Origin of the sequence: Actinomadura spongiicola (assembly GCF_003432485.1) — a bacterium.
GTDB classification, from domain to species: Bacteria; Actinomycetota; Actinomycetes; order Streptosporangiales; family Streptosporangiaceae; genus Spirillospora; species Spirillospora spongiicola.
Genome location: NZ_QVNQ01000003.1, coordinates 454,585 through 567,599 on the forward strand (window position 1 = coordinate 454,585; position 113,015 = coordinate 567,599).

At 71.9% G+C, this 113,015-nt stretch carries 105 protein-coding genes, 2 tRNA genes and 1 pseudogene (1 of these 108 running past the window's edge); 41 read left to right on the plus strand and 67 right to left on the minus strand.

Translation table 11 applies throughout. The features are described from left to right. Positions 1-661, plus strand: the 3' portion of a protein-coding gene (locus tag D0T12_RS10835) for a DNA polymerase ligase N-terminal domain-containing protein (RefSeq protein ID WP_117399375.1). It extends 410 nt beyond the left edge of the window; 661 of the gene's 1,071 nt are visible here — the last part of the coding sequence; the start codon falls outside the window, past its left edge; the stop codon is at positions 659-661. Here the strand turns inward: D0T12_RS10835 and D0T12_RS10840 are convergent. Beyond that, positions 658-1,281, minus strand: coding sequence for an NAD(P)-dependent oxidoreductase (locus D0T12_RS10840; RefSeq protein WP_117399376.1), 624 nt, complete (start codon positions 1,279-1,281; stop codon positions 658-660). The two genes, D0T12_RS10835 and D0T12_RS10840, sit on opposite strands and share 4 nt — an antisense overlap. Before the next feature lie 88 nt (positions 1,282-1,369). Between D0T12_RS10840 and D0T12_RS10845 the strand changes: the two genes are divergently transcribed. Both D0T12_RS10845 and D0T12_RS10850 read left to right on the plus strand, forming a co-directional pair. Next, positions 1,370-1,720 (plus strand): winged helix-turn-helix transcriptional regulator, encoded by a 351-nt coding sequence (locus tag D0T12_RS10845; RefSeq protein ID WP_117399377.1) that lies wholly within the window; start codon positions 1,370-1,372, stop codon positions 1,718-1,720. 119 nt (positions 1,721-1,839) lie between these two features. After that, a complete protein-coding gene (locus tag D0T12_RS10850) occupies positions 1,840-2,601 on the plus strand; it encodes a metal-dependent hydrolase (RefSeq protein WP_233525963.1) in 762 nt (253 codons plus the stop codon). A gap of 7 nt (positions 2,602-2,608) precedes the next feature. Here D0T12_RS10850 and D0T12_RS10855 read toward each other — a convergent pair whose 3' ends face one another. From D0T12_RS10855 to D0T12_RS10865, 3 genes are read right to left on the minus strand one after another with little or no spacing between them, the layout of a single operon-like run. Continuing rightward, complete coding sequence (locus tag D0T12_RS10855; protein WP_117399378.1) at positions 2,609-3,139, minus strand: hypothetical protein; 531 nt, start codon at positions 3,137-3,139, stop codon at positions 2,609-2,611. Further along, positions 3,136-4,584: a sensor histidine kinase gene (locus D0T12_RS10860; protein WP_199487400.1), complete on the minus strand. Its 1,449-nt coding sequence runs from the start codon at positions 4,582-4,584 to the stop codon at positions 3,136-3,138. Before D0T12_RS10860 ends, D0T12_RS10855 begins: the two co-directional genes overlap by 4 nt. Continuing rightward, positions 4,581-5,255, minus strand: a complete 675-nt coding sequence (locus D0T12_RS10865) for a response regulator transcription factor (RefSeq protein WP_117399379.1) — start codon at positions 5,253-5,255, stop codon at positions 4,581-4,583. Before D0T12_RS10865 ends, D0T12_RS10860 begins: the two co-directional genes overlap by 4 nt. 101 nt (positions 5,256-5,356) lie before the next feature. Between D0T12_RS10865 and D0T12_RS10870 the strand changes: the two genes are divergently transcribed. Beyond that, the gene (locus D0T12_RS10870; RefSeq protein ID WP_117399380.1) at positions 5,357-6,808 is read left to right on the plus strand and encodes a hypothetical protein; all 1,452 of its coding nucleotides are present in this window, start codon (positions 5,357-5,359) and stop codon (positions 6,806-6,808) included. Between the two features lie 33 nt (positions 6,809-6,841). Here the strand turns inward: D0T12_RS10870 and D0T12_RS10875 are convergent, their stop codons facing one another. The 4 genes from D0T12_RS10875 to D0T12_RS10890 form a co-directional block, all read right to left on the minus strand. Continuing rightward, entirely contained in the window at positions 6,842-7,501 is a 660-nt protein-coding gene (locus tag D0T12_RS10875; protein WP_117399381.1) for a response regulator, read from the minus strand. Beyond that, entirely contained in the window at positions 7,498-8,736 is a 1,239-nt protein-coding gene (locus D0T12_RS10880; RefSeq protein ID WP_233525964.1) for a sensor histidine kinase, read from the minus strand. Before D0T12_RS10880 ends, D0T12_RS10875 begins: the two co-directional genes overlap by 4 nt. Positions 8,737-8,796: 60 nt before the next feature. Continuing rightward, positions 8,797-10,869, minus strand: coding sequence for a cytochrome c oxidase assembly protein (locus D0T12_RS10885; RefSeq protein WP_117399382.1), 2,073 nt, complete (start codon positions 10,867-10,869; stop codon positions 8,797-8,799). 114 nt (positions 10,870-10,983) lie between these two features. Further along, a complete protein-coding gene (locus D0T12_RS10890; protein WP_117399383.1) occupies positions 10,984-12,282 on the minus strand; it encodes a helix-turn-helix domain-containing protein in 1,299 nt (432 codons plus the stop codon). Positions 12,283-12,453: 171 nt separating this feature from the next. On the opposite strand from D0T12_RS10890, the gene D0T12_RS10895 reads away from it, so the two are divergent. The 4 genes from D0T12_RS10895 to D0T12_RS10910 all read left to right on the plus strand — a co-directional run bounded on the left by D0T12_RS10895 (position 12,454) and on the right by D0T12_RS10910 (position 16,356). Next, positions 12,454-13,899: an NCS2 family permease gene (locus tag D0T12_RS10895; RefSeq protein WP_117399384.1), complete on the plus strand. Its 1,446-nt coding sequence runs from the start codon at positions 12,454-12,456 to the stop codon at positions 13,897-13,899. 143 nt (positions 13,900-14,042) lie between these two features. Continuing rightward, positions 14,043-15,209, plus strand: a complete 1,167-nt coding sequence (locus tag D0T12_RS10900; protein ID WP_407642064.1) for a glycerate kinase — start codon at positions 14,043-14,045, stop codon at positions 15,207-15,209. A 259-nt stretch (positions 15,210-15,468) separates the two neighbouring features. Beyond that, positions 15,469-15,969, plus strand: a complete 501-nt coding sequence (locus D0T12_RS10905) for a hypothetical protein (RefSeq protein ID WP_117399385.1) — start codon at positions 15,469-15,471, stop codon at positions 15,967-15,969. Positions 15,970-16,089: 120 nt separating this feature from the next. Beyond that, the gene (locus D0T12_RS10910; RefSeq protein WP_147339474.1) at positions 16,090-16,356 is read left to right on the plus strand and encodes a hypothetical protein; all 267 of its coding nucleotides are present in this window, start codon (positions 16,090-16,092) and stop codon (positions 16,354-16,356) included. Between the two features lie 251 nt (positions 16,357-16,607). Here D0T12_RS10910 and D0T12_RS10915 read toward each other — a convergent pair whose 3' ends face one another. Then, complete coding sequence (locus D0T12_RS10915) at positions 16,608-16,955, minus strand: hypothetical protein (protein ID WP_117399387.1); 348 nt, start codon at positions 16,953-16,955, stop codon at positions 16,608-16,610. A 1,200-nt stretch (positions 16,956-18,155) separates the two neighbouring features. Between D0T12_RS10915 and ald the strand changes: the two genes are divergently transcribed. Then, positions 18,156-19,271 (plus strand): alanine dehydrogenase, encoded by a 1,116-nt coding sequence (ald, locus tag D0T12_RS10920; RefSeq protein ID WP_117399388.1) that lies wholly within the window; start codon positions 18,156-18,158, stop codon positions 19,269-19,271. Positions 19,272-19,339: 68 nt separating this feature from the next. Further along, entirely contained in the window at positions 19,340-19,639 is a 300-nt protein-coding gene (locus D0T12_RS10925) for a metal-sensitive transcriptional regulator (protein WP_117399389.1), read from the plus strand. 89 nt (positions 19,640-19,728) lie between these two features. Here the strand turns inward: D0T12_RS10925 and cutA are convergent, their stop codons facing one another. After that, on the minus strand, positions 19,729-20,091 hold the full coding sequence (cutA, locus tag D0T12_RS10930; protein ID WP_117399390.1) for a divalent-cation tolerance protein CutA: 363 nt from the start codon (positions 20,089-20,091) through the stop codon (positions 19,729-19,731). A gap of 53 nt (positions 20,092-20,144) precedes the next feature. Further along, complete coding sequence (gene ggt / locus D0T12_RS10935; RefSeq protein WP_117399391.1) at positions 20,145-22,025, minus strand: gamma-glutamyltransferase; 1,881 nt, start codon at positions 22,023-22,025, stop codon at positions 20,145-20,147. A gap of 370 nt (positions 22,026-22,395) precedes the next feature. Between ggt and D0T12_RS10940 the strand changes: the two genes are divergently transcribed. The 6 genes from D0T12_RS10940 (at position 22,396) to D0T12_RS10965 (ending at position 29,614) form a co-directional block, all read left to right on the plus strand. Beyond that, positions 22,396-24,573, plus strand: coding sequence for an amino acid permease (locus D0T12_RS10940; protein WP_233525966.1), 2,178 nt, complete (start codon positions 22,396-22,398; stop codon positions 24,571-24,573). Positions 24,574-24,768: 195 nt separating this feature from the next. After that, entirely contained in the window at positions 24,769-25,602 is an 834-nt protein-coding gene (locus D0T12_RS10945; RefSeq protein WP_117399392.1) for an NUDIX hydrolase, read from the plus strand. Next, positions 25,599-26,627, plus strand: coding sequence for a protein kinase family protein (locus tag D0T12_RS10950; RefSeq protein ID WP_117399393.1), 1,029 nt, complete (start codon positions 25,599-25,601; stop codon positions 26,625-26,627). The genes D0T12_RS10945 and D0T12_RS10950 overlap by 4 nt, the downstream gene beginning before the upstream one ends. A 10-nt stretch (positions 26,628-26,637) precedes the next feature. Then, complete coding sequence (locus D0T12_RS10955) at positions 26,638-27,609, plus strand: hypothetical protein (protein ID WP_117399394.1); 972 nt, start codon at positions 26,638-26,640, stop codon at positions 27,607-27,609. A gap of 3 nt (positions 27,610-27,612) precedes the next feature. Further along, the gene (locus D0T12_RS10960; RefSeq protein WP_117399395.1) at positions 27,613-28,896 is read left to right on the plus strand and encodes an adenylosuccinate synthetase; all 1,284 of its coding nucleotides are present in this window, start codon (positions 27,613-27,615) and stop codon (positions 28,894-28,896) included. Between the two features lie 13 nt (positions 28,897-28,909). After that, on the plus strand, positions 28,910-29,614 hold the full coding sequence (locus D0T12_RS10965; protein ID WP_117399396.1) for a 3-keto-5-aminohexanoate cleavage protein: 705 nt from the start codon (positions 28,910-28,912) through the stop codon (positions 29,612-29,614). Between the two features lie 16 nt (positions 29,615-29,630). Here the strand turns inward: D0T12_RS10965 and D0T12_RS10970 are convergent, their stop codons facing one another. From D0T12_RS10970 to D0T12_RS10980, 3 genes are read right to left on the minus strand one after another with little or no spacing between them, the layout of a single operon-like run. Then, entirely contained in the window at positions 29,631-30,245 is a 615-nt protein-coding gene (locus D0T12_RS10970; protein ID WP_147339475.1) for an Rv1733c family protein, read from the minus strand. A 49-nt stretch (positions 30,246-30,294) separates the two neighbouring features. Further along, positions 30,295-31,902, minus strand: a complete 1,608-nt coding sequence (locus tag D0T12_RS10975; RefSeq protein WP_117399398.1) for an MFS transporter — start codon at positions 31,900-31,902, stop codon at positions 30,295-30,297. After that, positions 31,899-32,585, minus strand: coding sequence for an LppX_LprAFG lipoprotein (locus tag D0T12_RS10980; RefSeq protein WP_233525967.1), 687 nt, complete (start codon positions 32,583-32,585; stop codon positions 31,899-31,901). The genes D0T12_RS10975 and D0T12_RS10980 overlap by 4 nt, the downstream gene beginning before the upstream one ends. Before the next feature lie 160 nt (positions 32,586-32,745). On the opposite strand from D0T12_RS10980, the gene D0T12_RS10985 reads away from it, so the two are divergent. After that, positions 32,746-32,819: transfer RNA gene (locus D0T12_RS10985), tRNA-Ile, on the plus strand. Between the two features lie 416 nt (positions 32,820-33,235). Here D0T12_RS10985 and D0T12_RS10990 read toward each other — a convergent pair. Next, positions 33,236-34,006: an enoyl-CoA hydratase-related protein gene (locus tag D0T12_RS10990; RefSeq protein ID WP_117399399.1), complete on the minus strand. Its 771-nt coding sequence runs from the start codon at positions 34,004-34,006 to the stop codon at positions 33,236-33,238. Between the two features lie 61 nt (positions 34,007-34,067). Between D0T12_RS10990 and D0T12_RS10995 the strand changes: the two genes are divergently transcribed. Then, on the plus strand, positions 34,068-34,460 hold the full coding sequence (locus D0T12_RS10995; protein ID WP_117399400.1) for a DUF7715 family protein: 393 nt from the start codon (positions 34,068-34,070) through the stop codon (positions 34,458-34,460). A gap of 8 nt (positions 34,461-34,468) precedes the next feature. Continuing rightward, on the plus strand, positions 34,469-34,762 hold the full coding sequence (locus tag D0T12_RS11000) for an MTH1187 family thiamine-binding protein (protein WP_117399754.1): 294 nt from the start codon (positions 34,469-34,471) through the stop codon (positions 34,760-34,762). Positions 34,763-34,807: 45 nt separating this feature from the next. On the opposite strand, the pseudogene D0T12_RS36455 reads toward D0T12_RS11000, so the two are convergent. The 6 genes and pseudogenes from D0T12_RS36455 to D0T12_RS36460 all read right to left on the minus strand — a co-directional run. Further along, positions 34,808-35,476: pseudogene (locus D0T12_RS36455) on the minus strand (hypothetical protein); the annotation flags it as partial. A gap of 33 nt (positions 35,477-35,509) precedes the next feature. Further along, positions 35,510-35,971, minus strand: a complete 462-nt coding sequence (locus tag D0T12_RS11010) for a MarR family winged helix-turn-helix transcriptional regulator (protein ID WP_117399401.1) — start codon at positions 35,969-35,971, stop codon at positions 35,510-35,512. Next, positions 35,968-37,419 (minus strand): MFS transporter, encoded by a 1,452-nt coding sequence (locus D0T12_RS11015; protein WP_117399402.1) that lies wholly within the window; start codon positions 37,417-37,419, stop codon positions 35,968-35,970. Before D0T12_RS11015 ends, D0T12_RS11010 begins: the two co-directional genes overlap by 4 nt. 60 nt (positions 37,420-37,479) lie before the next feature. Further along, positions 37,480-38,277: an ABC transporter ATP-binding protein gene (locus tag D0T12_RS11020; protein WP_117399403.1), complete on the minus strand. Its 798-nt coding sequence runs from the start codon at positions 38,275-38,277 to the stop codon at positions 37,480-37,482. A 1-nt stretch (position 38,278) separates the two neighbouring features. Next, positions 38,279-39,310 (minus strand): FecCD family ABC transporter permease, encoded by a 1,032-nt coding sequence (locus tag D0T12_RS11025; protein ID WP_117399404.1) that lies wholly within the window; start codon positions 39,308-39,310, stop codon positions 38,279-38,281. Next, positions 39,307-40,347, minus strand: coding sequence for a FecCD family ABC transporter permease (locus tag D0T12_RS36460; RefSeq protein WP_233525968.1), 1,041 nt, complete (start codon positions 40,345-40,347; stop codon positions 39,307-39,309). The genes D0T12_RS11025 and D0T12_RS36460 overlap by 4 nt, the downstream gene beginning before the upstream one ends. 108 nt (positions 40,348-40,455) lie before the next feature. Between D0T12_RS36460 and D0T12_RS11035 the strand changes: the two genes are divergently transcribed. Both D0T12_RS11035 and D0T12_RS11040 read left to right on the plus strand, forming a co-directional pair. Further along, positions 40,456-41,502, plus strand: coding sequence for an ABC transporter substrate-binding protein (locus D0T12_RS11035; RefSeq protein WP_117399405.1), 1,047 nt, complete (start codon positions 40,456-40,458; stop codon positions 41,500-41,502). Positions 41,503-41,514: 12 nt separating this feature from the next. Beyond that, positions 41,515-42,363, plus strand: coding sequence for a siderophore-interacting protein (locus D0T12_RS11040; protein WP_117399406.1), 849 nt, complete (start codon positions 41,515-41,517; stop codon positions 42,361-42,363). Position 42,364: 1 nt separating this feature from the next. Here D0T12_RS11040 and mnhG read toward each other — a convergent pair whose 3' ends face one another. From mnhG to mbhE, 6 genes are read right to left on the minus strand one after another with little or no spacing between them, the layout of a single operon-like run. Continuing rightward, positions 42,365-42,703: a monovalent cation/H(+) antiporter subunit G gene (gene mnhG, locus D0T12_RS11045; RefSeq protein WP_117399407.1), complete on the minus strand. Its 339-nt coding sequence runs from the start codon at positions 42,701-42,703 to the stop codon at positions 42,365-42,367. Beyond that, positions 42,700-42,969: a monovalent cation/H+ antiporter complex subunit F gene (locus D0T12_RS11050; RefSeq protein ID WP_117399408.1), complete on the minus strand. Its 270-nt coding sequence runs from the start codon at positions 42,967-42,969 to the stop codon at positions 42,700-42,702. The genes mnhG and D0T12_RS11050 overlap by 4 nt, the downstream gene beginning before the upstream one ends. Next, positions 42,969-43,505, minus strand: coding sequence for a Na+/H+ antiporter subunit E (locus D0T12_RS11055; RefSeq protein WP_117399409.1), 537 nt, complete (start codon positions 43,503-43,505; stop codon positions 42,969-42,971). Before D0T12_RS11055 ends, D0T12_RS11050 begins: the two co-directional genes overlap by 1 nt. Then, positions 43,502-45,022 (minus strand): Na+/H+ antiporter subunit D, encoded by a 1,521-nt coding sequence (locus D0T12_RS11060; protein ID WP_117399410.1) that lies wholly within the window; start codon positions 45,020-45,022, stop codon positions 43,502-43,504. Before D0T12_RS11060 ends, D0T12_RS11055 begins: the two co-directional genes overlap by 4 nt. Beyond that, entirely contained in the window at positions 45,019-45,390 is a 372-nt protein-coding gene (locus D0T12_RS11065; protein WP_117399411.1) for a Na(+)/H(+) antiporter subunit C, read from the minus strand. Before D0T12_RS11065 ends, D0T12_RS11060 begins: the two co-directional genes overlap by 4 nt. After that, complete coding sequence (gene mbhE, locus D0T12_RS11070; RefSeq protein WP_117399412.1) at positions 45,387-48,176, minus strand: hydrogen gas-evolving membrane-bound hydrogenase subunit E; 2,790 nt, start codon at positions 48,174-48,176, stop codon at positions 45,387-45,389. Before mbhE ends, D0T12_RS11065 begins: the two co-directional genes overlap by 4 nt. Positions 48,177-48,487: 311 nt before the next feature. Here mbhE and D0T12_RS34835 point away from each other — a divergent pair, with 311 nt between their 5' ends. Beyond that, positions 48,488-49,021, plus strand: a complete 534-nt coding sequence (locus D0T12_RS34835; RefSeq protein WP_147339476.1) for a hypothetical protein — start codon at positions 48,488-48,490, stop codon at positions 49,019-49,021. Between the two features lie 17 nt (positions 49,022-49,038). On the opposite strand, the gene D0T12_RS11075 is transcribed toward D0T12_RS34835, so the two are convergent. The 3 genes from D0T12_RS11075 to D0T12_RS11080 form a co-directional block, all read right to left on the minus strand. Beyond that, positions 49,039-49,860: a protein kinase domain-containing protein gene (locus D0T12_RS11075; protein WP_158581465.1), complete on the minus strand. Its 822-nt coding sequence runs from the start codon at positions 49,858-49,860 to the stop codon at positions 49,039-49,041. A gap of 979 nt (positions 49,861-50,839) precedes the next feature. Next, a complete protein-coding gene (locus D0T12_RS35305; protein ID WP_158581466.1) occupies positions 50,840-50,977 on the minus strand; it encodes a hypothetical protein in 138 nt (45 codons plus the stop codon). 137 nt (positions 50,978-51,114) lie between these two features. Then, a tRNA-Asn gene (locus D0T12_RS11080) sits at positions 51,115-51,187 on the minus strand. A gap of 155 nt (positions 51,188-51,342) precedes the next feature. Here D0T12_RS11080 and D0T12_RS11085 point away from each other — a divergent pair. Beyond that, complete coding sequence (locus D0T12_RS11085; protein ID WP_147339478.1) at positions 51,343-51,609, plus strand: YtxH domain-containing protein; 267 nt, start codon at positions 51,343-51,345, stop codon at positions 51,607-51,609. Here the strand turns inward: D0T12_RS11085 and D0T12_RS11090 are convergent. From D0T12_RS11090 to D0T12_RS11130, 10 genes are all read right to left on the minus strand, one after another. After that, entirely contained in the window at positions 51,606-52,091 is a 486-nt protein-coding gene (locus D0T12_RS11090) for a hypothetical protein (RefSeq protein WP_117399415.1), read from the minus strand. The genes D0T12_RS11085 and D0T12_RS11090 overlap by 4 nt on opposite strands. Positions 52,092-52,108: 17 nt before the next feature. Then, positions 52,109-53,428: an MGH1-like glycoside hydrolase domain-containing protein gene (locus D0T12_RS11095; RefSeq protein WP_117399416.1), complete on the minus strand. Its 1,320-nt coding sequence runs from the start codon at positions 53,426-53,428 to the stop codon at positions 52,109-52,111. A 140-nt stretch (positions 53,429-53,568) separates the two neighbouring features. After that, positions 53,569-54,375 carry an HAD family hydrolase gene (locus D0T12_RS11100; protein WP_117399417.1) on the minus strand — a complete coding sequence of 269 codons (807 nt, stop codon included), beginning with the start codon at positions 54,373-54,375 and terminating at the stop codon, positions 53,569-53,571. Further along, entirely contained in the window at positions 54,372-55,484 is a 1,113-nt protein-coding gene (locus tag D0T12_RS35885) for a cysteine protease StiP family protein (RefSeq protein WP_199487402.1), read from the minus strand. Before D0T12_RS35885 ends, D0T12_RS11100 begins: the two co-directional genes overlap by 4 nt. Next, positions 55,481-56,857 (minus strand): phosphoribosyltransferase family protein, encoded by a 1,377-nt coding sequence (locus tag D0T12_RS35890; RefSeq protein WP_199487403.1) that lies wholly within the window; start codon positions 56,855-56,857, stop codon positions 55,481-55,483. Before D0T12_RS35890 ends, D0T12_RS35885 begins: the two co-directional genes overlap by 4 nt. After that, positions 56,854-58,095 carry an HpcH/HpaI aldolase/citrate lyase family protein gene (locus D0T12_RS11110; RefSeq protein WP_117399418.1) on the minus strand — a complete coding sequence of 414 codons (1,242 nt, stop codon included), beginning with the start codon at positions 58,093-58,095 and terminating at the stop codon, positions 56,854-56,856. Before D0T12_RS11110 ends, D0T12_RS35890 begins: the two co-directional genes overlap by 4 nt. A 21-nt stretch (positions 58,096-58,116) precedes the next feature. Further along, positions 58,117-58,695: a TerD family protein gene (locus D0T12_RS11115; RefSeq protein ID WP_117399419.1), complete on the minus strand. Its 579-nt coding sequence runs from the start codon at positions 58,693-58,695 to the stop codon at positions 58,117-58,119. A 74-nt stretch (positions 58,696-58,769) separates the two neighbouring features. Next, positions 58,770-59,918, minus strand: a complete 1,149-nt coding sequence (locus tag D0T12_RS11120; protein WP_117399420.1) for a DUF475 domain-containing protein — start codon at positions 59,916-59,918, stop codon at positions 58,770-58,772. Between the two features lie 65 nt (positions 59,919-59,983). Continuing rightward, complete coding sequence (locus tag D0T12_RS11125) at positions 59,984-60,562, minus strand: TerD family protein (protein ID WP_117399421.1); 579 nt, start codon at positions 60,560-60,562, stop codon at positions 59,984-59,986. A gap of 46 nt (positions 60,563-60,608) precedes the next feature. Next, a complete protein-coding gene (locus D0T12_RS11130; RefSeq protein ID WP_117399422.1) occupies positions 60,609-61,184 on the minus strand; it encodes a TerD family protein in 576 nt (191 codons plus the stop codon). 224 nt (positions 61,185-61,408) lie between these two features. On the opposite strand from D0T12_RS11130, the gene D0T12_RS11135 reads away from it, so the two are divergent. Further along, entirely contained in the window at positions 61,409-62,656 is a 1,248-nt protein-coding gene (locus tag D0T12_RS11135) for a molecular chaperone DnaJ (RefSeq protein WP_117399423.1), read from the plus strand. 382 nt (positions 62,657-63,038) lie between these two features. On the opposite strand, the gene D0T12_RS11140 is transcribed toward D0T12_RS11135, so the two are convergent. The 3 genes from D0T12_RS11140 to dnaG all read right to left on the minus strand — a co-directional run bounded on the left by D0T12_RS11140 (position 63,039) and on the right by dnaG (position 66,840). Continuing rightward, positions 63,039-63,509: a YbjQ family protein gene (locus tag D0T12_RS11140; protein ID WP_117399424.1), complete on the minus strand. Its 471-nt coding sequence runs from the start codon at positions 63,507-63,509 to the stop codon at positions 63,039-63,041. Positions 63,510-63,679: 170 nt separating this feature from the next. Next, entirely contained in the window at positions 63,680-64,825 is a 1,146-nt protein-coding gene (gene rpoD / locus D0T12_RS11145; RefSeq protein WP_117399425.1) for an RNA polymerase sigma factor RpoD, read from the minus strand. A 71-nt stretch (positions 64,826-64,896) separates the two neighbouring features. Next, positions 64,897-66,840, minus strand: coding sequence for a DNA primase (gene dnaG / locus D0T12_RS11150; RefSeq protein WP_117399426.1), 1,944 nt, complete (start codon positions 66,838-66,840; stop codon positions 64,897-64,899). Positions 66,841-67,068: 228 nt separating this feature from the next. On the opposite strand from dnaG, the gene D0T12_RS11155 reads away from it, so the two are divergent. Beyond that, the gene (locus D0T12_RS11155; protein WP_117399427.1) at positions 67,069-68,445 is read left to right on the plus strand and encodes an ABC transporter ATP-binding protein; all 1,377 of its coding nucleotides are present in this window, start codon (positions 67,069-67,071) and stop codon (positions 68,443-68,445) included. 21 nt (positions 68,446-68,466) lie between these two features. Here the strand turns inward: D0T12_RS11155 and D0T12_RS11160 are convergent, their stop codons facing one another. The 5 genes from D0T12_RS11160 to ppdK form a co-directional block, all read right to left on the minus strand. Next, the gene (locus D0T12_RS11160; protein WP_117399428.1) at positions 68,467-68,943 is read right to left on the minus strand and encodes a GtrA family protein; all 477 of its coding nucleotides are present in this window, start codon (positions 68,941-68,943) and stop codon (positions 68,467-68,469) included. Positions 68,944-69,011: 68 nt separating this feature from the next. Further along, complete coding sequence (locus tag D0T12_RS11165; protein WP_117399429.1) at positions 69,012-70,238, minus strand: NAD(P)/FAD-dependent oxidoreductase; 1,227 nt, start codon at positions 70,236-70,238, stop codon at positions 69,012-69,014. Between the two features lie 90 nt (positions 70,239-70,328). Continuing rightward, the gene (locus D0T12_RS11170) at positions 70,329-71,615 is read right to left on the minus strand and encodes a deoxyguanosinetriphosphate triphosphohydrolase (protein WP_117399430.1); all 1,287 of its coding nucleotides are present in this window, start codon (positions 71,613-71,615) and stop codon (positions 70,329-70,331) included. A gap of 69 nt (positions 71,616-71,684) precedes the next feature. Further along, entirely contained in the window at positions 71,685-72,389 is a 705-nt protein-coding gene (locus D0T12_RS11175; RefSeq protein ID WP_117399431.1) for a YdcF family protein, read from the minus strand. Positions 72,390-72,465: 76 nt separating this feature from the next. Beyond that, positions 72,466-75,132, minus strand: a complete 2,667-nt coding sequence (ppdK, locus tag D0T12_RS11180) for a pyruvate, phosphate dikinase (RefSeq protein ID WP_117399432.1) — start codon at positions 75,130-75,132, stop codon at positions 72,466-72,468. A gap of 293 nt (positions 75,133-75,425) precedes the next feature. Between ppdK and D0T12_RS11185 the strand changes: the two genes are divergently transcribed. The 3 genes from D0T12_RS11185 (at position 75,426) to D0T12_RS11195 (ending at position 79,593) form a co-directional block, all read left to right on the plus strand. Then, positions 75,426-77,312, plus strand: coding sequence for a glycoside hydrolase family 15 protein (locus D0T12_RS11185; RefSeq protein WP_233525969.1), 1,887 nt, complete (start codon positions 75,426-75,428; stop codon positions 77,310-77,312). An 86-nt stretch (positions 77,313-77,398) separates the two neighbouring features. After that, positions 77,399-78,427: a septum formation family protein gene (locus D0T12_RS11190; RefSeq protein WP_158581467.1), complete on the plus strand. Its 1,029-nt coding sequence runs from the start codon at positions 77,399-77,401 to the stop codon at positions 78,425-78,427. After that, positions 78,424-79,593, plus strand: coding sequence for a DUF4190 domain-containing protein (locus tag D0T12_RS11195; protein ID WP_117399434.1), 1,170 nt, complete (start codon positions 78,424-78,426; stop codon positions 79,591-79,593). Before D0T12_RS11190 ends, D0T12_RS11195 begins: the two co-directional genes overlap by 4 nt. Positions 79,594-79,638: 45 nt before the next feature. Here D0T12_RS11195 and secD read toward each other — a convergent pair whose 3' ends face one another. The 5 genes from secD to D0T12_RS11220 form a co-directional block, all read right to left on the minus strand. Next, positions 79,639-81,909, minus strand: coding sequence for a protein translocase subunit SecD (gene secD / locus D0T12_RS11200; protein ID WP_117399435.1), 2,271 nt, complete (start codon positions 81,907-81,909; stop codon positions 79,639-79,641). Positions 81,910-81,969: 60 nt separating this feature from the next. Continuing rightward, positions 81,970-82,377, minus strand: a complete 408-nt coding sequence (locus tag D0T12_RS11205) for a hypothetical protein (RefSeq protein ID WP_117399436.1) — start codon at positions 82,375-82,377, stop codon at positions 81,970-81,972. Positions 82,378-82,677: 300 nt separating this feature from the next. After that, positions 82,678-84,066, minus strand: coding sequence for a glycine--tRNA ligase (locus D0T12_RS11210; protein ID WP_117399437.1), 1,389 nt, complete (start codon positions 84,064-84,066; stop codon positions 82,678-82,680). Positions 84,067-84,230: 164 nt separating this feature from the next. Continuing rightward, positions 84,231-85,499, minus strand: coding sequence for a DUF1906 domain-containing protein (locus tag D0T12_RS11215; RefSeq protein ID WP_117399438.1), 1,269 nt, complete (start codon positions 85,497-85,499; stop codon positions 84,231-84,233). A gap of 124 nt (positions 85,500-85,623) precedes the next feature. Beyond that, the gene (locus D0T12_RS11220; RefSeq protein ID WP_117399439.1) at positions 85,624-85,908 is read right to left on the minus strand and encodes an antibiotic biosynthesis monooxygenase family protein; all 285 of its coding nucleotides are present in this window, start codon (positions 85,906-85,908) and stop codon (positions 85,624-85,626) included. A gap of 46 nt (positions 85,909-85,954) precedes the next feature. Here D0T12_RS11220 and D0T12_RS11225 point away from each other — a divergent pair, with 46 nt between their 5' ends. From D0T12_RS11225 to D0T12_RS11250, 6 genes are read left to right on the plus strand one after another with little or no spacing between them, the layout of a single operon-like run. Next, complete coding sequence (locus D0T12_RS11225; protein ID WP_117399440.1) at positions 85,955-86,260, plus strand: DUF6703 family protein; 306 nt, start codon at positions 85,955-85,957, stop codon at positions 86,258-86,260. A 32-nt stretch (positions 86,261-86,292) separates the two neighbouring features. Beyond that, on the plus strand, positions 86,293-87,255 hold the full coding sequence (locus D0T12_RS11230) for a metal ABC transporter substrate-binding protein (RefSeq protein ID WP_117399441.1): 963 nt from the start codon (positions 86,293-86,295) through the stop codon (positions 87,253-87,255). Further along, on the plus strand, positions 87,252-87,953 hold the full coding sequence (locus tag D0T12_RS11235; protein ID WP_117399442.1) for a metal ABC transporter ATP-binding protein: 702 nt from the start codon (positions 87,252-87,254) through the stop codon (positions 87,951-87,953). Before D0T12_RS11230 ends, D0T12_RS11235 begins: the two co-directional genes overlap by 4 nt. Beyond that, complete coding sequence (locus tag D0T12_RS11240; RefSeq protein ID WP_117399443.1) at positions 87,950-88,855, plus strand: metal ABC transporter permease; 906 nt, start codon at positions 87,950-87,952, stop codon at positions 88,853-88,855. The genes D0T12_RS11235 and D0T12_RS11240 overlap by 4 nt, the downstream gene beginning before the upstream one ends. Next, entirely contained in the window at positions 88,852-89,238 is a 387-nt protein-coding gene (locus D0T12_RS11245; protein ID WP_117399444.1) for a Fur family transcriptional regulator, read from the plus strand. Before D0T12_RS11240 ends, D0T12_RS11245 begins: the two co-directional genes overlap by 4 nt. A 59-nt stretch (positions 89,239-89,297) precedes the next feature. After that, on the plus strand, positions 89,298-89,723 hold the full coding sequence (locus D0T12_RS11250) for an OsmC family protein (RefSeq protein WP_117399445.1): 426 nt from the start codon (positions 89,298-89,300) through the stop codon (positions 89,721-89,723). A 412-nt stretch (positions 89,724-90,135) separates the two neighbouring features. Here D0T12_RS11250 and D0T12_RS11255 read toward each other — a convergent pair whose 3' ends face one another. After that, on the minus strand, positions 90,136-90,954 hold the full coding sequence (locus D0T12_RS11255; RefSeq protein ID WP_117399446.1) for an isoprenyl transferase: 819 nt from the start codon (positions 90,952-90,954) through the stop codon (positions 90,136-90,138). Next, positions 90,951-91,718 (minus strand): DNA repair protein RecO, encoded by a 768-nt coding sequence (recO, locus tag D0T12_RS11260; protein WP_117399447.1) that lies wholly within the window; start codon positions 91,716-91,718, stop codon positions 90,951-90,953. Before recO ends, D0T12_RS11255 begins: the two co-directional genes overlap by 4 nt. 113 nt (positions 91,719-91,831) lie before the next feature. Here recO and D0T12_RS11265 point away from each other — a divergent pair, with 113 nt between their 5' ends. Together D0T12_RS11265 and D0T12_RS11270 are read left to right on the plus strand one after the other, a co-directional pair. Beyond that, positions 91,832-92,944: a M4 family metallopeptidase gene (locus D0T12_RS11265; protein ID WP_233525970.1), complete on the plus strand. Its 1,113-nt coding sequence runs from the start codon at positions 91,832-91,834 to the stop codon at positions 92,942-92,944. A 4-nt stretch (positions 92,945-92,948) separates the two neighbouring features. Further along, positions 92,949-93,200, plus strand: a complete 252-nt coding sequence (locus tag D0T12_RS11270) for a protealysin inhibitor emfourin (RefSeq protein WP_233525971.1) — start codon at positions 92,949-92,951, stop codon at positions 93,198-93,200. Positions 93,201-93,712: 512 nt separating this feature from the next. Here the strand turns inward: D0T12_RS11270 and leuA are convergent. Further along, positions 93,713-95,440, minus strand: coding sequence for a 2-isopropylmalate synthase (gene leuA, locus D0T12_RS11275; protein WP_117399450.1), 1,728 nt, complete (start codon positions 95,438-95,440; stop codon positions 93,713-93,715). Positions 95,441-95,675: 235 nt separating this feature from the next. Continuing rightward, on the minus strand, positions 95,676-96,287 hold the full coding sequence (locus D0T12_RS11280; protein ID WP_117399451.1) for a hypothetical protein: 612 nt from the start codon (positions 96,285-96,287) through the stop codon (positions 95,676-95,678). Positions 96,288-96,386: 99 nt separating this feature from the next. Between D0T12_RS11280 and D0T12_RS11285 the strand changes: the two genes are divergently transcribed. Beyond that, complete coding sequence (locus D0T12_RS11285) at positions 96,387-97,106, plus strand: hypothetical protein (protein ID WP_117399452.1); 720 nt, start codon at positions 96,387-96,389, stop codon at positions 97,104-97,106. Here D0T12_RS11285 and era read toward each other — a convergent pair. Together era and D0T12_RS11295 are read right to left on the minus strand one after the other, a co-directional pair. Then, on the minus strand, positions 97,097-98,020 hold the full coding sequence (gene era / locus D0T12_RS11290) for a GTPase Era (RefSeq protein ID WP_117399453.1): 924 nt from the start codon (positions 98,018-98,020) through the stop codon (positions 97,097-97,099). The genes D0T12_RS11285 and era overlap by 10 nt on opposite strands. 44 nt (positions 98,021-98,064) lie before the next feature. Continuing rightward, complete coding sequence (locus tag D0T12_RS11295; protein WP_158581468.1) at positions 98,065-101,433, minus strand: AfsR/SARP family transcriptional regulator; 3,369 nt, start codon at positions 101,431-101,433, stop codon at positions 98,065-98,067. Between the two features lie 526 nt (positions 101,434-101,959). On the opposite strand from D0T12_RS11295, the gene D0T12_RS11300 reads away from it, so the two are divergent. Next, the gene (locus D0T12_RS11300) at positions 101,960-102,295 is read left to right on the plus strand and encodes a cytidine/deoxycytidylate deaminase family protein (protein ID WP_233525972.1); all 336 of its coding nucleotides are present in this window, start codon (positions 101,960-101,962) and stop codon (positions 102,293-102,295) included. A gap of 82 nt (positions 102,296-102,377) precedes the next feature. Here the strand turns inward: D0T12_RS11300 and D0T12_RS11305 are convergent, their stop codons facing one another. The 4 genes from D0T12_RS11305 to D0T12_RS11320 all read right to left on the minus strand — a co-directional run bounded on the left by D0T12_RS11305 (position 102,378) and on the right by D0T12_RS11320 (position 105,768). Further along, complete coding sequence (locus tag D0T12_RS11305; RefSeq protein WP_199487404.1) at positions 102,378-103,718, minus strand: hemolysin family protein; 1,341 nt, start codon at positions 103,716-103,718, stop codon at positions 102,378-102,380. After that, entirely contained in the window at positions 103,718-104,194 is a 477-nt protein-coding gene (ybeY, locus tag D0T12_RS11310) for an rRNA maturation RNase YbeY (protein ID WP_117399455.1), read from the minus strand. Before ybeY ends, D0T12_RS11305 begins: the two co-directional genes overlap by 1 nt. Beyond that, positions 104,194-105,282, minus strand: coding sequence for a PhoH family protein (locus tag D0T12_RS11315; RefSeq protein WP_117399456.1), 1,089 nt, complete (start codon positions 105,280-105,282; stop codon positions 104,194-104,196). The genes ybeY and D0T12_RS11315 overlap by 1 nt, the downstream gene beginning before the upstream one ends. Before the next feature lie 141 nt (positions 105,283-105,423). Beyond that, positions 105,424-105,768 (minus strand): histidine triad nucleotide-binding protein, encoded by a 345-nt coding sequence (locus tag D0T12_RS11320; RefSeq protein ID WP_117399457.1) that lies wholly within the window; start codon positions 105,766-105,768, stop codon positions 105,424-105,426. A gap of 301 nt (positions 105,769-106,069) precedes the next feature. On the opposite strand from D0T12_RS11320, the gene D0T12_RS11325 reads away from it, so the two are divergent. Both D0T12_RS11325 and D0T12_RS11330 read left to right on the plus strand, forming a co-directional pair. Continuing rightward, positions 106,070-106,657 (plus strand): SigE family RNA polymerase sigma factor, encoded by a 588-nt coding sequence (locus D0T12_RS11325; protein ID WP_117399458.1) that lies wholly within the window; start codon positions 106,070-106,072, stop codon positions 106,655-106,657. Then, positions 106,654-107,364: a hypothetical protein gene (locus D0T12_RS11330; protein ID WP_117399459.1), complete on the plus strand. Its 711-nt coding sequence runs from the start codon at positions 106,654-106,656 to the stop codon at positions 107,362-107,364. Before D0T12_RS11325 ends, D0T12_RS11330 begins: the two co-directional genes overlap by 4 nt. Positions 107,365-107,620: 256 nt before the next feature. Here the strand turns inward: D0T12_RS11330 and D0T12_RS11335 are convergent, their stop codons facing one another. The 3 genes from D0T12_RS11335 to hrcA all read right to left on the minus strand — a co-directional run bounded on the left by D0T12_RS11335 (position 107,621) and on the right by hrcA (position 110,593). After that, a complete protein-coding gene (locus tag D0T12_RS11335; protein WP_117399460.1) occupies positions 107,621-108,364 on the minus strand; it encodes a 16S rRNA (uracil(1498)-N(3))-methyltransferase in 744 nt (247 codons plus the stop codon). A gap of 81 nt (positions 108,365-108,445) precedes the next feature. Further along, on the minus strand, positions 108,446-109,579 hold the full coding sequence (dnaJ, locus tag D0T12_RS11340; protein ID WP_117399461.1) for a molecular chaperone DnaJ: 1,134 nt from the start codon (positions 109,577-109,579) through the stop codon (positions 108,446-108,448). Then, positions 109,580-110,593 carry a heat-inducible transcriptional repressor HrcA gene (gene hrcA / locus D0T12_RS11345; protein ID WP_117399462.1) on the minus strand — a complete coding sequence of 338 codons (1,014 nt, stop codon included), beginning with the start codon at positions 110,591-110,593 and terminating at the stop codon, positions 109,580-109,582. A 281-nt stretch (positions 110,594-110,874) separates the two neighbouring features. On the opposite strand from hrcA, the gene D0T12_RS11350 reads away from it, so the two are divergent. Next, on the plus strand, positions 110,875-111,690 hold the full coding sequence (locus tag D0T12_RS11350; RefSeq protein WP_233525973.1) for a DUF3097 domain-containing protein: 816 nt from the start codon (positions 110,875-110,877) through the stop codon (positions 111,688-111,690). On the opposite strand, the gene hemW is transcribed toward D0T12_RS11350, so the two are convergent. Then, positions 111,687-112,895, minus strand: a complete 1,209-nt coding sequence (gene hemW / locus D0T12_RS11355) for a radical SAM family heme chaperone HemW (protein ID WP_117399464.1) — start codon at positions 112,893-112,895, stop codon at positions 111,687-111,689. The genes D0T12_RS11350 and hemW overlap by 4 nt on opposite strands. Between the last annotated feature and the right edge of the window lie 120 nt (positions 112,896-113,015).

The following is a 113,015-nucleotide window of genomic DNA, read 5'->3' on the forward strand; positions in this document are numbered from 1 at the left end:
GGTGAAGATCATCATTCATGGCGCGCGGGTCTCGGGCCGGTACGTGCTGTTCCGGACCGGTGGCAGGAACTGGATGATCCACCGGATGGACCCGCCCGCGGACCCGGAGGCCGAGCCGCTGCCGGAGTCACTGCGCCCGATGCGTCCGGTGGAGCGGAACCGGCTGCCCCGCGACCAGGACGCGTGGGCGTTCGAGTTCGCCTGGGGCGGTCGGCGGCTGGTCGCCTACGTCGAGGGCGGCCGGACGCGGTTCACCGACGACCGGGGCCGCGCCGTCGACGGTCCGGGCGGGCTGGGGTCGCGGCTCGGCGCCGCGCTCGGCGCCCGGCCCGCGTTGCTGGACGGGGAGCTCGCCGTCCTGGAGGGCCGCGAGATCTACATGATCTACGACGTGGCGCATCTGGACGGACGGCCGTTGCTGGAGGTTCCGTACCGGGAGCGGCGGGAGCGGCTCGACGCCCTCGAACTGTCCGGGGCGCGGTGGCAGACCGCGCCGTGGTTTCCCGGCGACGGCGACGCGGTGCGCGACGCCGCCGCCGGGCAGGGGCTCCCGGGTGTGGTCGCCAAGCGTCTCGACTCGGGGTACGAGCCGGGCGAGGAGTCCGACGCCTGGCGTCTCGTGCCCGGCTCGCCCACCAGACGACCTGGGGGACGGGCCTAGTAGGCGACGGTGATGCGGCGCCGGACGGCCTGGTTCTTCTCCAGCTCGTCGACGAGCGCGACGGCGTAGTCCTCGGCGCTGATGGTGCTGTTGCCCTCGTCGTCGGTGAGCAGCTCGTCACCGCCCAGCCGGAAGGTGCCGGTGCGCTCGCCGGGCTGGATCAGGGCGGCGGGCGAGATGTAGGTCCAGTCCAGGTCGGCGGCCTCGGCCCGGACGAGCTCCAGCAGTTCGCCCTGCGCCAGCGCCTCGGGCTTGTACGCGTCGGGGAACGAGGGCGAGTCGACGTGCCGTCCGCCGCCCGCGACCCGCAGGCTTCCCGCGCCGCCGACCACGACGAGGCGCCGCACGCCCGCCCGGCGCAGCCCGTCCAGCACGCCGCGCCCGGACTCCAGCAGCGGACCGGCGGGGTCCGACCCGTCCCGCGGGGGCGCGACGGCCAGGACGGCGGCGTCGTGGCCCTTGACGAGCTCGGCGATCGCGTCGGCGTCGCGCGCCTCGGCCTTGGCCGTGTCCTCGTTCCCGCTGCGGGTGACGCCGGTGACCTCGTGGCCGCGGCGGCGGGCCTCGTCCGCGATCCGCCGCCCGATCATTCCGGTGGCGCCGATCAACAGAATCTTCATGTGACCTCCTCGGACGTCGTGGATCGCGAGTGACGGTATCCACGAGATAGTGGTTACTTCAACGTTCCGCCGGTACCCTGGGGAAACCATGAAGGGCAATGCTTTCGACCCCAACTGCCCGACCCGGCTCGTCCTGGATCGCATCGGCGACAAGTGGTCCGTACTGGTGGTGCTCAGCCTGAGCGACGGGCCCCGCCGCTTCACGCAGCTCCGCGACATGATCGGCGGCGTCACCCCGAAGGTCCTCACGCAGACCCTGCGCGCGATGGAACGCGACGGCCTTCTCACGCGACGGGTGTTCGCCGAGGTCCCGCCACGGGTGGAATACTCGCTGACACCGCTCGGCCAGTCCCTCCAGACCCCGATCGGCGCCATCGCGGAGTGGGCGGAGGAGAACGTCGAGGCCGTCATCGCGGCCCGCGAACGCACCCCCGTCTGACCCGGAACCGGCACGGAACCGGCACGGACCGTCCCGCATCAAATGGGCATAGCGCCCGGTTCGGCGCGTCGCCGTCGAAATCCACCGGTCGCGGGTTAGAGTCCCGCTCGGACACGGCGGTGGGACGTGCCAAGAGGGCGTGCTGGAAGGCGGGGACGGGCACGATGATGGGCAAGACGCACGCCCTCAGCGGCGCGCTGGCATGGCTGGGCGCCGTGCCGGTGATCGCGCAGGAGCGGCTGCTCGGCGACTACGCGGTGTCGCTGTCGGCGGAGCAGGTCGCGGCGGGCGCCGTGGTGTGCGCGGGCGCGGCGATCCTGCCCGACATCGACCATCACAACGGGCGCATCGCCAACACGTTCGGTCCCATCACCCAGCACATGTGCAAGTGGATCGGGAAGCTGTCGGGCGGGCACCGGCAGGCGACCCACTCCCTGGTGTTCGCGGTCGCGATGGGTCTGTTGATGGACTTCCTCGCGACCGACTACGAGTACGCCTGGTGGGCCTGCCTGTTCATGATCGTCGGTCTGGGGCTGCGGGGCATCGGCCTCGACTTCGAGGGGAAGGAGCCGCAGTCGGCGCTGGCCGACTGCGCGCTCGCCCTCATCGCCGTCTGGCTCATGCACAAGATCGATATGAGTTTCGTCGGGTTCGCGGTCGGGCTCGGCTGTTTCGCGCACGTCGTCGGCGACTGTCTGACGCCTCGGGGCTGTCCGGTGTTCTGGCCGCTTCCGTACCGGTTCGACGTCCCGGTCATCCCGCGGACGGACGGCAAGGTGGAGCGCTGGGTCGTGATGCCCGTCCTCACCCTCGGCATCGCCGTCCTCGCCGTCCGGTCGGTACTCGGCGACGTCAGCGCCCAGTGGCTGACCCGGGGCTGAGCGGCGGTCAGGGCAGCAGATCGGCGAACTGGCGGCAACTCACAGGCGTGCCCCCTCCGTCGCCTGTGTTCGAGGCCCCCACCAGAATGACGCCTTCGATGCCGGGGACGGCCTCCGCGGTGCACGCGATCTGCGCGATCGCCGTCCGCGACCAGCCCGGCGACATCGACCGATCGATCTGCTGGACGGCCAGCGGCCAAGGTCTTTCGAAAGTCGACCCGAGACCTTCGTTGACGGCCTGGACGGTCAATGCGCGATGCACTTCGGTGTGCAGTCCCACGGTCCGTTCTCGGGGCGTCGTCGGGACGTGTAGTTGCTCGACCGCCAGATACGGCCGTCCGGGTATGCCCGGGCGGGTGACCGGCCGCAGCATGCCGCCGCGCACGAGATAGACGGTGATCGTGTCGGCGTACCCTCGGGCGAAGGGCGGGTTGCCCGCGTCGACGATCCCGGTCGGCCGGATGCCGCAGCCGGACGCGGCCAGCACGGCCGCCAGCGCCGTGAGCGCCGCCCACCGCGCCGCATGGACTCCGATCATGCGTGGTCCTCCTCGGGGCCGGCGGGCAGCCACAGCGTGAACATCGCGCCGCCGTCCGGGTCGTTGGCGGCCTCCAGGGTCCCGCCGTGCAGCACGGCGTTCTCGCGGGCGATGGACAGCCCGAGACCGCTGCCGTCGCTGCGCGAGCGCGCCGCCTCGGCTTTGACGAACCGGTCGAACACCACGGCGATCAGGTCGTCCGGGAGGCCGGGTCCGCGATCGGTGACGACTACCTCCACGCCCTCGACACCCGCGCGGTCGGCGCGGGCGAAACGCAGCGACACGGGGGGTCGACCGTGCTTGAGCGCGTTACCGGCGAGGTTGGCGAGGACGACGTCGAACCGCCGCGGGTCCAGCCGGACGAACAGGTCCGCCGGGCCGTCCACCGTCACCCGCTCGCGCCATCCGCGTGCGGCCAGGGTCGCGGCGACCGCGTCGAGGACGTTCACGTCGTCGAGGACGAGCACGGCGGCGCCCGCGTCGAACCGGCTGATCTCGATGAGGTGCTCGACGAGCAGCCCGAGCCTGCGGGTCTCGTCCGCGACGAGCCTCGCCGCGCCACCGTCCCCGTCCCCGTCCGCGCCGGTGGCGGCCTGCTCCGCCAGGACATCGGTCGCAGCGATCATCGAGGTCAGCGGGGTGCGCAGCTCATGGGACACGTCGGCGACGAACCGGCGGGACGCGGCCTCCATCACGCGCAGTTCGGTCACCGTCCGCTCCAGCGCGTCGGCCGTGTCGTTGAACGTGCGGGCGAGGTCGGCCAACTCCCCGCGGCCCCGCACCTCCACGCGCGTCTCCAGGTCGCCGTCCCCCAGCGCGCGGGCGGCGACGCCGAGGCGCCGCACCGGACGCAGCACCCCGCGGGTGGCGAGCAGCGCGAGGACGATCGCCGATCCCAGCGCCAGCGCGTCCGCGACCACCAGCGCGTTGGTGAGCAACCGCAGGTCGGCGGATTCCCTGCTCAGGCTCGCGGAGACGTACACCATCGGCGGCACGGTCCGCTGCGGCTCCTCGCTGGTCGTCACGTAGCCGTCGAGGCGCGTGCCGACCAGCAGATACGGCGTTCCATCCCGGATGACGCGCTGGAAGACCAGCTTGCGCATCGCACGCATGGCGAACTCGGTACTGACGGGAACGTCCAGCTTGTTCCGGGGTGGCAGGTTGACGCCGCCGTCCAGGCGCATGGGCACGGCCGCGGCCTTCCGTCCCGGGACCGCCTCCAGGGCATCCTCCAACTGGGCGCCGATCAGCGGGGTCACGTCCGGTGGCAGCTCGTCCGGGACCTGCCGGGTGAGGGTCTTGCGGACGTCGGTCAGCACGGTGTACTGGGCGCGGTGCAGCATCACGCGCCTGAGCAGTACGTAGGAGATGCCGGACGCCAGCAGCGCCGCCAGCAGCGCGACCGCCGTGAACGCGGCCGTCAGCCGTAGCCGCAGTCCGATCACGGCGGCGCGAACCGGTAGCCGAAGCCCCGGACGGTCTCGATCAGGCGTGGCTCGGCGGGCTCGTCCTCGATCTTGGCGCGGACGCGCTGGACGCAGGCGTCCACCAGCCGCGAGTCGCCCGGATAGGTGTGCTCCCAGACCTCCGACAGCAGGTGCTGCCGGGTGAGGGCCTGGCCGGGACGGCGGGTCAGCTCCAGCAGGAGCCGCAGCTCGGTCGGGGTGAGCCGCAGATCCTTGTCGGCCTTGGTGACCTTGAGGGAGCTCCGGTCGATGACGAGGTCGCCGTGGACGGAGCGGTCGAGGCGGGTCTGGTCGGCGCGGCGCAGAACGGCGCGGATCCGGGCGTCCAGCACGCGGGGCTCGACGGGCTTGACCACGTAGTCGTCGGCGCCCGCCTCCAGGCCGAGGACGATGTCGAGGTCGTCGCCGCGCGCCGTCAGCAGGATCACGGGCAGCGGGTCCGTGCGGCGGATGCGGCGGCACACTTCGATGCCGTCGATGCCGGGCAGCATCACGTCCAGGATCGCGATCTCGGGACGGCGGGCGCGCAGCGCCTCCAGACCGTCCTCCCCGCTGGCCCGGGACGTCACGCCGTGGCCCTGCCGGGTGAGCGCCAACTCCAGCGCCACCCGCGCGGACGGATCATCCTCGATGAACAGAATGCTCGCCACGCGCCCATTATTCGCCACATACGATCATCAACCGGGTTCTGTCACAGGATCCGGACATGGCTCTCACAAGATCTTGACGAGCCGCTGGAACCGTCGGCGCCATGACGACCACAGTCCTCCGGCCCGTCCAGACCCCCGGCCGGGCCGCTCCCCCGCGCTCCATGACGCTCCTGCTCGTTGCGGGGACCCTCGTCCAGGTGGTCGCCCGGCTCTGGTTCGCCCGCGACCGGACCGGCTCCGCCGCCAACCCGGACGAGAACGGCTACCTGGCGGCCGCGCGGTGGCTGACCGGAGGACCCGGCGGCGACTTCTCCGGTCAGACCTTCTACCCGGGCGGATACTCCCTGGTGCTGACACCCGCGTACTGGCTGGCCGACGACCCGGTGACGGTCTACCGGATCGTCATGCTGATCAACGCCCTGGTCGGCGCGGCGCTGTTCCCGCTCGGATACGCGGCGGCGCGGCGGTTCGGTCTCACCCGCCGTACCGCGGCGCCCCTGGCCTTCGCCGCCGCGCTGCTGCCCGCCACGACGTTCTTCGGCTGCTTCGCGCTCGCGGACGCCGTCCTGCCGACGCTCGTCCTAGGGTGGCTGCTGACCCTCGACCGGTTCGCCCGTTCCGGTCGCGGCGACTCTCCTGTCGGAGGCGACGTCCCACACCTTTCGGTACGAGCGTACGGGGCCGCGATGCTCGGGAGCCTCGTCGCGTCGTACGCGGTGGCGGTCCACACGCGGGGGATGGTCGTCCTCGCCGTCCACGTCATCGCCCTCGTCGCCGTCGCGGCGATCGACCGCCGGAAGGTCCGGGCGGCGGTCGCGGGGGGCGGCGTCGCGCTCGCCGGGTACGCGGCGGCCGCCGCGCTCAACGCGCAGGTCCGCGGCGCGCTGTATCCGGGCGGCAGCCGGGACCTCGCCGGGATACTGGAGTCGCGGCTCACCACGCTCTCGGGGCAGGGGTGGACGTGGGCGGGCGCCGCCGGGCAGATCTGGTACCTGATCGTCTCCACGTGGGGGCTGGCGGGCATCGGGCTCGTCGTCGTCGCGGCGGCCCTGGCCCGGCGCGGAACCCCCGTGGCGGAGAAGGTCGTGCCCGGCGTGCTGCTCGCCGTGACCTTCGGCATCGCGTACGCCTCGTCGGGCGCGCTGCCCGACGAGCACCGGGTGGGCAACTTCGCCTACGGCCGCTACCTGTCCTGCCTCGCCCTCGTCTACACGCTGATCGGCGCGGCGGCGCTGGTCCGGTCGGGCGGCCAGACGGCGCTGACGCTCGCGGCGGCGTCCGCCCTCGCGATCCAGGTCACCGGACTGTGGGTCGTCCTCCACGCGGGTGAGCGGCTCCGCGCCCACAGGTTCATCGGGTTCGACTTCCCCGAGACCATGTTCCTGACCGGCGACCGTACCGCGTTGCACCTGCACGAGGCGGCGCTCGCCGCGAGCGTCCTGCTCTGTGGCCTGCTGGCACTGTCCAGGCTGAGGGAACGCCTTGCCGGGGCGGCCGTGGCCGCCGCCCTGGCCGGGATCAACGTAGCGGCGATGACGTTTCTGATGGGCTGACCGTTTCTGGCGGGCCGAGCGTCGCCGTGCCGGTCAGCCTGGGGTGATGAAGGACGTCTCGTAGGCGAAGATCACGGCCTGGGTGCGGTCGCGGGCCTGGAGTTTGGCGAGGATGTTCCCGACGTGCGTCTTCACCGTCTGCGGGCTCACGAACAGCTCCTGGGCGATCTCGGCGTTGGAGTGTCCCTTCGCCATCAGTCGCAGCACGTCGCCCTCCCTCTCGGTGAGCTGCCCGTGCCAGGGCGCACCGGCCGTCGTCCCGCCGTCGGACGGCCCGTGCTGGGCGGCCAGCTCCCGGATCGCCGCCGGGAACAGCAGGCTCTCGCCGTGCGTCACCATGCGGATCGCCTGGAGGATCTCCTCGGGCCTCGTCCGTTTGAGCAGGAAGCCGTTGGCGCCCGCCTTCAACGCGTCGTACACGTACTCGTCGTTCTCGAACGTCGTGACGACGATGATGCGGGGCGGCTCCGGCACGGTGTCCAGGATGTGGCGGGTGGCTTGGATGCCGTCGAGGCGCGGCATCCGCACGTCCATGAGGATCACGTCGGGGCGCAGCCGCCGCACCGCGTCGGGCACCTCCGCGCCGTCCGCGGCCTCGCCGACCACGGTCAGGTCGTCCTCGGCCGCGATGATGGCCGCGAGCCCCGCTCTGATCAGCCGCTCGTCGTCGACCAGCAGAACCTTGATCGTCATGTTCCGGACCTTAGCGGCAGCGAGACACGGAACCGCCAGCGGTCCCCGTCCGGGCCGGCCGTCATCTCGCCGCGCAGCACGGTGACGCGCTCGCGGACGCCGCCGAGCCCGCGCCCGCCGCCATGGTCCGCGGCGGCGCCGCCCGGCGCGCCGAGCGGGTTGCTCATCTCCACCTCCAGCCGCTCGCGCTCCACGCCGAGCCGCAGCCGCACCGGGACCTTGCCCGCGTGCCGCAGGGCGTTCGTGAGGCCCTCCTGGACGATCCGGTACGCCTCCCGCGACACCGCCGCCGGGACGTGCTCCACCTCCGCGCCGACGTCCGCGTCGAGTTTCACCCCGGCGATCCTCGTCTGCTCCAGCAGCCGCCCGAGGTCCTTCAGCGTGGCCTGCGGGGCGGCGGCGGTCCTGGACGCGTCCTCCCGCAGCAGCCCGAGCACATGGTCGAGGTCCTCCAGCGCGGCGCGGGCGGAGTCCTCGATGGCGCCGAGCGCCTCCCGGGCGAACTCCGGGTCGGCGTCCAGCACCCGGCCCGCCGCGGCGGCCTGCAACGTCACCACGCTGAGGGCGTGCCCCACCGAGTCGTGCAGCTCCCTCGCCAGCCGGTTCCGTTCGGCGAGCTTGACGGCCCTGGCCTCCATCTCGGCGAGCCGGTCCACGGCGGACGGGCCGAGGAACCGCGGCGCCAGCCGGGACAGCAGCGCGCCCACGCCGACGATCAGCGCGAGCAGCACGGCGAGCGACGCCAGACCGGCGAACGGTGTGGGCCACTGCGGCCAGGTGTCAGCCCACCCCCAGGCGGCGAGGAACTTCGTGTCCCAGTTCACCATCGGCGCGAGGATCAGCACGATCGCGAACGGCGGGACGGCGAGGCTCAGCCCGCTGACCACCACCCCGGCGGCCAGGTGCACGCCGAACCACGCGCCCGCCCGGACCCGGCTCTCCCACGACCGGGCGGGGGCCGGCACGATCGCCGTGGCCGGGCCCTTGAGCAGTTCCCTGGCGAGCGAGCCCTCCAGCAGCCGCACCGTCGGCACGAGCCCGGTGACGAACGTCGCCACCGCCGGGAACACCAGCAACATCAGCACGGCGTTGACGACCTTGTTGGCGACCGGCAGCACCGGGCTCAGGGTGATCCCGAGAAACCAGTACGGCATCAGCAGGGCGCCGCCCACGACGAGGTGGGACCAGCGCAGCCAGGTCGTCCGCTCGATCAGCGGCCGCAGCACGCGTGTCACGGAACCGATCCTCGCAGATCAGGCGCCCCGGGCCACTCCCCCGCGAGAGGGAGTCTCCGGTCAGGACGAGGCGCCGTCGTCCTGCTCCTCGGCGGCGCGGTCCCGTTCGGCGAGTTTGGCGAGGCGGGCGTTGTAGGCGGCGAGCTCGTCGTCTCCGGGACGTCCGCCGCCCTTCGCGGCACGGTCGGCCTTGCGGTCGCCGCGCCGCGCCTGCCGCTGGTCGTCCATGTACCACTGGACCGCCAGGACGATCAGGACGATGAACGTCGGGATCTCCCCGAACGCCCACGCGATCCCGCCGCCGGTGTGCTGGTCCTCCAGGATCGTGGTACCCCACGGCGGGTCCACGGACGCGTACCAGCCGCGTGCCAGCGCCTGGCTCAGGTTCATCAGCGCGATGCCGAAGAACGCGTGGAACGGCATCGTGACGAACAGCAGCAGGAGCCGGCCCGGGTAGGGCAGCTTCTTCGGCGCGGGGTCGACGCCGAGCAGCACCCAGAAGAACAGGAACCCGGCGAGCAGGAAGTGCGCCGTCATCGCGATGTGCCCGAGATGGTTGCGCATCGCGGACTCGAACAGCGGCGTGAAGTACAGCGCGAACGTGCTCACCACGAAGACGAACGTCGCGACCGCCGGATGCGCGACGACCGCGGCGACACGGCTGTGCAGCATCGCGGTCAGCCATTCGCGGGGGCCGCGGTCACCGCGGACGCGGGCCGGTTTGAGGGCGCGCAGCGCCAGCGTCACCGGCGCGCCGACGACCAGGAAGATCGGTGTCAGCATGTTCAGCACCATGTGCTGCACCATGTGCACGCTGAACAGGATCGGCGCGTACTTGGCGACGCCGGTCTGGGTGGCCACGACGATGGTCAGCAGCCCGATGAACCAGGAGACGGCGCGCGCCATCGGCCAACCGTCGCCGCGCCTGCGCAGCCGGACGAGGGCGGCGAGGTAGAGGCCGCCGAGGACGAGGACCAGCGCGGCGAAGAACAGGTCGAGCTGCCACAGCGTCGCCAGCCGCGCCGGGGTGATCTCCGGGGGCATCTCGTAGCCGAGCAGCGCCTTGACCACCGACTCCGGCTCGGCCGGGGCGGGCGGCGCGGTGCGGGCCAGCGCGACGGCGAGGCCGATCGCGGAGGCCATCACGACGATCTCGCCGGACGCGAACCGCGCGAACGCCCAGGGTCTGCCGTCCGCCAGCGCGGGCAGCGTCCGGGTCCGGTGCAGGTGACCGAACCAGCCCAGCGCGGCGAACGCGAGCATCTTTCCGAGGGCGAGCCTGCCGTAGTTCGTCTCGACCAGCTCGACCGGGTCGGGCAGCCGGGCGATCACGTTCACCAGGCCGCTGGCGCCGACGGCGACGTAACACCACAGGGCCATGCGGCTGAACCGGTCGGCCATGACGGGCAGCCGGTCGCGGCGGAGTAGGGCGTGCACGCCGACGATGGCGAGGCCGCCGACCCACGGCGCGACCGCGGCGACGTGCAGCGCGACGCCGGTCGTCGCGACGGTGTGGTTGGCGGCGGACGCGGAGTGCCCGGTCAGCGGCGCGGGCAGCAGCGCGATCCCGGCCATCGCGAGCAGCCCGAACGCGGCGGCGGGCGTGGTGGTGGTGCGGGCCAGCAGCGCCACGACGACGGCCAGCAGCACCACGATCATCAGGGCGGTGCCCTGCGGCAGCGACCCGACGTAGCTGCTCAGCTCGTTGCCGGTGAGGACCTGCTCGACGGGCTGGCCGAGGACGTCGGCGACGGTGAAGACCAGGGTGGCCGCGGCGGCGGCCCCCCAGGCGGCGGCGAGCCAGGACGCGGCGTGCAGGTATCCGATCGCGTCCCTGGACAGGCGGCCGGGTCCGCGCCCGCCGCCCTCGATGGGCAGCAGCGCGGCGGCGGCCAGCAGCGCGCCGACGGTCAGCGCGGACAGCAGGTCCATCGCGGTCCGGGACGCGGGCAGGCCCCACCGGGTGAGCTCGCCGGCGTCGCCGAGCCCGGGAATGACCTTCTCGGTGACGGAGCCGCCGACGACGAGCCCGGTCACGAGGACGGTGGCTGCCGCGGCCGCCGCGATCGCGGCGGCCCGCAGGACGCGCAGGACGTTGTTCCTGTGCGCGTCCGTGGGTCCTTGGGTGGTCATGAGAGGCCGGGTTCTCTGCGGGATGACGGGGGCTGCCCCTACCCTACTGAGCCCCTGGCACCAGTCACGCCCGGCCTTGTTCCAGTCCAGGGCGACGCGCCGGGGGGCGTCCGGTCACACGCCGACGCAGGTCAGGGCGCGACGGTAGGCGGCCATGCGGGGCTCCTCGGCGGTGCCCGTCTCGGCCAGCACCTCGGCGAGGTCGAACCACGCCTGCGCGGCCTCCCGGGAGGACTCCATCTCCTCCAGGCAGGTGGCGGCGCGGGTCAGGACCTCCACGGCGCGGTCGCGGCGGCCGAGCCGCACCGACGCCTCGCCGAGCACCGTCAGGGCCCCGGCGGTGGCGCGGCGCGGCGCGTCCCCGAGCAGGTCGAGGGCCTCTTCGGCGAGCCGGACCGCCTCGGCGGGACGACCCAGCGCGGTCTCCGCACGGGCCAGTTCCGTCAGGCACCACGCGACGTCGATCTCCCCGGACGCGCTGGCGTTGATCTCGTCGCGGACGCGGGTGAGCAGCTCGCGGGCGCGGGCGGCCTGGTCGGGCCTGGCGCGCAGCAGCAGCCCGGCGTAGATGACGCGGAGCCGGCTGAGGTTGCGGGGGTCCTCGCCGTCACCGGCGAGCATGAGCGCGCGTTCGGCGAGGGCGACGCCGTCCTCGTACTCGCCGCGGATCTCGGCGACGTACGCGGCCTCCCAGTAGGCGACCATCCGGGCGCGGGGGCCGCCGATCCGCTCGGCCCGCTCGACGAGCTGCGTCGCGAGCTGCCGGGCGCGGACGAGGTCGCCGCGCTCGATGAACGCGGCGAGCAGCGCCGCGCCGATGTGCACGGCGGCGTCGGTGGAGTCGGCGCCGGTCGCGATGAGGTGCCGCAGCGCGTTCTCGGCGGCCCGCACGCCCGCGCTGATGTCGCCGCGCTCGCGCAGGCAGCGGCTCAGCGCGACGTGCACCTTCGCCCAGTGGTCGAGGTCGGTCTCGGCGGACGCCTCCTCGGTCAGCGCCGTCAGCTCGGCGATGGCCCGCTCCAGCTCGCCCGCCGACTCCAGCGCGAGGGCGTGCCCCCAACGCGCCTGGTGCAGCATCTCCGGCAGGGCGACCGCGTCGGCGCTGGCGAGGACCTCGGCGAACCGGGCCCGCGCCTCGGCCGCCGCGCCGTTGCTCAACGCGATCTCGGCGTAGTCGAGCGTGACGCGCAGCTCGTCCACGACGTCCTCGCTGACACCGCTGACGAGGTAGGTCGCCGAGCAGTTCAGCTTCGCCGCGAGGAGCTCCACGACGCTCGGGGCCGGGACGCGCTTGTCGCTCTCGATCAGCGAGATGTAGCTGTCGGACAGTTCGGGGAAGGCGAGCTGCGCCTGGCTCACGCCCTGCCGGATTCGCAGGGCGCGGATGCGCTGCCCCAGTGTCTCCCGATCCATCGTTTGACCACCGCCTACGGGGATGCTCGCCGACTGCGCGAGCGCGCGCAGGACGAGGATGAAGTCGACTCGATCCTCAGTGTGCCGAGATCACGGCCGGTCAGCAGGCTATACCGGCTAACCTGTGCACGCCATTTTCGAGATCGCGCTGTGGAAGGCGGAGCTCCCTTCATGCCCGAGACCAACGCCGCCGCGACCGACGATTCACGGCCGCCGGGCGGAGGCGGACCGCTGGAACGGCTGTTCGGCCTCGCCGCGCGCCGGACGAGCGTGGCGCGCGAGCTGCGCGGCGGCGTCACGACGTTCTTCGCCATGGCCTACATCATCCTGCTGAACCCGATCATCCTCGGCGGGGCGAAGGACGTCACCGGGGCGACGCTGTCGATCCCGCAGCTCACGACGATGACGGCGCTGTCGGCGGCGATCACCACGGTGATCATGGGGCTGGTCGGGAACGCGCCGCTCGCGCTCGCCGCGGGCCTCGGCATCAACGCGGTCGTGGCGTTCCAGGCGGCGCCGGTGATGACCTGGCCGCAGGCGATGGGCCTGGTGGTGATCGAGGGCGCGGTGATCGTGGTGCTGGCGCTCACCGGGATCCGCGAGCGGATCATGAACTCGATCCCGCTGGCGCTCAAGCACGCGATCGCGGTCGGCATCGGCGCGTTCATCGCGCTGGTCGGCCTCTACGACGCGGGGTTCGTCACCTCCAGCGCCACGAGCCCGCCGCTGTCCCTCGGCACCGGCGGTCATCTGGCGACGTGGCCCGCGCTGGTGTTCGTCCTCACCCTGCTGCTGATGATCGTCCTGTACGTGCGGCGGGTTCCGGGCGCCATCCTGCTCAGCATCGTGGTCGGGACGGTCGCGGCCGTGGTCATCCAGGAGAACGCGTCCGTCAAGCAGGGCGGCTGGGGCGTCGTCACGCCGAACATGCCGGACGAGTTGTTCGCCGTCCCCGACTTCGGGCTGTTCGGCGAGTTCGACCTGTTCGGCGGGTTCGCCGAGGCCGGGGTGATCACCGCGCTGGTCGTGCTGTTCACGCTGGTGCTGTCGGGGTTCTTCGACGCGATGGGCACGATCCTCGGGGTCAGTGACGAGGCGGGCCTGTTGAACGAGAAGGGCGAGGTGCCGCGGCTCGGCCGGATCCTGTCGGTGGACGGCGTGTCCGCCGCGTTCGGCGGCGTCACCAGTTCGTCCGCCAACACCGTGTTCGTGGAGTCGGCGGCCGGTGTCGGGGAGGGCGCGCGGACGGGCCTGGCCAACCTCGCCACGGGCGCGCTGTTCACGGTGACGCTGTTCCTCACGCCGCTCGCCGCGACCGTCCCGGCGCAGGCCGCGGCGCCCGCGCTGGTCGTCGTCGGCGCGCTGATGATGACGCAGGTCGCCAAGGTCGACTGGACCGATCCGGACCTCACCATCCCTGCCTTCCTCACGATCGTGCTGATGCCGTTCACCTTCTCGATCACGATCGGGATCGGCGGCGGGATGGTGAGCTACGCGCTGATCAAGCTGGCGCGGGGCCGGTGGCGCGAGGTCTCGGTCTGGCTGTGGCCGGTGGTGGCGCTGTTCCTGATCTTCTTCGCGATCGAGCCGATCGAGGGGTGGCTCGGCGTCCGGTAGCGGCCGCGTCTCACGGTCCCGGAACGTTTCCGGGTAACTCTCCGTTCATTTCGCGGTTCCGGACCCGCCGCCGGGTGTCAAATAGTGCCGACATGACGTAAGCAGAAGGTAGGGCCTTACCCCCCGGCGCGAAAGGCGTGGCTGTGGTGTCCGCGGACTCTCCCCCCCACCCGTCTCCGCCAGGTCATGTCCTCCTGGCGCCCGACAGGTTCCAGGGAGCGTTGACCGCGGCGCAGGCGGCGGGCCATCTGGCGGCCGGGCTGCGCCGCGTCCGGCCGGACGTTCCGCTGGTGGAGCTGCCCGTGGCGGACGGCGGGGAGGGCACGGTCGACGCGGCGGTGGCGGCCGGATGGCGGCGGGTCGAGGTCGAGGTGTGCGGGCCGACGGGCCTTCCCGTCACCGCGCATCTGGCGCTGAACGGGCGCAGCGCCGTGGTGGAGCTGGCCGAGGCGTCAGGGGTGCGGCGGCTGCCGGACGGCAGGCCGCGCCCGCTCGTCGCGTCCAGCGTCGGAACTGGTCAGCTGCTCGCGCACGCGGTGCGGCTCGGCGCCCGCCGGATCGTCCTCGGGCTCGGCGGCGGCGCCTGCACCGACGGCGGCGCGGGCCTGGTGCAGGGGCTCGGCGGGCGGCTCCTGGACGCCCTCGGCAAGGACCTGCCGCCCGGCGGCGCCGCGCTGCGCTCCCTGCACGCCCTCGACCTGCGCGGTCTGCCTGACATGTCGGGTATCGAGGTGGTGGTGGCGGGCGATCCCGCGGGCCCGCTGCTGGGCCGTTCCGGCGCCGCCGCCGTGGACGGGCCCCGGCGCGGCGCGTCCCGCGACGAGGTCAGGGTGCTGGACGCCGGGTTGCGGCGCTGGGCCGACCTGGCCGAGGCGGCGTCCCGCAGGACCTCCCGGGACGTCCCCGGGGCGGGGACGGCGGGCGGCGTCGCCTTCGCCGCCCTCACGTTCCTCGGCGCCACGATCGAGCCGGGCGCCACCTTCATGCTCGACCTGCTCGGGTTCGCCGAGAAGGCGCGCGGCGCGCATCTGGTCGTCACCGGCGAGGGCTCCCTCGACGCGCGTTCGCTGCGCGGCACCGCACCGGTCGGGGTGGCCCGCGCCGCCGCGCGGGCCGGCGCGCCCGTGATCGCCGTGGCGGGCAGGCGCGGCCTCACCGGCGAGCAGCTTCGCAAGGCGCGGATCCAGGCGGCGTACGCGCTGGCCGACATCGAGCCGGATCCGGAGCGCCGCGTCCGCCGGGCGGGTCCGCTCCTGGAGCAACTGACGGTCGCGATCGCCGCCGAATGGCTTCCGCCGCCGCCCCCGTGAGCCTGGCCCGATCCGGACGGAGCCCATGGAACCCGGGCAATCATGATCGACATTCAATTCGCGGCCGGGGCCGTTCCCCTATCCTGTCCGATTCGCGGGGTTTACTGGTAATAGGGGCGTTAGAGATACGCGGCGCCGGGGTTCGGGGCACGCGCCGCGGCCGCCACCGTCCGTGATCGGGCGAGTCCCGTCCCGGTGGTATGGGCTGGTCGGCGGCCCTACACTTGGGGCCTGGGAGTGAGCACTGGAGAGAATCGGCATGGGCAGAATTCGCGATGAGGACTTCCTGCTCCTGTGGCGCGAACACGGGAAAGAACTGCCGTGGCGGGGGTACGCCCAGCGGCTGAGCGTGCTCGTCGACGACGAGGTGACGGAAAGCTACGTCCGGGTCTGGGTGCAGCGTAACCGCGAACGCCTCCGAACGGAGTACGGAATCACCGTCGGGGCGCGCCATGTGCGCGCCGACCGCGAATTCGAGGCATGGCCGAACCTGCCGCGCCAGGAGCGTAATCAAAGCCTCTACCGGCTGCTGGAATACCATGCGCGGGCCCGGCAGCTCGGGGTCGAGAACCTGGCCGGGTCGATCCGCGAGATGTACGTGACCGCCGTACGCAACCTGCGCGCCGACAATCAAATCATCCGGTACGACCCGGAATGCGGCCTGTACCGGTCGAGCCGCACCCCCGAAGAGGAGCGGGCCGATCCGCAGTACGAACGGATCTCCGAGCCGAAAGAATCCTACGCGGCCCGACACGGGTAGAACAGAAAACACATTGGACCCCATGTTGCCCTGTTGTCAGCCGTGTCACTCTTGTACGTTTGTGTTTGGAAGACATCCTTAAGGGCAGCGCGCTACCACGCCGGGGTTGGGAGAGGCAGGGTGAGCGATATCGGGTCAGTGGCCTTCGCGCGGGAGATCGCCGACGCGAAACTCATCTCACCCGCGGGCGGCGCGATCGTCTTCGTGGCCGGCGGAATGCTCATCGCCTGCGACCGCCCGGACGACATCACCGAACAGGACAATGCCTGGTTGGACGATGTATTGGACGGCTACGGCGTGACCGAACTGCCACCGCCCTGCCATATCGACGAGGGCGAACTCGCAGGCTGGCGATACTGGACGCTGGAACTGCGCGACCACGCCTGACGCACGCCGCGCGGGCCGCCCTCGTCCATCCCGAAATTGCCGAAAGCGGCACGGCCGGCGGCCGGACGGCTCCGCGTTCTCCGGCCACCGCCGGTTCTCCCGCCGCGTTCCCTTCCTTCGCCGCCAGAGTCGCCGGGCGGCGAAAGAAGGGACCGGGGCCGCCCCCGCGTGCCCCGGTCCCTCGCCATATGGACCCTCGCCGTGGGTCCTCGCCGTGCTATTTCACCGTGTTATCTCGCTGTATTCCCTCGTTATGCCGGGCGGGCGGCCTCGACCGCGCGACGGGGACGGGACGGGTACCGCCCCGTCCCGTGGGCGGGCACCCGCCGCCGGAGCACGGTCAGGCGCACGATCCTGAACGGGCTGGGCGCCCCCTCCGGCCACACCCCGTGCACCGTCAGCAGGCAGGCGCCGCACTGGGAGCACACGTGCAGCGGCTCCAGGAGCGACCGATCCGCCAGCCGTCCGAGGACGATCTCCAGCGTGGGTATCTGCGCGCAGCCCCGCTGGGGTCCCTCGCACCGGTCCCGTTCGCGTCTGTCCCGTTCGCGCCTGTCCTGTTCCTGCCTGTCCTGTTCGTGCCTGTCCTGTTCGTGCATGGCTGCCTCTCCTGTGACGTCCACGTCCGCGCCGCGCGCCCCTCACGGGCGCGGACGCCGGTGTCTCGCAGCGCCTCAGCGGGCTTCCGCACCCGCAGGCGCACGACCTGCGCCGACCGTGCCGCCAGCGCTCCCACAGGACCGCGAGCGAGCAGATGAGCAGCGCCGCGAGCAGCACCGAAAGCGCCGAATCGGCGCCGCCATGGATCCGCTCGAAGCCGAGAATGTTGGCGTTACCCTCCATGGCTCCTCTCTCCTGGCCGAGGGCTCCGGAATGAGCCCTCCCGCCACGGTCGCGATGCGGACCTATTGTTACATGGGCTAAAGACTCGGCAGGTCACGGGAACATCTCATTTACTCTTGTCGGAGAACGCGGGCCGACCGACGCACGAGAAGGGAGGTTCCGCGCATGACCAATGGACCCTGCCCCGCCCGGAGATGGGGTACGGTCAAGCGAAATATCCCTATATTCGACACGGCTCCGGGCAGGCGACTCCCGGAAAGCGGCGCACCCCCCGGCACGAGGCCGGGGGGTGCGGATCGGCGGGGCGTCCAGCTCCGTCCGGCAGCGCGGCGGCGCTGCCGGGTCCCCCCGTGAGCGGACGCGCACCCGCGGACCGTGCCGGCACGGCGAACCGGCACGGTGGTTCCAGGGCGAGATCCGGCCGAACCGGCCTGCCCCCTCTCCCCCCGAAGAAGGGGCAGGCCGGTCCCATCACCACGGTGCGGCCATCACACCCGCCCGATCCGATCTCCGGACCGGGCGAGAACGACTATAGCCCATGTAACAACGAGGCGCAATCTCAAAAGAAAGCCTGGGATTACATGCTCAGAGCACTTGCCGAGGAGGATTAGCCCATGTAACTTACTCATGTCTCACCGGAAACCGGAACCCGTCACAGAGGCTCGACGGACCCGATTACCGGACGAGACGCCGATTTCGGGCTCACTCCCAGGTAGCGACCGGTCGGCGGATGGCGAGAGGCCCTCGGTTCCCGTGCACCGAGGGCCTCTCGTCGTGTGACGCCGCAAACCGCCCGTCGGGTCGTCCGCCGTCGCTCGCCGCGCCGCCCCTACTTCCTGCGGGAATTACACCCTGTCATCAGGACCGGGGATGAACTTACACACTGCAAGTGGGCACGGCGCCGTCCGGCCACCACGCTGGAGACGTACCACCGGTCACCGTCAACGGAGGCTCCCGTGAAGATCGGCGTCCCGCGCGAGGTCAAGAACCACGAGTACCGCGTGGCCATCACCCCGGCGGGTGTCCACGAGCTGACCCGCCATGACCACGAGGTGTTCGTCGAACGCGGCGCCGGACTCGGCTCCGCCGTGCCCGACGACGACTATGTCGCCGCGGGCGCCAAGATCCTCGACGGCCCGGACGAGGTGTGGGCCGAGGGCGACCTGATCCTCAAGGTCAAGGAGCCCATCGAGCCCGAGTACCCGCGGATGCGCCAGGGCCAGGTCCTGTTCACGTACCTCCACCTGGCCGCGTCCCGGGCCTGCACCGACGCGCTGCTGTCCGCCGGCGTGACCGCGATCGCGTACGAGACCGTCCAGCTCCCCGACCGCTCCCTGCCGTTGCTGGCCCCGATGTCGGAGGTCGCCGGTCGCCTGGCCCCGCAGGTCGGCGCCTACAACCTGATGGCGTCCAACGGGGGCCGCGGCGTCCTGCCCGGCGGGGTGCCCGGGGTGTCCCCGGCCAAGGTGGTCGTGATCGGCGGTGGCGTGTCCGGCCTCAACGCGGCGCAGATCGCCGTCGGAATGGGCGCGGACGTGACCGTCCTGGACGTCAACGTCGACCGCCTCCGCCACATCGACGCCATCTACCAGGGCCGCCTCCGCACGCTGGTGTCCAGCGCCTACTCCGTCGAGCAGGAGGCCCGCGCCGCCGACCTCGTCATCGGCGCCGTGCTGATCCCCGGTGCCAAGGCCCCGAAGCTCGTCTCCAACGACCTCGTCGCCGGCATGAAGGCGGGTTCCGTCCTCGTCGACATCGCCATCGACCAGGGCGGCTGCTTCGAGGACTCCCGTCCGACCACCCACGCCGACCCCACCTACAAGGTGCACGACTCGTTGTTCTACTGCGTGGCGAACATGCCGGGCTCCGTCCCGAACACGTCCACCTACGCCCTCACCGGGGTCACGCTCCCCTACGCCGTCCAGATCGCCGACAAGGGCTGGGAGGGGGCCCTCCGGTCCAACGCGGCCCTGGCCCGGGGCCTCAACACCCACGTCGGCGCGCTGGTCTACGAGCACGTGGCGGAGGCCCACAACCTCCCCCACACTCCCCTCTCCTCGATCCTGGAGTAGGCACCGTGATCGTCGCCAGCGCATAAAGTACCCATAGGGGACGTCCCCCGAGGATTGCGAGGACGGAGATGGCGACGAGCGAGACCCCCACCCGCGGGTACACCGCCACCAAGGACCAGTTGCAGACGCGGCTGGCCAGGATCGAGGGCCAGGTGCGCGGCATCGACCGGATGGTCGAGGAGGACCGCTACTGCATCGACATCCTCACCCAGATCAGCGCCGTCCAGGCCGCGCTGGACAAGGTGGCGCTGGGGCTGCTGGACGGGCACGTGCGGCACTGCGTGGCGGAGGGCGCGGAGGAGGGCAAGGGCGACGCGATGTCGACCGAGCTGATGGCGGCCGTGGGGAGGCTCATGCGCCGCGGTTGAACGGTCATTCGCGCGGCTCGGCACGTTCCATGTTCTCGACGAGCCCGCGCCGGCCGTGCGTGTGACGTCCGGCGGCGCGGGAGGCGCCATCAGACGTCGGTGTCGTCCGCCACGGCCTCGTCGCGTTCGCCCGGCTCGGTCTGCTCGGTGATCCAGGCGAGATAGTCCATGCTGCCCGCCACCACCGGCGTCGCGATGATCTCCGGGGTGTCGTAGGAGTGCAGCTCGGTGATCAGTGTGGCCAGTTCGTCGAACCGGTCGGCGGAGGTCTTGAACAGCACCATCCACTCCTCCGCCGACTCGATCTCGTCCTCCCACCAGTAGGTGCTCGCGATCGGGCCGATGAGCTGCGCGCACGCCGCCAGCCGCTCGGCGACCGCGGACTTCGCCAGCTCCGCGGCCTCGGCGCGGGAGTCGGTCGTGGTCGTCACCTGCACGTAAGCGTGGGCCATGGCACGACTCCTTCCCGTTCGCCGTCCGGGCACGCCCCCGGTCCCGGCACGGTCTACTCGACCGGGCGGACGACGAGGGCGCTGCCGCCGCCCCGCCGCGTCGGCTCCGCGACCGCCTGGACCAGCCCCGGCCGCAGGATCTCCAGCGCCGTGGCGGCGCCGATGACGCCCGTGGGCGGGCCGGGGAACGGATCCAGCCGGTGACCACGTGCGGCCAGCTCCCGCCCGTAGGCGTCGATGAACGCCTGCTCGGCGAAGACCTGCGGGGTGTTGCGCTGTGTCGCGCGGGGGGCGGTCAGCGCGGCGGGCAGGGTCATCCCGAGGTCGAGCCGGTTGATCAGGATCTGCAGGACGGTGGTGATGATGGTCGACCCGCCGGGCGTGCCGAGGGCCAGCCGCGGGCTGCCGTCCTTGAGCACGAGCGTCGGCGCCATGCTGCTCCGCGGCCGCTTGCGCGGCCCCGGGAGGTTGGGGTCCGGTGGGCTCCCGGGCGGGGGCGGCTGGAAGGAGAAGTCGGTCAGCTGGTTGTTGAGGAGGAACCCGCGTCCGGGGACGGTGATCCCGCTGCCGCCGAACTGCTCGATCGAGATCGTGTAGGCGGCGACGTCGCCCCACCTGTCGGCGACGACGAGGTGGGTGGTCTGCGGACCCTCGAACGCCAGCGCCCGGGTCTGGGTGCCGGGCGGGACGCACGGCTCGTAGACGCCGTCCGGCGAACCGGGCGCGACGGGCGCGACGGCGGCCTCGTTCGGCTTGATCAGGCAGGCGCGCTCGCGGGCGAACCCGGGTGCCAGCAGCTCGGCCAGCGGCACGTTCACCTTGTCGGCGTCGCCCAGGTAGCGGGCGCGGTCGGCGTAGGCGAGCTTCGACGCCTCCAGGTAGTAGTGCAGGGCGGTGACCGGGTCGCGCCGGTCGAGCCGGAAGTTGCCGAGAATGTTCAGCGCCTCCCCCACCGTCGCGCCGCCGGACGACGACGGCGGCATCCCGTACACGTCCATCCCCCGGTAGGCGACGTGGGTGGGTTCGCGGACCAGCGCCCGGTAGGCGTCCAGGTCGTCGCGTGTCATCAGGCCGGGACGGACGTTCCGGGTCGAGGACGGGTCCACCGGCGGCCTGGCGACCGTCCGGACGATCTCCTTGCCGAGCCGTCCCTCGTAGAACCAGTCGGTGCCGCGTTTCGCCACCTGCCGGTAGGTGTCGGCGAGGTCGGGGTTGCGGAACACCGAGCCGACCGCGGGCGGCTTCCCGTCCGGCAGGAACAGCTCGCGGGTGGGGACGATGTCGCGGAAACGGGCCGCGTTCGCCGCCGTCTGGTCGTGGAACTCCTGGTCCACGACGAAACCGCGGTCGGCGATCCTGATGGCGGGGCGCAGCAGGTCGTCCAGGTCGCGGGTGCCGAAGCGGCGCAGCCCGAGGTCCCACTGCGCGAGGGTGCCGGGCACGCCGACGCCGAGCCCGCTGGTGACGGCCTGGTCGAACGGGAGCGGCGCGCCGGTCGCCGGGTCGAGGAACGCGTCCGGGCCCATTCGCTTCGGCGCGAACTCGCGTCCGTCGATGGCGTGCACGCGGCGGGTCTTCGCGTCGTAGTAGGTGAGGTAGCCGCCACCGCCGATCGCCGCCACGTACGGCTCGGTGACACCGAGGGTCGCCCCGGCGGCGACGGCCGCGTCCATGGCGTTGCCGCCCTGCCGCAGCACCTCCAGCGCGGTGCGGCTCGCGTCCGGGTCGACCGTCGACACCGCGCCGCCGTACCCGGTCGCGACCGGTTGCTTGACCGGTGGTCGGGGGTGCGTCGCCGCCGCGGGCACGGTCAGCGACGCGGTGGCGGCGAGCGCGAGCACGAGGACGGCCGCGCGGCGCCGGGCGCGGGACGGCCCGGAACCCGGTCGTGGTCTCGGACTCGGTGTCTTCGAGGACGATGGGGAGCGCGGCATCGGGCCTCCAAGGGAACACGGCGCCCCTACGGTTTCATCGATCTTCGCCGGATGCCACCGTCCGCACCGGCCGACCCCGGACGTCGTGCCCCGGGACGGCGGACAAAGATCGTAAAGCGCTTTCCGCCCAGCCATTTAAACGATTTCGTCCGGAACGTTCCATGAGAAACTCAATCAAGCGTGTGCCGTCCGTGAGGGCGGCGCCGCGGCACGTCGCCGACCTGCCGGTTTGGCAGGATTCGACAACGGCTCTATGACATGGATCACCCCGAAAACGTTGCGATTATGCTCATACCTGGTGAATTCTTAGGGATTCGACAAGCCGTCACCTCGCGAACAGCGGCGCGGGTTCAGGCCTGGGGGGATACCTATGACCTGGGACATGCGCATGCGCAACAACATGTTCCGGCGCCTGCCGGTGGAGCAGGCGACCGGCAAGATCTACGGTGGCCGGCACCGGCTTCGCGTGGTGTACCGAACCCGAGATCTCGTCGTCCTCGGCCTCGGTGTGATGATCGGCTCCGGCATCTTCAAGATCGCGGGTGAGCAGGCCGTATCGACCGCCGGTCCCGGCGTGATCCTGTCCTTTCTCATCGCCGGTGCCGCGTGCCTGCTGGTCGCGCTGGCCCTCGCCGAACTGTCCTCGATCATCCCGGTGGCGGGCAGCGCCTACTCCTTCAGCTACGTCGCGTTCGGCGAGGTGTGGGCGTGGATCGTCGGCTGGGCGCTGGTGATGGAGCTGCTGCTCGCCGCGTCGGTGCTGGCGCGGGTCTGGTCGCTGTACGCGGCGCAGACGCTCAACGACTTCGGGGTTCCGATCCCCGGGTGGCTCGGCGACCTGATCGGTCAGCAGAAGGGCCCCGACCTCTTCGCGTTCGTCATTCTGTTGCTGGTCGTCCTGATGCTGGCCACCGGCAGCCGGATGAGCCTGCGGACGCTGTGGTTCATGGTGATGGCCAAGCTCATCGTCGTCGGGCTGGTCATCGCCACCGGGCTGAAGTTCTTCAGCCCCGACAACGTCACGCCGTTCCTCCCGCCCGCCCGGCCGGCTCCCGAGGGCGACAAGACGGCCCTGGACGCCCTCCTCGGCGCGCTCGGCGGCGGCAGTCCCGAGGTGTTCGGCGTCTGGGGCCTGTTCGCGGCGGCGCCCGCGATCGCGTTCGCCTACGTCGGCTTCGACCTGATCGCGACGTCCGCCGAGGAGACCGAGGACGCGCCCCGTAAGGTGCCGCGCGGCATCCTCACGGCCCTGATCACCGCGGTCGTGCTGTACGCGGCCGTCGCGGTCGTGCTGGTCGGCATGGTCGGCATGGACGGCTTCGCCAGGCTCGACCCGAACAAGCTGCTGATCGCCGCGGCGTTCGACTCGGTCGGCGCGGGCGCGATGGGCAAGCTCGTCAACGTGGGCGTGATGGTGGCGCTGACCACCGTCATCCTGGTCCTGGTGATCAGCCTGACGCGGGTGGTGTTCTCGATGTCGCGCGACGGGCTGCTGCCGCGCCCGCTGGCGTCCATGAGCCGCCGCTACAAGGTGCCGTCCCGGGCCACGCTGGTGTCGGGCGGCGCGGCGCTGGTGACGTCGCAGACGATCGACGTGCTCACGCTGGAGCAGCTCGTGGTGATCGGAACGCTGTTCGCGTTCCTGTTCGTCCCGGCCGCGATGCTGGCGCTGCGGCACAGCCGGCCCGACCTGCACCGCCCGTTCCGGGTGCCGGCCGCACCGTTCACCGCCGTCGTGACGATCATCGCGGTGGGCTGGCTGATGCTGAACCTGAAGGTCGAGACGTGGGCGTACTTCGGGATCTGGATGGTCCTCGGGGTGCTGCTGTACCTGGCGTACGGGCGGCGGAAGAGCCAGCTGAAGCTGCTGCTGGACGAGCCGCCGTCCCGGCACCCTCTGGCCTCCCAGACGTCCGTGGCGCCGCCCCCGGGCGTGCCCGTCCTGCCCGCCCCGCACCACGACCCGCGGTCGTTCCCGTACCAGGACCAGGCGCCGAGCGGCGGGTACCCGGGCCAGTCTGGGACCTGGCCGACCGACGTGCGGCCGGGGGCGCCGGAGGACCCGTACGCGTCCGGGCGGTACCCGACCGGACGGCAGCCGACCGGCCAGTTCTCCCCGGAGACCGACACGTCCACGGACCCGTTCGGCAGTGCCTCGTACCCGTACGGCTCCGGCGCCTATTCGTCCGGCCCGCAGCAGTCCGGGCAGTATTCGTCCCGCCCCGAGCAGCCCGGGTCGGACCAGCACGGGAGCGGCCAGTACCCGTCTGACCGGTACGGAAGCGGCCAGTACGGAAGCGGCCAGTACGGGAGCGGTCAATACGGGAGCGGTCAATACGGGAGCGGTCAATACGAGAGCGGCCGGTACGGGAGTGGCCAGTACGGGTCGTACGAGTCGGGCCCGGGTCAGCCGGCGGCGTCCGGGCCGTATCCCGCCGAGCCGCATGGTTCCGGCTCCTACCCGACGGATCCACGGGAGAGCGCGCGTCCTCAGGACGGGGAGTGGCACGAGGAGCCCCCGTACCCCGGCGGACGGCACCGCCGCTGAGGCCGATCCCCGAAGATTCAATTTTGTAAGATCTCGCCGAACTTGGCGGGCGTCGCTCCTCCGGGAGCGGCGCCCGCTTCCGTTCCTCCCGGCGAAGACCTGGACACCGGCGGCCGTCCGCGTTATGTTGTACTCAATCTGAGATGAACTCAAACTGAGACTTACTCAGATCGAGAGTGACAGGAGGGGACACGGATGACTCCGGATCCGGCGCGCGACGAGAGCGAGTTCCTCGCGAACTACGACCCGCGCGACTACGACCCGGTCTCCGTGACGGTGGACGTCGTCGCCCTCACCATCCGGGACGGAGCCCTGCACGTGCTGCTGGTGCGGCGCGGGAACGCCCCGTACGCGGGGATGTGGGCGCTGCCCGGCGGTTTCGTCCAGGCGGGCGGACCGCTTCAGGGCACCGACGCCGAGGACCTCAGCGACGCGGCCGTCCGCGAACTCGCCGAGGAGACCGGGCTCAGCGCCAAGGGCGGCGCGCTCGGCCGCATGCACCTGGAACAGCTCGCCACGTACGGTTCCCCCGGCCGTGACCCGCGGATGCGCGTCATCTCCGTCGCGTACCTGGCGTTCGCGCCGGAGCTGCCCGACCCCGAGGCGGGCGGGGACGCCGCCGACGCGGCCTGGGTGCCGGTCGACGCCCTCGGCCTCACCGAGTCCGGGGACCAGCGTCCCGGAACGACCCGCCGGCTGGCGTTCGACCACGCGCGGATCCTGTCGGACGGCCTGGAGCGGGCGCGCGGGAAGCTGGAGTACACGCCGCTCGCCACGGCGTTCTGCGGCGCCGAGTTCACGATCCCGGAGCTGCGCGCGGTCTACGAGGCGGTGTGGGGCGAGGAACTGCACGCCGGGAACTTCCACCGGAAGGTGCTGTCGGTGCCGGGGTTCGTGGAGAGCACCGGCGAGACGTCCGACCGCGGCGGGCGGCGCGGCGGCCCCCGGCCCCGCCTTTACCGGGCCGGTGACGCCCGCCTCCTGCACCCCGCGCTGCTGCGACCCAGCCGGGAGGAGGAGATCCGATGAACGACCGGGCGCTCGACGACGCGCTGGCGCGGCTCGACCGGGTGCGCGTCCCCGCCGACCTGTTCGGGGAGGACGAGGTCGAGGCGGCGCGGCGGTACCGGCGGCTGGCGCGGCTCGTCCACCCCGACGCGACCGGCGGCCGCACCCGCGACGCGTTCATCAGGCTGAACGCGCTGTGGCGCGCCTACACCCGCGACGACACCACCACGATCACCACCCGCCGCCACACCTACCGGCTCGACGGCGACGCGATCGGCGGCGACCTCGCCGAGCTGTACACGGCGAGCCCGGACGCCGGAGAGAGCGCCGTGCTGCTGAAGATGCCGCGCGACCCCCGCGACGGCGACCTCCTCGAACGCGAGGCCGAGGCGCTGCGGCGACTCTCCCGGGACGGTGACGGACGGTTCCGGCCGTACGTGCCGCGCCTGATCGAGTCGTTCCGGCACCGGGACGCCTCGACGGGCGCGCGGCGGCGGGTCAACGTGATCGCCGCGCTGGACGGCTTCCCCACCCTGACCGAGGTCCGGCGGGCGTTCCCGGACGGCGTCGACCCCCGCGACGCGGCCTGGATGTGGCGGCGGCTGCTCGTCGCCCTCGGGTTCGCGCACCGGGCCGGCGTGCTGCACGGCGCCGTCCTGCCCGACCATGTGCTCATCCACCCCGAGAAGCACGGGCTCGTCCTGGTCGACTGGTGCTACTCCGTCACCGGCCACCACGCGCTCGACGGGGCCGGGCGCGTCCCCGCGATGGTCGACCGTTACGCCGACTGGTACCCGCCGGAGGTGCCGGGACGGCAGACCGCGGGCCCGGCCACCGACGTCTTCATGGCCACCCGCTGCATGCTCGACCTGATGGGCGACGAGGCCCCGAAGGCGATGCGCTCCTTCGCCCGCGGCTGCCTGCTCCCCGCGCGGAACCGGCGCCCGTCCGACGCCTGGCGCCTGCTGGCCGAACTGGACGAGCTGCTGGCACGGCTCTACGGCCCGCGGCGCTTCCGCCCCTTCCACCTGCCCACCGCACACTGAGGAGACGACCATGGGAAGCGGACACTGGTCCACCGACGTCTACGCCGCACGCGCGAGCTACCGCGCGTCCACCGGCGCCAGCGCGTTCGCCTACTCCGACGGCGGCGCCACCACCGTCCACGCCGACCTCGACCCGTTCGGGGTGACCGTCCGGGAGAGCCGGGACTCCGACGACCACCCCGAGTCGCTGGCGATCGGCGTCCTGTTCGACGTGACCGGCTCGATGCGCAGGGTGCCGCGGACGCTCCAGTCCAGGCTGCCCGACCTGCTCGGACTGCTGCTGCGCAAGGGGTACGTCGAGCACCCGCACATCCTGTTCGGCGCGGTCGGCGACGCGACCTGCGACCGGGCGCCCCTCCAGATCGGCCAGTTCGAGGCCGACAACCGGATGGAGGACGACCTCGGCAAGATCCTCCTCGAAGGCGGGGGCGGCGGCCAGATGACCGAGTCGTACGAGCTGGCCCTGTACTTCATGGCGCGGCACACCGCGATCGACTGCTTCGACAGGCGCGGGCGGCGCGGCTACCTGTTCATGATCGGCGACGAGCTGGCGTATCCGAAGGTCAAGCGGCGCGAGGTCGCGAAGGTCATCGGCGACGAGCCGCCGGCGGACATCCCGACCGCCGAGATCGTCCGGGAGGTCCAGCGGAGGTACGACGTGTACTACATCATCCCGGAGGGCGCCTACCACGCCGGAAGCCGCGAGCTGAAGGACTTCTGGCACGACCTCCTCGGCCAGAACGTGATCTACCTGGACGATCTCGACGCCGTGTCCGAGACGATCGCGCTGACGGTCGGGCTCGGCGAGGACGCCATCGACCTCGGCGCGGGCCTGGACCACCTGTCGGAGACCGGCTCGGACGCGGGGGCGTCGGTGTCGCGTGCGCTCGCCCGGCTGGACGCGTCCCGGGCGCCCGCCGCGGTGTCGTCCACGCCACCCGGGCTGGACGCCTCGCGCCCGTCGTCGACCACGCGCCTCTGACCCATGGACCACGTGGTCGTCGTCGACCTCGGCTTCGGGGACGCGGGGAAGGGCACGGTCGTCGACCACCTCTGCTCGGCGAACCCCGTAGAGGCGGTCGTCCGGTTCAACGGCGGCGCCCAGGCGGCCCACAACGTCGTGACCACGGACGGACGCCACCACACGTTCGCCCAGTTCGGGTCGGGGACGTTCACGCCGGGCGTCCGGACGCACCTGTCGCGGTTCATGCTCGTCGACCCCCTGGCCCTCGCCGCCGAGGCCGACCACCTCCGGGCCGTCGGCGTCGGCGACGCCCTCGACCGGCTGACCGTCGACCGGGACGCGCTGCTGACGACGCCGTACCACCGGGCCGCGAACCACGCGCGGGAGACCGCGCGTGGCGCGGCGCGCCACGGGTCGTGCGGCATGGGCATCGGGGAGACCGCGTCCTACGCGCTCGCGCACGACGACGCGCCCCGGGTCGGCGACTGCCGGTCACCGGCGCGGCTACGGCGGCGGTTGGCCGCGCTGCGCGACTGGTACCGCGACACTCTCCCGTCCGGGGCCCGCGTCCCTGACGTCGACGCCTGCGTGGACGCGTTCGCCGCCTTCGGCGCACGCGTCGAGATCGTCGGCGGTGGCCACCTGCGGCGCCTGCTCCGCGCCGGGACCGTGGTGTTCGAGGGCGCGCAGGGCGTCCTGCTGGACGAGTGGCACGGCTTCCACCCGTACACGACCTGGTCGACGACCACGTTCGCCAACGCGGAGACGCTGCTGGCGGAGGCGGGCGGGTCCGCGACGCGGCTCGGGGTGCTGCGCGCGTACGCGACCCGCCACGGCCCCGGCCCGTTCGTCACCGAGGACCCGGCGCTGACCGCGGACCTGCCCGACCCGCACAACGCCGCGGGCCGCTGGCAGGGCGCCTTCCGCGTCGGCCACCTCGACGCGGTCGCGCTCCGCTACGCGCTGGACGTGGTGGGCGGTGTGGACGGCCTCGCGGTCACGCATCTGGACGTCGCGGGGGCGCGTCCGGACCTGCGGATCTGCGAGGCCTACGAAATCGGCGGCGAGATCGGCGGCGAGCGGATCCGGTGCTTGGAGACCGGGCCGCCCGACCTGGACCGGCAGGCCGCCCTGACCCGCCTCCTTCGCACCGCCCGTCCCGTCTACGCGCCGCTCGGACGCGCGGCCGAGACGATCGAGGACGCGCTGCGGACCCCGGTCGTCCTCCGCTCCCACGGCCCCACCTCGGCGGACAAGACGGCCGGGAACGGGACCCTGCGTCGAAGGGCCCCGGCGACGACCTGAGATGATCGGGACTATGCTTCAGGTCTGCCCGAACGGACGCCGGACCGAGGGCGTACCCGTCTCGCCGGAGGAGATCGCCGTCGCGGTCCGCGCCGCCGTCGACGTCGGCGCGGAGGACGCGCACCTGCATCCGCGGGACGACACGGGCGCCGACACCGTGGACCCGGTCCATGTCGCCGCCGCCGTCGGCGCCGTGCGCGCGTCGACGCCGTCCATCCAGATCGGGGTGACCACCGGCGCGTGGACGGCGCCCGACCCGGTCGAGCGCGCCACCCGGATCCGCTCCTGGACCGTCCTGCCCGACCACGCGTCGGTGAACTTCCACGAGGACGGCGCCGAACTGGTCGCCGAGGCGCTCTTCGAACGCGGCGTCGCCATCGAGGCCGGGATCTTCTCCGGCACCGACGGCGCCGAACGGTTCAGGCGCTGGCCGCACGCCCACCACGTGCTGCGGATCCTCGCCGAGGTCACCGACCCCGACCCGGAGACCGCGACCGGGACGGCGAAGGCGCTCCTGCACGACCTCGGCACCCGGCACGGCCGCCCCGTCCTGCTGCACGGGGAGGACGGCGGCGCGTGGCCCGTCCTGCGGCTCGCCGTCCGGCTGAACCTGGACGTCCGCATCGGCCTGGAGGACACGCTCGTCCTTCCGGACGGGGCACCCGCCGCCGACAACGCCGCCCTCGTCCAGACGGCTCGGGCCCTGCTCACCGCCTGAGAGGCACCGGCGTTCCTCAGGAACGCGGGTTGTGACCGGCGTCGGCGTCCATCCGTGCCCAGTCGGCCTCCCACATCTCGTCGCGGTGCCGATCGCAGCGGCGGCGGACGAGCAGGTAGGCGATCCCCACCGGAACCCCGGCCGCGAGAACCGTCGCGGTGCCCGCGTACGCGGCGTCGGTCACCGTGCGGCTGTGCGGGCGGGGACGGACGGTCGGATCACCCGACCGGTCGACCCAGATGACCCGTTGCGCCCCGACCTTGGCGTTCTTCCAGCTCGGCAACGTCCCCGAGCGCGCCCTACCGTCGGGGGCCTGCCAGGCGGCCTGGACGGTCTCGTGGACGTACCGGTCGCCGGACGTGCCGATCCCCCCGGTCGAGGTGACCGTCGCGACGACCTGACGGCGCTCGGCGCGCTCGGCGTTCTCCGCGCGCAGACCCGCGTCATAGGACCAGGACGCGGCCAGCGCCGCGAGCGGCGGCGCCACGGCGAGCAGCAGCACGAGCAGCGCGAGAGCGATCGCCCGCTGCACGCGGTCGACCCGGCGGCGCAGCGCGTTGCGCTCCAGACCGAGCCGCCTGCGCGCCCTGATGAGCGGCGAAGCGCCGCGCCCATTGCCGGACCTGCGCATCTGCGTCACCTCCCCGGGGAGTTCCCTCCCGGCAAGAGGCCCTCAGCCTTCATCTTTGGCCATCGTTTCCCAGGATATTCCCGAGTTCGTTGATCGGCACCTGGCCTGTGGCCCGATCCTTTCCGCAATCCCGCCCGCCATGCGGGATTGATGTCCACTTTCGGCCATAGTTTCGGTTTCGCTGGCGGTCAGGATCTCGAACGGCCAGCGCGAGCAGGGCCCCGAGGACGCACAGCCCGGCGGTGATCCAGAAGATCTCCTGGTACTCGGTGCGCAACGCGTCCTGAACCTCCGCGTTGTAGATCTTCAACTGCCGGGCGAACTCGTCCTTCGACATCAGGAACGGCAGCGGCGGCCGCAGATCGGCCGTCAACGCGTGGAACCGGTGGAACCCCCACGCCGACAGCGCGGAGACGCCCAGCAGCATCCCCATCATCCGCGCCACGACCACGGCGGCCGACGCGACACCGTGCCGGGCCGCCGGAACGAACGCCAGCGCCGCCGACGACACCGGCGCGATCACCAGACCGAGCCCGAACCCGGTGACGACCAGATCGACGTCCATCCTCGGCAGCGGGCCGTACGACGCGTCCGCCAGATTCGCGGGCCACCCCGCGATCAGCAGATAGCCCACGGCCGCGATCGCCATGCCCGCCGCCATCGGCCACCGCTCCCCCACCCGCCTGGCCACCACCCCGCCGACGACCGCCGCGACCGGCAACGCCACCAGGAACCGGGTCAACACCAGGGCGCCGTCCGTGGCGTCCTTGCGCAGCACGGTCTGCGCCACCAGCACGACGTCCACCAACGTCACCATCAGCGCCGCGCCCGACAGCAGGCTCACGCCCAACGTCGCCAGCAGCGGCCCCCGCCGCACACCGGACAGGTCGAACAGCCTCGTCCTCGCCCTGACCTCCCAGAGCACGAAGACCACCAGCACGACCGCGCCCGCCGCCAACAGCGGCAGACCCCAGGGCGGCAGCGCCGACTCCTGCGGCTCCGGGTTGTAGACCCCCGCGACCAGCAGCCCCAGCCCCACCGCCAACAGCAGCCCGCCCACCACGTCCACCCCGGGTCGCGGCCCCTCGACACGCCCGCCCGGAACCGCGTACTGGACGGCGACCATCGCCACCGCCACCAGCGGCACGTTCACCCAGAAGATCATCCGCCAGTCCGCGACGGCCGCGACACCCGCCCCGTACAGCGGACCCAGCACACTCCCCAACTCCTGCGCCGCCCCCACCGCGCCGAGCACCACGGGCCGCTGCCGCGCGTCCCACAGATCACCGGCCAGCGCCATCGTCACCGGCAACAACGCACCACCCGCGACGCCCTGCACCACCCGTCCCGCCGTCAGCACCGGCACACCGTCCGCCAGCGCCGTCACCACCGAACCCACCGCGAAGAACACCAGACACGCCTGAATCAGCGGCCGCCGACCGAACCGGTCCGACAACTGCCCCAGCAACGGCATCGCCGCCACATACCCCAACAGGAACCCGGTCAGGACCGGCGTAACCCGCTCCAACCGGTTGATCGGAATGCCGAGATCCCGGACGACCGGCACCAGGATCGTCGTGACGACATAGGCGTCCAACGCGGCCAGCAGCACCACCGCGCCGCCCGCCCCGACCGCGACCCGGCGCCGCCCCCTCACCGCGGCGCGTTGATCTTGTACGGCGCGTCGAACTCCGTGAACGAGATCACCACCGTGCCCCGCTCCTTCGGGAACCGGCCGCGCACCTTCACCAGACGGTGATCCGCCCGGCTCACCCACACCTGCCCCTCAAGATCGGTGTCGATCCCCGGGATCAAGGCCGCCGCCTGCTCCCGCGGCAACCGCGCCGCGACCCTGTTCGTCTCCTTGCCGTCCACCTTCTCGACCGCCTCAGCCCACGGCTCCGCCGCCGACGTCAACAACCCCGCGATCCCCCGCCGCGGATCCAACACCGCCGACGGGTCGTACATGGTCGCCGCCAAAACCTTCGGAAGCTTGCGCCACCCACCCGTCGCCGCGTTGATATAAACGCTGTCGCCCAACGCGACGACCTTCATCTCGACGTTCTGGCCCTGCTGCTCGACCGTCAACGTCCCCTCGGCGTCCCCCCCGCGGAGCAGCCTCATGTCGCCGCCCTTCACGACCACCGGCGTCCTGCCGTCCGACTCCATCGTGAACGCCACGCTCTTCACGTTCCCCATCGCCCGAGCGGCATCCCGCAACGTCCGCGCGGCATCGAAATCCGGCTTCCTCCCCGGCTCGTCCGACCCGCCCCCATCACACGCCGCGGCGAACACCAACCCCGGCAACAGCAGAAAGAGAACGAACACGCGTCTGGACATACGCCGGACCCTACCGACGGGTACCCGTAACCGTCACTCGGTACCAAGGATGACTTCCCTGCGCCTGAAGTAGGACCCGGCCCATTCTCAGTGGCCCCTCCGAACGACCCGCCGCTAAGATGACAACCGGCCACGCCCCCACCGTCACCGGGGGACGCCCGGGGCGGTAGCTCAGCCGGTCAGAGCAGGAGACTCATAATCTCTGGGTCGCGGGTTCGAGTCCCGCCCGCCCTACGGACCTAGGCGAGGCATGTCCGCGGAGAGCGCGGACCATTGGTCCTTCGCCATGCTTTTCTGGGGGGCGACCCCCAGACCCCCGATGTGGGGGCTCCGCCCCCACGCCCCCCTTGGGGCTGAGGTTCGCGGTCGACCTTGCTGTCGGTTGGATGCGGGGAAGCAGAGCAGGCTCCTTCGGAGCCCCTTTGATGGTTCCCCCACCCATCGAACGATCGACCTGGCTGTCAGTGTGGCGGGGGAAGCGCAGGCCCGCGATCGGTCTTACCGTCCGCGCGGCTGAGGGGACTCAGAGCAGGTGTCCATCTGACGGGGTCCCGGACCGCTCGGCTCAGGGCTGCGGTCGACTTAGTGCAGCGTGAATGCGTCGGGTGCGTTACTGCTCACGCACAGCGGTCGTGACGGAGGGGTTGGGGTCAGGCGGGCCAGGTGGGGGGGCGTTTTTCCAGGAAGGCCGTCATGCCCTCCTGGGCCTCGGGGGTTAGGGCGGAGGCGGCCATTACCTCGATCGCGTAGGTGTAGGCGTCGGGTTCGGGGCGGTCGAATTGGGTGTACATGGCTTGTTTGCCCAGGGCCTTGCTGCGTGGGCTGCCCTGGGTGGCGCGCTGGAGCAGGTCGTGGGTCGCCTTGTCCAACTCGTCGTCGGGGACGGCGTAGTTGATCAGGCCCCAGTCGGCGGCGGTGGCGGCGTCGAAGATCTCGCCGGTGAGGGCCATCTCGGCGGCGCGTTTGCGGCCGATGTTGTGAGAGATCGCGACCAGGGGGGTGTGGCAGAACCAGCCGCCCTTTCCGCCGGGAGCCGCGAAGCCCGCGCCGGCCGCCGCGACGGCCAGGTCGCAGCTCGCGACGAGTTGGCAGCCCGCGGCCGTGGCCAGGCCGTGCACGCGTGCCACCACTACCTGCGGGACGGACTGGATCGTCCGCATCAGCTCGGCGCAGACCTGGAGCAGGTCGCGGACGTCGGCGTGGGAGGCGCCCGCCATGTCGGCGAAATCGTGTCCGGCGGAGAACACCGGGCCGTTCGCCGCGAGGATCACGCCGCGGGCGTCGGTGGCCCCCACCTCGCGGAACGCGTCGGTCAGGCTGAGCAGGAACGCCCGGGACAGCGCGTTACGGCGGCGCGGACGGTTCATCGTGATCGTGGTGAAGGCTCCGTCGCGCCGGACCAGAACGTCGTCTTCGCTCATGCTCCCGACGTTACGTCAGACCCTCGTCGTACGGTGGGGCCACCGGACGTGCCGAGGGGGTATGGCCTTGAAGCTGCTCACCGCGACCAACTCCACCCAGGGATTCCGCGACAACGACTTCGACTGGTGCGTCGAAGGAGAACTGGTCCATATCGGGATGGTCTGCGCCCGTGACCAGGACGACCCGGACGGCGGCTGCGGCTGCGGCCGCTCGTTCGCCGGGCTGAACTCCCATCGCGCCACCACCACCGCGATGGTCCGGGAGATCCCCGGGTTCACCGGCGACGACTACGTCCTGGCGATCAGGTCGAGCCTCGAACAGCAGGGCTGCGACCCGGCGTACGCCGAGCACGAGGCGGCACTGCTGCGGTGCCTGGTGCGCGACTGGCCGGTGGGGGCGATCGTCGAGCGCAGGCTGGATGAGATCGTGGTACGGCACGTCCTTCAGCCCTAGGAGGGTTCATGCTCGTCGCGTTCTCGGTGACCCCGCTCGGCGTGGGCGAGGAGGTCGGAGAGTACGTCGCGGAGGCGGTGCGGGTGGTGCGCGAAAGCGGGCTGCCGAACCGCACCGACGCGATGTTCACGACCGTGGAGGGCGAATGGGACGAGGTCATGGCCGTGGTGAAGGCCGCCGCCGACGCCGTCGCGGCCAGGGCGCCGCGGGTGAGCCTGGTGGTCAAGGCCGACCTGCGGCCCGGCGTGACCGGGGCCCTCGACGCTAAGGTCGAGTCCGTGGAACGGCACCTTCGTACGTGACCTGGTGAAGCAGGCCCGCGCGCCGTCCATGCCGCCTCGGGCGAAACTCCGTAGCCGCTCGACGGCCGTGCCGTGGTCGCCGGGCCTCGTCCACGGCGCCTCGTCCCCGATGAGGTGGAAGGCGTCGACGAGTTCCTGCTCGTCGCCGTCCTCGAAACGCAGGGTGCCGTCGTCGGACGACCCGTACAGCACGGCCCCCGCCAGGCAGTCGGCCTGGAGTTCGGCGGCGGGCGACACCAGGCCGCGGCGCAGCCGGCTCTGGACGGCGTGCCCCCACTCGTGCGCGATCACGAGGTAGACCCAGGCGTCGCCGCGTGCGTACCCCGACCGCATCAGGTGCGCGTCCCACGCCACGAAGTCGCCCGCCGGGCAGTAGGCCGCGTTGTCCCGCGACAGCGGCTCGCCGTCGCATCGCGGCGCCGACCGCCCGTCGCGGCCGTCGTAGAGCCCGACGACGCGCGGTGACCGGTACCGGCCGGTGAACAGCCGTCCCCAGTGCCGCCGCCAGTAGTCGTCGATGATCGTCTCGGCGGTGCGGAGATCCTCCCGGAACCCGCCCTCGTCGAACGCGGCCGCCCGCGGGACGGCGGCCTTCGTGTTCCGCGCGGGACGCGGCGCGGGGTCGAGCGCGCACGCGGCGGTGAGGGCGAGCGCGCAGGCGAGGGCGAGGGCGGCGAGTGGACGTCTCGGAAGGCGCGGAACCGGTTCCGTCATACCGGGACATACGCGAACGTACGCCCGGATCGGTCAGTCGTCGGCGACGAGGCGGGCCGCGACGCGGTCGAGGACGACCAGTTCCTCCGCCGGAAGGTCGCGCAGGATCGGCGGTGGGCTGTCCAGGATGCGTTCGGCCCTGGCCGCCGCGGCACGTCCCGCCTCGGTCACCGTTACGATCTTGGAGCGGCGGTCGGCGGGGTTCGGGGACCGTTCGACCAGGCCGCGGCCCACCAGGTCGTCCACGACGAGGGTGGTGTAGGGACGGTCGGTGAGCAGGACGTCGGCGAGATCGCGCAACGTCATCGGCTCCGCCGCGGCGGCGAGGCGGCGCAGCGCCTTGATCCGGATGAAGCTCATGCCGAGCGCCTCGGTGGCCTCGTGCCGCCGGTCGGCGCGTTCGTGCAGCAGGATCCGCAGGTTGTGCCAGGCCCGCGCCGCCATCTCGGAGCGCGGGTCCGGCGCCTCGGTGGAGTGGGTGGCGGGCTCGGTCATGGGGCGCTCGCTCCCGTCACGTGACGTTCCTCGGCGTCGAACAGACCGGCCGTGCGCGCGGCGCTGCGGGCGGCCCGGCGACCCGTGGTGGCCGTCCCGAGGACGAGGACCGCGGCGGCGCACCCGGCCAGGATCCAGTATGCCGGGCGGGCGGCGGACTCGAACGCGGACGCGGCGAACGTGCCGGACATCCCGGCGGCGAGCACCGCTCCGATGACGGCGACGCCGAGCGCCTGCCCGACCTGCCTGCTGGTGGACGCGACGGCCGCGGCCACCCCCGCCTGGGCGCGCGGCATCCCGGACACGGCGGTGTTGGTGACCGGCGAGTTCACGGCGCCGAACCCGATGCCGAACAGCACGTACGCGGCGAACAGCGTGACGTCGCGGGTCTCGCCGTCGAACGCGGCGAACAGCAGCCCGCTGCCGAGCATCGCCGCACCGGCGATCTGCAACGGCAGGCGCGGGCCGCGCCGGCCGACGAGCCGCCCCGACAGCGGCGCGGACACGGCGGTCATCGCGGCCATCGGCAGCAGGTACAGCCCGGCCTCCAGCGCCGACAGCCCGCGGACGTTCTGGAGGTAAAGGGTGTTGAGGAACATGAACCCGCCGAGCGCCGCGAAGCTGCTGACGGCGATGACGGTCGCGCCGGCGAACGGGACGCTGCGGAAGAAGCGCAGGTCGATGAGGGGTTCGGGGGCGCGGACCGCGTGCCGGACGAACCCGGTGAGCGACGCGGCGGCGATGAGCGCGGCGCCGTACACGGTCGGGTGGCCGAAGCCGTGTCCGGGGACCTCGATGATGGCGTATGTCAGCGACCCGAGGAAGACGATCAGCAGGGCCTGGCCGAGCGGGTCGGGTCGGCGCGGGCGCGGTGCCCGGGACTCGGGGACGAACAGCGCGGTCAGCGCGAACGCGGCCACCCCGATCGGCACGTTCAGCCAGAAGATCGCGCGCCAGCCGACGGACTCGACGAGCAGCCCGCCGACGAGCGGTCCCATGGCCATGCTGATGCCGACGACGCCGCCCCAGACGCCGATGGCGCGGGCCCGCTCGCGCGGCTCGGTGAACACGTTCGTGATGATCGACATGGCGACGGGGTTGAGCATCGACCCGCCGACCGCCTGGACGACGCGGGCGGCGACGAGCAGGTCGAGGGACGGCGCGAGGCTGCACAGCACGGACCCGGTGACGAACAGCGTGAGCCCGGTCTGGAACACGCGGCGGCGACCGATCCGGTCGCCGGTGGAGCCGGACAGGATCAGCAGCGACGCCAGGGTGATCAGGTAGGCGTCGATCGTCCATTGGAGTCCGGACAGGGAGCTGTCGAAGTCGTCCTGGAGCGTCGGCAGCGCGACGTTCAGGATCGTGTTGTCGAGGCTGACGATGAGCAGGCTCATACAACAGATGGCCAGCACCGCGACGCGGCGGCCGGGACTGAGCTCGGGCATCCCGCCTCCAATCGTTGTACCCCTACAACCATTGGAAGGCTACAACCATTCCCGGGGTGCTCAGCCCACCGCGTCTATCCGGGAGCGCGCCGCGGGAACGACGAGCGGGGCCGCGGTCTCCGGGCACTCGATGACCCGGCACGGCAACCCGAATACCTCCTCGACCAGCTCGGACGTCACGACCGAGCCGGGGTCGCCCTCCGCGACGATCCGTCCGTCCCGCATGGCGATCAGGTGCGTGGCGTAACGGGCGGCGGAGTTGAGGTCGTGCAGGACGGCGACGACCGTGCGGCCCTCCCCGTGGAGCTGCGCGCACAGGTCGAGGACCTCGATCTGGTGCGCGATGTCCAGGTAGGTCGTCGGCTCGTCCAGGAGGAGCAGCGGGGTCTGCTGGGCCAGCGCCATCGCGATCCAGACGCGCTGCCGCTGCCCGCCCGACAGCTCGTCGACCGCCCGCTCGGCGAGGTCCTGGACGCCGGTCGCCTCCATCGACTCGGTGACGACCCGCTCGTCCTCCTTCGACCACTGCCGCAGCAGGCTCTGGTGCGGGTACCGGCCACGCGACACCAGGTCGGCGACCGTGATGCCCTCGGGCGCGATCGACGACTGCGGCAGCAGCCCGAGCGTGCGCGCCAGCTTCTTGGCGGGCCAGTCGGCGATCGGCCGGCCGTCCAGGACGACGGCCCCGCCGGACGGCCGCAGGATCCGGGCGAGGGCCCGCAGCAGGGTCGACTTCCCGCACGCGTTCGGGCCCACGATCACGGTGAACGACCCGTCCGGGACGACCACGTCGAGGTTCTCGACGATGGTGCGCCCGTCGTAGCCGAGCGTGAGCCCGGTGCCGGTGAGTCGAGCCATGTCAGATCCGTCCCGTCTTGCGTTCGGTCACGAGGAGCCAGACCAGGTACACGCCGCCGAGGAGCCCGGTCACGACGCCGACCGGAAGCTGGTGGCCGGGGAAGGCGCGCTGGGCCGTCCAGTCGGCGGCCACGAGCAGCGCGGCGCCCAGGCACGCCGCGGGCAGCAGGTTCGGGCCCGGCGCGCGGGTGAGGCGCCGGGCGAGCTGCGGCGCGGTCAGCGCGACGAACGCGACCGGCCCGGCCGCCGCCGCGGCGAACGAGGTGAGCAGCACCGCCGCCCCGAGCATGACCAGCCGCACCCGTTCGATGGGGACGCCGAGCCCGTGCGCCGCGTCGTCGCCCATCTCCAGCATCCGCAGCGCCCGCCCGCAGCCGACGAGCACGAGCGGTCCGAGGACGGCGAGCGCGACGAGCACGGGCGCGGAGTCGGCCCAGTCGCGGCCGTCCAGGCTGCCGGTGAGCCACAGGACGGCGCGGGCCGCGTCGGTGATGTGCGCCTGGGTGAGCAGGTAGCCGTTCACGCCGGTGAGGATCGCGGAGACGCCGATGCCGACGAGGATCAGCCGCTGGCCGTGGGCGTGACGCCGTCCGGCCACCAGGTACACGAGCAGTCCGGTCGCGAGACCGCCGCCCGCCGCCCCGGCCGCGACCGCGACGCTGCCCGCGCCGGTCATCACGATCACGGCGAGGACGCCGGTGGCGGCGCCCTGCACGAAGCCCAGGACGTCGGGGCTGCCGAGCGGGTTCCGGACGAGCGACTGGAAGATCGCCCCGGCGAGCCCGAGCGCCGCGCCGACCGCCAGCCCCGCCACGACGCGCGGCAGCCGGATCTGGTTCACGATCAGGGAGTCGGCGGGCGTGCCCCGCCCGAGCAGCGTCCGGACGACGTCGGCGGGGCTCAGCGGGAAGTCACCGCCGCCGATGAGGAGCACGCCCGTGCCGAGCGCCACGGCGAGGAACACGGCCGAGACGACCAGCGCCCGGGCGCGGAACCGGAACGACAGCCCGCCCGGGGTCCTGATGACGCTCACGTGGACACCGCCCCGCGACGCCGCCGCCGCACGAAGTACAGGAACACCGGCCCGCCCGCCACGACCGTCACGATCCCGACCTGGAGTTCGGACGGGCGCACGACGACGCGTCCGAGGACGTCCGCCGCCAGCATCAGCCCGGGGGCGATGACCGCGCAGTACGGCAGGAGCCAGCGAAGGTCGGGCCCGGTCAGCGCGCGGACGAAGTGCGGCACCATCAACCCGACGAAGATGATCGGCCCACATGCCGCCGTCGCCGCGCCGCACAGCAGGGTCACGGTGACGATCGCGACGATCCGGACACGACCGGGGTCGGCGCCGAGGGATCGGGCGGTGTCCTCGCCCATCGCCATCGCGTTCAGCGGACGTGCCAGCAGCAACGCCGCGACGAGCCCGACGGCGACGAAGGGCGCGACCCGCACGATCGTGTGGTCCTGGGCGGCGGCGAGCGACCCGACCGTCCAGAAACGCATCCGGTCGAGGGACGAGGTGTCGAGGAGCTGCACCGCGTTCACGTAGGAGAACAGCGCGGCGTTCAGCGCGGAACCGGCCAGGGCGAGCCGCGCGGGGGTCGCCCCGCGCCCGCCGCCGACCGCGTAGAGCAGCACCGCGACCGCTCCGGCGCCCGCGAACGCGAACCAGACGAACCCGGTGAACGAGGTGATGCCGAGGAACGAGATCGCCGACACGACGGCCGCGGCGGCGCCCGCGTTGATACCGAGGAGCCCGGGGTCGGCGAGCGGGTTCCGGGTCAGCGCCTGCATGACCGCGCCCGCGAGTCCGAGCGCCGTACCGGCGAGCAGCCCGAGCAGGGTCCGGGGGAGCCGCATCTCGTGGACGATCGTGTACGCGGGCGAGTCGCCGTGGATCAGCCCGTCCCACGCCTCCCCCAGCGAAAGCGGCTTGGCTCCGACCGCGAGGCTGAGCGCGGACGCGGTAAGCAGGAACAACAGCGCGCCGACGAGCCCGGCCGCCCGCCGCGCGCCGGGTGAGCGCTCAACTGCGGGCGCATGCGGCGACGGCTTGGTCAGCAACACCTGGCGTGCTCCGGGGGGACGTGGGGAAATCAAACTTAGGTTAGGTTAACCTAAGCCCCGTTCGACCGGAATACGGTCATAGTAGTTGATCCCTGGAGTGCGTCCGAAATGTCGAAGACCGATGTCCGTCATCCATCCCGGAGCGGCCTCACCCGGCGCGGCCTGCTCGGCGCGGGCGGCGCCCTCGCCGTCGGCGCGCTGATCAGCGCGTGCGGCGGTGGCGGCGGTGACAAGGGCGGCGCGGCGTCCTCGGGCGGCGGCGCCTGGACGTTCACCGACGACCGCGGCACGAAGATCGAGCTCAAGGCGCGACCGAAACGCGTCGTCGGTTACGTCGGCACCGCCGCCGCCCTCTACGACTTCGGCGTCGACCGGCAACTCGTCGGCGTGTTCGGCCCGACGAAGCTGAAGGACGGCCGACCCGACCCGCAGGCCGGGAACCTGCCCGTCGACCGGCTGGAGATCATCGGGAACGCGTTCGGCGAGTTCAACATCGAGAAGTACGCGGCGCTGCGCCCCGAGCTCCTCGTCGACAACATGTTCGTGGAGAACGAGCTCTTCTACGTCCCCCTGGAGAGCAAGGACAAGATCTACGCGCTGGCGCCGAGCGTCGCCGTCTCCACCGGCGCCGTCGCGCTGCCGAAACCGATCGAGCGGACCGCCGCGCTCGCGGGCGCGCTCGGCGCGGACCTGAAGTCCGCGAAGGTCACCGCCGCGAAGGACCGGTTCGAGAAGGCGGCCGCGTCGCTGCGCGCGGCGGCCGCGGCGAACAAGAGCCTGAAGGTGCTGGCCGCGTCCGCGAGCCCCGACCTCTTCTACGCCTCCAGCCCGAACAAGAACACCGACCTCATCTACTTCAAGGAGCTGGGGGTCGAGCTCATCGTCCCGGAGAAGCCGGGCCAGAACGGCTACTTCGAGGAGCTGAGCTGGGAGAACGCGGGCAAGTACAGGGCCGACGTCATCATGCTCGACTCCCGCACCCAGGCGCTCCAGCCGAAGGACCTCGGCGGCAAGCCGTCCTGGAAGGACCTGCCCGCGGTGAAGGCGGGCCAGGTCGTCCCATGGCAGCCGGAGCCCCGGTTCTCCTACGAGGGCTGCGCGCCGCTCCTGGAGGCGCTCGCCGCGTCCATCAAGTCCGCCAAGAAGACCGGCTGAAAAGGCAGCGCGATGACCACGCCCGCACACCCCTACGCCTTCTTCGACCTGCACGTCGTGCGGACGGAGCGGCTCTGCCCGTCCATGGTCCGCGTCACCTACGGCGGGACGGGCCTCGATCCTGACGCCCCCGGGGACCGGTTCGTCTCCGCCGGCCGCGACCAGCGCATCAAGCTGTTCTTCCCGCACCCGCACCAGGACGCGCCCGTGATGCCGGACGGCCGGGGCGGCGACACGTGGTTCGCCGACTGGCGCGAGCTGGACCCGGCCGAACGCGGCATCATGCGGTCCTACACCGTCCGCGCCCAGCGTCCCGGCGAACTCGACGTCGACTTCGCGTTGCACCACGACGGCGGTTCCGGCCCCGCCGCCGACTGGGCCGCCGGGGCCCGTCCCGGCGACCGCGTCGCCGCCCTCGGCCCGACCGGTCCCGACAACGGCGGCTACGACTTCCGGCCGCCGCCCGGCGACCCGGTGCTGATGGCCGGCGACCTGACCGCGCTGCCCGCCATCGCCGGCAACCTCGCGTGGCTGCCCGCCGGGACCCCGGCCCGCGTCTGGATCGAGGTCCCGCATCCGGACGACCGGCAGGACCTGCCGACCGCCGCCGACGCGGAGATCACCTGGGTGTCCCCCGGCGGGCTGCCGGACGCCGTCCGCGCCGCCGAGGTGCCGGACGGCGCCTACGCGTGGATCGCGGGCGAGTCGTCGGTCGTCAAGACGCTGCGCCGCCACCTGGTGAAGGAACGCGGCATGGACCGCCGCGCCGTCGAGTTCACCGGCTACTGGCGGCGCGGCGCCACCGAGGAGGACCTGCTCGCCGAGTACATCGCGGAGGAGGGCGCCGCCACCGAGGGATGACTCACTCCCGCTCGTCGGACTCGTCGGACTCGTCCAGCGTGAGCGTGCCCGGGTCGATCGCCCCCGCGCGGTAGGCGGCGGCGCCGATCGTCTGCGCGGCGACCGGCGCGGTGATCAGCTGGAAGACCGCGACGAGCAGCAGCGGGGTGGCCGCCGCGACGGACCCGGCCTGCGGCGCGACGCCCGCGAGGATGAGCAGCAGCCCGATCGTCTGCGGTTTCGTCGCCGCGTGCAGCCGGGTGAGCAGGTCGGGGAACCGCAGGACGCCGAGCGCGCCCACGGCGGAGAACGCGGCGCCCGCGGGCAGCAGCACCGCCGTGACGACGTCACCGGCGATCATGTGCCGTCCTCCGCCCGTTCCGCCGCGAGCCGGGCGGCCGTCACCGATCCGACGAAGCCGAGCAGCGCGATCACCACGAGGATGGTGGCGTTGGCGGGCTCGTCGCGGGCGGCGGCGTGGACCGCGATGCCGCTGACGAGCAGCACGGTCAGGACGTCCACCGCCATGATGCGGTCGAAGGCCGTCCGCCCGCGGACGAGCCGCGCGGTCGTCATCAGGACGGCGGCGCCCAGCAGCGCCATCGTCACGGTGTACACGACGCTCATCAGATGTCCTCCGTTCGGCGTGCGTCGTCCGGTGTCACAAGGGCCCGCATCAGCCGTCGTTCGGTGCGCAGGACGCCCTCCCGCGTGGAGTCAGCCTCGTCGGGGTCGCGGACGGGCATGCCGTGGATGCGCAGGAGCGAGCGGTCCCGGTCGAGGTCGACGAGCAGCGTGCCGGGCCGGAGGGACACGCTGGTGGTGACGGCGAGCAGCACGAGTTCGGACCGCGACCGCGCCTCGACCTCGACGATCGCGCCCCGGACCCGTCCCGGCGCGCGCAGCGCGTGCCAGCCGATGACGACGCTCGACACGAGCAGGTCCCACGCGAACTCCGCCGCCGCCACGGCGAGCGGCAGGGGCCGGACCCGCGTGACCATCGGCACCGTGGGCAGCCTGCTCACCGCGTAGGCGACGAGGACGGCGACAACCCCGCCGGTCAGCGTGAGGGCGTCGACCCGGCCCCACAGCAACAGCCACACCCCGAGCAGCCACACGGCCATGCCGAGCCGCGCACCGGCGCGCCGCAGCCCCTCGTTCATCGCGCCGCCCCGTTCAACACCGCGTTGCGGTAGCGGGCCGGGTCGAGCAGGTCGGTCGCGGCGTGGCGGCTCCACACCGACAGCGGCCCCGCGAACACCGAGATGAGCAGCCCGCCCGCGACCATCACGGCGGTCACCGACTGCATGACGCGCACACCGCCACGTGTGTAGGACTCCTCCTCGGGCGGCTCGGCGGCGTCCCGCGGCCTCGGGCGCCAGAACCCCAGCGTCCAGATGCGCGCCATCGCCATCAGCGTGAGGACGCTCGCCGCGACCGCCACTCCGGTGACGACGTACGCGAGCGGACGTTCCGCGCCGAGCCCAGCCTGGAACAGCGCGAGCTTGGCGACGAACCCGGACGTCGGAGGGACCCCGCTCACGCTCAACGCGGGCACGAAGAACAGCACGGCGACGACCGAGGACAGTTGCGCGAGCCCGCCGAGCCGGTTCAGCGAGATCTCCCCTGTGCGTCCCTGCATCAGATCGCTGACCAGGAACAGCGTCGCCTGCACCACGATGTGGTGGACGAGATACAGGATCGCCCCGGTGAGCCCGCCGACGCTGAACAGCCCCAGCCCGAAGAGCATGTAGCCGATGTGACCGACGAGCGTGAACGAGAACACCCGGTGGACGTCGTCGTGCGTCAGCGCCCCGAGCGTGCCGACCAGCATCGTCGCGGCGGCCAGCCCCAGCATGACCCACGACATCTGGTCGCGGGGGAACACCAGCGTCTGGACGCGGATCAGCGCGTAGATGGCGGCCTTGGTCAGCAGCGCCGCGAACACGGCCGTGACCTTGGTGAGCGCGACCGGGTAACTGTCGGGCAGCCACAGGTGCATCGGCGCGATCGCGCCCTTGATGCCGAACACGACGAGGAACATCAGGCCGAGCGCCGAACGCGTCCCGGACGGCAGATCGTCCACCCGCACCGACAGGTCGGCCAGGTTCACCGTGCCCGCCGCCGCGTAGGTCACGCCGAGCGCGGTGAGGAACAGGATGGACGAGGTCAGGCTCACCACCGTGTACGTCATCCCGGCCCGCATCCGCTCCGCCGTCGGCGTGAGCGTCATCAGCACGTAGCTCGACGCGAGCATGACCTCGAACGCCACGAACAGGTTGAACAGGTCACCGGCGAGGAACAGCAGGCACACCCCGGCGGTCAGCGCGAGGTACGCGGGATAGAACACGCCCGGTTCGTGCCTGCCGAGCCCCCCGGCGCCCTCCGCCACCGCGTGCAGCATGATCGCGAGGAGCACGGCGGCGGACACCACCAGCAGCAGCGCCGACAGCCGGTCCGCGACGAGCGTGATGCCGAGCGGCGCGGCCCAGCCGCCCATCTGCACGGCGGTGACCCCGTCGCGGGCGACGACCGCCACCAGCCCGCCCGCGGCGGCGACCACGCCCGCGACGACCAGCGGGGCGAGGACGCGCAGCCACGCCTCCCGGCGGCGGCTGATCATCGCCAGCGCGGCGCCCGCCAGCGGCAGCACGAACGGCAGCGGGACGAGCACGTTCATCGGTCGTCCTTGATCTTCCCGGCGCAGATCCGGCGGTCCTCGACGTCGTCCATGACCTCGTCCGCGCCGAGCAGGAGCCGGCTCCGGTAGGCCAGGGCCAGCAGGAACGCCGTCACCCCGAACGTGATCACGATCGCGGTCAGCGCCATCGCCTGCGGCAGCGGGTCCGCCGAGGGCCCCTCGCCCTCCCCGAGGATCGGCGGTGTTCCGGCGGCTCCGCCCGCCAGCAGCAGGATGAGGTTCGCGCCGTGCCCGAGCAGCATGAAGCCGACCACGACGCGGATGAGCGACCGTTCCATCAGCAGGTCGAAACCGGCGGCGAACAGCACCGCGACGAGCACGACGAGAACCAGCGCGGGCTCGTTCACGACCGGCTCCCCTCGTCGTTCTCCAGGCTCGCGCCGAGCGTGGCGAGGATCGTCAGCACCAGTCCGAGCACCAGCAGGTACACCCCGGCGTCGAAGAACAGGCTGGTCGGAACCTTGACCTCCCCGAGGACCGGTGCCGTCGCGTGCAGGACGTCCCCCTGAAGGAACTGGCCGCCGGACGTCCACCCCGCCGCGCCGGTCGCGACCGCGAGCCCGAGGCCGCCGCCGAGCAGCACGCTGGGACGCACCGGCACCGCCGTGGCGAGCTCCCGCCGCCCGCCCGGCAGGTAACGCAGCACGTACGCCATGCCCGCCACGAGCCCGCCGACGAACCCGCCGCCGGGACGGCCGTGCCCCGCGACCAGCAGGTAGAGCGAGAACACCAGGATCGTCGGACCCAGCAGCCGCGCCGCCGCCTCCAACACCACCGACGAGCCGCCCAGCGGCGGACGTCCCGGCGTGGCGAGCCACCTTTTACGGGGTTCCCGCGCGGCCTCCTCGCCCGGCGTGGGCGGACGGACCGGCCGCCATCCCCCCGGTCTGGACAGCACCAGCCCCGACACGCCCATCGCCACGACCGCCAGCACCGTGATCTCGCCGAGCGTGTCGAGGGCGCGCAACTCGACCAGGATCAAGTTCACGACGTTGTTCGCCTCCTCCTCCGCGGCGGGAGTCTCGTAGCGCGGACCGACCGGCCCTGTGTTCCGGCTCAGCGCCGCCGCCACCAGGAAGGTCGCGACGAACCCGCCGAGGCACAGGCTGATCACACCGGCGGCGGCCCGGCCGGGCGCCCGGCGGCGGCGCGGCGGGAACCGGTCCGGAAACCGCCGCAGCACCAGCACGAGCATGATCAACGACAGGGTCTCCACGACCAGCAGCGTGAGCGCGAGGTCCGGCCCGCCGTGCGCCACGAACAGGCCGCCCGTCCCGTAGCCGACACCGGCGAGCAGCAACGCCGCCGACAACCTGCGGCGCGCCCGCAGCGCCGCGACCGCGCACCCGCCCACCACCGCGGCCAGGACGGGCTGAACCGGGTCGTCCCAGGCACGGAGCGTCCCCAAGGATCTCGACGGGCCGTCCCCGCCGACCAGACCCACCACCAGCGCCGTCCCCGGCAGGAGCAGCACCATGACCCCGATCACCGCGAGATAGACCGGCAACGATCCGATCTGCAGGCGTTTCGTCACCGCGTGCGCGACGCCGTACACGGCCTCGACCACGACGTCGTAGGCCCGCTGAGCGTCCGGAACGGGCCACCGGACGGGTCTCGCCGGGAACGACCGTCCGAACATGAAGTACAGCCCGGCGCCCACCGCGAGGGCGAGCACCGACAACCCGATCGGCAACCCGAGGCCGTGCCACAGCGCCAGCTCGTACTCCCCCACCCCCAGCGTTTCGGCGTACGGTTCGACGAGGCTTCGCACCGGCCCGGGACGCACGCCCAGGGCGAACCCGGCGACGGCCAGCACCACCACCGGCCCGACCAGGCCCCACGGTTCCCCGCGCGGCGTCCCGTCGGCCGTTCCGCCGAACGCGCCGTGCAGGAACCGGACACCGTAGGCCACGGTCAGCGCCGACCCAGCCACCACCCCGGCGAGGACGGCGGCGTCAAGCCCGCCGTGGGCGAACGCCTCGAACGCCGCCTCCTTCGCGACGAACCCGAGGAACGGCGGCAACCCGATCATGGACGCGACCGCGGCCGTCCCGGCGACCGCGAGCACCGGCAGGCGCCGTCCCGCCCCCGACAGGCATTCGGCGCGGCGCGTTCCCGTCTGGTGCTCCAGCGCACCGGCCGCCAGGAACAGCGGCGCCTTGAACAGGCCGTGCGCGAGCAACAAGGCGATGCCCGCAAGAGCCGCCGTCGGCGTCCCATGGCCCAACAGGACCATCAGGAGGCCGAGCTGGCTCACCGTCCCGTAGGCGAGGAGCCGCTTCAGATCGTCCTGCCGCAACGCGACCAGCCCGCCGACGGCCAGGCTCACCAGTCCCGCCACGACGACCATCGGCCGCCACACACCGGTCTCCGCGAACGCGGGCGCGAGCCGCGCCACCAGGTAGACGCCCGCCTTCACCATCGCGGCGGCGTGCAGGTACGCGCTCACCGGCGTCGGCGCGACCATCGCCGCGGGAAGCCACGCGTGCAACGGCACCTGCGCGGATTTGGCGAACGCGCCCAACAACACCAACACCACACCCGCCTCCGCCACCGCGCCGCCGGGCGGATCGTCCAACAGCGCCGAGATCCGGTACGTCCCCCCGGCCTGCCCAAGCAGCACGAACCCGACCAACATGACCAACCCGAACGCCGTGGTCGTCAACAACGCCTGCGTCGCCGCCCGCCGCGACTCCACCAGATCCGGCCGGGGAGCACCGATCAGAATGAACGAACTGACGGTCGTCAACTCCCAGAACACATAAAGAACGAGCAGGTTGTCGGCGAGTACCAGCCCCGTCATCGCCCCCGCGAACGCCACCAGCGTCCCGGTCACCAGCCGCTCGGACCGCTCGAAGTACCAACCGGAGTAGCACAGCACCACCGCGCCGACCCCGCCGACGAGCACCAGCATGACGACCGCCAGCGCGTCGAGCCGCAGGTCGACGGCCAACCCGAGGTCGGCCGCCCATCCCACCGTCGCCGTGACCTCGTCCCCGGCCCGCGCGAGCGCCCACCCCGCCGTCACCGCCGGAAGCACCGCGGCCGCGCACGCCATCACCCGCCGGTGCCGGCCGAGCGCCCAGGGCACGGCGACCGCGACGACGGCGTAGGCCAGGACGAGCGTCACCATGCCGCTCGCAGCCCCCCTCCGCCAGGCACGTCGCAGCCGATCTACCCGGTGGGCGTCCCCGAAACGTTCCGGCGAACGCCCCCGTGAACGGCAGATGACCGGCGCCGGGACGGCGAGACATGAATTTCCGTGGCTTCGCCTCCCGTCCGTGGCCGGGTCGGTATGCTCTCGCCTGGCAGAGCACGCCTGCCGGTCCGAGCACCGAGCGCCTACGCCGCTGGTGCGCCGACGACAAAGCGTCCAGGGACGGCGCGTGGTCTCCCGAGTTCGTGCCGTCCAGCGGTGTGCGTAGGGCTCCGCCCGAGGACGCCATGCCCACCGACCGTCGTCGCCCTGCCCGCAACCTGCAACGCCGTGTCCGCCGCCGCCAGGCCGTGACCGGCGAGAGCTACATGACCGCGGCCGCCGCCGTCGAGGCCGAAGGGGAACTGGGCGAACGCTACCTGTCCGATCATTCGGTGCCGTCCGACCTGGCCGCGGCCGTCCGTGCGGCCGGGCTCATCCCTCTTGAGGCCTTCACCATGTCGTCCGGTGCGGCCTGGTGGTGCCGTTGCCGGTGGTGCGGTCAAGTGGTCGATGTGAAACCTGTGAGCGATGTCCGTCAGCCACCGCGGCGCCACCCCAACATCCTGAACACCGAAAGGCATACCGCGGGCCGCTGTACCCGTCCCGCGCCCGCCCCGGTGTTGATACCGCCGAACGCGGCGCTGGCTCCGGGGGTGGCCGCCCTCCCAGGCAACGGAGGAATGGGCCCGTTGATGGCGATGACACGGTGCTCGCCTCCCACGAGCCGCGCACCGGCCATGCCCGAGCCCCTCGATTCAGACGCGAGCAGGCCGAACTGAGCCACCGGCGCCCACCGCTAGGACAACAGAGGAGCGACGTTCTGGATCAGACTCACGGCTACCGCAGGCAGGGCGTACATCCCCGACCACACCCGCCAGCGCGCACGTCGGCCCCGCACCAGAATCCGGTGCGCCCGTCTCGCCGACATGCTCCCCCGCCAGCATCGACGTTTCCGCAGGAGTCCCAAGGCGACGCTTCGCGTCCGGCCCGTCAACGCGCCGACGTCCGCGCGACCTTCGTTGTATCGCTCGATCGCCAGCGAGGAGTCCTCCCCGAACGGCGCCCTGCCGTTACGGGCGCGCACGATCAACTCGCCGAGCTGCCGCAGGTCACTGCGCCGCCGCTTGCGGAAGCCCCGGCGCGACTCCGACCGCAGCACCGCCCGCCCGAAGTCCACGACATAGACGCCACCGTCCTCTCCGATGATCAGGTTCTGGCCCCGGAAGTCGCCGTGCGCGGTCCCGACCCCGTGCATGGCGGCGAGGACCGCCGTGAGCCGAACCGCCAGACGCTCGGTCTCGACCTCGCTGAGCTGCCCCTCCTCAGCGAGGACATCATCAACGGTTTTGCCCTCGATGTACTCCATGACGTAGAACGGCCGGTCGGCGCATGCGTCGTAGGTGATGAACCGCGGGGTGAAGGCCGGGTGCACCGACTGGAGCGCGACGACCTCCGTGTCGAGCGCCGACCGCGCCTTCCGCCCGCTCCCCGCGTGGATCGCCTTCACCACCACCCGCCGCCCCGCCGGGTCGACCGCCAGATAGGTCTCCCCCTGCATGCCGCTCCCGACGAGCCGGTCGACGTGATAGCCACCAAAGGCCGCAGGTGCTTCCGACATCGTCGTCACAGCAGACCTCGCCCGGAAACGAAACGCGCCCATGGTCGGGTGCACGTGCAATGAGTCAGTTGGGTCACATTCGCGGCGCGGGTCGCGTACTCTGCCAATGGCAATTGGCCCCTCCGGGTCGATTGGGAGGGTCGCCCCCGGCGCTGGTTCTTTGGCTTCGCAGCGGGGGGCGGCCCTCTGTCTTGGGACGGCAACGATTCCGTGGCACGCCCGAATTTCACCGAACGCGCAGGATTCTCGGGCTCAACGATCACGTCGGGGGACGTGGCACCGGCTCCGCGGTCGTCCAGCGCTTCGGCTCGCAGTGATCCTTCCTTGAGTGCTGCTGGCGGGCTCTCCACCCCAGGCGTTGAAAGCCGGACCGGGCCGCCCGCCGACGATGGTCGTATCTTTGCGTGCCGCGCCGAAGGCCGCATGGCGAACGCCGTAAATAGGCGCCCGACCAGGGTTCTTAAGTGGAAAAATACTGGTTGGGATTCGAGCATTCTGGTTCGAGCCCGACCTTTTGGACACGCTATCCCACCGCCAGTCAAGGCATCCGCGATTCCACTGAAACTTCCACACCACGCCCCAAAACACCCGCGCGGTAGCCTGATACGTCCCCGAACCGCATGCGGCACCACCATCGAACGACCACCCGAAGCTCCCCGCTCCGATGTCAAGGCGATAAACCACAACTGGCAGACCTCGCCCACCGAAATTCGCCACGCCGCTATACTCCTGCGCCCCCCAAGCATGATCGCCCGCCCCACCTCCAGGCGGCCACGCACAACCGGGCCCGGTTCGAGAGCGAGCACATTGTCGTCACTGAAGGTGGCAAAGGGAGGAGGTCGGCGCCGCTGACGCCGCCCGCACGCTGGTCGGCGAGGAGGCTGAGCACGCCCGTCCGGAGTCGCCCAAAACACTGGACTCGTGGCCGAGCCCACGAAAACCGAACCAACCCGCCGTACTCAGGGACGGGGCGGCCTCATCATCGACACTTGATCTTGATGGCCCACCGCAGCATCCACAACCAGGCCATCATCAGCAGAAACGGCGCGCGAAACGCATCCTGCGATTCGTAGCCCGCCATGGACACTTCCAGCAAGCCCTCCAAGACCACCTGCACGCAACCCCAAGCCGCAACCGACGGGGGGCGTGGGGGCGAAGCCCCCACATCGGGGGTCCGGGGGTCGCCCCCCGGAAAGACACTGCGGGCCCCGGCGAAGCCGAGCAAAGCTCGTCGAGCACACCACCCCGCCTCGGCTCCCGCGATTGGACTCGAACCAATAACCTGCCGGTTAACAGCCGGCTGCTCTGCCGATTGAGCTACGCGGGATCGTGCTTCGTGCCCGGGCGTGGAGCCCGGCGGCGGGTCTAGGTTAGCGCATGTGCGGAGCTGTTCGCGCACGCCTTATTCCCGTGCCGGCACGGATGGGGGGCGTGTTGGCGGGTATGGGGGTGGGACGAATCCGCCGTCAGTGGGAGTTGGACATGAAAGCTCGCATGATGTTCATGGCAGGCGCCGCGATCGGGTACGTCTTCGGGACGAAGGCGGGCCGTGAGCGGTTCGAGCAGATCAAGCGGTTGTCGCAGCAGGTGTCGGAGAACCCGAACGTCCAGGAGGCGGCCGGGAAGCTGCGGGCGAAGGGCGAGGAGTTCGCCGGTGCGGCGCGGGAGAAGGCGGCGCATCGGAAGGAGGGGGTGCCGGAGCAGGGGCATCGTACGGCCGAGGAGCAGCCGCCGGTGTATCCGGGTTAGAGGCCGGTCTGGCGGCGCAAGTCTTCGAGGATCTGTTCGGCCTGGGCGCGTAGGCCCGGGTCGGACGGGTCCAGGCCGGCCTCGAACACGAAGGTCCAGCGGACGTCGCCGCCGGTGGCGGGGCGGCGGCCGGCGATGCGGACCTTGCCGCCGCCGGGGAGGGCGGCGTGGTGGGTGACGGCGATGGTGGCGGTGACGCGTTCCCGGACGGTTTCCGGGACCGAGCCCGGGTCGGTGAGGCGGACGTGGTGTTCGGCGCGGGTGGTTTCGGTGACGTGGAGCCACCCGTCTTTCCAGGTGGCGTGGTCGACGCGTTCCCAGGGGATGCGGGTGAATCCGCCTTCGATGGTGGGGATGTGGAGGGCGGACGTGGTGGCGGCGACGTGGGAGCCGCCGCGGGTGGGGGCGGTGGCGAGGACGCGTTCGCCCCGTTCGAGGGTGAGGGCGGCGCGGATTGAGGGTCGTCCCCGGAGTCGGCGCATGCCCCAACGGTAGGCGATCAGGCGGCCTGGGGGGCGCGGCGGGCCCCGAGGAGGTCGAGGATGAGCGCGGCGGACCAGGCGTAGTCGTGGCTGCCGCGTCCGGTGCCGTCGAAGGGGTCGAAGAATTCGCGGAATCCGGATTGGCGGACGAGCCGCATGGTGGAGCCGTAGACGAGGTCCGCGACGACGGGTAGGCCGTGGCCGACGGCGCCGTACCAGACGAGCCAGTTGGTGCTGACCCAGGTGGGGCCGCGCCAGTAGCCGCCGCGGTCGAAGGCGGGGGCTTGGATGTCGCAGGTGGGGACGGGGTAGCCGGCGGCGCCGGCGAAGCGGGCCGACAGGAGGAGGTCGACGAGGCTGCGGACTTTCGGGGCCGGTAGGTCGGGGTCGAGGAGCGGCCCGAACGCGCCGACGGTGATGATGGGCAGGAGATGGTCGGCGCGTAGGTCGCGGGCGCGGAAGCAGCCGGTTTCGGGGTCCCACAGCCGGTCGAGGAGGGCTTCGTGGACGTGTTGCGCGCGGTCGCGGTGCGGGGCGGGGTCGGCGCCGACGAGGGCGGCGATCTCGGCGAGGGCGTGGGTGGAGGCCAGGTAGATGGCGTTGACGAGGGGGTCTTCGACGGCGAAGGGGTGTTCGTCGCGAAGGTAGCCGGGGTGGTTTCCGGCGTCGCGCATGAGGGCGACGAGCCGCACGTAGCGGTCGTAGTCCTCGCCGGTGGGGAGGGTGTGGGCGCGTTGCGCGGGCGCGTACGCGGTGGGCGGGAGTTGGAGGGCGGCGAGGGGGCGGTCCCAGGCGGGGCTGTTGTCCAGGCCCGACTCCCACGGGTGGCAGATCGCGATGAGTCCGCTGGAGGCCAGGTCGCGGGCCTGGGCGAAGTAGTGGTGCTGGGCTGTGAGCAGTGGGTAGAGGCGGGCGAGGAACGCCCGGCTGCTCTCCCCGTCGGTGGCGCAGGCGTGCAGGCGCAGCGCGGTGAGGGCGTGCAGGGGCGGCTGGGTGAGGCCGGAGGTGTGGACGCCGCGCGGCGCGGCGGGGTGCCGTTCGCTGCGCCACAGTTCGGGTCCGGGGAAGAACGCGTGGCGGGCGAGGCTGGTGTTGAACACGATGTGGGGCAGCATCCCGTCGGCCCATTGGCCGCGGAAGAGGGACAGCAGTTCGGCTTCGGCACGGTCGCGGCGGTGGCGGGCGAGGCCGAGGCCGATGAACGCCGAGTCCCAGCTCCACTGGTGCGGGTACAGGCCGGGGGACGCCGCGGTGGACGTCCCCGTCCAGTTCGCGTCGAGGACCCTGGCCGCGGCCTTCCACAGCGCGGTCTCGTCGCCGGTCAGACGGGCGCTCATGTGGTCAGGGTGACCTCCTCCTGAGCTGGAGAGGGGCTCACCGTGAATTGTGGCCTCAGAACGCGGTCGCTGCGAGCCCTTGGGGGAGGTCGCTTCCCAACGCGTCAAGGCGCGCGGCAGTAAATATTTACTCTCCGCCTTTACAAGGCCGTTGCGCGTCGCAGGAGCCAATCGGCGATCTCTTGGCCGGCGAGGACGCCGCGGGCGGTGGTGACGGCCGTGGTGGGTGACGTCCAGCCGGTGTCGTGCAGTTCACCGTGCGCGGGGCGGATGGACAGGTCGGCGGTTTCGAGGAGTTCGATGTCGAGGAGCGAGTCACCGGCGGCGAGTGTCGTGGCCGCGCCCGTCCGGTGGGCGATCTCCGTCGTGGCGGCGGCCTTCGTCAGCCCCGCGGGCAGGCAGTACACCTTGCGGCCCTGGAGGGACGTCCGCCAGCCGCGTTCGGCGCACCAGCCGGTGAGGTCCTCCACCCAGGCGGGCGGGAGGGCGGCGCGGTCGACGACCAGGTAGGCGAACAGGTCGGACGCGTTGCGTCGCTTGAACACGAAGTCGCCGCTGGTCTGGACGAGGTGGTCTTGGACGTCCGCGAGCGGCGCGCAGTTCTCGGTGACGCGCGCCCGGACGGTCGCCGCCCACTCCGCGTCGTCCACGCCGTCGACGAGGATGTGTCCGCCGTTGGAGCAGATGGCGTAAGGGGCGGGTTTCTCCAGAAGGTTCACACGGTTGTACTGCTGCGGTGTGCGTGTCGTCGTCGGGACGAACGTCGCCGTCTCAGCGAGAGCCGCCAGTGTGTGCGAGGACGCCTCCGTCATGTAGGAGAGCGGCGCACCCTGGTAGAACTCGACGCACAGTAGGCGCGGCATCGTTTCGTCTGGGCCGTCCAAGGCGAACGCGGCGGTGGAGTAGATGAGCGTCCGGTCGAGGTCGGAACACACAAGGACGGTCACTGAACGGCCCCCTTGCCGTACCGAGGGTGGATGAAACCCATGCAGGCGTAGGGGAACCGGTCGGGCTCCACCTCGATGACGGGGACGCCGCGTTCCTCGGCGAGCAGTCTGATGTGGGCCGTCTCGGGGCCCGCGTCGTCCCGGACGAGGACCTTCCACGGGACGCGGCGCAGCAGCACCCGCGTCGTCTCGCCGATGCCGGGTTTGACGAGGTTCAGGTCATCGATCCCCTCGGCGTGGGCGCAGCGGCGGACGGCCTCCCACCCCGACCAGTCGGGGGCGCGGTCGGCGGCCCGCTGGTCGGGCAGGTCCTTCGCGACCCGTTCGGCGACGTCCCCGAACCGCGCGCAGACGGTGTCGAGGAACAGCGCGGACACGTCGTCGGCGGCGAGGTCGGCGTAGAACTTCGCGCCGTGGAAGTCCCCGGGCCCGATCAGGTCGTCGTTCAGGACGGTGCGGCTGACCAGGCCGGACACCGTCGAGTTGAGGCACGCGGACGGGATCAGGTAGTCGTCCCGGGTCCCGTGGAGCGACGTGCACCGCCCCGGGTCGGCCAGGACCGCGAGGTCGGCGGGGAACGGGTGGGGGGCGAGCGCGGCGGTCAGTTCGCGGGTGATCGCGCCTTTGCCCGTCCAGCCGTCCACGAACATGACGGAGGTCGGGTCGTGGTGCTCGGCGAGGTACCGCAGCGCCACCGTGTCGATGCCCCGGCCCCGGACGATGCTGAGCGTGTAGTGCGGGACGTCCAGGCCGTGCGCGAACCGCGCCCAGCGGCGCATCAGGATCCCGACCGGGGTCCCGGCGCGGGCCAGGGACGCCAGGACCGCGTCCGGGCCGCGCTCGGCGAGGATCATCTCCGTGACCAGGCCGGTCGCGTGGGCGAGCCGTTCCGCCGACGCGTCGAGGGCCTGGTGGAACAGCCGCCGGTACTCCGGGCCCGGCTGGTACTCCACCGGCAGCGACTCCGCGTAGTGGGCGCGGCCCGCCTGGATCGCCGCCTCGCGTTGCTCGGTGGGCGCTTCGAGCCGTACGTGCGAGAGGTCCTTGAGCAGCCACGTGACGTCTTCCGCCGGGTAGCTGCCGAAGGACGGCCCGCGCAACGGTTTCACGTGCTCCTCCTCGCCGGGACGGTCACGACCAGCACGGGCGCGAGCGCGCTCAGCCGCCGCAGGAGCCCGCCGGCGAGCGCGGGGGTGTCTCCGACGTCGTCGACGACGAAAACGATTCGGTCGAAGCCGGGTTGTCCGGCCGGCGGGAGGACGTTGTAGGCGTACCGCTCCCCCGGCCCGTCGGCGGGATCGTCGTGGGACGGGAACGCCAGGCGCGTCCTGATCGCGTAGCCGGGGGCGTCGACGGCGAGGACCGGTGACCGTGTCGTCGTCGAGTACCGGACGTCGACGCCCGGCAGCGCGTCGGCGAGCGCCTCGGCCAGCCGCAACGGCGCGTACATCAGTTCCTCGAACCCCAGGACGAGGACGCGGGAGGAGCCGTCTCCGACGCCTTCGGCGACGGTCTCCGCCATGCGCGGCAGGTCCTTCTCCAGGCGTTCGCGGTGTTCGGGGAGGAAGCCGTGGCGTCCGCCGTCCGGGAGCCCGGCGGGCCAATCCACCGCGGCCCTCGACACCGTGAACTCGCGTGCGGGCTCGTCCGGAGCCGCGGCGGCCGGGAGTCGGGCGACAAGCGTCTGCCCGGCCTCCAGGATGCCGTCCGGGAGTTCGACGCGCCCGCCCGCCAGCGCCACCGTGTCGATGCGGGTTCCCAGGCGGTCGGCGAGGTCGGACGTGCGCGCCGCCTCGGCGGGCCCGCGAAGGTCGACCAGGGCCGCGATGACGTAGCGGCTCCTGGGCCGGACGGCGTGCAACGCCTCGACGGTGTTCAGGACGGTGCGGCCGGTGGACAGCTCGTCGTCCACGAGCACGATCGGAACGTCACGGTCGAGCGCCGCGAAGTCGGACGGGAGCAGCAGATGGCTCGTGGCGTGGCTGTGCTCCTCCTCGAACCCCCCGTACGTGGCGAACCCCCTGACCGGGCGGCGCGTGGAGTGCAGGTAGTAGGCGCCGCCGAGAGCGTCCGCCACCGAATGACCCAGGGCCGTGGCCGTCTCCGCGTAGCCGAGCACGACCGCGTCCACCGGGATTCGCGGCGCGCGGAGAAGGTCGCGCATCCCGGCCGCCGCGCCCGGCACTCCACGCAGCGCGTCCGGGAGAAGACCGTCCGGCCCGGACGGCTCCTCGCCGCGCAGGCAGGCGCGGACGAGCTCGCCGAGCAGCAGCCCCGACCCGTACACCAGCCGTGGGTCGGTCGGGACGTGCTTGCCCAGCACCGTGGAGACCAGCAGGTGCGCGCGCCGGGGATTGCGCCGTACCGCCAACCCGACAAGATCCGTCAGACCCACCCCGACCGGGCGCGCGACGTCCGACAGGCGCACGCCGAGCCGCGACGCCACCCACGAACCGGCCCAGGCGGGCGGGGACGCCGTCACCGGCTGCCCGCCGCTTCCAGCAGTTCGACGAACGTGACGCCCTCCGCCGCGACCCCGAACACACGGGCGCGCAGCATCAGCCGCCGCGCCCACGCCCGATGCGGCTTGGCCTCGTTCATCTTGTTGGCGTAGGAGCTGGCCATCGCGCCTCCCCCGGTGACACCCAGGATATCGGCGGCGTCGCAGTACTCCTCGTGCGTCACCACCGACAGCGCGTGCACGGCCGCCACATGACTCGGATGGATCACGGTCTTGCCGGTGAGGCCGTTCGCCTTGTCCAGATGCACCTCGCGGATCAGCCCGTCCAGATCGGACGTGATCAACCGTTGCCGGAGCGGAGCCGCCCGCTGCGCGTCGAACGGCGACTGCCGCAGCTGCGGTTTGAACATCCGCTCCCCCGCCGAGAAGTACTCCCAGACCGGGCCGGTGACCACGTATCCGGTGCCGTCCGCGCGGCCCAGGATGTTCACCACGTCGCAGATCACGCCCGCGACCGGACGGATGTCGTAGATCGTGAGGTCGGGCGGGCGGCGCAGCCCGTACGCCGCGGACATGTCCGTCGCCCCGATCCGGACGGCGAGGATCCGCGGCCGGTGCTTGGCGAGCAGCCGCGCGACGTCGTTGAGCATCTCCGTGCGGGTCTCGGCGTACACGGCCTCCGGGCTCTCGATCACCGGCATCGCCAGCAGGCGCCGTCCGGACCGGGCGGCGGCGTCCTCCACCGCGTCCAGGAACGCTCCACCCGCGGTCGCCGTGAACTTCGGCAGCACGAACCCGCTGACCAACGCGGACGCGTCGCCGAGCCGCCCGATCAGGTCGCCGATCTGACGGGGGTCGCGGACGCGGATGAACAGCAGCGGGACGTCCCGCGATTCGGTTTCCTCGATCGCGGCGCCCCCCGATCCGGCGCCCGGCGACCCGGTGTTCTCCTGGACGGCGCCCCCGGGGCCGCAGCCGCCCGCGTGCAGCGCGCGCAGCTGCGCCACCAGGTTCGCCTCGCCCGCCTCGACCTCGTCGTCGGCGATCGCGTCCTCCAGGCACATCACCATGCTCATCACGCCGCCCCGCGCCGCGCGGACGATGTCGTCCGCGAGGGCGGGCCGCGTCGCCGGGCTGTACAGCGTCGCGCCCAGCGCCACGCCCAGCACCGCCGGGTCGTCGTGCCGGTCGAAGGGCCGCGGATGCCGGTAGAACAGGTGCTTACGACGCGCGGCGTCAACGTGGTCGAAATGCCGCATGGACGCCCCGTCAGCCGCTGGTCACAGGTGCGTCGCCACGGCGGGCAGCAGGTGCTGGAACGTGCGGCCCGTCGCCGTCGCGCCGATCGCCGTCATCGACCAGCCGTCGCCGTCCCGCGACACCTTCGCCATGATCTGCGCGTTGTGCTGCCCCGCGCCGCTCAGGTCGTACCGGGCGATCTCCTGCCCGGTGGTCTCGTCCACCAGACGGCAGAACGCGTTAGCGATCTGGGAGAAGTCCTGGCCGGTGAAGGAGTTCACCGTGAACACCAGCTGGGTGACGTTCGCCGGGACGTTCTGCAGGTCGACGTTGATCACCTCGTCGTCGCCCTCGCCCTCCCCCGTCAGGTTGTCGCCGGTGTGCAGGACGGACCCGTCCTTGCTGCGCAGCTGCCGGAACCACACCTGGTCGGCGAGGTTGCCGCCCGCGTCGAACAGCAGGCACGAGGCGTCCAGGTCGATGGACTGGGACTTGCCCTTACCGAACAGGCCCCTCTTGGCGACGGCGTCCCAGCCGAGGCCCATCTTGACCCGGGTGAGCGTCCCGCCACCCGGCTTGGTCAGCGAGACCTTCTGTCCCTTCTGCAACGAGATGGACATCGTCGGCTCCTTCGATGGTCGATGCTGTGGGGTCGGGCTTCAGGGGACCCGGACACCGCCGGATCCGCCGCGGGTCAGACCTTGCTCGTCGAGCTCGTCGAAGGGAGTTCCGTGCCGTCCCCGCCGCCACCGGCCACGGGAGCCTCCCCGTCCCCGCCCCGGTTGCGGACGACCGAACTGACGAACGCGGCGATGATCAGCCCGGCGCCGAGCCCGCCCGTGATCCACTCGGGGACATGGTGCCCGATGCTGATCAGCATGCACACGGCGAGCGCGCCGATCGCCCAGTGCGCGCCGTGCTCCAGGTAGACGTACTCGTGCAGGGTGCCCTTGCGGACCAGGAAGACGGTGAGCGACCGGATGTACATGGCGCCGATGCCGAGGCCCAGCGCGATGACGATCGGGTCGGTGCTGATCGCGAACGCGCCGATGACGCCGTCGAAGCTGAACGAGGCGTCCAGCACCTCCAGGTACAGGAACAGGAAGAAGCCGGCCTTGCCGGTGGCCAGTGCGAGCGAACTCGGACCCGACCGACCGGCGGCTGCCTTTTCCCCGGCCGTCCCGTCCTCGCCTTCCTCCGCGTCCTCGTCGTCGTCCTCGCCCGCCTCGGAGAACAGCTCACCGAGCCCGTTGACCAGGATGTAGGTCACCATGCCGAGCACCCCGGCGATCATGACCTGGCCCGGGTCGTCGGCCGACAGCCACGCCACGAACGCCAGCGCGCCGCCCGCGACGACCACGGCCAGCTGGTCGAGCTTGCCGATACGGGCGAGCGGCCGCTCCAACCACGGCAGCCACTTGTCGGCGCGCTCCTCGAACACGAAGTCGAGGAACAGCATCAACAGGAACATCCCGCCGAACGCCGCGATCATCGGATAGGCGTCGTTCATCAGGTCGTGGTAGCGGTCGGAGTCGTTCAACGCCAGGTCGAACGCCTCGTACGGGTTCAGCTTGGCCGTGAGCCCCACGATCAGCAGCGGGAAGACCAGCCGCATGCCGAACACCGCGATCGCGATGCCGACCGTCAGGAAGATCTTCTGCCAGAAGGGGCTCATGCGGTCGAGCACCTTGGCGTTGACCACGGCGTTGTCGAACGACAGCGAGATCTCGAGAACGGCCAGCACGGCGACCAGCGCGAACCCGGTCGGCCCGCCGTACAGCAGGGCGAGGAGCAGGCCAGCGGCCGTGACGCCGAAGGACCACCCGAAGGTGCGAAGAATCATGCGCGTATTTCTGCTAGGAAGATCGGCCGGGCGTGCGTGCGGCCGGATGCGGAGGCCGCCGGCTGCTAGCCGACGTTCACGCCGAAGTCCATCGCGATACCGGCCAGACCCGAGGCGTACCCCTGGCCGACCGCCCTGAACTTCCATTCGCCGCTGTGCCGGTACAGCTCCCCGAAGACCATGGCCGTCTCGGTGGAGGCGTCCTCGGTGAGGTCGAAGCGGGCGAGTTCGTTGCCGTCGGTCCGGTTGACGATGCGGATGAAGGCGTTGCGGACCTGCCCGAAGCTCTGCTGCCGGTTGTCGGCGTCGTAGATCGACACGGGGAACACGATGCGTTCACATTCGGCGGGCACCGCGCCAAGGTCGACGTTGATGGACTCGTCGTCGCCCTCACCCTCACCGGTCAGGTTGTCCCCGGTGTGCTCGACCGAGCCGTCCGGGCTCTTCAGGTTGTTGAAGAACACGAAGTGCTGGTCGGAGATGACCTTGCCGGTGGACGCGAGCATCAACGCGGACGCGTCGAGGTCGAAGTCGGCGCCGGTGGTGGCGCGCACGTCCCAGCCGAGGCCGACGGTGACCGCGGTGAGGTTGGGGGCGGCCTTCGTCAGTGAGACGTTGCCGCCCTTGGCGAGTGAAACTCCCATGGGCCACTCCCTTCCTGTGGGTCTGCGTTCTGAGGGGCCTGAACGTTCAGAGGTTGACGCCGAAGTCGGTCGCGATGCCGGCGAGCCCCGAGGCGTAGCCCTGCCCGACGGCGCGGAACTTCCACTCCTCCCCGGAGCGGTAGAGCTCACCGAAGACCATCGCGGTCTCCATCGAGGCGTCCTCGGTCAGGTCGTAGCGCGCCATCTCCGACCCGTCGCCCTGGTTCAGAACGCGGATGTAGGCGTTGCGGACCTGCCCGAAGTTCTGGCCCCGGCCGTCGGCCTCGTAGATCGACACGGCGAAGGCGACCCGCTCGGCCGTGGCGGGCATCGCGCCGAAGTTCACCTTGAGCTGCTCGTCGTCGCCCTCGCCCGCCCCGGTCTTGTTGTCGCCGCTGTGCTCGACGGCGCCGTCCGGGGTGCGCAGGTTGTTGAAGAAGACGAAGTGCTGGTCGGTGATGATCTTTCCGGAGGCGTCCAGGACCAGCGCGGAGGCGTCCAGGTCGAAGTCCGTGCCGGTGGTGGTGCGCAGGTCCCAGCCAAGACCGACGATCACCGCCGACAGGCCGGGGGCCTGTTTGGTGAGCGAGACGTTGCCGCCCTTGCTGAGACTGACACCCACGATGGGCCTCCAAGATCGCATGCCGGTGCTACGGACGCCGCCCCGGCGCCCAGCCATATCGACGTAGCAGCGATGCTATCCGTTCCATTCCGGACGGAGGCATGAACGGCATCTGACGTGGAACCTGTTCGCCACCGCGACCGGCGCGCGGCCACGCGGGACCGGCCGGAGGGGAAAATCGGGGCGGTCTGCGCCAGACTGGGCAGGGACGAAGGGAGGCAGCGTTGCGGGGAGCGGGTGACCAGCGCCGCCGGGGCCGGGGGACGCAGGCGGCCACCGCGGCGGTCGAGGCCAGGGAGGCGGCGGCGACCGCCTTCTACGACATGGACCAGGCGCAGAAGTACATCGACGGCCGTGTCACCGTTTTCGAGGACTTGGACGCCAAGGCGGCCGAGCCCGTGCGGCGGGAGTTCACGGGGCTGGCCGAGTCCGCCGACGCGGCCGCGGTCGCCTATATCTCCGTCCTCGACGCGCACGACCTCGGTGACCAGGACCGGACACCGGCCGAGTACGACGCCGCGCGGCGCGCGTTCGTCGCGTCCACCGAACGGCTCCAGCAGGTCACCCGGAACCTGAACGGGTTCGCCGAGCGGCTCGCGCCGAAGATGGCCCGGCTGGAGAGCGCCCTCGACCAGCTCCCGCCGCGGCTGACCGCCGCGCGTGACGCCGTCGCCGCCGCCGACGCCGCCGTACGGGCCGCCGCGGACGCCGGGATGGACGCCTCAGACCCGGAGGCGGAGCTGGCCCAGGCCAGGCAGATCCTCGCGCAGCTCGGCTCGCAGGGCCTGGGCGGGCTCGGGCTGGACGGGGCCCTGCGCAAGGCCGAGGAGGTCCGCGAGATCGCCGAGCGGGCGCGCGAGGCCGCCGCGGAGCTGCCGCAGATGGCGCAGAAGGTCCGCAACTCGCTCGCGTCCGCCCGGACCCGCGTGGACGTCGTCGCGAACCGCGTGGGCCCCGTCAGGGAGGCGATGAAGGTCCTGCTCCGCGGCTACTCGCAGGCCTGCTGGCAGGACCTGAAGGGTGCGCCGGAGTCGATCGAGGCGGCCGTGACGCGGGCGCGTGAACGGCTGAACGAGGCGTCCGCGCACACGTCCCGCGCCGAGTGGAAGGAAGCGCAGCGGGCGCTCACCGCCGCCCGCACCGAGCTGAACGCCGCCGACCGTCGCGCCGGTCAGGTCACCGGACGGGTCGAGGAGCTGAGGGCCGTCGCCGCCGACCCGGACGGGCCGGCGGAGCGCGTCCGGTTCGCCGTGCGGGACGCGCAGCGGCTCGCCATGGCCCAGCCGGGCGGGGCGGCGCCGCAGCACGCCCGGGCGCTCGACTCGCTCGTCGCGCGGTTGGAGGAGGCGCCGAAGCGCCTCACCGGCGCCCACCCGGACTACTGGGCCTACCTGCGGGAGCTGGAGTCCATCAAGACCGCCGCCGGGGATGTCGTCACGCGCATCCGCGCGGAACGCGCCGCCCAGGGCTAACAGAGCCCGGCCGCCGAGGTCCGTTTCGACGTGACCTCAGCCCACACGCGAACGCGTTACCCGCCCGGCGCAGCAAAGCCGAGGCAAGCGAAACCGGACGAATCGCGAAGCGATGCCGCGTCCGCCCAGGCCCGATCACACAGCAAGCCACCAGGCGAGCAAAGTGGACCGGTCCTGCAATCAACACAGCCCACACGCGAACGCGTGACCCGCCCGGCGCAGCGAAGCCGAAGGCGAGCGGAGCCGGGCGGATCGCGAAGCGATGCCGCGTTCGCCCAGGAACGGTCACGCAGCGAGCCGCCAGGCGAGCGAAGTGGGCCGGGACTGCAATCAACACAGCCGCCAGGCGAGCGAAGTGGGCCGTTCCTGCAATAAATACAGCTCAGCGCGGGCGGTCGTGCAGGCCCATTGTGAGGTTGCGGGCGACCATCGGCGGGCCGCCGGGTTGCGGCTCGCCGTAGGGCGGGGGCTGGTTCTGCTGCTGCTGGGGGTACGGCTGCTGGTGTGGCGTCTGCTCGCGCGGCTGCGCCTGCGCGGGCTCCGCCCAGACGGCCGTTCCGTACGCGCAGACCTCCAGGCCGCCGCCGACCGCGACCGTGTCGAAACGCATCCCGACGACGGCGTTCGCGCCCTTGCGGCGCGCCTCCTCGCCGAGTCGGTCCACGGCCTCGCGCCGCGCGCCCGCCAGACCGGACGCCGGCTGCTCCCCCGTCACCCGGAACGTGGCGCTGCTTCCGCCGTGTCCGGGCTGGGGCGCGGAGATCGGGTCGGTCTGCGCGGCGGATCCGTGGACCTCGCCGAGCACACTCCTGATCTCGTACCCCGCCACGCCGTCAGTCGTCACGATCAGCATGACACCACGGTAAATCACCGCCCGGACGAAATGGGACGCAATCCCTCGACAGCCGTCCCTGACCGCGCTGTCGGAGCACGCCCGACCGGCCTCCCGGCGCTCCGGCCGGGAGGCGCTTCCGGGCCGAGCGACGCGCCGTCCCTCCGCGGGGCGGCGTCGGCCGCGCGTCGTCAGTCGAGATATTCGCGGAGCATCTGCGCGCGGGACGGGTGGCGCAGTTTCGCCAGGGTCTTCGACTCGATCTGCCGGATCCGTTCCCGCGTCACGCCGAACTCCCTGCCGACCTCCTCCAGGGTGCGCGGATGGCCGTCGGTCAGGCCGAAGCGCAGCTGGATGATGCGCTGTTCCCGTTCCGACAGCGTGCCCAGGATGTCCTCCAGCTGGTCCTGGAGAAGGATGAACGCCGCGGCCTCGATCGGCACGACGGCGTCCGCGTCCTCGATGAAGTCGCCGAGGTCGGAGTCTTCCTCTCCGATCGGCGACTGGAGCGAGACCGGTTCCTGCGCTATCCGCTGGATCTCCACGACCCGGATCGGGGACAGGCCCATCTCCCGGCCGATCTCCTCGGGGGTGGGTTCACGGCCGAGGTCCTGGTGGAGCTGGCGCTGCACCCGGACCAGCTTGTTGATCGTCTCGACCATGTGCACCGGGATCCGGATGGTCCTGGCCTGGTCGGCGATCGCCCTGGTGATGGCCTGCCGGATCCACCAGGTGGCGTACGTGGAGAACTTGAACCCCTTGGTGTAGTCGAATTTCTCGACCGCACGGATCAGTCCGAGATTTCCCTCCTGGATCAGGTCGAGGAACAGCATTCCCCGCCCGACATAGCGTTTCGCGATCGAGACCACCAGCCGGAGGTTGGCCTCGATCAGGCGTTGCTTCGCCCGCGTACCCTCGCGGGAGAGCAGTTCGAGGTCGAGGAGTTCGCCGCGGCCGAGGACGGCGGTGCGCGCCATCTTCTCCTCGGCGAACAGGCCCGCCTCGATCGATTTCGCGAGTTCTACTTCATCTTCTGCCGTGAGCAGCGGTACGCGACCGATCTCTCTCAGGTAGATCCGAACCAGGTCGCTCGTCGGCGCCCGCTTGCCGAGGTCTCCCTCGTCCGCTCGCGCGATGTCCTCGGTCTCCTGCTGAGACTCGAGGACCTCCACCCCCTGCTCCGCGAGCATCCGGACGACCCGTTCGAGGGAGTCGTCCGGCAAGTCCGAGCGATCGAGCGCGGCAGCGACGTCCTCGACGGTCACGCCGCCGCGTTCTCTGCCACGTGCGACGAGGTCCGCCACCTGATCAACCGATGGCGCCTCGCTTGGCAGCACCGAAGGGCCCACGAAGACAGTCTGCGTCAAGTGGGGCCAAGATCACAGGACCTATTTTGCGGTCCCTTGACTCACTGTGCTCCGAGACCTCGCTCCCGCAACACCCGTCTCTGCTGCTCAAGCGCGACAAGATCGCCGAAGAGGCGAGGGTACTCGTCGGGAGCCTCGACCGGATTCAGCCGCTCGAGTTTAGATTTCGCGTCGGCGATCATACGGGTGAGCTGGCGTTCCTGAATTCGGGAAAGCAATTCCACCGCATAACGGTCGCCCGAATCATCGGCCGCCCGCGCGGGTTCCACGCCGAGCCTGGTGATCAGGTCTCTGACCTGGTCGTCGGGGGCCAGCTCCAGCAGGCGCGCGACCCACTCGGCGACATTCTCCGCCGTCGCCACGCCGCCCGCGTCCGCGATGACCGCGCGGACCGTGGCGTGCGGCGGGGCGATGAACGCCTCCGCCGGGACCTCGTCGAAGGCGGGCCCGAGCACCGCCGGCCGCTGGACGGCGAGTTTCAGCAGCTCACGCTCCCGCTGGACCTCCGGGTCACTCGGATCGAACGCCGGGCGCGCCGCCGTCCGCTCCCCGGCTCCGGGGCGGCCGCCGCCATCGGCGCCGTTTCGTGCGCCACCGTTTTCGGACCGTCCGTTTCCGGCCCTGTGGTTCCCGTTCTGGGCGCGGCCGTGCCGCCGGTTGGCCAGCTCGCGGACGCGGCGCAGCACGAACTGCTCGTCCATGAACCCGAGCCAGCGGTCGAGGTTGACCGCGTACAGGTGGCGGCGCGACCGGTCCTTGATGGCGGCGACGACCGGGGCCGCGGCGTCCAGGGCGCTCAGCCGCCCCTCCACGGTGTCGAGGTCGTGCTGCTCGATCGCGCTGCGCACCGCGAACTCGAACAGCGGCAGCCGGGAGGCGATCAGGTCGCGCACCGCCGCGTCGCCGTGCCGGATGCGCAGGTCGCACGGGTCCAGACCGTCGGGCTGGACGGCGACGAAGGTCTGCGAGACGAACTTCTGCTCGTCGTCGAACGCGCGCAGCGCCGCCTTACGACCGGCCGCGTCGCCGTCGAAGGTGAAGATCACCTCGCCGCGGAACTCGTCCTGGTCCATCAGCAACCGGCGCAGCACCTTGATGTGGTCGTCGCCGAAGGAGGTGCCGCACGTCGCGATCGCGGTCGGGACGCCCGCCAGATGGCAGGCCATCACGTCGGTGTAGCCCTCCACCACCACGGCCTGGCGGCGCTTGGCGATCTCCCTTTTCGCCAGGTCGGCCCCGTACAGGACCGAGCCCTTGTGGAAGAGCGGCGACTCGGGGGTGTTCAGGTACTTGGGGCCGTCGTCGTCCTCGTAGAGCCGCCGCGCGCCGAACCCGATGACGTCGCCGGACAGGTCGCGGATCGGCCACATCAGCCGCCCGCGGAACCGGTCCATCGGGCCGCGCCGCCCCTCCTTGGCGAGCCCGCCCGCGATGATGTCGCGGTCGGCGAAGCCGCGGCGGCGCAGGTGCCCGACCAGGCCCTCCCACTCGCGCGGCGCGAACCCGACGCCGAAGCGCTCGGCGTCGGCGGGCTCGAAGCCGCGCTCGGACAGGAACGTGCGGCCGATCGCGCCGTCCGGCGAGTTCAGCCGCTCGGCGTAGTACTCGGCGGCGGCCCGGTGCGCCTCGATCAGCCGGGCGCGCTGCCCGCCGTCCTGGCGGGGGCCGCGGGCACCGCCGTCCTCGTAGCGCAGCTGGACGCCCGCCTGCGCGGCGAGCCGCTCCACCGCCTCGGTGAAGGACAGGTGCTCGATCTCCTGGACGAACTTGATGACGTCGCCGCCCGCCCCGCAGCCGAAGCAGTGGTACAGCCCGCGCGACGGCGTCACGTTGAACGAGGGCGACTTCTCGTCGTGGAACGGGCAGAGGCCCTTGAGATTCCCGCCGCCCGCGTTGCGCAGCTGCAGGTACTCGCCGATCACGGCGTCGACCGACGACCGCTCCCGCACGAGCGCGATGTCCTCATTGCGAATCCTGCCTGCCACGACGTAGGAGTCTACGGCGGCGCTCCGACATCCGGCACCGGGAGCCCGAACCCGGCGCCCACTCGGACGACCAGGGCCGGCCCCCTCCGTCGCTGTCCGAAAATCGAGCGATTTTGACCGGTCTCGGCCGACTCGGCCCCGACATCCTGAAAACTACTCTGGACAACATGGAGCGTCGCGCGATGTGATGGCGGACACCCCAATTGCTCCACTCCAGGCGGACCCGAAATGACGGATGTTGTACTCGACGGTGTCGACAAGGTGTATCCGGGCGGGGTGGCCGCCGTCCGAAATATCCGTTTGAAGATCAATGACGGTGAGCTGTTCGTCCTGCTCGGCCCGTCCGGCTGCGGCAAGTCCACGATCCTGCGCATGATCGCCGGGTTGGAGGAGATCACGAACGGCGCCATCTGGCTGAACGGAGCGATCGCCAACGACCTGCCTCCCCGGGAACGGAACGTCGCCATGGTGTTCCAGGAGGGGGCGCTCTACCCGCACCGCACGGTCAAGGGCAACATGCTGTTCCCCCTGCAGGTCTCCGGGGACGACCGCGTCGAGGCGAACGCGAAGGTCCAGGAGCTCGCCCGTGCCCTCGGCATCGACTCGATGATCGACCGGCTGCCGCGCACGCTGTCGGGCGGCCAGCGGCAGCGAGCCGCGATCGGCCGGGCGCTGGTCCGCGAGCCGTCGCTCTTCCTGCTGGACGAGCCGCTGTCCAGCCTCGACGCGGGCCTGCGCACCGAACTGCGCGTGGAGATCTCCGCGCTGGTGCGCGCCACCGGCACCACCACCGTCTACGTGACCCACGACCAGGTCGAGGCCATGACGATGGCCGACCGGATGGCGGTGCTGCGCGACGGCGTCCTGGAGGACGTCGGCACCCCCGAGCAGATCTACCAGGACCCGGCGACCGTGTTCGTGGCCGCGTTCCTCAGCTCACCGCCGATCAACCTGCTTCAGGGGACGCTGTGGACCGTGGAGGACGAGGGACTGCTGATCGACTTCGGCGCGCAGCGGCTGACCATCCCGTGGGACGATCCGCGGACGTCCGCGCTGATCAGCCACCAGGGCCGTCCCGTCACGGTCGCGATCCGCCCGGACAACCTCACGCCCATCGCCCCCGGCTCCCCCGCCGCGCCCGGCACCGTCCTGTCCGGCCAGGTCAGGGCGCTGGAGTTCCACGGGCACGAGTGGCTCGCCTACGCCGAGGCCGGGATCACCACGGTCGACCCGACCACGGTGGGACGGCCCGCCCCGGCCACACCGCCGCAGCCCGAACGGCCCACGCTGCGCGACAGGCTCCGGACGCTGCTCGGCCCGTCACAGCCGCCCGAGCAGGAGCAGGCGGTCGAGGAGCACGTCGGCGGCCACCACCGGCGGCCCGACCTGATGTTCCGCATCGCGCCCGGCGACCGCCCGAACCGCGGCGACCGCGTCGCGCTGGCCGTCGACCTCGACCGGATCCTGTTCTTCGGCGCCGACGGACGCCGCGTCACCCCCGTCCACCGGCACCAATCGGCACCGCCCCGGGCGCACCGGCCCGAGCACGCGGGCCAGGAGGCGCCGCACGCCCACGACGGTCACGGCGGCCACGGCGGTCGATGACCGCCGCGAACGCGGAGCCCGTCAGGCCACCGTCGGGGTGAACACCCACTTCTTGTACGACCAGTAGCGGAACGCGGCACCGAACGCGACGCCGGCCAGCAGCCCGACGTTGTAGGCGACTCCCCCGTGCAGACCGAGGGTGTAGTAGGTGAACCCGGTGCACACCACCTGGATCAGCAGCCCCACGCCGTTCAACGCGAAGAAGATCGCGACCTCGCGGCTCGATCCGTCACTGTCGCGGTGGCGGAACACCCAGAACCGGTTGAGCAGGTACGACGCCAGCGTGGACACCACGGTCGGAACGACGACGCTCGTGACGGGGCTGCCGCCGAGCAGGGCGCGCATCAGGTTGGCGCCGAAGATCATGATCAGCGTGCCGACGACGCCGACGAAGCCGAAGCTGAGCAGTTCGCTCAGGAAGCCGCCACGCTGGAAGGGCCCGTAGACCGGGGCGGCCGCGACCGTTCTCGTCGGTCTTGACCGCTGGATGGTGTTCACTCGCCCAGACCTTACCTGAGTAGGCCATATACCAGAGTCACAACCCACCCAAAAGATCAACGACGGGATCAGGCGAGTTCGGCGAGCGGGACCTCCGGGTCGGTGAGCCTGGCGGCGTCCACGGGCCGTCCGGAGCGGATCAGCGCCTGCACGTCGCCGGTGACGTCCCACACGTTGACGTTCATCCCCGCGACGACCCGGCCGCCCGACAGCCAGAACGCGATGAACTCGCGGCCGGGGACGTCCCCCCGGTACACGACTTCGTCGTACTCCCCCGGCGTCGCGACACCGGAGAACTCCATGCCGAGGTCGTACTGGTCGCTGTAGAAGTACGGGACACGGTCGTAGACGACGTCCTGGCCGAGCATGGCGCGGGCGGCGGCCGGTCCGCCGTTCAGCGCGTTCGCCCAGTGCTCCACGCGGATACGGCGTCCGAGCAGCGGGTTGTGGGCGTTGGCGACGTCCCCGGCCGCGTAGATGTCGGGATCGGACGTGCGCAGCGAGGCGTCCACGAGGATCCCGTTGGACACGTCGAGCCCGGCCTCCTCGGCCAGCCGGACGTTGGGCCGCACCCCGATCCCGACGATCACGACGTCCGCGGGCACCTCGGCGCCGCCGGAGGTCACCACCGCCGACACCTGACCGGCGCCCCAGAACCCGGCGACGCCCTGGCCGAGCCGCAGGTCGACGCCGTGCTCGCGGTGCAGGTCGGCGTAGACTCCGCCGAGCTCGGGGCCGAGGGCGGCGTGCAGCGGCGTCGCCCCCGGATCGATGATCGTCACCTCGTTGCCGTGGGCGCGGGCGGCTGCGGCCGTCTCCAGGCCGATCCATCCGGCGCCGGCGACGACGACACGGCGGCCGCCGTGCGCGAGGGCCTGCTTCAGCGCCGCCGAGTCGGCCATGGTCCGCAGGTAGTGGATGCCCTGGAGCTTGGCGCCGGGCACGTCCAGCCGCCTCGGGGACGCGCCGGTCGCCAGCAGCAGCTTGTCGTAGCCGATCGGCTCGCCGGTGGACAGCCGCACCTCGTGCGCGGCCCGGTCGATGGACGTGACGGCGACGCCGAGCCGCAGTTCCGCGTCGTGCTCGTCGTACCAGTCGGCCTCGTGGACGTGGGCCTTCTCGCGCGGCTCCTTGTCCAGCAGGAACCCCTTGGACAGCGGAGGTCGCTCGTACGGCCGTTCGATCTCGTCGCCGATCAGCAGCAGTCGGCCGGTGAAACCCTCCGCGCGGAGCGTCTCCGCCGCCTTGGCACCCGCCAGGCTGGCACCGGCGATGACGAACGTCTCCTGGGGCATGACGACCTCCTGCGCTTAACCGGTAGTTATCCCGACCGCGGTCTCTGTAACGAGACAAGAGTCATCATCGCGCGCTTCAGATCATGGGCCTCACGCGACCCCCTCCAGAGCGCGGTGGCGGGCCATGGCGGACAGGTCGGTCAGCGACGCGATCTGGTCGACGACGGCGCGGAGCCGGGCCGCGTCGTCGGCGGCGTCCTCGAAGGCGGCGCGGAAGCCGGGTTCCAGGGTCCGGGGGGCGCCGGCCAGCGTCATCTCGGCCAGTTCGATGATCAGCGTCCGCTGCCGGGCCCTGACCTCCTCGTGACTGATCCACACGTAGTGCGCCGTGATGCCCTTGAGCAGCGCGTTCTCCAGCCGCTGCGCGCGTGGGACGATCAGTTCGGCGGCGTAGCGGGTCAGCGGACGGTCGCCGTAGGCGTCGCGGGTCGCGGTCTCGGCCGCCAGGCAGAACCGTCCGATCAGGGTGCTGGTGAGGTTCTTCAGGGCGGCGAGGCTGCGCGGGGTGCCGTCGTAGCGGTCGGGCCAGCACGGCTCGGCGAGCAGCGCGGCGAACCGCTCCTCCAGCTCGGCCAGGTCGGCGTCCGGGCAGTACAGCTTGGTCGCGGTGGCGGCGACGAGGCGGCGTTCGGCCGGATCGGCGAGCAGCGCGAAGTCGATGTGCCCGGCGACCAGCGCGTCCTCGAGGTCGTGGACGGAGTAGGCGACGTCGTCGCTCCAGTCCATGACCTGGGCCTCGAAGCACGTCCGGCCCGGTTCGACGCCCTCGCGCACCCAGTCCGCGACGTCGACGTCGTCGGGGTAGATGCCGAACTTCCCGTTGACCGCCTCCGCCTGGGACCACGGGTACTTCATCGCGGCGTCCAGCGCGGCGCGGGTCAGGTTCAGGCCGACGCTGCGGCCGTGCAGCGGCGGGCCGTCCGACGCGAACGACTTGGGTTCCAGCCGGGTCAGGACGCGCAGGCTCTGCGCGTTGCCCTCGAAGCCGCCGCAGTCCCGGGCGAACACGTCGAGGGCGGCCTCGCCGTTGTGGCCGAACGGCGGGTGCCCGATGTCGTGGGACAGGCACGCCGCCTCCACCAGGTCGGGGTCGCAGCCGAGGGACTTGCCCAGCTCACGGCCGACCTGAGCGCATTCGAGCGAGTGGGTCAGCCGGGTGCGCAGGCTCTGCACGGTGCCGCCCGCGGCGTCCGCGCCGGGCGAGGCGACCTGGGTCTTCGCGGCGAGCCGGCGCAGGGCGGCGCTGTGCAGGACGCGGGCGCGGTCGCGTTCGAACGCCGTCCGGTCGCGCCGTTTGGCGGGTTCGGGCGCCCAGCGGTGCCGGTCCCGGGCCGTGTAGCCGTCGGAACTCCGGTGGTCGAGGTTGGTGGTCGTCATGGCCCTATCCAGAGTAAGCGGGCGCGCCGTGCCCCGCTCACCGCCCGCCCGCTCACCGTCCGCCCCGGCTCACCGGTCGCCCCGCAGGACGTAGGACAGGTAACCGCCGGTCTCGCGGACGATGTAGCGGAACTGCGTCTTGCGGGTCTGGACGCTGGGCCCGCTGCGCGTCGGGGACGCGGCGGACGTGATGCCGTGGTCCTCGGCCATCTTCTTGGAGCGCAGCCCGTGCCACGGATCGGTGACGATCACCCCGGACTTCCAGTGGTGCCGTTCGAACTCCTTGCCGACGGCCGCCATGCTCTCCAGCGTGTCCCGTCCGACGGGCACCGCGAAGACCTTCGACGCGGGCACCCCGCCCTTCTTGATCAGCCAGGCGCGGCCGGAGCCCGCCTCGGTGTAGTTGTCGCCGGGCGCCTTGCCGCCGACGGTGACGATGGCGGGCGCGACCCCGTCGCGGTAGAGGTCGAGGGCGTGCTGGAGCCGCCACCTGAGCGTCGGGGACGGCACGCCGTTGTACTGCGCGGCGCCGAGGACGATGATCGCGTCGGAGCGCGGCCGCTCGTCCTGTCGGGCCTGGTACCAGACGCGCGTTCCCACGGTCAGGGGCGTCAGGACGACGATGGCCAGCAGCCCGAGGACGACGCCCACCGAGATCGTGAACCAGGGCGACCGCCGCCGCTTCTCCCGGCGGTCGTTCTCGGGGCCGTCGTTCTCGGGCGTCTCGGCGTCGTCCTCGGGCTCGCGGCCCGGCATTTCCAGTTCCAACGTCATCGCTTCGGACACACTAGTGAGATGGTCCGCGACGTGCGCCGGGTTCGCGATTCAGCCGTGCCGGCCGGATACTTTTTCAGCCGATCGCGGCCCGTCCCGCCTCCAGCCGCGCCACCGGGACGCGGAACGGCGAGCAGGACACGTAGTCGAGACCGACCTCGTGGCAGAAGTGCACCGAGTCGGGGTCGCCCCCGTGCTCACCGCAGATGCCGAGGTGCAGGTCGGGCCGGGCGCGGCGGCCCTCCTCCACGGCGATGCGGACGAGCCGCCCGACGCCGTCCCGGTCGAGGGTCTCGAACGGCGACACCCCGAAGATCCCGAGGTCCAGGTACTGGGAGAAGAACGCCGCCTCCACGTCGTCGCGGGAGAAGCCCCAGGTCGTCTGGGTGAGGTCGTTGGTGCCGAAGGAGAAGAACTCGGCGGCCTCGGCGATCTGGCCCGCGGTCAGCGCGGCCCTCGGCAGCTCGATCATGGTGCCGATCAGGGCGGGCACGTCGACCCCCGTGGCGGACCCGACCTCGGCCAGGATGGCGCGGGCCTCGTCGCGGACGGCCTCCAGCTCCTGCACCGCCCCGACCAACGGGATCATGATCTCGGGGCGCGGGTCGCCGCCCGCGACCCTGCGCGCCGCCGCGGCCTCGGCGATGGCCCGGACCTGCATGCCGAAAAGTCCCGGAATCACCAAACCGAGCCGCACGCCGCGCAGGCCCAGCATAGGGTTCTGCTCGTGCAGTCGGTTGACTGCTTCGAGCAGTCTCCGGTCTTCCGCATCCGCCTCGTCGCCCGCGAGCGCGATCCTGACCGACAGCTCGGTGATGTCGGGGAGGAATTCGTGCAGGGGCGGGTCGATGAGCCGGATGGTGACCGGCAACCCGTCCATCGCCTCGAAGATGCCCTCGAAGTCCTGCCGCTGGAGGGGTTCCAGGGCGTCCAGCGCGGCGTTCCGCCCCTGGTCGTCCTCGGCGAGGATGAGCTGCTCGACGAGTTGCCGCCGGTCGCCGAGGAACATGTGCTCGGTGCGGCACAGCCCGATCCCGGTCGCGCCGAACCGGCGGGCCCGCCCCGAGTCCTCGGGGGTGTCGGCGTTCGCGCGGACCTTGAGCGCCGCCCGCGCGTCGGCGTGCTCCATGACCCGGTGCACGGCCTTGACGAGGTCGTCGCCGTCCTCGACGGACAGGTCACCCTCGAAGTACCGGACGACGGGCGAGTCCTCGACGGGGACCTCGCCGAGGTAGACGTCCCCGGACGACCCGTCGATGGAGATCACGTCGCCCTCGCCGACCGTCACGCCGCCGGGGGCGGTGAACTGCCCGTTCTTGACGTCGACGTCCAGTTCCTCGGCGCCGCACACGCACGTCTTGCCCATGCCGCGGGCGACGACGGCGGCGTGCGAGGTCTTGCCGCCGCGGGACGTCAGGACGCCCCTGGCGGCGACCATCCCGGCGAGGTCGTCGGGGTTGGTCTCCCGGCGGACGAGGATCACGTCCTCGCCGCGCCCGGAGAGTTCCACGGCCCGCTCGGAGGTGAACACGACCTTGCCCACGGCCGCTCCGGGCGAGGCGTTCATGCCCCGGGTGAGTTTCTTGACGCCGTCGACCTTGCTGGCGAAGCGGGGGAACATGAGCTGGGCGAGCTGGTCGCCGGTGACGCGGCGGGTCGCCTCGTCGGCGTCGATGAGCCCCTGGTCGAGGAGCTGGCAGGCGATGCGGAACGCCGCGGCGGCGGTCCGCTTGCCTACTCGGGTCTGGAGCATCCACAGTTTCCCGCGCTCGATCGTGAACTCGATGTCGCACATGTCGCGGTAGTGGTTCTCCAGCGTCTCCATGATTTCGAGCAGCCGGTCGTAGGACGCCTGGTCGATGCGTTCGAGCTCGGTCAGCGGGACGGTGTTGCGGATCCCGGCGACGACGTCCTCGCCCTGCGCGTTCTGCAGGTAGTCGCCGTAGATGCCCTGCTGCCCGGACGCCGGGTCGCGGGTGAACGCGACGCCCGTGCCGGAGTCCAGGCCCATGTTGCCGAAGACCATGGCGCAGATGTTGACCGCGGTGCCGAGGTCGACGGGGATGCGCTCCTGCCGCCGGTACAGGACGGCGCGGGGCGCGTTCCAGGAGTCGAACACCGCCTTGACGGCGAGGTCCATCTGCTCGCGCGGGTCGGTCGGGAAGTCCCGGCCCGCCCGCTCCCGGACGATGACCTTGAACCGGTCGACGAGGGCCTTGAAGTCCTCGGCGACGAGGTCGCCGTCGTTGTCGCTGCCGCGGGCGCGTTTGACGTCCTCGACGGCGTCCTCGAACAGGTCGCCGTCGATGTCGAGGACGGTCTTGCCGAACATCTGGATCAGGCGGCGGTAGGAGTCCCACGCGAACCGCTCGTCCCCGGCCTGCGCGGCGAGGCCCAGCACCGACTCGTCGTTCAGCCCGACGTTGAGGACGGTCTCCATCATGCCCGGCATGCTGAACTTCGCGCCGGAACGCACGCTGACCAGGAGCGGGTCGTCGCTCTGGCCGAGCTTCTTGCCCATCGCGGACTCCAGCGCGGCGAGGTGGCGGTCCACCTCGTCCGTGAGGCCCTCGGGCGGGTTCCCGTGCTCCAGGTAGTGCCGGCAGGCCTCCGTGGTGATCGTGAAGCCTGGGGGCACGGGCAGTCCGAGGTTGGTCATCTCGGCGAGGTTGGCGCCTTTGCCGCCCAGCAGTTCCTTGAGGTTCTTGTTTCCCTCGGTGAAGTCGTACACGAACTTCGGCACGGGGAGCTCCTTCTCGCTCCGGTTCCACACAGCGGCAGTGCCGGAACCGCCGCGGCGTGGACGCGACGTCGCGAACCCCCGAGCGGCGGATCCGCTGCCCTGTTTGCCGGGACTGTACCTGCGTGTCGCGTGGCTACTCGGCGCCCGGTGCGCGAGTTGGCGTTTCCGCAGGTCAGACCCCCGATAGTGGTCTATTCCAATTCGGACCAACGGGGATCTTCCGGGCGGACTCCCCGCACCGGTGACGTACCCGCTCCATGGAAGAGGGAATGATGGATCACGGAGGTGAGAGTGTGAGGCCGAAGGTCGCCGGCGGCAGGGCGGGAGATCCGTTCGCCCCGATCGCCGATTTCGGGTTCCTGTCCGACTGCGAGACGACCGCCCTGGTCGCGCCCAGCGGGAACATCGAGTGGATGTGCCTGCCCCGGATGGACTCCCCCAGCGTGTTCGGCTCGATCCTGGACCGCGACGCCGGATACTTCCGGGTCGGCCCGGCGGGCGTGGAGGTGCCCGCCGCGCAGCGCTACATCCCCGGCACCATGGTCATGGAGACCACCTGGTGGGTGCACGGCGGCTGGCTCGTGGTGACGGACGCGCTGCTGATGGGGCCGTGGCACCACGAGACGGAACGGTCCCACACCCACCGCAGGGCCCCGACCGACTACGACGCCGACCACGTCCTGCTGCGGATGGTGCGGTGCGTGAACGGGCAGGTCCAGGTCCGCCTCGACTGCATGCCGGTGTTCGACTACGGCCGGACGCCCGCCCGCTGGGAGCACACCGGCTCCGGGTACCACGAGGCCGTGGCGCGCGGGAGCGACATCGGGCTGCGGCTCACCACCGACCTGAACGTCGGGTTCGAGGGGTCGCTCGCCACGGCCCGGACGCTGCTGAAGCAGGGCGAGTCCCGCTTCGTGGCGCTGTCGTGGAGTGAGCACGCGGCGCCGTCGTCCTGGCAGGAGGCTCAGGAACGGCTGGTGTGGACCGTCCACCACTGGCAGCACTGGCTCGACCGGGGCCGCTTCCCCGACCACCCGTGGCGCAGCCACCTCCAGCGCAGCGCCCTCACCCTGAAGGGCCTGACGTTCGCGCCGTCCGGCGCGGTCGCGGCCGCGGCGACGACGTCGCTGCCGGAGGCGCCCGGCGGCGACCGGAACTGGGACTACCGCTACACCTGGATCCGCGACTCCACGATGGCGCTGTGGGCGTTCTACACGCTCGGCTACGACTGGGAGGCCAACGACTTCTTCTACTTCATCACCGACGTCGCCGAGGCCGCCGAGGGCAAACTCCAGATCATGTACGGGCTGGACGGCCGCGCGGAGCTGCCCGAGTCCACGCTGGACCATCTCAGCGGCTACGACAACGCGCGTCCGGTGCGGATCGGCAACGAGGCGTACATGCAGGCGCAGCACGACGTGTGGGGCGCCATCATCGGCTCGATCTACCTGTTCGTCCGCAAACGCGACCGGCTGGACGACCGGCTCTGGAAGATCATCATCAAGCAGGTGGAGGACGCGCTCGCCAACTGGCGCGTGCCGGACTGCGGCATGTGGGAGGTGCGCGGCGAACCCCAGCACTTCACCTCGTCCAAGGTCTTCTGCTGGGTCGCGGCCGAGCGCGGGGCCCGGCTCGCCCGCATCCGGGGCGACCGGGATCGGGCCGCGCGCTGGCAGGCCGCCGCCGACGAGATCCACGCCGACGTGCTCGCCAACGCGCTGGACGAGCGGGGCGTCTTCACCGCCCACTACGGCGCGACCACGCTGGACGCGTCGGCGCTGCTGATCCCGCTGCTCGGCTTCCTGCCGGCCGACGACAAGCGCGTCCGCGAGACCGTCCTCGCCATCGCCGACGAGCTGTCGGAGGACGACCTCGTCCTGCGCTACCGGCCCGCGGAGACCGACGACGGCTTCGACACCGACGAGGGCAGCTTCACCATCTGCTCGTTCTGGATGGTCAGCACGCTGGTGATGATCGGGGAGCTGGACCGGGCGCGGGCGCTGTGCGAGAAGCTGCTGTCGTACGCCAGCCCGTTGCAGCTGTACTCGGAGGAGATCGACCCGCACACCGGGCGTCACCTCGGCAACTTCCCGCAGGCGTTCACCCACCTCTCCCTGATCAACGCGGTCATGCACGTGATCAGGGCGGAGAACGACGAACCCCAGCCGCCGCTGGCCTGAAAACGACCGGCACGGCCTTGATCACAAGTTGACGACAAGCGCCGGAATTGCTCCTTTTGTTGGCAATCCCGGCTATTTTCTCGGCCGTGACGACCCCACCGCCCCCCGACGGCGGCCCGGACACTCCCGCGTGGAGCCCGCCCGACGGCCGCGTCCCCGCGCGGGACGCGCCGTCGCGGTTACCGGTCCACGTCCCCGGGCCGCCACACGTCGCCGCGCGCACGACCGGACCGCCGCCCGTCCCCGTTCCGGGCCGGCGGAACCGCGTCGTGGTCATCGCCCTCGTCACGGGCCTGTGCGCGACCGTCTCACTCGGGACCGGCCTCGCCGTCGCCGCGTCCGGCGGCTCGCCGTTCGCCACGGCGGACGCGGAGTCCCGTCCCCCGCCGCCTCCGGGGCTGGTCGCGGTCTCGACGCTGGAGGCCGGTGCCTGTTTCAACGGGTACACCGAGGAGTACGCCGAGCCCGCGGCGGTGCGCACGCCCTGTGAACGCCGCCACGGCGGCGAGATCGGGGCCAAGGCGACACTGCTCCCCGGTCCCTTCCCGGACGAGCAGCGGCTCCTCGCGGAGGCGACGTACCAGTGCAAGGAGCGCACCGCGTTCCTGACCGACCGTCCCGCCGCGAGCGCGCTCGACCTCCGGATCGACATGCCCGACGAGGACGACTGGGCACACGGGAACCGCGAGGTGACGTGCCTGCTCGTCCACACCGGTTCCGGCGGGCTCACCGGCTCCCTCGCCACCAGCCCGAAGACCCGGACGGCGCACATGCCGGAGATGGAACCCGGCACGTGCGTCGAACGCTGGGACTCGCGGGTCGACGATCAGCCCGTCACCGAGTGCACCGAGGCGCACGAGGCGCAGCTGTACGCCAAGTTCACGTTGAAGGGCGTCCGGTATCCGGGCGACCGGAAGCTGGACGAGGTGTCCAACGCGCGCTGTTTCGGGCGGAGCCTGGCGGTGCTGGAGAAGCGGCTGCCGAAACGGGTCGAGCTGATCTACGTGAGGCCGTCCGAGGAGTCCTGGGCCGCCGGCGACCGCCTGCTCTACTGCCTGGCCAAGAGCACGGGGAAACCGCTGAAGCGGACCCTGCTGAGGAAGAGACGATCGTGACGACGCCACCACCGTCCCGGGACGACCGCGGCGACCATACCCCGAGACCCGTCCAGCCCGCCTGGGCGGCCTGGGCCCCGCCGGGCGACGCGGGCGGCCCCGACCCGGTCGCCGCCCCGCCGGTTCCCGGCCCGCCGGACGTCTTCTCCCGGTGGCCGCCTCCGGACGCCCCCCGGCACGCCCCGGCGCCGCCGTCGACCACGGTCCTGCCCCGGACGAACCGGCTCGCGGTCGTCTCCCTCGTCACCGGGATCTTCGGGCTGGTCCCGGTCGCGGTCCTGCTCTGCGTCGCGGCGCTCGTCCAGGCCGGGCGGCGTGGGGAGCGGGGCCGGGGCCTGGCCGTCGGCGGCCTGGCCGCGTCCGCGGTCTGGAGCCTGGTGGCGGTGCTCGCCGTGGCGGGGATCGTGGGCACGCTTGTCACCGCCGAGCGCGACGCCTCCGGCCGCGTCATCGACAAGGACAAGGTGCTGCCCGCGGCGCTGCGCGTCGGCGACTGCTTCACCGGCATTCGCGGCGACTACACGATCGGCCCGCTGACGGCGCTGCCCTGCGCCGAGCCGCACGACGGCGAGGTCGTCGCCCAGCTACGGTTGCCCGGCAAGGCCTACCCGGGTGACGAGAAGACCCTCGAACAGGCGACGAACGCGTGCTTCAGGAAGGCGTTCCGGCTGCAACGGAGCCGGCACGCCAAGTTCCTGGAGCCCTACGCCGTCACGCCGACCAGGGCGAGCTGGCGCTCCGGGGACCGCAGGGTGCTCTGCCTGCTCCGCTACACCGGCCCGGGGACCCTCGCCGCGCCGCTCGCCACGACCGTGGACCCGGACCAGAGGTACTGGAGCGAGATGACCCGCGGCGACTGCTTCGGCAAGTGGGACCCCACGAGCCTGGCCCAGCGCGTCGTCGCCTGCACCACGCCGTACTGGAACCAGGTGTACGGGGTCTTCACGCTGGAGGCGGGCCCGTACCCGGGAACGGAGACGATCGAACGCAAGGGGCAGGTGCGCTGCGAGAGGCTGCTCCAGAAGGCCTTCGGCCGGCACCCCTACCCCGACCAGTACTCGTACTTCTACCCGGAGAAGCACGAGTGGGACGGCGGCATCCGCACCGTCGTCTGCTTCGGCGTGAGCGAGGACCGTCCGCTGAAGAAGCCGATGCTGCCGTCCTGACCCGGTGGCGGGCCCCACCCGAGGGACAGGGCCCGCCACCGGCGTTCAGACGACCGCGCCCGAGTCCTGAGTGGAGCGGCGGGACGGGCGGGACCTGGTCTTGCGCTGCGGCGGCGGCGCCTTCGCGAACCGCTCCAGGACGACCGCCATCGGCGTCGCCGTGAACACGCTGGAGTACGTGCCGACGACGATGCCGATCAGGAGGGCGATGGCGAAGTCGGTCAGGGAGTCGCCGCCGAGGAACGCCAGGGCCGTCAGGATGAACAGCGCGCCCATCCCGGTGTTGATCGTGCGCGGGACGGTCTGCAGGACGCCCCGGTTCGCGATCGTCGCGAACCGTCCCTTCGGATTCTCGCCCCACATCTCCCGGACGCGGTCGAACACGACGACGGAGTCGTTGACCGAGTACCCGATGATGGTGAGCAGCGCGGCGAGGAACACCCCGTCGATGGGTTTGCCGAGCCAGGCGAAGACGCCCGTGACGATCGTGATGTCGTGGAACATCGCGATGACCGAGCCGGCCGCGAACGTCCAGCGGAACCTGATCGTCAGATAGGCCAGCTGGACCAGCAGCGCGACGCCGAGGGCGATGAGCGCCTTGGTCCGCAGTTCGTCGCCCAGGCTCGGGCCGATCAGCTCGTCACGCTGCTTGGTGGCGCCGCCGCCCTCCTTCGCCAGCGCCTGCTGGACGCGTTTCTCCTCCTCGTTGGTGAGGTCGACGGTCCGGACGGAGATGTCGTCCTGCCCGGACGTCTGGACGACGGCGCGCGGGAACCCGGCGTCGGCGACGGCGGAGCGGGCCACGTCGATGTCCACGGGACGGTTCGTGGAGTACTCGACGAGCCGTCCCCCGGTGAACTCCACACCGAAGTTGAGGCCGCGGGTGGCGATCCCGGTGGTGGCGATGACGACGGCGAGCGCGGAGATCCCGAGCCAGAGCCGGCTGCGCTTCATCAGGTCGGGGCCGCTGTTCTCCAGCCACCGCCGGATCCGTCCGGCGCCGGCGAGCCCGCCCGCCCTGCCCTTGGTGAGCTTCGGGAACCGCGCGGCGGCGGCGTCGGTGAGGACGCGGCTCAGCAGCATCGCCGACACGAGGGAGGCGAGGACACCGATGGTCAGCGTGACACCGAATCCCCGCACCGGGCCGGAGGCGAGGAAGAACAGCAGGGCACCGGCGAGCAGCGTGGTGACGGCGCTGTCGGCGATCGCCGACCACGCCTTGTCGAAGCCGACGGCCAGGGCCGTCCGGGCGCTGCGTCCGGGCGCCGCCGCCCGCTCCTCCCTGGCGCGTTCGAAGGCCAGCACGTTGGCGTCGATGGCCATGCCGATGGCGAGGACGAAACCGGCGAGTCCGGGCAGGGTCAGGGTCGCGCCGACCGCGACGAGCGCGGCGTAGGAGATGAGCGCGTAGCAGGCCAGCGCGACCGTGGCGAGGAAGCCGACGATGCGGTAGACGGCCACGATGAACAGCCCGGTGAGGATGACGCCGATGACCGCGGCGCGGGCGCTGGCGTCGATCGCCTCGTCGCCGAGCGTCGGCCCCACCACCCGCTGCTCGATGACCTTCACGGGGACGGGCAGCGAACCGCCCTCGATCAGCGCGGCGAGGTCCTTGGCCTCACCGGCGCTGAAGTCCCCGGTGATCTGCGTCGATCCGCCGGTGATGCCGACGCCGCAGGCGACGCTCTCGGTGACGCCCGGGGAGGAGATCACGCTGCCGTCGAGGATGATCGCGATCCGCCGTTCGTCGCCCGCCGCGCAGGCGGCCTTCGCGGTCAGCCGCTCCCACGTCTTGCCGCCGTCGCCCTTGAAGTCGACGTTCACGGCCCAGCCGCCGAGGTTCTGCGGATCGTAGGTGGCGTCGGCGGAGCCGATGCCGTCGCCGGTGAGGGCGGCGGGGCCGATCAGGATCGGCTGCCCGCTCTCGTCCCGGACCAGCTGCTGGCCCCTGTCGGGCGTGCCGTCGTTGGGCAGCACCGGATGGGCGGTGAGCTGCGCGGTCTTGCCGATCGCCGCGGTCGCCCTGGCCGGGTCCTGGACGTCGGGCAGTTCGACGATCAGCCGCCGGTCACCGGACCGGGTGATCGACGACTCGGCGACGCCGAGCGCGTCGATGCGGCGGCCCAGCACCTCCCGGGCGCGGTCGGTCGCCTCCCGGTCGGCCTTCACCGTCGGCGAGTTCTGCGTCTCCAGCACGATCTGGGTGCCGCCGCGCAGGTCGAGGCCGAGGCGGGCGGGTTTGGCATACGCGAAGTAGAACGATGTGGCGAGTACGGCCAATGCCAGTACCGCCCGCACCAGGTTGGCGCGAGTCAAAGGGAACCTCCACACGGAGCTCCGGCGCCGGGCGTGCGCGCGGCACCGCGGACAGAGACCTCAGATCCGTGGGAAGGAGGGTGGGGCGCGCCCGCGTGGCACGCCCCTCGGCACGATGTCCGGGGGGACATGCGCGGAAACGGCGCGGACGGCGCGCCGGGACGGCGGCCGCACCTCGACGGCGGCCGTGGGCAGCACCACGAGCGGCGGCTGCGCCGCGGGCGCCGACCGCACGTCGGGGGACGCGACGACGGCCTGCTCGTGTGGGCTCGGGCGGTGCTTGGTGGACGAGCGGGCGCGGGCGGGCGCCTGCTGCGCGGCCCCGTTCCGGACACCGGCGATCGTGCCGGTGGGAGACGTCCCGCCGTGGGTCCCGGTCCCGGCGGGGCCGACCACGATGCCGAGCAGCCCCAGCGCGACGACCAGCAGCCGGGCGACAGGACGGGCAGGCCAGTGCGGTTCGCGCATCCTGCCCCTCCTCTCGGACTCACCGACCGGTCGCCAGGCTCCGTGCGCCGCCGCCCATGCGGGCGGTTCAGCCGTCACCGACCCTCATAGTGTCACGATCCGCACCCGCACCGGCCACCACCGCAACCCCGCGACAACCCCAAGGTTTGCGATCGCGTCCGAAGGCAGGTTTCGAGCCTGCGAGAAACCTGATCGCGCAGCGAGCCGCCAGGCGAGTCGGAGTCGATGCCAGCGATCGCACCGCAGTTCACGACGATGGAGGCCCGCCAGGGCCGAAGGAGGAGTGAACTGCGAAGAAACTCAGCAGCCGACGAGCTGGGCGGCGAGGAACGACTCCACCTGGCTGATCGCGATGCGCTCCTGGGACATCGAGTCGCGCTCCCGGACGGTGACCGCGTCGTCGTCCAGGGTGTCGAAGTCGACGGTGACGCAGAACGGGGTGCCGATCTCGTCCTGGCGGCGGTAGCGGCGGCCGATGGCGCCGGCGTCGTCGAAGTCGACGTTCCAGTTCTTGCGGAGCCGCGCGGCGAGGTCGCGGGCCTTCGGCGACAGGTCGGCGTTGCGCGACAGCGGCAGCACCGCGCACTTCACCGGGGCCAGCCGCCGGTCGAGCCGCATGACGGCGCGCTTCTCCATCTTGCCCTTGGCGTTGGGCGCCTCGTCCTCGGCGTAGGCGTCCATCATGAACGTGAGCGCGCACCGGTCGACGCCCGCCGCGGGCTCGATCACGTACGGGACGAACCGTTCACCGGACTCCTGGTCGAAGAACGACAGGTCGGCGCCCGACGCCTTCGAGTGCGTCGTCAGGTCGTAGTCGGTGCGGTTGGCGACGCCCTCCAGCTCGCCCCACTCGCCGCCGACGAAGTCGAACCGGTACTCCACGTCCACGGTCCGCTTGGAGTAGTGCGACAGCTTCTCCTGCGGGTGCTCGTACAGCCGCAGGTTCTCCTTGCGGACACCGAGGTCGACGTACCACTGCATGCGCTCGTCGATCCAGTACTGGTGCCATTCCTCGTCGGTGCCGGGCTTGACGAAGAACTCCATCTCCATCTGCTCGAACTCACGGGTCCGGAAGATGAAGTTGCCGGGCGTGATCTCGTTGCGGAACGACTTGCCGATCTGGCCGATGCCGAACGGCACCTTGCGGCGCGCGGACTGCTGGACGTTCAGGTAGTTGACGAAGATGCCCTGCGCGGTCTCGGGACGCAGGTAGGCCAGGCCCGACTCGTCCTCGACCGGGCCGAGGTAGGTCTTGAGCAGGCCGTTGAACATCTTCGGCTCGGTGAAGGAGCCCTTGACGCCGCAGTTCGGGCAGCTGATGTCGGCGAGACCGTTCGCGGGCGGGCGGCCGTGCTTGGCCTCGTAGGCCTCTTCGAGGTGGTCGCCTCGGAAGCGCTTGTGGCAGGACTGGCATTCGGTCAGCGGGTCGACGAACGCCTGGACGTGGCCGCTGGCCTCCCAGACCTCGCGGGCGAGGATGACGCACGAGTCGAGGCCGACGATGTCGTCGCGGCCCTGCACCATGGACTTCCACCACTGACGTTTGACGTTGTTCTTGAGTTCGACGCCCAGCGGACCGTAGTCCCAGGAGGCGCGGAGCCCGCCGTAGATCTCGCTCGACGGGTAGACGAGGCCCCGGCGCTTGGCGAGGTTGACGATCGTGTCCAACACATCGGAACGGCGTGCCATGAGTATTCTCCATCCGGCTGGCGGTCGGCGGGACAGTGCGTACGCCCCGGCCCGGCTCCCGCGGGCGGCGGCGAGTGGTGTTCCCCGATGATCCCGCGGCGCGATCCTGCTCGGCGCCCTCGGGCAGTGCCCAGCTTAGGGCACGGGTGGGGCCAGTAAACCGACTAGAGGACGCGGCCGTCCACAACATTACTGTCGATGTTGAGGGTGACGCCGCCGTGCTTCTCCTTGTGGCCGCCCCGGTACTGCTTGATGCGGCCGTGCGGATGCCACCAGTGGTCCGGGATGAAGGGGTCGCCGTACACGTCCGCCCGGCCGTTCCAGTGGGCGAACCAGATGGCGACGGGCTTGCTTATCCCGTCGGCGTCGCCGACGTCCCGGATGCCGGACTTGACGCTGCTGTAGAGGCACGGGTCGTATCCGAGGCTCGTCAACCTCCGGACCCAGTTGTCCACGAACCTCAGGACGGCGGCCTTGCACCCGATGTTGCGGCTGTCGTAGGCCTCCATGTCGTAGTAGATGGGCGCGCCCTGCGGGATGCCGAGCGCCTGGGCCTTGACGGCGGCGTCCTCGGCGGCCACGGCGCCCTGCGACGCGGCGTTCTTGGCGGTGAAACGCTGCCGCCGGCTGCCGCACGGCGCCTGGAGCCCGACGTAGGTGGGGGTGACGCGGTAGCCCATGTCGCGGACCGCGCCCAGCCACGCCTCGGTGAGGTTGGGTTGCGCGCAGCCGCGCGCCGCGCCGCCGATGTAGATGTTGGTGACCTCGAAGGACGGCCGCCACGCCCGCATGGTCGCGAGGGACGGCGCCGTGCAGGTGTCGAACCCCCTGCCGCGCGTCCACGGCCTCGCCGGGTCCGGCGGGAGGTCGCCTCGGGCGTTCCCCGGCCGCTCGCGCCGGGGATCCGGGGTGGGCGGGCCGGATCCGGTGGCACGTCCGGGGTCCAGCCGGGTGCCGCGCAGGATCCGCTGGAGCGGCGCCGGATCCGTCCCGTACACGCCGGTGATGGCGGCTCCGGCCTCGGGGACGGTGAGCCGCGCCTCGTGGTCGACGGTCGGCGGGATGGTGAGCGTGGCGAGCCCGTCGGCGCGCACGACCTTCCCGGACGCGCGGCGCCCCTCGGCGGACGGCCCCGCCCGCTCGGCGGGCTGGATGTGGAGAGCCTCGGTGCGGCCGACGAGGCGGGGCGGGCAGTCCGGCTCCGGCCCGGGACGGCCGAGGTAGAGGACGTGCCGGTCGAAGCGGACGCAGCGGGACGCATCCCGGTCGAGCCGGTGCACCTCCCAGCCCACCGGCACGGATATCCGCAGCCCGAGGTACTCGACGACACGCGGGGCGGCGTGGGCGGGCGGCGCGATCGCCGCGACGGACGGTCCGGTGGCCAGGACGGCGCCGGACAGGACGGCACTGGGCAGCAGGAAGGCGCGGCGCATCAGATCTCCCCCGAACGGGCACGGCATGATCGTGAACGCCGCAAAGATGACCTTGGCCGGGGCGGCGAAACCGGCCGCGCCGCTTCTTGCCCGGTCCCTTGCCCTACCGAGACGCACCCGTTGATCAGTGGGCGGCGACGACCTCGTAGGCGCCGGGTTCGTCCACGGCCAGGGCGGCCAGCGGCATGAACCGCATCCGCAGCTCGTGGCCGCCGAGCGCGCGGCGGTAGTGGCCCGCGCCGTCCCATTCGGTGACGAGGGCCCACAGCCCGGGGTCGTCGACGGTCCTGCCGAGCCGTCCGGAGCGGAAGCCGGGGCACTCCGACAGGGCCGTCAGCACCGCGGTCATGCGGTCGGCGAAGTCGTCGGCGTCCTCGCCGGGCACGCGGTACCGGGTTATCGCGATCATGTGTCCATCCTCTCGCGGGCCAGGGGATTTCCGTTACCGTGGGCGGGTGCGAACCAAGGGTGAGCCAGGCGGGCTGCGGGCCGCGATCGAGCGGCGCAGCGCGGCGCCGGTGGTGTTCCTGCACCGGTTGCCGCGGTGGACGCTGCTGGTCGCGGTGTTCGCGCTGCTGGTGGTCGGGATGGTCGGCGGCGGCTGGGTGGCGGCGGCCGGGCTGCTGGTCCTGGCGGCGGCGCTGGCCTGGTTCGCCTACCTGAACTGGCCCGCGCTGGACGGGTCGGGCAAGGCGCTGCGGATCGTCGCGCTGGCGATCCTCGTGGGGTTCGCGCTGGGGCGCGGCATCGGGCGACTTTGACTATCATTTTCAGAATCGTCCATAATCGACGGGTGCCCCGCTTCCGGAACTCCCCGAGCGACTCCCCCGCGGCGGTCCTCACCCTGGCCGGGCTGGCGATCGGGCTCGCGGCCGGGCTGACGGGCTGCGCCGACGCGGGCGCCGACGTTCCCCCCGGCAGGACCGCCGTGATCGCGTCGTTCTACCCGATGGCGTGGCTCGCCGAGCGCGTCGGCGGCGACGACGCGCACGTCCGGACCCTCACCGCGCCCGGGACCGAACCCCATGACCTGGAACTGACGGCCCGGCAGGTCGCCCGGGTCGAGGACGCCGACCTCGCCGTCTACGTCAAGGGCGTCCAGCCCGCCGTGGACGAGGCCGTCCGCGGGCACGCGAAGGGCAGGTCGCTGGACGCGACGAGCCTGGTGAAGACGCTGCCGCCCCCGGACGAGACCGACGACGAGGAGGCGCACGACGGCCTCCGCCACGACGAGGCGTCCTACGACCCGCACGTCTGGCTAGACCCCAGCCGCATGGCGACCGTCGCGACCGCGCTCGGCGACCGGCTCGCCGCCGCCGACCCCGCCCACGCGGCGGGCCACCGGCGGCGCGCCGCGTCCACCGCCGCCGAACTTCGCGCGCTCGACCGCCGGTTCACCACCGGTCTGGCGTCCTGCGCGCGCCGGGACATCATCACCGCGCACGCCGCGTTCGGCTACCTCGCCGACCGTTACGCCCTGCGCCAGATCCCCGTCGCGGGCGTCGACCCGGCGAGCGAGCCGTCCCCGCGGCGGATGGCCGACCTGTCCCGCCGGGTCGTCGCCACCGGCGCGACCACGATCTTCACCGAGACCCTCGCCAGCCCGAAGGTCGCGCGGTCGCTGGCCCGGGAGGCGGGCGTGCGGACCGCCGTTCTGGACCCGGCCGAGGGCGTCGAGGACGGCTCGTCCGACGACTACCTGACGATCATGCAGGGGAACCTGCGGACGCTGCGCGCCGCGCTGGAGTGCTCATGAAGGACGCCCCGCCATTCGCGATGACATCGGGACTCGTCCGCCGGGACGGCCGCGACATCCTCACCGGCGTCGACCTGCGGGTGGAGGCCGGCGAGGTGCTCGCCGTCCTCGGGCCCAACGGCGCGGGCAAGTCCACCCTGGTCAAGGCGCTGCTGGGGCTCGTCCCGCTGGCGGGCGGCCGGACCGAGATCTACGGCGCGCCGCCCGCGCGGTTCCGCGGCTGGAGGCGGATCGGATACGTCCCGCAGCGGCTGCCGATGGGCGGCGGGGTGCCCGTGACCGTCCGGGAGGTCGTCGCGTCGGGCCGCGTCGCCCGAACGTCCCGCTGGCGGCCCGCGGTCCTGGGCGACCGGGCGGCCGACCGGGCCGCCGTCGACCGGGCCCTGGCGACGGTCGGCCTCACCGACCGCGCCCGCGACTCGGCGCACCTGCTGTCGGGCGGCCAGCAGCAGCGCGTACTGATCGCCCGCGCCCTCGCGGGCGAACCGGACGTGTTCGTGATGGACGAACCGACCGCGGGCGTGGACGCCCGAAACCAGGCCGCGCTCGCCACGGCGCTGCGCGGGCTGGCCGGGAAGACGGTGGTCCTGGTGGCGCACGAACTGGGCCCGCTGGAACCGCTCATCACCCGCACCATCGAATTGGAGCGCGGCCGCGTCGTCGACGGGACCGCCGCGCGAGGGGCCGTCACGGGATGAACGGAATGCTGCACTACGAGTTCATGCGCATCGCCCTGGTGATGGCGGTGCTGATCGGGTTGACCGCACCGGCCGTCGGCACGTTCCTCGTGCAGCGGAGGCTGTCGCTGCTCGGCGACGGCATCGGCCACATCGCGCTGACCGGCATCGGGCTCGGACTGCTCACGAGCACCTCGCCCGTCCTCGGCGCGCTGGTGGTGTCGGTCCTCGGCGCGGTGGCGATCGAGGTCGTGCGGGCCCGCAGCCGCAGCGGCGCGGACGTCGCGCTGGCGCTGCTGTTCTACGGCGGTCTGGCCGGCGGCGTGATCCTCACCAGCGCCGGCGGCGGCAGCGGCGCGAGCCTCCAGTCCTACCTGTTCGGTTCGATCACCAGCGTGACGACCACCGACCTGTACGTCGTCGCGGGCCTGGCCGCCACGGTTCTCGCGATCATCGCGCTGTTCGGCCGGGAGCTGTTCCTGCTGTGCCAGGACGAGGAGGTGGCGCGGGCCGCCGGGCTGCCCGTCCGGTTCCTCAGCGTCCTGATCGCCGCGACCGCCGCCGTCACCATCGTGATCGCGATGCGCGCGATCGGGCTGCTGCTCGTCAGCGCGCTGATGATCGTCCCGGTGGCGGCGGCGCAGCAGCTCACCCGGGGCTTCCGGGGCACGATGCTGGCCGCGATGGCGATCGGTGTACTGTCGGCCGTGGCGGGCCTGGCGGGCTCCTTCCAGTACGATCTGCCTCCGGGCCCCTCGATCGTGCTGCTGGCGCTCGCAGTGTTCGTCGTCGCGGTCGCCGGGGGCACACCGGTGCGTCGTAGGCGCGCCCGGGCCGACACGGCCGGAGAGGACCTCTCCCCCGCGTCCGGTCCCGGCGTCGAGACGCGCGTGGACGCAGAGGCGGAGGTACTTGGAGGATGACGACGGCCCGCCGGGACGCGGTACGGCAGGTCCTGGCCGACTGCGAGAGCTTCCGCAGCGCACAGGACATCTACGCCGATCTGCGCGCGGACGGATCCAAGATCGGCCTGACCACGGTGTACCGGGCGCTCCAGGCGCTCAGCGACGCCGGGGAGGTCGACGTGCTGCGCACCGACGACGGCGAGGCCGTGTACCGGGCCTGCCGCACCGAGCAGCACCACCATCATCTCGTCTGCCGCGACTGCGGCCGGACGATCGAGGTCGAGGGCCCGGCCGTGGAACGCTGGGCGGACGCGATCGCCGCCGAGCACGGTTTCAGCGACATCACGCACACCGTCGAGGTGTTCGGCACCTGCCGCGAATGCGCCGCCAAGACCCGCTGACCACGTGAACCGCCAGGTTCGGTGATCGGGCGGCCGGGCCATGGTGAAGAATCGGGGTCATGGCTACGACACGTACCGCAAACGCGCACTGGGAAGGGCCGCTCCTCAGCGGTCAGGGGACCGTCTCGCTGGACTCCTCGAAGCTCGGCACCTATGACGTGACCTGGGCATCGCGGTCCGAGGAGCCGGGCGGCCGGACGAGCCCGGAGGAGCTCATCGCCGCCGCGCACTCCACCTGCTACTCGATGGCTCTCTCGCACGGCCTCGCCGGCGCCGGAACGCCGCCGGAGAAGGTGGACACCAAGGCCGAGGTGACGTTCCAGCCGGGCGAGGGCATCACCGGCGTGCACCTGACCGTCCGGGCGAGCGTCCCCGGCATCTCCGCCGCCGACTTCGAGAAGGCCGCCGAGGCCGCCAAGGCCGGCTGCCCCGTAAGCAAGGCACTGGCAGGTACGACCATCACCCTGGACGCAGCACTGGTCTGAACCCATAAGCGTGGCCTGGGGAGACGACCGCAACCCGCCTCCCCAGCCACGCACCCACCCGAACCACTACGACCGCGCCCGAAGGCCCGGCCAGGGGCTCAGGCGAGACCAAAGCAAGAACCTGATCGCGCAGCGAGCCACCAGGCGAGCCAAAGCGATGCCAGCGATCGCGCGCAGTGCACGACGATGGAGGGCGCTCAGCGCCCGAAGGAGGAGTGCACTGCAATAAGCACGCCGTACTGGCCGGACATACCCCACCCTCTCGGACGCAACTGCCTCAGCCCGCTACAGCAACCACGCGACAACCCGGGCCACTGCGATCGCGTCCGAAGGCAGGTTCAAGCGAAGCGAGAACCTGATCGCGCAGCGAGCCGCAAGGCGAGTCGAAGCGATGCCAGCGATCGCACCCAGTTCACGACGATGGAGGCCCGCCAGGGCCGAAGGAGGAGTGGACTGCATTATTGGGCACAGCTCCGCCGTAGCGGCGGTCGCGGGAGGCGTAGATTTCGCAGGCGTGCCAGAGGTGGCGGCGGTCGAAGTCGGGCCAGAGCGTGTCGAGGAAGACCATTTCCGCGTACGCCGACTGCCACAGCAGGAAGTTGGACGTGCGTTGCTCCCCGGACGAGCGCAGGAACAGGTCCACGTCGGGGATGCCGGGCTCGTCCAGGTAGCGGGCGAACACCTTCTCGGTGATCTTGTCAGGGTTGAGCCGGCCGTCCCGGACGTCGCGGGCGAGGGCCGCGGCGGCGTCGGCGATCTCGGCGCGGCCGCCGTAGTTCACGCAGAACTGGAGGGTGAGGACGTCGTTGTCGCGCGTCATCTCCTCCGCCGTCTCGAGTTCCTTGATGACGCTGCGCCACAGCCGCGGGCGGCGGCCCGCCCAGCGGACGCGGACGCCCATCGAGTGGAGCTGGTCGCGGCGGCGGCGGATCACCTCCCGGTTGAAGCCCATGAGGAAACGCACTTCGTCCGGTGACCGCTTCCAGTTCTCGGTGGAGAACGCGTACGCCGACAGGTACGGGACGCCGAGCTCGATCGCCCCCATGATCACGTCGAAGAGCGAGTCCTCGCCGCGCTTGTGCCCCTCGGTGCGGGGCAGCCCGCGCTCCTTGGCCCAGCGGCCGTTGCCGTCCATGACGATGGCGACGTGCCGTGGCACCAGGTCCGCCGGGATCGGGGGTGGGACGGCGCCGTCCCGATGCGGCTGCGGAGGCGAAACGGCCGTTCTCAAACTCTCTCCCTGGTGGTGTCGTCCTCGATCGTCTCCTCGCGCTCCACATGGCGCAGGGAGCGGATTCCGTGCTCCAGATGCCACTGGAGGTAGGCGGCGACGAGGCCGCTGGTCTCCGTCCGGTGGCGCTGCTCGCTGGCGTCGGCGTACTCCCAGTCGCCGCGCAGCAGCGCCAGCATCAGGGCGAACGTCGGGGGCGCGGGGGTCGCGGCGCCCGGCTGCCGGCAGTTCGCGCAGACCGCGCCGCCCGCCGCGATGGCGAACCCGCGCAGGCCGCCGCGGTCGCCGCAACGGCAGCACTCGTCGAGCGCGGGCGCCCATCCGGCGACCGACAGCGAGCGCAGCAGGAACGCGTCCAGGACGAGCCGCGGGTCGTGGCCGCGTTCGGCGAGCGTGCGCAGCCCGCCGACGAGGAGGAGGAACTGCCGCAGCGCGGGTTCGCCCTCCTCGCTGGTGAGTTTCTCCGCGGTCTCCAGCATCGCCGTGCCGGCGGTGTACCGGGGATAGTCGGTGACGAGCGCCTCCCCATAGGGGCGCAGCGTCTCCGCCTGCGTGATCAGGTCGAGGGAGCGCCGTTCGTACAGTTGGAGGTCCACGTGCGTGAACGGTTCCAGGCGCGCCCCGAACCGGGATCTGGTCTTGCGGACCCCTTTCGCCGCGGCGCGGATCCGGCCGCCGCGCCGGGTCAGCACCGTCACGATGCGGTCGGCCTCGCCCAGTTTCTGGGTGCGCAGGACGATGCCTTCGTCGCGGTAGAGGGTCACCCGTTCATTCTGACGCACGTCACCCCATGCCCCGGCGTCAAGCCGGGGCATCTCCCCATGATCTTCACAAGTCTCCCCGCCACCTCCCCCGCGTGGCAATACGATCACGTATCGTGACCGGATTCGGCCGCGGCGTCCTGGGAGAAGGCGTGGCCGGAACCCCGCCGGCCTGGCAGCGTTGTGGCATGAGCTGCCACATCGTGCCGCCGCACATGCTTGAGCGCCTCGCCCGCGACGCCGACGACCCGGCCCTGCGCGACCGCGCCCGCCGTACCCTGGCCCTCAGCTCGGCGCAGGCCATCGAGCGCCGGACCGCTCCCGCCATCGCCCCCTCCCCCAGCGAGGACTTCGTCCCCCACCGGACGATCAACGACGCGGAGCACCGCGAGCGGCTGCCCGGCCGGACGGTCCGGGCCGAGGGAGCGCCCGCCACCGGGGACGAGAGCGTCGACCAGGCCTATGACTGGCTCGGCGCCACCTTCGACTTCTTCGAGGCCGCGTACCGGCGCGACTCGATCGACGGCGCGGGCCTGCCGATGGTCTCGACCGTCCACTACGGCGACGGCTACGGCAACGCGTTCTGGAACGGCGAGCAGATGGTGTACGGGGACGGGGACGGCATCGTCTTCACCGCGTTCACCGGCCCCCTCGACGTCACCGGCCACGAACTCACGCACGGCATCACGCAGTACACCGCGAATCTGGAGTACTACGGCCAGTCCGGCGCCCTCAACGAGTCCGTCTCGGACGTGTTCGGCTCCCTCATCAAGCAGTGGCACCTCGGGCACACCGCCGACCGGGCCGACTGGCTCATCGGGGAGGGCCTGCTCGCTCCCGGCATCAACGGCGTCGCGCTCCGCTCGCTGAAAGACCCCGGCACCGCCTACGACGACCCGGCCCTCGGCAAGGACCCACAGCCGGGTCATATGGACCACTATGTGGAGACCTACCGCGACAATGGAGGAGTCCACCTCAATTCGGGCATCCCTAATCGCGCCTTCTACCTCGCCGCAACCGCGATCGGCGGCAACGCCTGGGAGAAGGCGGGCCGGATCTGGTACGACACTCTCACCGGCGGTGCTCTGGCCACCGATGTCGACTTCGCCGGGTTCGCCGCCGCGACGGTTCGCTCCGCGACCCGCCTGTACGGGACGGGCTCAGTCGAGACGAAGGCGGTGAGCCGGGCCTGGACGGGGGTAGGTGTCCCCATGGAGGCGAACGGATAGCACAGTGAGAGTGACAGTCGTCCGCAGCGGGGGATTCGCGGGGATCGAGCGGCGCGCAGAGTCCGACAGCGCCAGCGATCCCATGCTGACACGACTCGTCGGCCGCGTGGACCTGAAGGCGATCCCGCCGCCGGGCCGAATTCCCGACCAGTTCCTGTACGAGATCGACATCGACGGCGACCGCGCCACCGTCGGCGAGGCCCAGCTCCACGGACCGTTGCGCGAACTCGTCCACCACGTCCTCGGCCGCGCCTGACCCACGGCCGCGCCCAACACCCGTCGGCCCGCGAGCGGCACTCCCCTACGCGCCGCTCGCGGCCGCCCCCGCCCACAGCCACGGCACGCAGACCACGCACTCGGCCCCGCGCTTCTGCCGTGAGCGCCCATGCACCGCGACCAAGGCCGACAAGACCGCCCGACAACAGCCGTGACGATCCAGACCAGCCCCAACTGCAACGCCGCGAACGCGATGTCGCACGCGACCCCAGGGCTCGAAACACCGACGAGATCATCCGGGCACGGGCCATGCGGCCAAGGCCGACTAGACGACCGACAACACCGTGACGATCCGGACCAGCCCCGAAGGCAACGCCGCGAACGCGATGTCGCACGCGACCGCAGGGCTCGGTACACCGACGAGGTCATCCGGGCACGGGCGATGCGGCCAAGACCTAAAGGCCTGCCTGGCGACACCGTGACGATCCGGACCAGTCCCCAGGCAGGGCCGCGGGCGGGTTGGTGCTCGCGGCCCTGGGGGTCGGGCGTGGGTCAGGTCGTTCGGGTGCGGGCGACGCGGTTGACGGCCGACAGGATCGCCTTGAGGGACGCGGTGACGATGTTGCCGTCGATGCCGACGCCCCACACGGTGGTGCCGTCGCCGTCGCCGAAACGTACCTCGCATTCGACGTAGGCGGCGGCGCGGGCGTCGCCTCCGGCGCTCAGCGCGTGCTCGGCGTAGTCCAGGACCCGGACGCCGATCCCGACGGTGGCGAGGGCGTCCTCGAACGCCGAGACGGGGCCGTTGCCGACGCCCGCGATCTCGCGGATCTCACCGTCCAGGCGGATGTCGCAGCTGAGTGCGTCCTTCTCGTCCACCCGCGACGTGGTGCGGTGGGCCAGCAGGCCGACGCGGGGGCCGCCGGTCAGGAACTCGTCTTGGAAGATGTCCCACATGACCTCGGCGGTGACCTCGCCGCCCTCGTCGTCGGTGTGCCGCTGGACGACCCGGGAGAACTCGATCTGGAGGCGGCGCGGCAGCTCCAGGGAGTGCTCGGTCTTCATGATGTAGGCGACGCCGCCCTTGCCTGACTGGCTGTTGACGCGGATCACGGCCTCGTACGTCCGGCCGACGTCGTGCGGGTCGATCGGCAGGTACGGGACCTCCCAGCGGTACTCCTCCACCGGCACACCGGCCGTCTCGGCGTCGCGCAGCAGATGGTCCAGGCCCTTGTTGATGGCGTCCTGGTGGGAGCCGGAGAACGCGGTGTACACCAGGTCGCCGCCGTAGGGGTGCCGTTCGTGGACGGGCAGCTGGTTGCAGTACTCGACCGTGCGGCGGATCTCGTCGATGTCGGAGAAGTCGATCTGCGGGTCGACGCCCTGGGTGAACAGGTTCAGGCCCAGCGTGACCAGGCACACGTTCCCGGTGCGCTCGCCGTTGCCGAACAGGCAGCCCTCGATGCGGTCGGCGCCCGCGAGGTACCCCAGCTCGGCGGCGGCGACGGCGGTGCCGCGGTCGTTGTGCGGGTGCAGGGACAGGATCACCGAGTCGCGGTAGGCCAGGTTCCGGTTCATCCACTCGATCTGGTCGGCGTAGACGTTCGGGGTGGCCATCTCGACGGTGGCGGGCAGGTTCACGATGACCTTGCGGTCGGGGGTGGGCCGCCACACGTCGTTGACGGCGTTGCAGACCTCGACGGCGTACTCCAGCTCGGTGCCGGTGAACGACTCGGGCGAGTACTGGAAGTAGATCCGCGTGTCGCCCATGTCCTCGGCGAGCTTGGCGCACAGTTTGGCGCCCTCGACGGCGATCGCGGTGATGCCGTCGCGGTCCTGCCCGAACACGACGCGGCGTTGAAGTGTGCTGGTGGAGTTGTACAGGTGGACGATCGCCTGCTTGGCGCCGCGCAGCGACTCGAAGGTCCGCTCGATCAGCTCGGGACGGGCCTGGGTCAGCACCTGGATCACCACGTCGTCGGGGACGCGGTCCTCCTCGATGATCTGCCGGACGAAGTCGAAGTCGGTCTGACTGGCCGCCGGGAAACCGACCTCGATCTCCTTGTAGCCCATCCGGACGAGCAGTTCGAACATCCGCAGTTTGCGGTCGGCGTCCATCGGGTCGATCAGGGCCTGGTTGCCGTCGCGCAGGTCGACCGCGCACCAGCGCGGCGCCTCGGTGATGACGGCGTCCGGCCAGGTGCGGTCGGCGAGTTTGACCGGGGTGAACGGACGGTAGCGGTGGACGGGCATACCAGAGGGCTGCTGTTGCGGATACATCCGTGGATATCTTTCTGCTCGAACCTCGCGGCCGACGTGCACGTCGCAGTCCCGCAGCGAGGGAGCCGGCCTGTTACTGGCCCCCGCTGCGGCCGCTAAGGAGGAGCAGCTCACGGAACACGCTCGTCAAGTTAACAGATGTCATCGGCGGCACGGTAACGCGGCGTCCGGATGGTGAGACGCACCGCGGTCGCAGGACGGGCAGGTCACGCCGCCGTCGAGGGCGGATCTCAGGTCAGCGCGCCGCCCCCTCGGTGGTCACGATCACGCCGAGCGCGTAGGCGGGGGACATGCCGAGCAGGTCCGCGATGGCGTGCAGTTCCCGCCGCCGGCCCTCGTCGAGCGACCCGCCCGCGAGGCCGATCCGGACGGCCTGCGCGAGAAACCATTCCTTGGCCTCCACGCCGAGGTGGGTTCCGGCGGTGGCGACGTCCCGTTCCAGGAACGTCCGGCGCAGCGCGAGGTCGGCGTCGATGTCGTCCCGGCCGTACTCGGGTTCGCCGTAGCCGGTGACCGTCTCGGCGGCGCGGGCGCGGGCCGCCGCGTCGGCGGGGTCTCCGGCGCGCAGGACCAGCGCCGCGGCCGCCCGCATCCCCGCGGCGAGGGCCTCCGCCATGTGCCGCGCGGTGGGCGTCCGCAGCACCGAGACGGGGAACCGGGCGCGGCACGTCCGGCACGCCACCGACGGTCCGAGCCGCCACAGCGGCACCACCGGGACGAAGAACACCGACACCCAGCGGCGCCCGGTACGCCGGCGGTAGGCGCGGTCACCCCCGCACCGCGGGCAGTGGAACGTGCCCTCGCTGACCGTACGGAACACCGCCGTCAGGCCGAAAACGAGCAACACCGGGGTTCTCCTCCCATAACGGACTCGTTCCAAACTACCGACCGCCCGGCGCGACGTGGCCTTCGTGGTTCACGCGCGTGGTGCCCTTACGCTGGGTCCATGACCGGTGACCTCGGTTCCGACGCGGGACGGGCGCGGGCGCGACCGTCCTTCCTGCCTCCCGTCGACGGCTATCCGCCACCCGCCGGGGACACGGCCCCCGTCGCGCCCCAGGTCACGCCGCCGGGACGTGGCGTGCCGTGGATCGCCGCCATGATCGTCGCGGCCTCGGCGCTGCTGGTGTCGGCGTTCATGCCGTGGGCGCGGGCGCAGATCATCGTCGAGCTGTTCGGCCGGCCGATCGGCCGCGACCTCGGCAGCGTGGCGGGCATCGACGCCGACGACCTGGTCCTCGCCGTCCCGGTGCTGGGGGTAGTCGCGATCGCGCTGGCCTGCGGCGACCTGGCCGGACGGGACCCGCGGATCGGCGGGCTGGCCGCGATCCCCGGCACGCTCGCCCTGCTGGTCTGCGGCCTGTTCGTGCTCCGGCTCGGCGACGTCCGCGACGACCTGCCGCGCACCGGCCTGGACGTCGGCTACCAGATCACCGTCCGCTACGGCTGGTATCTCGCGGTCATAGCGTCGCTGATGGTCATCGGTTTCAGCCTGGCCCGTCCCATCAGCGAACGGGTCTCGAAATCCCGCCCCCGACCGGACCGGTTCGACCCGCGGTACACCGAACAGCAGTACTACGTGGACCAGCAGTACTACACCGACCCGCGGTACTACCCCGCCACGGAACAACCGCCGACGGACGAACCCAAGCAGGGTCAGTCGTAGAACCCGAGCCGCCGTAGCTGCTTGGGGTCGCGCTGCCAGTCCTTGAGGACGCTGACGCGCAGGTCGAGGAACACCTTGCTGCCGAGCAGCGCCTCGATCTGCCGCCGGGCGGCCGCTCCGACCTCCCGCAACCGGGCGCCCTTGTGCCCGATGATGATGCCCTTCTGGCTGGGACGTTCCACGAACAGGTGCGCGTAGACGTCGATGAGGTCGTCGCGTCCCTCGCGGGGCGTCATCTCGTCCACGACCACGGCGATGGAGTGGGGCAGCTCGTCCCGCACGCCCTCCAGCGCCGCCTCCCGGATCAGCTCGGCGATGAGGACCTGCTCGGGCTCGTCGGTGAGGTCGCCCTCCGGGTACAGCGGCATGCCGTCCGGGAGGTGGGAGATCAGCAGGTCGCCGACCAGGTCGACCTGGAAGCCGCGCTCGGCGGAGCACGGCACGATGTCGGCGAACTCGCCGAGCCGCCCGACGGCGAGGAGCTGCTCGGCCACCCGCTCGGGCTCGACGAGGTCGGTCTTGGTCACGATCGCGACGACCGGTGTCTTGCGCACCGACGCCAGTTCCCGCGCGATGTACCGGTCGCCGGGGCCGACGGGCTGGTCGGCGGGCACGCAGAAGCCGATCGCGTCCACCTCGGTCAACGTGGACCGGACGAGGCTGTCGAGCCGTTCCCCGAGCAGCGTCCGCGGCCGGTGCAGGCCCGGGGTGTCGACGACGACGAGCTGCGCGTCCGGACGGTGCACGATCCCCCGGATGGCCCGCCGCGTCGTCTGCGGGCGGCTGCTGGTGATCGCCACCTTGGTCCCCACCAGGGCGTTCATCAGGGTCGACTTGCCGACGTTCGGCCGACCGATGAAGCACGCGAACCCCGCCCGGAAACCCTCGGGCGCCCCTTCTCCCAGAGCCGTCACCCCTTCATTGTCGCCCACCGCGGGCGGGCTCCCGCCATCCGGCGTCAGGCGGCGGGACTGCCGAGACGGTCGAGGGCCGCCTTCGCCGTATCGGTCCAGTGCGGGGCGCCGAGGCGTGTCGCCACGTCGACGGCCTGGCGGTAGTGGGCGGCGGCGACCTCGGTGGGACGTTCGAGGAACCGGGCGAGGTCACCGAGGATCTGCGCGACCGGGCCCAGCGTGGCTCCGGCGGTGGCGCCGCCGCTGACCTGGCCCGCGTACGGGAGCAACGCCGTGTACGCCTCCGCGGCCAGGTCGCGGTCGCCGAGCGCCATGGCGCGCATGCCGCGCAGCGGCATGTTCAGGTCGAAGAAGTAGTCGGGACGGAGCGGTTCGGCCGCGGCGGCGATCTTTCTGGCCTCCGCGAGGCGGCCGCAGCCGATGAGCGCGAGCGCGTGCACGTCGGCGGTGCCCCCGACGTGCGCCCAGCGTTGGCGCAGCCAGGCGGTCTTCTCGACCATCTCCCCGGCCCGCCCCTGGAGGAGCCGCAGGCAGAACGTGCCGAGCAGCGTCATGCTGTGCTCGCTGGACCAGATCTGGATCTTGCCCCTGTTCTCGCCCAGCCGCGCGTACTCGCGCTCCGCCACGTCGGGTGGGGCGCCGAAGGCGCGCAACAACCCCGTCTCCCAGCGGGCGATCGCGGCCAGCAGGGGCAGGCCGTACTCCTCGGCGAGCAGCGCTCCCTCTCTCAGATGCCGGTGCGCGGCGGCCTTGTCGAGCGAGGCGACCGACGTCTGCTGCATCTGCAGGTGGGCGAGGACGCGGTAGACGCCCAGGTCGTGCTCGGTGGCGATGTCGAGGATCTCGGCGGCGATCCGCCGCCGCTCCGCCAGGTGGTCCGCGGTCCGGTAGGCGTTGGTGTAGGCGCCGTTCAACGCGACGGCCATCAGTTCGGGGTCGCCGAGGGCGCGGGCCTCCCGGACCGCCTCCCGGGACACGGTCATCCCACGGTCGTGCGGCTCGCCCTCCAGCTCGATCGCCAGGGCGGTCAGCAGCCGGACGCGCAGTTCCGGTTCGTCGTCCGGGAGGCGGGCGAGCGCCTCCTCGACGGCGTCGACGACGGCGTCGTCGAGGAGGCCGTACTCACGACCCGTCCACAGCGTGGGAACGTCGAAGCTCGCGATGATCCGGGCGAGCAGCCGGACGTCGCCGTAGGCGCGGGCGTCGGCGATGGAGGCGAGCCGCCACTCCCGCGCGTCCATGATGTTCCCGGCGAGCGCGCAGGCGCGGATCGCGGACACCTCCGCCGCCAGCCGGTCGCCGATCGCCTCCGGCCCCTCCGCGCGCAGCGTCTCCACGACACGGATCCAGAGGTCGGCGGCCGTGCGGTGGGCGTAGCGGGCCTCGGCGGCCTCGGCGGCGCGCCGCGCGTACCGGACGGCCTTCGCGGGGTTCCCGCCCGACTCCAGGTAGTGGTGCGCGATCGCGGCGACCTCTTCCGGAGCGTGCCGTTCGAGCGCTTCGGCGACCCGTCCGTGCAGGCGGGTCCGGCGGGCCTGGGAGATCCCGTCGTAGAGCGTGTCGCGGACGAGGGCGTGCGTGAACCGCATCTGGCCGGGTCCGGGTTCGGTGACCAGGCCCCCCGCGAGTCCGGCCTCGACGGCGTCGATGACGAAGTCCTCGTCTCCGGCCAGTTCGACGAGGACGCGCAGGTCGGCGTCCCGGCCGACGACGGCGGCGTCCCGCAGGACGGCCTGCGCGGAGTCCGGTAACCGGGCGATCCGGCGGCGCAGCACGTCCCCGACACCCGCGGGCACCCGGCGGACGGCGGCGTGCAGCCCCTCGGCGTCGAGGAGCCGTGCCGTCTCCCGGGTGAAGAACGGGTTGCCGCCGGTCCGTTCGGCGATGAAGGACAGGTCCGCGTCGTCCACGTCGGCGGCGCAGTGACCGCGTACCAGCACGGCGACCTCCGGCACCGACAGCCCGCCCAGATCGATGCGGACCGGCTCGTGCCGGGCGAGCGCGGCCAGCGCCGTGGCGAGCCGTTCGGGGACCTCGGTCTGCCGGAACGTGGCCACCAGCAGGACGGGACGGTCCCGGAGCCGCTCGGCGAGCCGGACGAGCAGCGCGAGGGTCTCGTCGTCCGCCCAGTGCAGGTCGTCCAGGACGAGGAGAAGCGGCGCGGTGTCGGCGAGGCCGGTGAGGTAGTCGCCCACCGCGAGGTGCAGCCGGAACCGTCCGGTGGTGGCGTCCTCGTCGACGCGTCCGGTGACGGCGTCGTCCAGTAGCGGCCCGAGCCGCGCGGCGAGGCCGGGCTCGGGCGGCGCGGCGGCGGTGAGTTCGCGCAGCAGCTCGGCCCACGGCCAGGCGGCCGGTGCCCAGCCGGTCTCCGAGGCGCGGCCCCACGCGCACGTCCAGTTCCGTCCGGCGAGGCCCCGGGCGAACCGCTCGGCGAGGGCGGTCTTGCCCATGCCCGCGTCGGCGGCGATGAGGACGAGGCCGCCCCGTCCGGTGACCGCGGCGCGGGCCGCGTCCTCCAGCCGCGCCAGTTCCGGGACCCGCCCGACGAACACGGCGTCGGGCGGGTCGACGGGTTCGGGCACCGGTCGGAGGAACGGGCGCAACCGCACCGGCTCCTCGACGCGATCGAGCTCCCCCAGCGCGGGCGACTGAGCCAGGATGTCGGTTTCGAGGCGGCGCAGCGCGGGCCCGGGGTCGATGCCGAGTTCCTCGGTCAGCGTCGCGCGGGCTCGGCGCAGCGCGGCGAGCGCGTCGCCCTGGCGCCCGGCACGGTAGAGGGCGAGGGCCAGCAGCCGCCACGCCTCCTCCCGCAGCGGGTTGGCGGCGGTGTGCGCCTCCAGGTCGGGGACCGCCTCGGCGGCGGACGCGCGCCGATGGGGCCTTTCCTTGAGGATCGCCTCGGCGCGCATCTCCACGGCGATGCGGCGGCGTTCGTCCAGCCGGGCGGCCTCGGCCGCGGCCCACGGCAGGTCGGCGAACTCCGCGTAGGCGGGCCCGCGCCATTCGTCGAGCGCCCGCTCCGCGCGGCGGCGCGCCTGCGCGGGTTCCGCGTCCAGCAGCTCGGCGGCCTCGTCGATGAGCGCGTCGAACCGCCACGCGTCGACGTTGCCGTCCGGCAGCCGTAGCGCGTACCCCGGCGGCTCGGTCACGAGGACCATCGCGGGGGTGCGGGGCGGACGGTCCGGCTCCAGCGCACGGCGCAGATGCGACACGAAGGACTGGAGGCCCGCGGCGGCGCGGAGCGGAGCCGTCCCCGGCCAGAGGTCCTCGACGAGCCGGTCGGCGGGGACCATCTGACCCCGCGCGGCGACGAGGCGGGCCAGAACCGAGCGCTGGCGAGGGCCACCGAGGTCGGCGGGAGCGCCCGCCACCTCGGCGCCGAAGGCCCCGAGCACGCGTACCACGGTCGACATTTGCCGCCAGACTAACCGGCACATGGCAGACCGTGTGGATCAAAGCCCTCTTTTTCGGCGCGCCCGGATTTCCGGCCTGACCATGATCAGCACCGGGCCGAAACCCGCTCGGCCACCAACGGCCAGGTCACCCCGCACACGGCGACCGTCGCGGGGACGGGCCGGTCGTCGCGACGGGGTCACCCGGACGGCCGGCGAGCCCCCTTACCGCCGACGGCCGGACGATCACGACGACCGGACCCGGTCCTGAACCCCCTGGTCTCGACGACCGGGATCCCGTGCCGGCTCCGACCCGCACAGCGGGCTTCGCCATGGACCCCGTGAAGATCACCGACCACTCGGCGGCGCGTCGGCGTATCCCCCGACCCCCGTACGCCGCCGCCCCCGTCCGGTCGACCTTCCCCGTGTCGTGAAGCGAACGGAACATCAGTTCATCTCCACGGGGTCCAACACTCCCGAGCATCGCCGGACGACCATGCGGTTCACTTGCCGCTCACTTGCGAGCGCCTGCCCGTACGCTTGGGATGTGAACGAGTTGAACCCCGAGGACGCGAAGATCATCACCCTGGCCCGGTCCGCGCGGGCCCGGACGGGCGCCGCCGAGGGCGCCGCCGTCCGCGACCAGACGGGCCGCACCTACGCGGCGACGAGCGTCGACCTGCCGTCCCTCAAACTCTCCGCCCTCCAGGTGGCCGTCGCGATGGCCGTGTCCAGCGGCGCCGAAAGCCTGGAGGCCGCCGCCCTCGTCACCACCGCGGACACCGCGCAGCCCCCCGACATCACCACCGTCCGCGACCTGGGCCCCAAGGCCCCCATCCTCGTCGCGGCCCCCAACGGCACCCTCCGCACAACGCTCGACTGACCAGCGCCGCCCCCGACTCGGACGAAGCCTCAGCCGACCTCACGGGTCGTGCGGCCGCAGCGCCACGTCGCCTGCCGCACGGTCACGACGAACCCGAGCCGTGGCGCGAGGATCGACCGGCTCGCGACGGGGGGCCCGGGGGGTCGCCCACCCGGACCAACACGGTGCCCACTCGGTTGCGGCGGCCCGCTATGGTCTCGGCCTTCAGGGACAGGACGGGCCCGTCCTCGCCGGTCGTGATCTCGGCGGTGGAGCCTTCGATCGGGACGCGGCCGAGGGCGTGGGCGAGCAGGCCGCCGACGGTCTCGACCTCCTCGACGTCCAGCTCGACGTCGAACAGTTCGGCGAGGTCCTCGACGGGCAGGCGGGCGGTGACGCGGGCGGCGCCGTCGCGCAGCCAGGTGACCGGCGGGGTCTCCCGGTCGTACTCGTCGGTGATCTCACCGACGATCTCCTCCAGGATGTCCTCGATGGTGACGAGGCCCGCGGTGCCGCCGTACTCGTCGATGACGATCGCCAGGTGGATGCGGCGGGCCTGCATCTCGCGGAGCAGCTCGTCGATCGGCTTGGAGTCGGGCACGTAGGTGGCGGGCCGCATCACGGAGTCGACGGTCTCCACCGACTCGCCCTCACGGTGCTCCTGGCTGCGGCGGACGACGTCCTTGAGGTAGGCGATGCCGACGACGTCGTCCTCGTTCTCGCCGACGACGGGGATGCGGGAGAAGCCGCTGCGCAGCGCCAGCGACATCGCCTGCCGCAGCGTCTTGCCGCGTTCGACGAACACGATGTCGGTGCGCGGCACCATCACCTCGCGGACGAGGGTGTCGCCCAGCTCGAACACCGAGTGGATCATCTCCCGCTCGACCGGTTCGATCAGGCTGCGCTGCTCGGCGAGGTCGACCAGGTCGCGCAGCTCCGCCTCGGACGCGAACGGGCCCTCCCGGAACCCCTTGCCGGGGGTGAGGGCGTTGCCGAGCAGGATCAGCAGCCGCGGCAGCGGACCGAACACCCGGGTCACCGGGTGGATCACGGCGGCGCCGGTCAGCGCGATCCGGTCGGCGTGCTGGATGCCGAGCGTGCGGGGCCCGACGCCGATCACGACATAGCTGACCACGATCATGATCGCGGCGGCGGTGACGTAGGCGCGCCAGGTCTCGTCCAGCCAGGAGATGCACAGGTCCGCGACGATCACGGTGGCGACCAGTTCGCAGCCGATGCGCAGCAGCAGCACCATGTTCACGTAGCGGGCCGGGTCGGCGACGACCTCGGCGAGCCGCTTCGCGCCGCGCCGCCCCTCCCGGACGATCTCGTCGACGGTGACGCGGGACACGCGGGCGAGCGCCGCCTCGGTGCCGGCCAGCAGTCCCGCCATGAGGACCAGCCCCACCGCCAGGGCCGACAGCCACGCCTGCGCGGTGCTCATCAACCGCCGCGTTTCTCCCGCCAGGAGGACAGGAGCTCGGCCTGCAGGCCGAACATCTCCCGATGCTCCTCCGGCTCGGCGTGGTCGTAGCCGAGGAGGTGCAGGATGCCGTGCGCGCACAGCAGCTCCAGCTCGTCCCCGGTGCTGTGCCCCGCCTCCCGCGCCTGCCGCTCGGCGACCGCCGGGCACAGGACGACGTCGCCGAGCACCCCGGAATCGGCCTCGCCGTCCTCGTCGCCGCCACCGGGCGTGTGCCCGGGGCGCAGCTCGTCCATCGGGAACGACAGGACGTCGGTGGGACCGGGCTCGTCCATCCACTCCTCGTGCAGCTTGGCCATCGCGGCCTCGTCGACCAGCAGCACCGACAGCTCCGCGAGCGGGTGGACGCGCATCCCGTCCAGGACGTGCCGGGACAGACCCGCGAGGGCCTTCTCGTCCACGGGCACACCTGACTCGTTCAACACCTCGATGGTCACTACCGCCTCCGCTTGCGGGACCCGCCGCGGTCGGCCGCGCCCTGCTTGATCTGCGGAACGCGGGCCTCGTCGTAGCGGTTGTAGGCGTCGACGATGTCGGTGACGAGCTTGTGCCGCACGACGTCGCGGCTGTCCAGCCGGGAGAAGTGGATGTCCTGGACGCCGTCCAGGATGTCCTGCACGACGCGCAGCCCGCTCAGCTGCCCGTTCGGCAGGTCGACCTGGGTGACGTCGCCGGTGACCACGACCTTCGACCCGAACCCGAGCCGCGTCAGGAACATCTTCATCTGCTCGGGCGAGGTGTTCTGCGCCTCGTCCAGGATGATGAACGAGTCGTTCAGCGTCCGGCCCCGCATGTACGCCAGCGGCGCGACCTCGATCGTCCCGGCGGCCATCAGGCGGGGGATCGAGTCGGGGTCGACCATGTCGTGCAGCGCGTCGTACAGGGGCCGCAGATACGGGTCGATCTTCTCGTAGAGCGTTCCGGGCAGGAACCCGAGCCGCTCCCCGGCCTCGACGGCCGGACGGGTGAGGATGATCCGGTTGACCTGCTTGTCCTGCAGCGCGCGGACGGCCTTCGCCATCGCCAGATACGTCTTGCCGGTGCCGGCGGGGCCGATGCCGAACACGATCGTGTGCTTGTCGATCGCGTCGACGTAGCGGCGCTGGTTCAGGGTCTTCGGGCGGATCGTCCGGCCCCGGCTGGACAGCACGTCCAGCGTGAGGACCTCGGCGGGCCGCTCACCGGACTCGCCGCGCAGCATCGCCAGGCTGCGCTCGACGGCGTCGGGGGTGAGCTGTGTGCCGCCCTTCAGCAGTTCGAACATCTCGGTGAAGAGCCGGGAGACCAGGTCGGTCTCGGTCTCGGGGCCGGTCACGGTGATCTCGTTGCCGCGGACGTGGATGTCGATGCCGTCGGCGAACGCGCGCTCGATCGCGTGGAGCAGCTCGTCCCGGGAGCCGAGCAGGCTCACCATCGAATGGTCGTCCGGCACCACGATCTTGATCTGGGAGTGCGAGTCTCCCCGGTCGCCGCGCCCCGTCTGGGTGGAGGTGGGGGTGGACCTCGTGTGAGTTGATTCGACCATCAGCCCGGCCTTGCGGCCTCTCTGACCTGCCTTCTGTCTGCTCCGGGTGTCCAGGTGTACCGGTTCCATCGTACTGGCCGACCCCGACACGACGCCGCCGCATTTCTCGCGTGCGGATCCACGGAGGGCGGGGCCCGTGTTTCAGCCGGGAGGCCAGTTGAGGCCACGGCCGCCGAGCACGTGCGCGTGGACGTGGAACACGGTCTGGCCCGCCTGGGCGCCGGTGTTGAACACGACCCGGTAGCCGGTCTCGGCGACGCCCTCGTCGACCGCGACCCCGTGGGCCTCGCGCACCAGCTCGGCGAGAAGCTCGGCGTCGGACGCGGCCAGCTCACCGACGGTCGGATGGTGGTCCCTCGGGATGACCAGCACATGCGTGGGCGCCTGCGGGTTGATGTCGCGGAACGCCACCGCACCCGCCGACTCCCGGACGATCGTGGCGGGCACGTCCCCGGAAACGATCTTGCAGAACAGGCAGTCGGTCATCTGTCTCCCCTCACAGGCGGCCGCGACCGCCCGGAGATCCTACCGAGACTCCGCGCGGGAACGGCTCGCGGCGCCCCGGACCGGCCGAGGTCCGTCGCCGATCAACCTTCGCTTCCGGGCGGCATCCCGACCGCCCAGTGGTTAAGGTTGTCACCTCAGGCGTGCTCCCCGGTTCGCAAGGCATTTCGGTGTGCCCTGGCGTGCCGGACGCGCCGACATCCACGCCGCTCCGAAGGAGCGTCCGAATGGACGGCCGGGGGACGGCAAAGGCGGCGGATAGGTGACCGAGGCAAACCAGGACATGCCCTTTCGTAAACCGAACGACGAGGGTACGCGTCCCACTGACGTGACCGAGACCCTCGTGGCCAGGGGCACGGCGGGCGCGGTGGCCGTCGCCTGGGACGCCGACCAAGCGGTGACCGCGCTCTACAGCGCCAACTACCGGTCGCTGGTCCGGCTGGCGGCCATGCTCGTCCGGGACGCCGGGACGGCCGAGGAGGTCGTCCAGGACGCGTTCGTCGCGATGCACGGCGGCTGGCGCCGCCTGCGCGACCCGGACAAGGCCCTGTCCTACCTGCGGCAGTCGGTGGTGAACCGGTCGCGTTCGGTGCTCCGGCACCGCGCCGTCGTCGAGAAGTACGCCCCGAAGGGCCTGCCGGACGCGCCGAGCGCGGAGGCCGGGGCCATCGGGGAGCTGGAGCGCTCGGCGGTGATCGACGCGCTGTCCCGGCTGCCCGCGCGCCAGCGGGAGGCGCTCGTCCTGCGCTACTACGCCGACCTGTCCGAAGCGGAGATCGCCAACGCGATGGGCATCTCCCGCGGCGCCGTGAAGAGCCACACGGCGCGCGGAATGACCGCGCTACGCAACGTCCTGGAGCAGTTCTCATGACCACCGACCCCGACGACGAGCACGGCGAGATCCTCCGCCGCGCCCTGCACGCGGAGGCGGAGACGGTCACCCCCGTGGGCGACGGCCTGGAGCGCATCCGGGCCCGCATCGCCGACGGCCACGGCCGCCGGTTCGGTCTCGGACGGTTCGGCCTCGCCCGCTACGGGGTGAACTTCGACCGGTTGACCGTCAACTGGGCGCGTCCCGTCCTCGCCGTGGCGGCCGCCATGGTGATCGCCGGGTTGGGCGTCACCGCCCCGCAGACCATCGACCTCATCCAGCAGTCCGTCGGCAGCAACGGACCCGCCGACGAGGGACGCGACGCCGCCGAAGGAGAGCACGCCTCGACCGAGGGCGACCCGCAGTTCCCCGCCCCGCCGTCCCCGGGCATCAGCGGGGCCGACGCGCCGAGCGCCTCGCAGACACCGAGTTCGACCGCCTCGCCGGGAATGTCGGCCTGCCGCATCCCGCCGGTGGGCACGCCGACGCCCGCCGCGACGCCGGGAACGCAGTCCGCGGTCGCGCCGCCGGTCACGCCCTGCCCGAGCCGGTCCCCGTCGCAGACGCCGACCACGTCACCGTCGCCGACCACGCCCACGCCGTCCAACCCGGGCGACCCCACGGAGCAGCCGACGCCGTCCACGACCAGCGAGGAGCCCCGGACCTCCAACGGTGAGGACGGCGCCCCCGCGGGCGGCGGCCCCTGACGGACGCCCGGTCGGCCGGACGGCCACGACGCCAGAACCCGTTCCCAGCGTCTCGTCGACCCGCCTCCCCTGGCAGGACCGTTTCAACGCCGATCGGGAGGCGCCGGTTCGGAACAGGACCGCCCGCGGCGCGGTGACGAGTGCGGCGCCGTCGTGAGGTCGCCGAGGTAGACGCCCGAGCCGGCTGATCGTGCCGCCGAACTCCTCGTCGGCACGGGTGGCCGGTCGCCGACGACGGCCCGGTAGAAGCGGCCTGTCACCAGCGGCCGGTGGCGGCCAGCAGGACCGCGGCGGCCGCGACCCCGGCCGTCGACGTGCGCAGCACGGTCGGCCCGAGCCGGGTGGGCCTTCCGCCCGCCTCGGTGAAACGGGCCAGTTCCTCGTCGGTGATCCCGCCCTCGGGGCCGACCACGACCACGATGTCGCCGTCCGCGGGCGGTCGCACGGCGCTGAGCGGCGCGTCCGCCTCCTCGTGCAGGACGATCGCCAGGGACGCGGCGGCGATCCGGCCGGCCACGTCGTCGGTGGACGCCGGCGCGGCGACCTCGGGCAGGCGGCTGCGCCGGGCCTGTTTCCCGGCCTCGCGGGCCGCGTCGCGCCAGCGGGCCAACGCCTTGTCGCGGCGGTCCGGGCGCCACCGCGTGACGCACCGCGCCGCCGACCAGGGGACGATCTCGTCCACCCCGACCTCGGTCATGGTCTCGACGGCCAGCTCGCCCCGGTCGCCCTTCGGAAGGGCCTGGACGACCACGACGCGCGGGGACGGCGGCGGCGTCCGGTGCCGGGCCAGTACGTCCAAGGTCAGGGACGCGCCGCCCTTGGCGGTGACGGCGGCGGTGACGACGCATTCGGCGAGCAGGCCCGCGCCGTCGGTCAGGTCGACGCGCTCACCGGGCCGCAGCCGCCGCACGGTCGCGGCGTGCCGACCCTCGGGGCCGTCGAGGACGACGCTGCCGGCCTCCAGCGCGTCGGCGCCGGCGAGGAACACCGGCGGGCTCATGTGGTTCCCCCGTTCGGTTCCCTAGTCGCCGTGTTCCGAGGTGCCGCGGAGACCTTCCCGGTAGGCCTCCGCCGCAGCTCTTCAGTGCTGGTTGAAGACGTCCTTGAGACGGGAGAACATGCCGCGTTGACCCGGCGCGAACTTGCCGGGCGGGCGTTCCTCGCCGCGCAGCGTGGCGAGCCGCCGCAGCAGTTCCTCCTGCTCCTCGTCGAGCCGGTTCGGCGTCTCCACGTTCACATGGATCATCAGGTCGCCGCGCCCGCTCTCGTTGAGGTGCCGGACGCCGCGGTTGTACAGCGTGATGACCTGCCCGGACTGGGTGCCGGGCTTGATGTCGACGCTCTCGGTCGCGTCCAGGGTCTCGATGGTGACGCTGGTGCCGAGCGCCGCCGCCGTCATCGGGATCTCGACCGTGCAGTGCAGGTCGTCGCCCTCCCGCTCGAAGATCGGGTGCGCCTTCTCCACGATCTCCAGGAACAGGTCGCCTGGCGGGCCGCCGCCGGGACCGACCTCGCCCTCCCCGGCGAGCTGGATGTGGATGCCGTTCTCCACGCCCGCCGGGATCTTGACCTTGACGGTCCGGCGGGTGCGGACCCGGCCGTCGCCGGAGCACTCGGTGCACGGGTTGCGGATCACCGAGCCGAAGCCGCCGCACGCCGGGCACGGCCGCGCCGTCATGACCTGGCCGAGGAACGAGCGCTGCACCTGCTGCACCTCGCCGCGCCCGCGGCAGGTCTCGCACGTCTCCGGGTGGGTGCCGGGCGCGCAGCCCGACCCCTCGCAGCCGGTGCAGACGACCGCGGTGTCGATGGACAACTCGCGGGTCGTGCCGAACGCGGTCTCCGCGAGGTCGAGTTCCACCCGCAGGGTCGCGTTCCGGCCGCGCCGCGCCCGGGACCGCGGGCCCCGGGACGTCGCCGTGCCGAAGAACGCGTCCATGATGTCGCTGAACGGGAACCCGGCGCCTCCGAAGCCGCCGGCGCCCGCGCCGCCGCCGGGCGCGAACGGGTCCGCGCCGAGGTCGTACATCTCGCGCTTCTTCGGGTCGGAGAGCACCTCGTACGCCTGGGTGATCTCCTTGAACCTGTCCTGGGTCTCCGGATCCGGGTTGACGTCCGGGTGGAGTTCCCGCGCGAGCCGCCGGTAGGCCTTCTTGACCTCGTCGGGGCTGGCGTCCCGCCGGACGCCCAGTGTCGCGTAGTAGTCGTTGGCCACTTACGACCCCGCCAGGATCTGTCCCACGTAGCGTGCCACTGCCCGTACCGCTCCCATCGTGCTGGGGTAATCCATGCGTGTAGGCCCGAGCACTCCCAGCCGGGCCAAGGTGAGGTCACCGACGCCGTAGTCGGCGGCGACGACCGAGGTCGATCGGAGTCCCGCATCGGGATTCTCGGTCCCGATCCGCACCGTCACTTTAGAGGAGTCGCCGGTCTCGCCGAGCAGCCGCATCAACACCACCTGCTCTTCGAGGGCCACGAGCACCTCTCGGAGGCTCTGGGAGAAGTCCACCGCGGCGAGGTTCGCCGCGCCCGCGAAGACGATCTTCTCCTCGTGTTTCTCGACGAGGGTCTCCAGCAGCACCGACAGCACCGCCGCGGCGAGCGGCCGGTCGTCCCGGCTGACCTTCTCCGGCAGGTCGGCGACCGCCGTCGGCACGTCGCCGAGGCCGAGGCCGTCCAGGCAGGTGTTGAGCAGCGCCCGCAGGTGCCCGATCGACTCCTCCGAGACGTCGCCGCCCGTCTCGATGACGCGTTGCTCCACCCGACCCGTGTTGGTGATGAGGACGAGCAGCAGCCGCCCCTCGGCGACCGGCACCAGCTCGACGTGCCGCACCGACGAGCGGGTCAGCGACGGGTACTGCACGACGGCGACCTGCCTCGTGAGCTGCGCGAGGAGCCGGACCGTCCGGCCGACGACGTCGTCGAGATCGTAGGCGCCGGACAGGAACGTCTCGATCGCGCGCCGCTCGGCGACCGACAGCGGCTTGATCGTGGACAGCCGGTCGACGAACAGCCGGTAGCCCTTGTCGGTGGGAACCCGTCCGGCGCTGGTGTGCGGCTGGGTGATGTACCCCTGCTCCTCCAGCACCGCCATGTCGTTGCGGATGGTGGCCGGGGAAACGCCGAGGTTGTGCCGGTCGGTCAAGGCCTTGGAGCCCACCGGCTCGTTGGTGGAGACGTAGTCCTCCACGATGGCGCGCAGCACCGCGAGTTTCCGGTCGTCCAGCACCCGTTCACCTCCTTCGTCCCGCCGGGCCCGTTCGGGCGGCGCGGGCGGCGCCCCCGGCGCGGTTCCACGCCGCTGGCACTCCTTACTCCCGAGTGCCAAGTGTACGGCCCTGAGGCCGCACCTTGGAGGGCCCGCGCCCTCCCCGGTACGGCTGCGCGATCCTATATGTTCCGGACACACCCTCCCATTCCCCTCGAAACCATTCCGCGGTCGGACGCGCCACGCCGAGACGACGAGGGGCGACGTCCCGCGGGCGTCCGGGCGGATTAATGTGCGGACCCGTGCGGAGTAAGGACTACGGAAACGACGTGCTGGCCGGTGACTGGCGCAGGCCTCGCAAGGGACGGATCCCCGAGGTCCCGGCCGAACCCGGCCTCGTCGTCGAAGATCCCGACAGCGGCTTCTGCGGCGCCGTCGTCGGCTGCGACAAGGTCGGCGTCACCCTGGAGGACCGGTTCGGCAAGCGGCGCGTGTTCCCGCTGACCGCGTCCGGGTTCCTCATCGACGGCAAGCCCGTCACGCTCGTCCGGCCGAGCGCCGCGCCCCGGGGGCCCGCGCGTTCGGCGTCCGGGTCCATCGCCGTCCAGGGGTTGCGGGCGCGGGTCGCCAAGGAGAGCCGCATCTACGTGGAGGGCGTCCACGACGCGGAGCTGGTCGAGAAGATCTGGGGCCACGACCTGCGGGTCGAGGGCGTCGTCGTGGAGTACCTCGAAGGCGTGGACGACCTGCCCGCGATCGTCGACGAGTTCGGCCCGGACGAGGACCGCCGCCTCGGCGTCCTCGTCGACCATCTCGTGGACGGCTCCAAGGAGTCCCGGATCGCCGCGCGGGTCTCGTCACCGCACGTCCTGGTCACCGGACACCCGTTCATCGACATCTGGGAGGCGGTCAAGCCCGCGTCCGTCGGCATCCGCGCCTGGCCCCGCGTTCCCCGTGGCGTCCCGTGGAAGGAGGGCGTCCTCGCCGAACTCGGCTGGGGCGACGACACCGGAGCCGCGTGGAAACGCATTCTGAGCCGCGTCAACAGCTACACGGACCTGGAACCCGCCCTCCTCGGCCGGGTCGAGGAACTCATCGACTTCGTCACGGTCCCCTAGACCAGATCCCGGACGACCGCGTCGGCCAGGAGCCGTCCCCGCAGCGTGAGCACCGCACGGCCCCGCTCGTAGCGGGCGGCCTCGATCAGGCCGTCGTCGATCGCGCGGCGGACGGCCTTGTCGTCCAGGAGGTCCATGGGGCAGCCCTCGGCGAGCCGCAGTTCGAGCATGACGCGCTCGACGCGCCGGTCGTCCTCGCCCAGGACCTCCCTGGCGTGCGCGGGGCTCGCCCCCTCGGCGAGGCGCGCGGCGTACGCGGCGGGGTGTTTGACGTTCCACCAGCGGGTGCCGCCGACATGGCTGTGCGCGCCCGGCCCGACGCCCCACCAGTCGGCGCCCGTCCAGTACAGCAGGTTGTGGCGGCAGGCGGCGCGCGGGTCGGCGGCCCAGTTGGAGATCTCGTACCAGTGCAGGCCGTGCGCGGACAGCAGCGCGTCCGCGACCAGGTAGCGGTCGGCCATGGCGTCGTCGTCGGGCGCCGCGAGTTCGCCCCGCCGGACCTGCGCCGCCAGCCGGGTGCCGTCCTCGACGATCAGCGCGTACGCCGACACGTGGTCGGGCTCGGCCGTCAGGGCCGCCTCCACGGACGCCCGCCAGTCGTCGTCGGTCTCCCCCGGCGTGCCGTAGATGAGGTCGAGGTTGACGTGCTCGAAACCCGCCTCGCGCGTCCACTCCACCACCTGCGGGACACGCCCGGGTGTATGGGTGCGTTCCAGGACGGCCAGCACATGCTCGCGGGCGCTCTGCATGCCGTACGAGACGCGCGTGAACCCGGCTTCCCGTAGCCGGTTCACATAGGCCTCGTCGACCGATTCGGGGTTGGCCTCCGTCGTGACCTCCGCGCCCGGTACGAGCCCGAACTCCTTGTCGATCACGTCCAGGACGCGTCCCAGATCGTCGGTCGACAGCAGCGTCGGCGTGCCGCCGCCCACGAAGACCGTCTCCACGGGCAGGTCCACGTCGCCGAGCACCCGCCGGGCCATCCGCACCTCCGCGACGGCGGTGTCCGCGTAGGAATCGCGGCTCGCCCCCGGACCGAGCTCCGTCGCCGTGTACGTGTTGAAATCGCAGTAACCGCAGCGCGTCACACAGAACGGCACGTGAACGTAGAACGCGAACGGCCTCGACCCCAACCCGTCCAGGGCGGTACCGGGCAGGGCACCGTCCATCGGCACGGGATCACCATCAGGAAGCGTCGAAGGCACGGTCTCAGTCTCGCATTTCTCGTGCCGTGCCCCGGTCGGGCGTCCGGTCCTGACCCGAGGTCCGTGGCGTGAAACGGCCACGGTCAGGGCGAAGCGGAACCAATGCGAACTCCGGGAGCG

What these genes read in the sequence shown, in the direction of transcription:
- D0T12_RS10840 (WP_117399376.1), bottom strand. Translation starts at nt 1,281, where the DNA reads ATGAAGATTCTGTTGATCGGCGCCACCGGAATGATCGGGCGGCGGATC.
- D0T12_RS10845 (WP_117399377.1), top strand. Translation starts at nt 1,370, where the DNA reads ATGAAGGGCAATGCTTTCGACCCCAACTGCCCGACCCGGCTCGTCCTG.
- D0T12_RS10855 (WP_117399378.1), bottom strand. Translation starts at nt 3,139, where the DNA reads ATGATCGGAGTCCATGCGGCGCGGTGGGCGGCGCTCACGGCGCTGGCG.
- D0T12_RS10870 (WP_117399380.1), top strand. Translation starts at nt 5,357, where the DNA reads ATGACGACCACAGTCCTCCGGCCCGTCCAGACCCCCGGCCGGGCCGCT.
- D0T12_RS10875 (WP_117399381.1), bottom strand. Translation starts at nt 7,501, where the DNA reads ATGACGATCAAGGTTCTGCTGGTCGACGACGAGCGGCTGATCAGAGCG.
- D0T12_RS10885 (WP_117399382.1), bottom strand. Translation starts at nt 10,869, where the DNA reads ATGACCACCCAAGGACCCACGGACGCGCACAGGAACAACGTCCTGCGC.
- D0T12_RS10890 (WP_117399383.1), bottom strand. Translation starts at nt 12,282, where the DNA reads ATGGATCGGGAGACACTGGGGCAGCGCATCCGCGCCCTGCGAATCCGG.
- D0T12_RS10895 (WP_117399384.1), top strand. Translation starts at nt 12,454, where the DNA reads ATGCCCGAGACCAACGCCGCCGCGACCGACGATTCACGGCCGCCGGGC.
- D0T12_RS10905 (WP_117399385.1), top strand. Translation starts at nt 15,469, where the DNA reads ATGGGCAGAATTCGCGATGAGGACTTCCTGCTCCTGTGGCGCGAACAC.
- D0T12_RS10915 (WP_117399387.1), bottom strand. Translation starts at nt 16,955, where the DNA reads ATGCACGAACAGGACAGGCACGAACAGGACAGGCAGGAACAGGACAGG.
- D0T12_RS10925 (WP_117399389.1), top strand. Translation starts at nt 19,340, where the DNA reads ATGGCGACGAGCGAGACCCCCACCCGCGGGTACACCGCCACCAAGGAC.
- cutA (WP_117399390.1), bottom strand. Translation starts at nt 20,091, where the DNA reads ATGGCCCACGCTTACGTGCAGGTGACGACCACGACCGACTCCCGCGCC.
- ggt (WP_117399391.1), bottom strand. Translation starts at nt 22,025, where the DNA reads ATGCCGCGCTCCCCATCGTCCTCGAAGACACCGAGTCCGAGACCACGA.
- D0T12_RS10940 (WP_233525966.1), top strand. Translation starts at nt 22,396, where the DNA reads ATGACCTGGGACATGCGCATGCGCAACAACATGTTCCGGCGCCTGCCG.
- D0T12_RS10945 (WP_117399392.1), top strand. Translation starts at nt 24,769, where the DNA reads ATGACTCCGGATCCGGCGCGCGACGAGAGCGAGTTCCTCGCGAACTAC.
- D0T12_RS10950 (WP_117399393.1), top strand. Translation starts at nt 25,599, where the DNA reads ATGAACGACCGGGCGCTCGACGACGCGCTGGCGCGGCTCGACCGGGTG.
- D0T12_RS10955 (WP_117399394.1), top strand. Translation starts at nt 26,638, where the DNA reads ATGGGAAGCGGACACTGGTCCACCGACGTCTACGCCGCACGCGCGAGC.
- D0T12_RS10960 (WP_117399395.1), top strand. Translation starts at nt 27,613, where the DNA reads ATGGACCACGTGGTCGTCGTCGACCTCGGCTTCGGGGACGCGGGGAAG.
- D0T12_RS10965 (WP_117399396.1), top strand. Translation starts at nt 28,910, where the DNA reads ATGCTTCAGGTCTGCCCGAACGGACGCCGGACCGAGGGCGTACCCGTC.
- D0T12_RS10970 (WP_147339475.1), bottom strand. Translation starts at nt 30,245, where the DNA reads ATGCGCAGGTCCGGCAATGGGCGCGGCGCTTCGCCGCTCATCAGGGCG.
- D0T12_RS10980 (WP_233525967.1), bottom strand. Translation starts at nt 32,585, where the DNA reads ATGTCCAGACGCGTGTTCGTTCTCTTTCTGCTGTTGCCGGGGTTGGTG.
- D0T12_RS10990 (WP_117399399.1), bottom strand. Translation starts at nt 34,006, where the DNA reads ATGAGCGAAGACGACGTTCTGGTCCGGCGCGACGGAGCCTTCACCACG.
- D0T12_RS10995 (WP_117399400.1), top strand. Translation starts at nt 34,068, where the DNA reads ATGGCCTTGAAGCTGCTCACCGCGACCAACTCCACCCAGGGATTCCGC.
- D0T12_RS11000 (WP_117399754.1), top strand. Translation starts at nt 34,469, where the DNA reads ATGCTCGTCGCGTTCTCGGTGACCCCGCTCGGCGTGGGCGAGGAGGTC.
- D0T12_RS11010 (WP_117399401.1), bottom strand. Translation starts at nt 35,971, where the DNA reads ATGACCGAGCCCGCCACCCACTCCACCGAGGCGCCGGACCCGCGCTCC.
- D0T12_RS11015 (WP_117399402.1), bottom strand. Translation starts at nt 37,419, where the DNA reads ATGCCCGAGCTCAGTCCCGGCCGCCGCGTCGCGGTGCTGGCCATCTGT.
- D0T12_RS11020 (WP_117399403.1), bottom strand. Translation starts at nt 38,277, where the DNA reads ATGGCTCGACTCACCGGCACCGGGCTCACGCTCGGCTACGACGGGCGC.
- D0T12_RS11035 (WP_117399405.1), top strand. Translation starts at nt 40,456, where the DNA reads ATGTCGAAGACCGATGTCCGTCATCCATCCCGGAGCGGCCTCACCCGG.
- D0T12_RS11040 (WP_117399406.1), top strand. Translation starts at nt 41,515, where the DNA reads ATGACCACGCCCGCACACCCCTACGCCTTCTTCGACCTGCACGTCGTG.
- mnhG (WP_117399407.1), bottom strand. Translation starts at nt 42,703, where the DNA reads ATGATCGCCGGTGACGTCGTCACGGCGGTGCTGCTGCCCGCGGGCGCC.
- D0T12_RS11050 (WP_117399408.1), bottom strand. Translation starts at nt 42,969, where the DNA reads ATGAGCGTCGTGTACACCGTGACGATGGCGCTGCTGGGCGCCGCCGTC.
- D0T12_RS11055 (WP_117399409.1), bottom strand. Translation starts at nt 43,505, where the DNA reads ATGAACGAGGGGCTGCGGCGCGCCGGTGCGCGGCTCGGCATGGCCGTG.
- D0T12_RS11060 (WP_117399410.1), bottom strand. Translation starts at nt 45,022, where the DNA reads ATGAACGTGCTCGTCCCGCTGCCGTTCGTGCTGCCGCTGGCGGGCGCC.
- mbhE (WP_117399412.1), bottom strand. Translation starts at nt 48,176, where the DNA reads ATGGTGACGCTCGTCCTGGCCTACGCCGTCGTCGCGGTCGCCGTGCCC.
- D0T12_RS34835 (WP_147339476.1), top strand. Translation starts at nt 48,488, where the DNA reads ATGCCCACCGACCGTCGTCGCCCTGCCCGCAACCTGCAACGCCGTGTC.
- D0T12_RS11075 (WP_158581465.1), bottom strand. Translation starts at nt 49,860, where the DNA reads ATGTCGGAAGCACCTGCGGCCTTTGGTGGCTATCACGTCGACCGGCTC.
- D0T12_RS11085 (WP_147339478.1), top strand. Translation starts at nt 51,343, where the DNA reads ATGAAAGCTCGCATGATGTTCATGGCAGGCGCCGCGATCGGGTACGTC.
- D0T12_RS11090 (WP_117399415.1), bottom strand. Translation starts at nt 52,091, where the DNA reads ATGCGCCGACTCCGGGGACGACCCTCAATCCGCGCCGCCCTCACCCTC.
- D0T12_RS11095 (WP_117399416.1), bottom strand. Translation starts at nt 53,428, where the DNA reads ATGAGCGCCCGTCTGACCGGCGACGAGACCGCGCTGTGGAAGGCCGCG.
- D0T12_RS11110 (WP_117399418.1), bottom strand. Translation starts at nt 58,095, where the DNA reads ATGCGGCATTTCGACCACGTTGACGCCGCGCGTCGTAAGCACCTGTTC.
- D0T12_RS11115 (WP_117399419.1), bottom strand. Translation starts at nt 58,695, where the DNA reads ATGTCCATCTCGTTGCAGAAGGGACAGAAGGTCTCGCTGACCAAGCCG.
- D0T12_RS11120 (WP_117399420.1), bottom strand. Translation starts at nt 59,918, where the DNA reads ATGATTCTTCGCACCTTCGGGTGGTCCTTCGGCGTCACGGCCGCTGGC.
- D0T12_RS11125 (WP_117399421.1), bottom strand. Translation starts at nt 60,562, where the DNA reads ATGGGAGTTTCACTCGCCAAGGGCGGCAACGTCTCACTGACGAAGGCC.
- D0T12_RS11140 (WP_117399424.1), bottom strand. Translation starts at nt 63,509, where the DNA reads ATGCTGATCGTGACGACTGACGGCGTGGCGGGGTACGAGATCAGGAGT.
- D0T12_RS11155 (WP_117399427.1), top strand. Translation starts at nt 67,069, where the DNA reads ATGACGGATGTTGTACTCGACGGTGTCGACAAGGTGTATCCGGGCGGG.
- D0T12_RS11165 (WP_117399429.1), bottom strand. Translation starts at nt 70,238, where the DNA reads ATGCCCCAGGAGACGTTCGTCATCGCCGGTGCCAGCCTGGCGGGTGCC.
- D0T12_RS11170 (WP_117399430.1), bottom strand. Translation starts at nt 71,615, where the DNA reads ATGACGACCACCAACCTCGACCACCGGAGTTCCGACGGCTACACGGCC.
- D0T12_RS11175 (WP_117399431.1), bottom strand. Translation starts at nt 72,389, where the DNA reads ATGACGTTGGAACTGGAAATGCCGGGCCGCGAGCCCGAGGACGACGCC.
- D0T12_RS11205 (WP_117399436.1), bottom strand. Translation starts at nt 82,377, where the DNA reads ATGCGCGAACCGCACTGGCCTGCCCGTCCTGTCGCCCGGCTGCTGGTC.
- D0T12_RS11210 (WP_117399437.1), bottom strand. Translation starts at nt 84,066, where the DNA reads ATGGCACGCCGTTCCGATGTGTTGGACACGATCGTCAACCTCGCCAAG.
- D0T12_RS11215 (WP_117399438.1), bottom strand. Translation starts at nt 85,499, where the DNA reads ATGCGCCGCGCCTTCCTGCTGCCCAGTGCCGTCCTGTCCGGCGCCGTC.
- D0T12_RS11220 (WP_117399439.1), bottom strand. Translation starts at nt 85,908, where the DNA reads ATGATCGCGATAACCCGGTACCGCGTGCCCGGCGAGGACGCCGACGAC.
- D0T12_RS11235 (WP_117399442.1), top strand. Translation starts at nt 87,252, where the DNA reads ATGAAGGACGCCCCGCCATTCGCGATGACATCGGGACTCGTCCGCCGG.
- D0T12_RS11240 (WP_117399443.1), top strand. Translation starts at nt 87,950, where the DNA reads ATGAACGGAATGCTGCACTACGAGTTCATGCGCATCGCCCTGGTGATG.
- D0T12_RS11245 (WP_117399444.1), top strand. Translation starts at nt 88,852, where the DNA reads ATGACGACGGCCCGCCGGGACGCGGTACGGCAGGTCCTGGCCGACTGC.
- D0T12_RS11250 (WP_117399445.1), top strand. Translation starts at nt 89,298, where the DNA reads ATGGCTACGACACGTACCGCAAACGCGCACTGGGAAGGGCCGCTCCTC.
- leuA (WP_117399450.1), bottom strand. Translation starts at nt 95,440, where the DNA reads ATGTATCCGCAACAGCAGCCCTCTGGTATGCCCGTCCACCGCTACCGT.
- D0T12_RS11285 (WP_117399452.1), top strand. Translation starts at nt 96,387, where the DNA reads ATGACCGGTGACCTCGGTTCCGACGCGGGACGGGCGCGGGCGCGACCG.
- D0T12_RS11295 (WP_158581468.1), bottom strand. Translation starts at nt 101,433, where the DNA reads ATGTCGACCGTGGTACGCGTGCTCGGGGCCTTCGGCGCCGAGGTGGCG.
- D0T12_RS11305 (WP_199487404.1), bottom strand. Translation starts at nt 103,718, where the DNA reads ATGAGCACCGCGCAGGCGTGGCTGTCGGCCCTGGCGGTGGGGCTGGTC.
- D0T12_RS11315 (WP_117399456.1), bottom strand. Translation starts at nt 105,282, where the DNA reads ATGGTCGAATCAACTCACACGAGGTCCACCCCCACCTCCACCCAGACG.
- D0T12_RS11320 (WP_117399457.1), bottom strand. Translation starts at nt 105,768, where the DNA reads ATGACCGACTGCCTGTTCTGCAAGATCGTTTCCGGGGACGTGCCCGCC.
- D0T12_RS11325 (WP_117399458.1), top strand. Translation starts at nt 106,070, where the DNA reads ATGCCCTTTCGTAAACCGAACGACGAGGGTACGCGTCCCACTGACGTG.
- D0T12_RS11330 (WP_117399459.1), top strand. Translation starts at nt 106,654, where the DNA reads ATGACCACCGACCCCGACGACGAGCACGGCGAGATCCTCCGCCGCGCC.
- D0T12_RS11335 (WP_117399460.1), bottom strand. Translation starts at nt 108,364, where the DNA reads ATGAGCCCGCCGGTGTTCCTCGCCGGCGCCGACGCGCTGGAGGCCGGC.